This window comes from Pseudomonas sp. CFBP 5748, from assembly GCF_053850495.1.
Genome location: NZ_JBSPTN010000005.1, coordinates 287390 through 402732, shown reverse-complemented (window position 1 = coordinate 402732; position 115343 = coordinate 287390). Strand labels below are relative to the sequence as shown.

At 60.5% G+C, this 115343-nt stretch carries 92 protein-coding genes (2 of these 92 running past the window's edge); 57 read left to right on the top strand and 35 right to left on the bottom strand.

The window, feature by feature from the left end; all coding sequences use genetic code 11:
• Window positions 1-76: the 3' end of a nucleoside permease gene (locus tag ACWNZ1_RS14390; RefSeq protein WP_280944125.1), read on the top strand. It extends 1157 nt beyond the left edge of the window; 76 of the gene's 1233 nt are visible here — the last part of the coding sequence; the start codon falls outside the window, past its left edge; the stop codon is at window positions 74-76.
• A 24-nt stretch (window positions 77-100) separates the two neighbouring features.
• On the opposite strand, the gene ACWNZ1_RS14385 is transcribed toward ACWNZ1_RS14390, so the two are convergent.
• Window positions 101-757 (bottom strand): polysaccharide lyase family 7 protein, encoded by a 657-nt coding sequence (locus ACWNZ1_RS14385; RefSeq protein WP_280944124.1) that lies wholly within the window; start codon window positions 755-757, stop codon window positions 101-103.
• Between the two features lie 248 nt (window positions 758-1005).
• Here ACWNZ1_RS14385 and ACWNZ1_RS14380 point away from each other — a divergent pair, with 248 nt between their 5' ends.
• On the top strand, window positions 1006-1341 hold the full coding sequence (locus ACWNZ1_RS14380) for a hypothetical protein (protein ID WP_135846048.1): 336 nt from the start codon (window positions 1006-1008) through the stop codon (window positions 1339-1341).
• A gap of 147 nt (window positions 1342-1488) precedes the next feature.
• Here ACWNZ1_RS14380 and ACWNZ1_RS14375 read toward each other — a convergent pair whose 3' ends face one another.
• The 7 genes from ACWNZ1_RS14375 to ACWNZ1_RS14345 all read right to left on the bottom strand — a co-directional run bounded on the left by ACWNZ1_RS14375 (window position 1489) and on the right by ACWNZ1_RS14345 (window position 9335).
• The gene (locus ACWNZ1_RS14375) at window positions 1489-3252 is read right to left on the bottom strand and encodes an L-lactate permease (protein ID WP_456027718.1); all 1764 of its coding nucleotides are present in this window, start codon (window positions 3250-3252) and stop codon (window positions 1489-1491) included.
• A 235-nt stretch (window positions 3253-3487) separates the two neighbouring features.
• On the bottom strand, window positions 3488-3868 hold the full coding sequence (locus ACWNZ1_RS14370; protein ID WP_135846046.1) for a RidA family protein: 381 nt from the start codon (window positions 3866-3868) through the stop codon (window positions 3488-3490).
• 119 nt (window positions 3869-3987) lie between these two features.
• Window positions 3988-4656 (bottom strand): SOS response-associated peptidase family protein, encoded by a 669-nt coding sequence (locus ACWNZ1_RS14365; RefSeq protein WP_456027717.1) that lies wholly within the window; start codon window positions 4654-4656, stop codon window positions 3988-3990.
• 172 nt (window positions 4657-4828) lie between these two features.
• Window positions 4829-6655, bottom strand: a complete 1827-nt coding sequence (gene kefC / locus ACWNZ1_RS14360; protein ID WP_256453385.1) for a glutathione-regulated potassium-efflux system protein KefC — start codon at window positions 6653-6655, stop codon at window positions 4829-4831.
• A 1-nt stretch (window position 6656) separates the two neighbouring features.
• Window positions 6657-7178: a glutathione-regulated potassium-efflux system oxidoreductase KefF gene (gene kefF / locus ACWNZ1_RS14355; RefSeq protein ID WP_456027716.1), complete on the bottom strand. Its 522-nt coding sequence runs from the start codon at window positions 7176-7178 to the stop codon at window positions 6657-6659.
• A 97-nt stretch (window positions 7179-7275) separates the two neighbouring features.
• Window positions 7276-8628: a sensor histidine kinase gene (locus ACWNZ1_RS14350; protein WP_280944122.1), complete on the bottom strand. Its 1353-nt coding sequence runs from the start codon at window positions 8626-8628 to the stop codon at window positions 7276-7278.
• Entirely contained in the window at window positions 8625-9335 is a 711-nt protein-coding gene (locus ACWNZ1_RS14345) for a response regulator (protein WP_135846041.1), read from the bottom strand. Before ACWNZ1_RS14345 ends, ACWNZ1_RS14350 begins: the two co-directional genes overlap by 4 nt.
• Before the next feature lie 270 nt (window positions 9336-9605).
• Between ACWNZ1_RS14345 and ACWNZ1_RS14340 the strand changes: the two genes are divergently transcribed.
• The 3 genes from ACWNZ1_RS14340 (at window position 9606) to ACWNZ1_RS14330 (ending at window position 11169) form a co-directional block, all read left to right on the top strand.
• Window positions 9606-10385 (top strand): MlaA family lipoprotein, encoded by a 780-nt coding sequence (locus ACWNZ1_RS14340; protein ID WP_456027715.1) that lies wholly within the window; start codon window positions 9606-9608, stop codon window positions 10383-10385.
• Window positions 10378-10614 (top strand): hypothetical protein, encoded by a 237-nt coding sequence (locus ACWNZ1_RS14335; RefSeq protein ID WP_135846039.1) that lies wholly within the window; start codon window positions 10378-10380, stop codon window positions 10612-10614. The genes ACWNZ1_RS14340 and ACWNZ1_RS14335 overlap by 8 nt, the downstream gene beginning before the upstream one ends.
• Window positions 10615-10689: 75 nt before the next feature.
• Complete coding sequence (locus tag ACWNZ1_RS14330; protein WP_265072178.1) at window positions 10690-11169, top strand: VOC family protein; 480 nt, start codon at window positions 10690-10692, stop codon at window positions 11167-11169.
• Between the two features lie 33 nt (window positions 11170-11202).
• On the opposite strand, the gene ACWNZ1_RS14325 is transcribed toward ACWNZ1_RS14330, so the two are convergent.
• Window positions 11203-11595, bottom strand: coding sequence for a RidA family protein (locus tag ACWNZ1_RS14325; RefSeq protein WP_135846037.1), 393 nt, complete (start codon window positions 11593-11595; stop codon window positions 11203-11205).
• Between the two features lie 129 nt (window positions 11596-11724).
• On the opposite strand from ACWNZ1_RS14325, the gene ACWNZ1_RS14320 reads away from it, so the two are divergent.
• From ACWNZ1_RS14320 to ACWNZ1_RS14300, 5 genes are all read left to right on the top strand, one after another.
• On the top strand, window positions 11725-12654 hold the full coding sequence (locus ACWNZ1_RS14320; protein ID WP_456027714.1) for a LysR substrate-binding domain-containing protein: 930 nt from the start codon (window positions 11725-11727) through the stop codon (window positions 12652-12654).
• Window positions 12651-13391: a CPBP family glutamic-type intramembrane protease gene (locus ACWNZ1_RS14315; protein WP_456027713.1), complete on the top strand. Its 741-nt coding sequence runs from the start codon at window positions 12651-12653 to the stop codon at window positions 13389-13391. The genes ACWNZ1_RS14320 and ACWNZ1_RS14315 overlap by 4 nt, the downstream gene beginning before the upstream one ends.
• 249 nt (window positions 13392-13640) lie before the next feature.
• Window positions 13641-14045, top strand: a complete 405-nt coding sequence (locus ACWNZ1_RS14310; RefSeq protein WP_265072177.1) for a hypothetical protein — start codon at window positions 13641-13643, stop codon at window positions 14043-14045.
• A 102-nt stretch (window positions 14046-14147) separates the two neighbouring features.
• Window positions 14148-14828 (top strand): hypothetical protein, encoded by a 681-nt coding sequence (locus ACWNZ1_RS14305; RefSeq protein ID WP_456027712.1) that lies wholly within the window; start codon window positions 14148-14150, stop codon window positions 14826-14828.
• A 122-nt stretch (window positions 14829-14950) separates the two neighbouring features.
• Window positions 14951-15343: a GFA family protein gene (locus tag ACWNZ1_RS14300; protein ID WP_256453375.1), complete on the top strand. Its 393-nt coding sequence runs from the start codon at window positions 14951-14953 to the stop codon at window positions 15341-15343.
• Between the two features lie 5 nt (window positions 15344-15348).
• Here the strand turns inward: ACWNZ1_RS14300 and ACWNZ1_RS14295 are convergent, their stop codons facing one another.
• From ACWNZ1_RS14295 to ACWNZ1_RS14280, 4 genes are all read right to left on the bottom strand, one after another.
• A complete protein-coding gene (locus ACWNZ1_RS14295; protein WP_135846031.1) occupies window positions 15349-16797 on the bottom strand; it encodes an aldehyde dehydrogenase family protein in 1449 nt (482 codons plus the stop codon).
• Between the two features lie 214 nt (window positions 16798-17011).
• Window positions 17012-18193, bottom strand: coding sequence for an NAD(P)/FAD-dependent oxidoreductase (locus ACWNZ1_RS14290; RefSeq protein WP_256453374.1), 1182 nt, complete (start codon window positions 18191-18193; stop codon window positions 17012-17014).
• Window positions 18190-18588, bottom strand: coding sequence for a RidA family protein (locus tag ACWNZ1_RS14285; protein WP_256453373.1), 399 nt, complete (start codon window positions 18586-18588; stop codon window positions 18190-18192). Before ACWNZ1_RS14285 ends, ACWNZ1_RS14290 begins: the two co-directional genes overlap by 4 nt.
• Window positions 18578-19714: a DSD1 family PLP-dependent enzyme gene (locus tag ACWNZ1_RS14280; protein ID WP_135846028.1), complete on the bottom strand. Its 1137-nt coding sequence runs from the start codon at window positions 19712-19714 to the stop codon at window positions 18578-18580. Before ACWNZ1_RS14280 ends, ACWNZ1_RS14285 begins: the two co-directional genes overlap by 11 nt.
• A 95-nt stretch (window positions 19715-19809) precedes the next feature.
• Here ACWNZ1_RS14280 and ACWNZ1_RS14275 point away from each other — a divergent pair, with 95 nt between their 5' ends.
• The 13 genes from ACWNZ1_RS14275 (at window position 19810) to ACWNZ1_RS14215 (ending at window position 35311) form a co-directional block, all read left to right on the top strand.
• Window positions 19810-20694 (top strand): LysR family transcriptional regulator, encoded by an 885-nt coding sequence (locus ACWNZ1_RS14275; RefSeq protein ID WP_256453371.1) that lies wholly within the window; start codon window positions 19810-19812, stop codon window positions 20692-20694.
• Between the two features lie 461 nt (window positions 20695-21155).
• Window positions 21156-21824, top strand: coding sequence for a haloacid dehalogenase type II (locus tag ACWNZ1_RS14270; RefSeq protein ID WP_456027711.1), 669 nt, complete (start codon window positions 21156-21158; stop codon window positions 21822-21824).
• Window positions 21825-21859: 35 nt separating this feature from the next.
• On the top strand, window positions 21860-23134 hold the full coding sequence (locus ACWNZ1_RS14265) for an NAD(P)/FAD-dependent oxidoreductase (RefSeq protein WP_456027710.1): 1275 nt from the start codon (window positions 21860-21862) through the stop codon (window positions 23132-23134).
• Between the two features lie 85 nt (window positions 23135-23219).
• Window positions 23220-24863 carry an ABC transporter substrate-binding protein gene (locus ACWNZ1_RS14260; RefSeq protein ID WP_456027709.1) on the top strand — a complete coding sequence of 548 codons (1644 nt, stop codon included), beginning with the start codon at window positions 23220-23222 and terminating at the stop codon, window positions 24861-24863.
• A 45-nt stretch (window positions 24864-24908) separates the two neighbouring features.
• Window positions 24909-25865, top strand: coding sequence for an ABC transporter permease (locus ACWNZ1_RS14255; RefSeq protein ID WP_135846023.1), 957 nt, complete (start codon window positions 24909-24911; stop codon window positions 25863-25865).
• The gene (locus ACWNZ1_RS14250) at window positions 25862-26737 is read left to right on the top strand and encodes an ABC transporter permease (protein ID WP_135846022.1); all 876 of its coding nucleotides are present in this window, start codon (window positions 25862-25864) and stop codon (window positions 26735-26737) included. Before ACWNZ1_RS14255 ends, ACWNZ1_RS14250 begins: the two co-directional genes overlap by 4 nt.
• A 1-nt stretch (window position 26738) precedes the next feature.
• Window positions 26739-28583 (top strand): ABC transporter ATP-binding protein, encoded by a 1845-nt coding sequence (locus ACWNZ1_RS14245; protein ID WP_256453369.1) that lies wholly within the window; start codon window positions 26739-26741, stop codon window positions 28581-28583.
• Complete coding sequence (locus ACWNZ1_RS14240; protein ID WP_135846020.1) at window positions 28580-28888, top strand: (2Fe-2S)-binding protein; 309 nt, start codon at window positions 28580-28582, stop codon at window positions 28886-28888. Before ACWNZ1_RS14245 ends, ACWNZ1_RS14240 begins: the two co-directional genes overlap by 4 nt.
• Window positions 28870-30261 (top strand): FAD/NAD(P)-dependent oxidoreductase, encoded by a 1392-nt coding sequence (locus tag ACWNZ1_RS14235; RefSeq protein ID WP_265072175.1) that lies wholly within the window; start codon window positions 28870-28872, stop codon window positions 30259-30261. Before ACWNZ1_RS14240 ends, ACWNZ1_RS14235 begins: the two co-directional genes overlap by 19 nt.
• Window positions 30258-31412, top strand: coding sequence for an NAD(P)/FAD-dependent oxidoreductase (locus ACWNZ1_RS14230; RefSeq protein ID WP_135846018.1), 1155 nt, complete (start codon window positions 30258-30260; stop codon window positions 31410-31412). The genes ACWNZ1_RS14235 and ACWNZ1_RS14230 overlap by 4 nt, the downstream gene beginning before the upstream one ends.
• Window positions 31409-32566: an acetylornithine deacetylase gene (gene argE, locus ACWNZ1_RS14225; RefSeq protein ID WP_456027708.1), complete on the top strand. Its 1158-nt coding sequence runs from the start codon at window positions 31409-31411 to the stop codon at window positions 32564-32566. The genes ACWNZ1_RS14230 and argE overlap by 4 nt, the downstream gene beginning before the upstream one ends.
• A 167-nt stretch (window positions 32567-32733) precedes the next feature.
• Window positions 32734-34191, top strand: coding sequence for an NAD-dependent succinate-semialdehyde dehydrogenase (locus ACWNZ1_RS14220; protein ID WP_256453366.1), 1458 nt, complete (start codon window positions 32734-32736; stop codon window positions 34189-34191).
• A 40-nt stretch (window positions 34192-34231) separates the two neighbouring features.
• Entirely contained in the window at window positions 34232-35311 is a 1080-nt protein-coding gene (locus ACWNZ1_RS14215; RefSeq protein ID WP_256453365.1) for a tartrate dehydrogenase, read from the top strand.
• 269 nt (window positions 35312-35580) lie between these two features.
• On the opposite strand, the gene ACWNZ1_RS14210 is transcribed toward ACWNZ1_RS14215, so the two are convergent.
• The 3 genes from ACWNZ1_RS14210 to ACWNZ1_RS14200 form a co-directional block, all read right to left on the bottom strand.
• Window positions 35581-36288, bottom strand: coding sequence for a cupin domain-containing protein (locus ACWNZ1_RS14210; RefSeq protein WP_456027707.1), 708 nt, complete (start codon window positions 36286-36288; stop codon window positions 35581-35583).
• 42 nt (window positions 36289-36330) lie between these two features.
• Window positions 36331-37188 (bottom strand): GNAT family N-acetyltransferase, encoded by an 858-nt coding sequence (locus ACWNZ1_RS14205; protein WP_456027706.1) that lies wholly within the window; start codon window positions 37186-37188, stop codon window positions 36331-36333.
• A 224-nt stretch (window positions 37189-37412) separates the two neighbouring features.
• Window positions 37413-38339, bottom strand: coding sequence for a 2-hydroxyacid dehydrogenase (locus tag ACWNZ1_RS14200; protein WP_280944113.1), 927 nt, complete (start codon window positions 38337-38339; stop codon window positions 37413-37415).
• Between the two features lie 287 nt (window positions 38340-38626).
• Between ACWNZ1_RS14200 and gabT the strand changes: the two genes are divergently transcribed.
• The 3 genes from gabT to ACWNZ1_RS14185 all read left to right on the top strand — a co-directional run bounded on the left by gabT (window position 38627) and on the right by ACWNZ1_RS14185 (window position 41197).
• Window positions 38627-39919 carry a 4-aminobutyrate--2-oxoglutarate transaminase gene (gene gabT, locus ACWNZ1_RS14195; protein WP_256453361.1) on the top strand — a complete coding sequence of 431 codons (1293 nt, stop codon included), beginning with the start codon at window positions 38627-38629 and terminating at the stop codon, window positions 39917-39919.
• Window positions 39920-40006: 87 nt separating this feature from the next.
• On the top strand, window positions 40007-40663 hold the full coding sequence (locus ACWNZ1_RS14190; RefSeq protein WP_256453360.1) for an HAD family hydrolase: 657 nt from the start codon (window positions 40007-40009) through the stop codon (window positions 40661-40663).
• 45 nt (window positions 40664-40708) lie between these two features.
• Window positions 40709-41197 (top strand): Lrp/AsnC family transcriptional regulator, encoded by a 489-nt coding sequence (locus ACWNZ1_RS14185; RefSeq protein WP_135846009.1) that lies wholly within the window; start codon window positions 40709-40711, stop codon window positions 41195-41197.
• Window positions 41198-41210: 13 nt separating this feature from the next.
• On the opposite strand, the gene ACWNZ1_RS14180 is transcribed toward ACWNZ1_RS14185, so the two are convergent.
• The gene (locus ACWNZ1_RS14180; protein ID WP_456027705.1) at window positions 41211-43598 is read right to left on the bottom strand and encodes a response regulator; all 2388 of its coding nucleotides are present in this window, start codon (window positions 43596-43598) and stop codon (window positions 41211-41213) included.
• A gap of 75 nt (window positions 43599-43673) precedes the next feature.
• On the bottom strand, window positions 43674-44627 hold the full coding sequence (locus ACWNZ1_RS14175; protein ID WP_265072172.1) for an alpha/beta fold hydrolase: 954 nt from the start codon (window positions 44625-44627) through the stop codon (window positions 43674-43676).
• Between the two features lie 236 nt (window positions 44628-44863).
• Between ACWNZ1_RS14175 and ACWNZ1_RS14170 the strand changes: the two genes are divergently transcribed.
• On the top strand, window positions 44864-45523 hold the full coding sequence (locus ACWNZ1_RS14170) for an MFS transporter (protein ID WP_265072171.1): 660 nt from the start codon (window positions 44864-44866) through the stop codon (window positions 45521-45523).
• A gap of 309 nt (window positions 45524-45832) precedes the next feature.
• Here ACWNZ1_RS14170 and ACWNZ1_RS14165 read toward each other — a convergent pair whose 3' ends face one another.
• Entirely contained in the window at window positions 45833-46480 is a 648-nt protein-coding gene (locus tag ACWNZ1_RS14165) for a VOC family protein (RefSeq protein ID WP_265072170.1), read from the bottom strand.
• 75 nt (window positions 46481-46555) lie between these two features.
• A complete protein-coding gene (locus tag ACWNZ1_RS14160; RefSeq protein WP_280944109.1) occupies window positions 46556-47356 on the bottom strand; it encodes a hypothetical protein in 801 nt (266 codons plus the stop codon).
• 208 nt (window positions 47357-47564) lie between these two features.
• Between ACWNZ1_RS14160 and ACWNZ1_RS14155 the strand changes: the two genes are divergently transcribed.
• Window positions 47565-48311, top strand: coding sequence for a substrate-binding periplasmic protein (locus ACWNZ1_RS14155; protein WP_256453354.1), 747 nt, complete (start codon window positions 47565-47567; stop codon window positions 48309-48311).
• 85 nt (window positions 48312-48396) lie between these two features.
• Here the strand turns inward: ACWNZ1_RS14155 and ACWNZ1_RS14150 are convergent, their stop codons facing one another.
• Window positions 48397-48777: a winged helix-turn-helix transcriptional regulator gene (locus ACWNZ1_RS14150; protein WP_135846003.1), complete on the bottom strand. Its 381-nt coding sequence runs from the start codon at window positions 48775-48777 to the stop codon at window positions 48397-48399.
• A gap of 92 nt (window positions 48778-48869) precedes the next feature.
• Here ACWNZ1_RS14150 and ACWNZ1_RS14145 point away from each other — a divergent pair, with 92 nt between their 5' ends.
• From ACWNZ1_RS14145 to ACWNZ1_RS14135, 3 genes are all read left to right on the top strand, one after another.
• Window positions 48870-49280: a DoxX family protein gene (locus tag ACWNZ1_RS14145; protein WP_256453353.1), complete on the top strand. Its 411-nt coding sequence runs from the start codon at window positions 48870-48872 to the stop codon at window positions 49278-49280.
• A 500-nt stretch (window positions 49281-49780) separates the two neighbouring features.
• A complete protein-coding gene (locus tag ACWNZ1_RS14140; protein ID WP_238346763.1) occupies window positions 49781-50800 on the top strand; it encodes a substrate-binding domain-containing protein in 1020 nt (339 codons plus the stop codon).
• Complete coding sequence (locus ACWNZ1_RS14135) at window positions 50788-53805, top strand: EAL domain-containing protein (protein WP_135846000.1); 3018 nt, start codon at window positions 50788-50790, stop codon at window positions 53803-53805. The genes ACWNZ1_RS14140 and ACWNZ1_RS14135 overlap by 13 nt, the downstream gene beginning before the upstream one ends.
• A gap of 91 nt (window positions 53806-53896) precedes the next feature.
• Here the strand turns inward: ACWNZ1_RS14135 and ACWNZ1_RS14130 are convergent, their stop codons facing one another.
• Complete coding sequence (locus ACWNZ1_RS14130; RefSeq protein ID WP_135845999.1) at window positions 53897-56113, bottom strand: TonB-dependent siderophore receptor; 2217 nt, start codon at window positions 56111-56113, stop codon at window positions 53897-53899.
• A gap of 292 nt (window positions 56114-56405) precedes the next feature.
• Here ACWNZ1_RS14130 and ACWNZ1_RS14125 point away from each other — a divergent pair, with 292 nt between their 5' ends.
• The 10 genes from ACWNZ1_RS14125 (at window position 56406) to ACWNZ1_RS14080 (ending at window position 90192) form a co-directional block, all read left to right on the top strand.
• Complete coding sequence (locus tag ACWNZ1_RS14125) at window positions 56406-57209, top strand: ABC transporter ATP-binding protein (RefSeq protein WP_135845998.1); 804 nt, start codon at window positions 56406-56408, stop codon at window positions 57207-57209.
• Window positions 57206-58189 carry a FecCD family ABC transporter permease gene (locus ACWNZ1_RS14120; protein ID WP_135845997.1) on the top strand — a complete coding sequence of 328 codons (984 nt, stop codon included), beginning with the start codon at window positions 57206-57208 and terminating at the stop codon, window positions 58187-58189. Before ACWNZ1_RS14125 ends, ACWNZ1_RS14120 begins: the two co-directional genes overlap by 4 nt.
• On the top strand, window positions 58186-59235 hold the full coding sequence (locus ACWNZ1_RS14115; protein WP_256453350.1) for a FecCD family ABC transporter permease: 1050 nt from the start codon (window positions 58186-58188) through the stop codon (window positions 59233-59235). Before ACWNZ1_RS14120 ends, ACWNZ1_RS14115 begins: the two co-directional genes overlap by 4 nt.
• A 40-nt stretch (window positions 59236-59275) precedes the next feature.
• On the top strand, window positions 59276-60226 hold the full coding sequence (locus ACWNZ1_RS14110; protein ID WP_265072167.1) for an ABC transporter substrate-binding protein: 951 nt from the start codon (window positions 59276-59278) through the stop codon (window positions 60224-60226).
• Between the two features lie 155 nt (window positions 60227-60381).
• On the top strand, window positions 60382-61335 hold the full coding sequence (locus tag ACWNZ1_RS14105; protein WP_202879078.1) for a TauD/TfdA family dioxygenase: 954 nt from the start codon (window positions 60382-60384) through the stop codon (window positions 61333-61335).
• Between the two features lie 70 nt (window positions 61336-61405).
• On the top strand, window positions 61406-66223 hold the full coding sequence (locus tag ACWNZ1_RS14100) for a condensation domain-containing protein (protein WP_456027704.1): 4818 nt from the start codon (window positions 61406-61408) through the stop codon (window positions 66221-66223).
• Between the two features lie 44 nt (window positions 66224-66267).
• Entirely contained in the window at window positions 66268-75732 is a 9465-nt protein-coding gene (locus tag ACWNZ1_RS14095; RefSeq protein WP_456027703.1) for an amino acid adenylation domain-containing protein, read from the top strand.
• Between the two features lie 11 nt (window positions 75733-75743).
• Complete coding sequence (locus ACWNZ1_RS14090; protein ID WP_456027702.1) at window positions 75744-84767, top strand: amino acid adenylation domain-containing protein; 9024 nt, start codon at window positions 75744-75746, stop codon at window positions 84765-84767.
• A complete protein-coding gene (locus ACWNZ1_RS14085) occupies window positions 84767-88552 on the top strand; it encodes a non-ribosomal peptide synthetase (RefSeq protein ID WP_456027701.1) in 3786 nt (1261 codons plus the stop codon). Before ACWNZ1_RS14090 ends, ACWNZ1_RS14085 begins: the two co-directional genes overlap by 1 nt.
• Window positions 88549-90192: a cyclic peptide export ABC transporter gene (locus tag ACWNZ1_RS14080; protein WP_135845990.1), complete on the top strand. Its 1644-nt coding sequence runs from the start codon at window positions 88549-88551 to the stop codon at window positions 90190-90192. Before ACWNZ1_RS14085 ends, ACWNZ1_RS14080 begins: the two co-directional genes overlap by 4 nt.
• A gap of 8 nt (window positions 90193-90200) precedes the next feature.
• On the opposite strand, the gene fhuF is transcribed toward ACWNZ1_RS14080, so the two are convergent.
• Window positions 90201-90938 carry a siderophore-iron reductase FhuF gene (gene fhuF / locus ACWNZ1_RS14075; RefSeq protein ID WP_256453344.1) on the bottom strand — a complete coding sequence of 246 codons (738 nt, stop codon included), beginning with the start codon at window positions 90936-90938 and terminating at the stop codon, window positions 90201-90203.
• A gap of 202 nt (window positions 90939-91140) precedes the next feature.
• On the opposite strand from fhuF, the gene ACWNZ1_RS14070 reads away from it, so the two are divergent.
• Window positions 91141-91356, top strand: coding sequence for an MbtH family protein (locus ACWNZ1_RS14070; RefSeq protein ID WP_256453343.1), 216 nt, complete (start codon window positions 91141-91143; stop codon window positions 91354-91356).
• Between the two features lie 36 nt (window positions 91357-91392).
• Window positions 91393-92823, top strand: coding sequence for a diaminobutyrate--2-oxoglutarate transaminase (locus tag ACWNZ1_RS14065; RefSeq protein WP_256453342.1), 1431 nt, complete (start codon window positions 91393-91395; stop codon window positions 92821-92823).
• Window positions 92824-92958: 135 nt separating this feature from the next.
• On the opposite strand, the gene ACWNZ1_RS14060 is transcribed toward ACWNZ1_RS14065, so the two are convergent.
• A complete protein-coding gene (locus ACWNZ1_RS14060) occupies window positions 92959-93252 on the bottom strand; it encodes a hypothetical protein (protein ID WP_256453341.1) in 294 nt (97 codons plus the stop codon).
• 290 nt (window positions 93253-93542) lie between these two features.
• Between ACWNZ1_RS14060 and ACWNZ1_RS14055 the strand changes: the two genes are divergently transcribed.
• Complete coding sequence (locus ACWNZ1_RS14055; RefSeq protein ID WP_256453340.1) at window positions 93543-94238, top strand: tRNA (adenine(22)-N(1))-methyltransferase; 696 nt, start codon at window positions 93543-93545, stop codon at window positions 94236-94238.
• A 34-nt stretch (window positions 94239-94272) separates the two neighbouring features.
• Here the strand turns inward: ACWNZ1_RS14055 and ACWNZ1_RS14050 are convergent, their stop codons facing one another.
• Both ACWNZ1_RS14050 and ACWNZ1_RS14045 read right to left on the bottom strand, forming a co-directional pair.
• Entirely contained in the window at window positions 94273-94518 is a 246-nt protein-coding gene (locus ACWNZ1_RS14050) for a hypothetical protein (RefSeq protein ID WP_135845984.1), read from the bottom strand.
• A gap of 170 nt (window positions 94519-94688) precedes the next feature.
• Entirely contained in the window at window positions 94689-95792 is a 1104-nt protein-coding gene (locus ACWNZ1_RS14045) for a polyamine ABC transporter substrate-binding protein (protein WP_135845983.1), read from the bottom strand.
• Window positions 95793-95930: 138 nt separating this feature from the next.
• Here ACWNZ1_RS14045 and ACWNZ1_RS14040 point away from each other — a divergent pair, with 138 nt between their 5' ends.
• Window positions 95931-96722: a helix-turn-helix domain-containing protein gene (locus ACWNZ1_RS14040; RefSeq protein WP_256453339.1), complete on the top strand. Its 792-nt coding sequence runs from the start codon at window positions 95931-95933 to the stop codon at window positions 96720-96722.
• A 70-nt stretch (window positions 96723-96792) separates the two neighbouring features.
• On the opposite strand, the gene ACWNZ1_RS14035 is transcribed toward ACWNZ1_RS14040, so the two are convergent.
• Window positions 96793-97134, bottom strand: a complete 342-nt coding sequence (locus ACWNZ1_RS14035; RefSeq protein WP_280944102.1) for a cyclophilin-like fold protein — start codon at window positions 97132-97134, stop codon at window positions 96793-96795.
• A gap of 181 nt (window positions 97135-97315) precedes the next feature.
• Complete coding sequence (locus tag ACWNZ1_RS14030; protein ID WP_135845981.1) at window positions 97316-98218, bottom strand: LysR family transcriptional regulator; 903 nt, start codon at window positions 98216-98218, stop codon at window positions 97316-97318.
• Between the two features lie 158 nt (window positions 98219-98376).
• On the opposite strand from ACWNZ1_RS14030, the gene ACWNZ1_RS14025 reads away from it, so the two are divergent.
• The 5 genes from ACWNZ1_RS14025 (at window position 98377) to ACWNZ1_RS14005 (ending at window position 102212) form a co-directional block, all read left to right on the top strand.
• Window positions 98377-99405, top strand: coding sequence for an alpha/beta hydrolase (locus ACWNZ1_RS14025; RefSeq protein WP_135845980.1), 1029 nt, complete (start codon window positions 98377-98379; stop codon window positions 99403-99405).
• A 158-nt stretch (window positions 99406-99563) separates the two neighbouring features.
• The gene (locus ACWNZ1_RS14020; RefSeq protein ID WP_135845979.1) at window positions 99564-100103 is read left to right on the top strand and encodes a kinase inhibitor; all 540 of its coding nucleotides are present in this window, start codon (window positions 99564-99566) and stop codon (window positions 100101-100103) included.
• A 5-nt stretch (window positions 100104-100108) separates the two neighbouring features.
• Window positions 100109-100927 carry a helix-turn-helix transcriptional regulator gene (locus ACWNZ1_RS14015; protein ID WP_135845978.1) on the top strand — a complete coding sequence of 273 codons (819 nt, stop codon included), beginning with the start codon at window positions 100109-100111 and terminating at the stop codon, window positions 100925-100927.
• Between the two features lie 166 nt (window positions 100928-101093).
• On the top strand, window positions 101094-101942 hold the full coding sequence (locus ACWNZ1_RS14010; protein WP_256453337.1) for an AraC family transcriptional regulator: 849 nt from the start codon (window positions 101094-101096) through the stop codon (window positions 101940-101942).
• A 54-nt stretch (window positions 101943-101996) separates the two neighbouring features.
• A complete protein-coding gene (locus ACWNZ1_RS14005) occupies window positions 101997-102212 on the top strand; it encodes a DUF6434 domain-containing protein (RefSeq protein ID WP_135845976.1) in 216 nt (71 codons plus the stop codon).
• A gap of 30 nt (window positions 102213-102242) precedes the next feature.
• Here ACWNZ1_RS14005 and ACWNZ1_RS14000 read toward each other — a convergent pair whose 3' ends face one another.
• Both ACWNZ1_RS14000 and ACWNZ1_RS13995 read right to left on the bottom strand, forming a co-directional pair.
• The gene (locus tag ACWNZ1_RS14000; RefSeq protein WP_135845975.1) at window positions 102243-102731 is read right to left on the bottom strand and encodes a DoxX family protein; all 489 of its coding nucleotides are present in this window, start codon (window positions 102729-102731) and stop codon (window positions 102243-102245) included.
• 74 nt (window positions 102732-102805) lie between these two features.
• Complete coding sequence (locus tag ACWNZ1_RS13995) at window positions 102806-103024, bottom strand: tautomerase family protein (protein ID WP_135845974.1); 219 nt, start codon at window positions 103022-103024, stop codon at window positions 102806-102808.
• Between the two features lie 260 nt (window positions 103025-103284).
• Between ACWNZ1_RS13995 and ACWNZ1_RS13990 the strand changes: the two genes are divergently transcribed.
• Window positions 103285-103752, top strand: coding sequence for a DUF1203 domain-containing protein (locus ACWNZ1_RS13990; RefSeq protein WP_135845973.1), 468 nt, complete (start codon window positions 103285-103287; stop codon window positions 103750-103752).
• 357 nt (window positions 103753-104109) lie between these two features.
• Here ACWNZ1_RS13990 and ACWNZ1_RS13985 read toward each other — a convergent pair whose 3' ends face one another.
• The 4 genes from ACWNZ1_RS13985 to ACWNZ1_RS13970 all read right to left on the bottom strand — a co-directional run bounded on the left by ACWNZ1_RS13985 (window position 104110) and on the right by ACWNZ1_RS13970 (window position 108283).
• A complete protein-coding gene (locus tag ACWNZ1_RS13985) occupies window positions 104110-104565 on the bottom strand; it encodes a type VI secretion system amidase immunity protein Tai4 (protein ID WP_135845972.1) in 456 nt (151 codons plus the stop codon).
• On the bottom strand, window positions 104565-105065 hold the full coding sequence (locus ACWNZ1_RS13980; protein ID WP_135845971.1) for a type VI secretion system amidase effector protein Tae4: 501 nt from the start codon (window positions 105063-105065) through the stop codon (window positions 104565-104567). The genes ACWNZ1_RS13985 and ACWNZ1_RS13980 overlap by 1 nt, the downstream gene beginning before the upstream one ends.
• Window positions 105066-105275: 210 nt before the next feature.
• Window positions 105276-107060: an IlvD/Edd family dehydratase gene (locus ACWNZ1_RS13975; protein ID WP_135845970.1), complete on the bottom strand. Its 1785-nt coding sequence runs from the start codon at window positions 107058-107060 to the stop codon at window positions 105276-105278.
• A 41-nt stretch (window positions 107061-107101) separates the two neighbouring features.
• A complete protein-coding gene (locus tag ACWNZ1_RS13970) occupies window positions 107102-108283 on the bottom strand; it encodes a fumarylacetoacetate hydrolase family protein (protein ID WP_265072162.1) in 1182 nt (393 codons plus the stop codon).
• Between the two features lie 113 nt (window positions 108284-108396).
• Between ACWNZ1_RS13970 and ACWNZ1_RS13965 the strand changes: the two genes are divergently transcribed.
• The 4 genes from ACWNZ1_RS13965 to ACWNZ1_RS13950 all read left to right on the top strand — a co-directional run bounded on the left by ACWNZ1_RS13965 (window position 108397) and on the right by ACWNZ1_RS13950 (window position 112618).
• Window positions 108397-109359, top strand: a complete 963-nt coding sequence (locus ACWNZ1_RS13965; protein ID WP_265072161.1) for a LysR family transcriptional regulator — start codon at window positions 108397-108399, stop codon at window positions 109357-109359.
• Between the two features lie 253 nt (window positions 109360-109612).
• Window positions 109613-110995, top strand: coding sequence for an MFS transporter (locus ACWNZ1_RS13960; RefSeq protein ID WP_135845967.1), 1383 nt, complete (start codon window positions 109613-109615; stop codon window positions 110993-110995).
• Window positions 110992-111732: an SDR family oxidoreductase gene (locus ACWNZ1_RS13955; RefSeq protein ID WP_256453334.1), complete on the top strand. Its 741-nt coding sequence runs from the start codon at window positions 110992-110994 to the stop codon at window positions 111730-111732. The genes ACWNZ1_RS13960 and ACWNZ1_RS13955 overlap by 4 nt, the downstream gene beginning before the upstream one ends.
• 37 nt (window positions 111733-111769) lie before the next feature.
• Window positions 111770-112618 (top strand): ureidoglycolate lyase, encoded by an 849-nt coding sequence (locus ACWNZ1_RS13950; RefSeq protein WP_135845965.1) that lies wholly within the window; start codon window positions 111770-111772, stop codon window positions 112616-112618.
• A gap of 41 nt (window positions 112619-112659) precedes the next feature.
• Here ACWNZ1_RS13950 and ACWNZ1_RS13945 read toward each other — a convergent pair whose 3' ends face one another.
• Window positions 112660-113553 carry a LysR family transcriptional regulator gene (locus tag ACWNZ1_RS13945; RefSeq protein ID WP_135845964.1) on the bottom strand — a complete coding sequence of 298 codons (894 nt, stop codon included), beginning with the start codon at window positions 113551-113553 and terminating at the stop codon, window positions 112660-112662.
• 147 nt (window positions 113554-113700) lie between these two features.
• Here ACWNZ1_RS13945 and ACWNZ1_RS13940 point away from each other — a divergent pair, with 147 nt between their 5' ends.
• Complete coding sequence (locus tag ACWNZ1_RS13940) at window positions 113701-114780, top strand: 4-oxalomesaconate tautomerase (RefSeq protein ID WP_135845963.1); 1080 nt, start codon at window positions 113701-113703, stop codon at window positions 114778-114780.
• Between the two features lie 136 nt (window positions 114781-114916).
• Window positions 114917-115343, top strand: partial view of a CitMHS family transporter gene (locus tag ACWNZ1_RS13935; protein ID WP_135845962.1) — the 5' end (the start) only. It continues 878 nt past the right edge of the window; the window shows 427 of its 1305 coding nt (coding positions 1-427); it begins with the start codon at window positions 114917-114919; the stop codon falls past the right edge of the window.

The window sequence follows — 115343 nt, the reverse complement described above, 5'->3', positions numbered from 1 at the left end:
CGCACTGGTGGTGTTCGTCTGCTTCCTGTTGACCTTCAGCGGCCGACAGGTGGTTGCCGCGTCGTCCAAGGCCTGAGGCAAAGGCAGGGCTGGGCGCCAGTCATTTGTGGCTGACGTCCAGTTTGGTGTAGGTCACTTTCCCGCCTTCGGAGGCATACCCAACGTTGTCCAGGGTGTAGACGCCGGCCTTGAAATAGAAGTTGTAGGTGTACCAGGACGGGTCGAGCTTCACCTGTTTGCCCACATTGTTGATCAACACCGAGAGCTTGCCTTGCTTGTCCATTTGCAGCGAGTAGGAGAAGGTTTTGTTCAACGGCACGTTTGGCACGGTGTAGATCACCGGGCTTTTCTTGTCCTTGGGTTTGACCCGATACTCCACGTCGATATTGCCGGTGCCCTTGGCGTAGCGGTACACCAGCTTCAACAACGGCGTGGGGGCGTCCTTGGCGTGGATCTGCGCCACGACTACGCGGCCTTCGGAAGGCACCTGGTTTACGGCCAGGGTGCCCTTGAGGGTATTGATGCCGCTGTTGTAGCGCCAATTGCGCAGTTTTCCGTCCTTGCTGGTTTCCCGCAGTTCGGAGCGCGGGTATTCGCTTTTGCCGGTATGGGAGCCAGTGACCGGCGCCCAGAAGACGATCCGCTGGCCGTTACTGTCGAAATACTTGTTTTTCAGGGTCGGCATGGCTTTGGTCGCCACGACTTGCGCTGGCGTTTGCACGGGCAGGGTAATGTTCCAGACAGTCAGGTCAATCATGATCAAATGCTCCAACAGAACCGGCCATTACTCATCAGCCGGAATGGGCAGGATTACCTTCTGTGGCACAGTGTTCATGTTATCGACGAGGGTCCGTTTGGCTACAGCGGCAACTGACGAGTGGCTCTGTGTTGAGCCTCTCAGACGGTTTTTCTGATGGCGCGAGGATAATGTCAATTTGACGTTGATCGGTTAGAGTACGCGCCGCCCGAGAGATGGATCCCGGGCGTTTTCTCATGGAGTATTCAATGAACCACATCAGCAAAGTTGTTGCCTGCGCACTGTTCGGCCTGGCCCTGGCGGGTTGCACCGGCACCCCGATGAAAACCCAGCAGTACGACGCCAGCCAATACACCGTTGTCGGCCACAGTGAAGCCAAGGCCACCGGCCTGCTGCTGTTCGGCGTGATCCCGATCCGGCAGAACAACCGTTTCGTGCGCGCCCAGACCGCGGCGATCAAGGCCAAGGGCGGCGACGCCATGATCAACACCCAAGTGCAGGAAAACTGGTTCTGGGCCTGGGTCCTGACCGGTTACACCACCTCGGTGTCTGGTGATGTGGTCAAGCTGAAAAGCGTTCAGTAAAAACCCAGCTGTCCCTGCTTGAGCCGTGCCTCGTAGGAGCTGTCGAGCGAAGCGAGGCTGCGATCTTTCCGAGTTCACTTGAGTTTCAAGTGAACGATCAAGATCAAAAGATCGCAGCCTTCGGCAGTTCCTACAGGACGCACTCGATCAACGTCCTCCCACCACCATATGACTGAACGGCGCCACATACGCCTGCAACGTCACCAGCCCGCCCACCAGAATCGCCAGCACCACTGAGTGGAAAAACACATAGCGCAGGATTTCCCCTTCATGGCCGTACCAGCGAGTCGCGGTGGAGGCGACCACAATCGACTGGGCGTCGACCATCTTGCCCATGACCCCGCCGGAACTGTTCGCCGCCGCCATCAACACCGGACTGATCCCCAACTGCTCCGCCGTCACCCGTTGCAAGCCTCCGAACAACACGTTGGACGCAGTGTCCGAGCCGGTCAGCGCCACGCCGAGCCAGCCCAATAGGGTGCCGAACATCGGGTAGAAAATGCCTGTCGCGGCGAAGGCCAGGCCCATGGTCGCGTCCAGCCCGGAGTAGCGCGTGAGAAACCCCAGGGCCAGCATCGCCACAATAGTGATCAGCGAATAACGCACCACCCATAGCGTTCGCAGGTAGTGGTGCGCCAGTTGCGGGATGGAGTAGCCCATCAGCAAACCACCGAGAATGGCGGCCAGGAAGATCCCGCTGCCGGTGGCGGTGAACCAGTTGAACTTGTAGACCGCTTCCTCGGTTTTAGGCTGGGGCACCACGGGCGGGACTTTTTCGATCTGCTGGTGGATGGTGCCGAAGGTCAGCAGGGGCGAGAAGATCGGGTTCGCCTCGCGCATCGGCTTGCCTTGTGGGTCAAGCTTGGCCGATTGCGTCTGTGGGTCCAGCGCCGGGCGAGTATCGAACAGATTCTTGAAGCCCTGGGTGCCCCAGGCGAACACGAACACCGTAAGGATGATCCACGGCATCCAGGCCCGCAGCACGGCCGGTCGCGCGTCGCTGGCAAATGTGCTGCTGGCTATCGGTGTGTCATCTTCGCTGACGTCGATTTTCGAATCATCGACCCTTCCTGATAGCGCCGCAGACGTGTGGATTGTGGCCGGTTTCCAGAGCTTGAGAAAACCGGTGAGGCAGGCCATGGAAATCAGCGCCGCTATCACATCCACCAGCATCGGCCCGTGGTAGTTGGAGACCAGGAACTGGGGGATGGCGAAGCTCACGCCGGCCACCAGGATCGCCGGCCAGATCTCCAGCATTTTGCGCCACCCGGCAAATGCCCAGATCAACCAGAACGGTACGATCACCGAGAAAAACGGCAGCTGCCGACCGACCATCATCGACAGCTCCATTTCATCCAGCCCGGTGACTTTGGCCAGGGTGATGATCGGTGTGCCCAGGGCGCCGAAAGCCACCGGTGCGGTGTTGGCGATCAGTGCCAGGCCCGACGCGGCCAAAGGTGAGAAGCCCAGGCCGATCAGGATTGCGCCGGTCACCGCTACTGGCGTACCGAAGCCGGCTGCGCCCTCGAAGAACGCGCCAAAGCAGAAAGCGATCAACAGCAATTGCAGGCGCCGGTCGTCGGTAATGCGCGCGAGGGAGTCCTGCAGCACCTTGAACGAACCGTTCTCGGTGGTCAGTCGGTGCAGGAAAATGATGTTGAGCACGATCCAGCCGATGGGCAGCAAGCCGTTGGCCGCCCCATACAACGCCGCCGAACCGGCCATGCCGGCGGGCATGCCGAAGGCGAAGATGGCGATCAGCAAGGCCGAGGCCAGGGCCAGCAGCGCCGCCAGGTGCGCCTTGATACGAAAGAACGCCAGGGACGCCAGCATCACCACCACCGGGACCGCCGCCAGAAGCGTCGAAAGCACCGTATTACCGAAGGGATCGTAGACTTGTTGCCAGACCATGTTCCACCTCTGCTTTTTATTGTTGGAAGTGCAGGCCCCGTAGGGATTGGCAGAGGAGTATAGGCGCGGATCGGGGAGGGAATTGGGACGGTGGTGCTAAGACAGAGTTGCCAGGCCTTCGACGTCTCTGTCTTGCGCGGTTGCTGGCTGGCGCTTGATCAGGGTGAGGTGCGTCTGACTACCCTCGCCACAGGGGTAACCATGTCCCCGGTCCAAACAGGGAACCTCGCCGACTTCAGCCCTTGGCCGCCATCGCAGTCACTTCCACCCGCATCCCCTCAACGGCCAGCGTCGCCACGCCGACTGCGGCGCGAACCGGCCACGGCTTGGCGAAGAAACGCTTGTAAACCTCGTTGAAGGCAGCGCGATCAGCCATGTCGGTGAGGTAAATGGTCAAGTGCAACACACGGTCCATGGAGCTGCCGGCGCCTTCCAGCGCGGTCTTGAGCGCCTGCAACGTGCACTCGCTTTGCAGGGTGATGTCGCCCAGTTCCAGGCTGCCGTCGGCGTGGGTTGGAATCTGAGTGGAAACCAGCAGGCCGCCGAAGCCGGCGACGTCGGAAGAGATGGAATCCGCGTCCGGGTCAGGAATGAACGTGATGTCTTGGTTTGCCATGGAAGTCTCTTGCTCGAAAAAGATAAGGGGGGCGGTCGTGCCACCGCGACCGGTTCGCCAGTTTACCGCCCATCAACGAGCCTTTCGTGATTTCCTTGAATTCTCGGCAATACCCAACCTCAGTGTCCGCCCTGGACCCTGCGTTGGGTTGCCAGTACGCGTTCGAGTTGCGGTTCAGCCACCGCCGCGCTGGCTGCGATCTGTTGCGCCTGCTCCCAATCCAGGTCGGGCCTCAACCACTGCAGTGCCTCCTCACCAGTGAAGGCCAGGAGACGTTGCTGCTTGTTGGCAATGTCGCCATAGGTCACCAGGGTCAGTCCATCGCAACCGTTGGGTGTCTCGCTGGCTTGGGCCAGGGCGGCGAGGAAGATCGGCGACCGCTGCCTGGAGGTCGTATAGCTCAGGCGCTGGGCCGTTTCCGCGGACTCGTACCAACCGTCCACCGCGACCAGGGCCCGTCCCTCGCGCTTGATTCGATCAAAAAGCTTGGAGCGCATCACCAGGTGCAGGGGCAGATGAGTCATCGGTGGCATGGTCCCCACCGACCAGATCGGCGACCAGCCCCAGCGCACCTTGATACATTCCAGATGCCCGCCGCGACGACGGATGGCGCTGACCTGCATGTTTGGCTTGATCAAGCTTTGCTGAGCGTGGGGTTTCGGGCTCGCCGTTACACACAAACCTGCGCTTGCCGCGTTGGTATTGAAGCCTGCGCCATGGCTGCCTCGCTGGGCGAAAAACGCCAGGGAGTCCTTTGAAGAAACCTGCTGAACAAGGCATTCATACATGGCGAAACTCCCGGCAGTGAACTGCAAGCAACCTCAATGCACCCGCCGTTCAAGCTGTGACTGTCGGAGCGCTTTCAGCGGTGTCATGTAGCTCCGAGCCGTAGCGAGACGCTTGGTTCGAAAATCCTGACGGCGAGGAGACGAGCGGGTGGCAGGCTGAAGGGCGCGCCGCTTAGCTGTGGTTTTCATCCACCTCGGTCCGATGATGCTCAGGCCAACTGTTGATCGGACGCGCCCGATCTTCGTTGAACATGTCCGTCAACAAGGCGTTGGCGCGCCGATAAGCGTCGTGTCTGAATTTGAGGTCAGCGTCCGGCTGGGCCACGATTTCCTCCAGCATATTGAGGTTCAGGCGGCGGAACTGATCAGCTCGTTCACGCGCCTCGTACTGCCCGACACCCATGTGCACCAGCGCACTGCGACCCAATGACAATGCGCTTTCAAAGGTTTCCCGCTCGGCCGCATCCACGCCCATCTGTCGAAGGGTGATGAGGTGGCCCATGTCCCGCGCCCGCACGATCAGCTTCAACGTGGGGAAGTGCTCTTGAGCCAGCCGGGTCAGCAGCAGATTGTCTTCCTGGTCGTCTATCGCATTGATCAGCACAACGGCCTGGGCTGCGCCGGCGGCATGCAGCAAATCGAGGCGCGTGGCATCGCCATAAAAGACCTTCACGCCGAATTTGCGCAGGGTCTCGATGTTGTCGGGGTCGTGATCCAGTACCACCACTTCGACACCGCAGGACATCAGGAGACGCCCGGCGATCTGCCCGAAACGACCGAACCCGGCGATGATCACCCGTGGATTCTGCTGGTCGATGAGGTCCGATTCCCGCTGGTCTTTTTTGGTCGCGGACTCCACGCGATCCAGCAGCAGAATGAGCAGGGGCGTCAGGCACATGGACAGGGCCACCGCCAGCGTCAGGCTTTTGCCCCATTGATCGCTCAAGATCCCCGCGACCGTCGCCGCGCCGAACACCACAAAGGCAAACTCGCTACCCTGGCCCAGCAATATCGCCTGCCAGGAGCGCTGGCCGGCTGGGACGTTCAGGAACCGGCCCACGGCCTTGATCACCAGCAGCTTGATCAGGATGAAACCCAAGGTCAGGGTCATGACTTTCAGCGGTGCATTGATCAGGGTGCCGAAATCGATCGACATACCCACGCCGATGAAAAACAGGCCCAGCAGCAGGCCTTTGAACGGTTCGATGTCGCTTTCCAGGGCATGGCGGTATTCGGAACTGGCCAGCAACACCCCGGCGAGGAACGCGCCCATGGCCATCGACAGGCCGGCTTCTTCCAGGAGAAAACCGAAACCGAACACCAGAAACAGCGCTACGGCGCTGAAAATCTCGCGCAAGCCTGAGCGTGCGGCGAAGCGCAGTAGTGGCCGGGTCACGTAGCGGCCCAACAAAACGACGACCGTGATGGCGGCAACGATTTTGCCGATCGACAGCAGCAAGGCTGTGCCTGAAGGTGTATCACCGTGCGCCGACAACAGGGGAATCATGGCGACCAGGGGAATGGCCGCGATGTCCTGAAACAGCAGCACGGCAAAGCTGCTGCGCCCTACGGCGGTGGCGGTCAGGTTGCGTTCGTTCATCGCCTGCATGGCAATCGCCGTGGAGGAGAGGCTCAGTGTCAGGCCTACCAGCAGCGCGGCTGTCCAGTTCAGGCCAAGGGCCGTGCAGAACAACGCAATGGCCGCGCCACAAGCCAGCATCTGCAGAGCGCCGCCACCAAACACCATCCTGCGCAGGGCCCAGAGCCGTTTGGGATCGAGCTCAAGCCCGATGATGAACAGCATCAGGACGACGCCAATTTCGGCGAATTCCAGAATGGCTTTTACATCGGTGATGAGCTTCAACCCCCATGGGCCGATGACACACCCGGCCAGCAAATAGCCGAGCACCGGGCCCAGCCCCAACCGGACGGCAATCGGTACGATCAACGCCGCCGAGCCCAGGTAAATGAGCATTTCAATCAGGCTGTGGGTTTCCATATCAATCTTCCTTCCAGGCAGCCAGGCGGGCGCCATAGTGTTCGATTTGTGCTTGCTGGCCTTCGCAGGCACCGGTATACGCGCCGTGCACCACGACGGGGTCCAGCCAGCGCATGCCGCAATAGATGGCCGTGGCATGGAGGGGTTGGGCCAACACCGAAAAACCTGGGTAGTCGCCGATCTGGAAATGATTCTGCTGGCCACCGGTGGTGACGGCCCACAGCAGGTGCTTGCCTTTAAGGGCAGTGGAGCCTTTTCCGTAGGCCCAACCGTGGGTGAACACTTTATCGATCCACAATTTCAAAAGCGGCGGCATGCTGTACCAATACATCGGGTGTTGGAGGACGACCAGTTGTGCCTGTTCGATGGCCCGCTGTTCGGCCTCGACGTCGATGTCGAAGTTCGGATAAAGATCGTAGAGGGACCGTATTACCACGTCCGGATGGCTGGATGCCCGCTTGAGCATTTGCTGATTGACCCGCGATTGGTCGGGGTAGGGATGGGCGTAAACGATCAGAATCATCAGGGCAATTCCAGCAGGCTGGGTCCAGGGCAAAAGGTCGGACATCCTACCGAGGAAGGCATGGGTTGTTTAGGACATTGTTTGCCGGCGTGTCGTGTCAGGGGCAATCCAGCGGCAGCGAGACCCTGACCTCCAGGCCGCCTCCCTGGCGATTCCTGAGGGCCAGCGTCCCTCCATGCTCCAGCACCGTCGCCCGTGCCGCCGACAGACCGAGGCCGACACCGCCGGTGTTCTTGTTACGTGAGCCTTCGATGCGAAAGAAGGGCGCGAACACCTGCTCATGGAGTTGGGGCGCGATGCCGGGCCCGCGGTCGAGGACTCGAATCTCGACGCGGTCTATCCGCGCCCTGAGCTCAACGCCTGGCTCGTTGCCGTATTTGATCGCGTTGTCGATCAGGTTGACCAGCGCACGCTTGATCCCGATGGGCCGGCCTACGAAGACCAACCGCTGGACGCACTTGAAGGACACCTCGATACCCGCATCCCTGAAGTCGTCGACGACAGTGTGCAGCAGTTCGGTCAGGTCGAACGCCGTGGCGTGCTCGAGCCGTGCTTCGTCGCGGAAGAATTCCAGGGCCGAATTGACCATCGCCTGCATTTCATCCACGTCCCTGAACAGCTTCGATTGTTGCTCGGCATCCTCGATGAATTCCCCGCGCAGGCGCATGCGGGTCAACGGCGCGCGCAGGTCATGGGAGATGGCGGCGAGCATTTGCGTGCGGTCCTGCAGGAAGTGTTTGAGCTGGGCCTGCATGGCATTGAAGGCGAGGATTGCCTGGCGGATCTCGTAGGGGCCGATGACCGGAATGGGCGGGGCCCTGTGATCCACGCCAAAGCGCCTGGCGCCTTCGGCAAAGCGCTCCAGGGGGGCGGCCAAGTGCCGTGTGGCGATCAGGGCGACGATGCACGTCGAGAGAAGAATCAGGGCGATGATAATCAGGTTGCGCGCCCATTCCTCCAAGCCCCAGCTACGCGAGGGCACGGAAAAAACCACCCAGGAATGGTCGCTCAATTCGATCACCACGGCGTAGCGTGGGTTGGGCTGATCGGCTGGCCAATCGTTGGGCTCGTAGGCTTCAATCCTGGCGTCGGGCCTGCCCAGTTGCTGGCGCAGGAACCCTGATCCCTCACTGAACGCCGGGTCGTCAATCACTGGCAACCGCGCCTCTTCATGGCGCTGTAGCCATTGCGCGTTGAACGCCTGATCACTGGCGGCCCTGGCCATGTCGGGCCGTTGCGCGGGCGTGACGGACTCGATGATGCGGGTGATGGCGGCGGCCTTATCCATCAGGCCGGTTTCCATCAGCGGTGGGCGGGCCCAGGCTCCAGCCAGCAGGCTGAACAGTTCATTCAAGGCCAGCAACGTCAGCATCGCAACCATGGTGGTCAGGGCGATCCAGCGCGCCACCGTGTCCCGTGGTCGATGAGTGTTCGAGCGTTGCTGTTTCATCGCTTCACCACGTGAGGGCTGAACAGGTAGCCGCTGTTGCGCACGGTGCGGATCATCGAGGCGCCGGTGATATCGGTCTCCAGCTTGCGCCGCAGTCGGCTGACCTGGACGTCGATGCTTCGGTCAAACGCCTCGAACGTTTCCCCTCGCGCCAAATCCAGCAATTGCTGGCGGGTCAGCACCCGGCGTGGGTGTTCGGCGAATACCAGCAACAGTTCGAACTCCCCGGTGGACAGCGGGATCATGACCTTTTCCGGTGAGCGCAATTCGCGGCGGGTGACGTCCAACTGCCAGTTTTCGAACTCCAGGATCGGCCGCGATGAATCCTTCAACGTGCCCTTGGCTTCACCGGTGCGCCTGAGCACGGCACGCACCCGGGCCAACAGCTCGCGTGCGTCGAAGGGCTTGGTCAGGTAATCGTCCGCCCCCAGCTCCAGGCCGACCACGCGATCACTCAACTCGCCCATGGCGGTGAGCATGATGATGCCGACCGTGTGCTCGGCCCGCAGGCGCTGGCAGAGCACCAGCCCGCTGTCGCCCGGCAGCATGACGTCGAGGATGATCAGGTCCGGCACCCGCCGTTCCACCGCTTGCCACAGGGCGGCGCCGTCGGCGGCCACTTCCACGCTGTAGCCATGTTTTTCGAGGAATTTGCGCAAGAGGGCGAGGACTTCGAGGTCGTCGTCCACCAGTAATAAATGGCTCACGGTGGGCACGCAGGGCAAGGAATACAGGAGCGGATACTAGGGGCAATCCATGGCCTGCGTCATATATTTCAATCCGGAAATAAAGTTGCCGGCGGGCAATGTTCTGGAAATCTTCAGGCAAAAAAGCAAGGGCAGGATGGCCCAATGTCAGTCAGTCAAATAGCCAGCCAACACCGACCTCTGTGGCGAGGGAGCAAGCTCCCTCGCCACGGGTTCGGCTTTTGACTGGCGTTGGTAGCACCACTTTTTTCCTTGCCGAGATCACCTTGTATGCCGACGTTCAAACCCGCGCCGTTATGCGCTCGTACCTCTCTAGTCATTGCACTGGCGGCTCTCGCCAGCGGTTGCACCACCACGCCTGCTGCCACTTCGGGCAGTTGTGACAGTGCGACCTACACCGTTCATGATCCTGTTGAGCCCATCAACCGCGGCATTTTCGCGTTCAACCGAACCGTGGATGACTACGCGCTGGCCCCCGTTGCCCGTGGTTATCTCAAGCTGCCGGAGGTGTTCCAGACCGGCGTTCACAACTTCGTGGCGAACTTCGGTGAGCCCAAGGTGTTCATCAACGATCTGCTGCAAGGCAATGCACAACGCTCGGTCACTACCCTGGGCCGTTTCGTCATCAACAGCACCGCCGGTATCGTCGGGTTGATCGATGTGTCGGGCAAGCTGGGCATCGAGCGGCATGAGGCCGATTTCGGCCAGACGTTCGGCGTCTGGAACATCGCCCCGGGGCCGATTGTGGAATTGCCGCTGCTGGGCACCGCGAACCTGAGGGACGCCACGGGCAAAGTGGTGAGCTTTGCCGTCGATCCGTTTGGCGACAACAGCAGCACCGTTGAGACCCTGGGCACGATCAATACTGCCGGCGGCATCGTCGATGGCCGTGCGCAAGCCTTGCCGCTGACGGACGAGCTGAAGACCCAAGCGGACTACTACTCGGCGCTTCGAGATGCGACGGCACAGCGGCGCGCCGATTTTGTCGCACAGGGGAAGTTGGGCGCCGTCGTCTCGGATTGCCAGAATGGAGAAATGGCCGATGAGTAACCAGACGCTGGTCTTGCATCGACGGATGAGGGCGCTTGACCCAACGACGTTGCATTGCCGCGAAGTTGAACTGCGGCTGGCCGAGGAGGGCGGTCATGTGCTGCTCAGTCGCTATGTCGAACTGTACCGCCATGAGCACGTCAGCTGGTGCGCGATCCATCAACATCGGGTGCCGCTGGCGAGAATGATTCGCTGGATGGTCGAACACGGGGAGCGGGTGAGCGCCTAAGCCCGATTCGTTCCCTGTCACCTGTCCGGAGCGCTGCTAGACTTCACCGTCCAGTCCTTCTCTCGGAGAATCCGGATGAACAACAAGAACAGGATATGTCTGTGGTATGACGGCACTGCACTGGAAGCGGCGCAGTTCTACGCGGCGACCTTCCCGGACAGTGCGGTGCACGCCGTTCATCACGCCCCTGGCGACTATCCCGCAGGCAAGCAGGGTGATGAGTTGACGGTGGAATTCACGGTGATGGGCATTCCTTGTCTCGGGCTGAACGGCGGCCCGATGTTCAAGCACAACGAAGCCTTTTCATTCCAAGTGGCGACCGATGACCAGGCCGAAACGGACCGCTTGTGGGACGCGATTATCGGCAACGGCGGCGAGGCGAGCGCCTGTGGCTGGTGTAAGGACAAGTGGGGCCTGTCGTGGCAGATCACTCCGCGCATTCTGACCACTGCGATAGCCAGCCCCGACCGAGCAGCCGCCAAGCGCGTGTTCGAAGCCATGATGCAAATGACCAAGATCGATATTGCAGCGATTGAAGCGGCGTTGAAGGGTTAACCAACGATCACCGCAGATCCCGTGTGGGGCCCATCACTCAGGCAATTTGGCAATCACCTTGATTTCAAACTGAAAACCATACAACCACGTCACCCCCACCCCAGTCAGCGTCGGATGCGGTGCGTCACCCCAGAATTCAGGCACGACTTTCCAGATCCGCTCGAATATCGACTCGGGATCGACAATAAAGACCGTGACATCGATCACATCGTCAAAGCTGCAGCCGGCAGCGGCGAGAATCGCCTTCAGGTTGTTGAATGCCAGCCGGACCTGGTCTTCCAGATCGGGTTCCGGCGAGCCGTCTTCGGTACTGCCGACTTGCCCCGAGACGAACAGAAAGCCATTGGAGCGAATAGCCGGCGAATAACGATTACGCTCATAAAGCGCCTGGCGTCCGGCTGGGAAAACTACATCACGCTGCGTCATAGGTACCTCCATCAAGGGTCAAATCCAACGATGAAAACACTCTAGGGGCTTGTGCCCAGGCGATAAACGAGCAACCTTGGCGATCACTGTTTGTTAAATCCAAACAATCGATGGATACCCGGGGCAGAAATGGATCGTTTTGATGCGATGCAAGCGTTCGCACGAGTCGTGGAGGCGGGCAGTTTCACCAAGGCGGCTGAAACCCTGCACATGAGCAAGACCACCGTGACCCAACTGGTGCAGCAGCTTGAAGCACGGCTGCGGGTCAAGCTGCTCAACCGCACCACACGCAAGGTCAACGTCACCGTCGACGGCGCCGTCTATTACGAGCGGGTGATCCGGCTGCTGGCCGACATGGACGATGCCGAGACCAGCCTGTCCAGCGCGCAAGCGTCGCCCAGGGGCCGCTTGCGGGTGGACGTACCGAGCCCGCTGGCCGCCCTGATCCTGGTGCCGGCGTTACCGGCATTCTACGCCCGCTACCCAGACATCCAGATCGACCTGGGCGTGAGCGATCGCATCGTCGACATGATCGATGAAAACGTCGATTGCGTGGTACGCGGCGGCGAGCTGACGGATCAATCATTGATCGCCCGACGCGTCGGCGACCTGGCCCTGGGCGTGTTTGCCGCACCGAGCTACCTGGCGCGCGTGGGCACGCCAGCGCATCCGCTGGAACTGGAAGATTCCCCGCATCGCGTCGTCGGTTTCCTCTGGGCGCGCACCGGCAAAGCCGTGCCTTACGCCATGCACAACCACGCCGAGCATCTGCACATCAAAGGCCGCTATGCACTGGCCGTCGACGATGGCAACGCCTACCTCGCGGCTGGCTTGGCCGGGTTGGGTGTGCTCTGGCTGCCTAAGTACATGTCCAAGGCTCATGAAGCGCAAGGTGAGTTGGTGCCGCTGTTCGAAGACTGGCGCCTCGAGCCGATGCCGCTTTATTTAGCCTATCCCCCGAACCGGCATATCAGTGCCAAGTTGCGGGTGTTTATCGAGTGGGTTGTGGAACTGATGGCGCAACATGCGCCGGTTGAGGCCAAGGGAAGAGCCGAATGATCGCCGAAGGATTCACCGTACTGCTGGACTACGCAATGTATCTGATGCCGGGCCTCGCGCTCTTCGGCCTCTGGTTCGCTTTGACGCCCAGGACCCAGACAGGATTGCGCATCCTGATCTTAGTGTTGGCGTTCGTGTTGATGCGCGACGTGATGACGCCGTTGCGCATGTGGTCGCTCAATGGCGAGCTGCAGATCGGCTTTCTGGCCAACCCGTTCGCGCTGGCCCTGTTGGGCGGTTTGTCGCTGCTGCTGGTCGCGCTGATCGCCCGCCTGTTGCCGGATTTGTGGCGACTGGTGGTTTTATTCAAGGGTAATCGACTGATCGGCCCGCTCGTGGGCATCGTCGCAGGGTGTTTGATCGGTGTGCCACTGCGGCTTTATCAAGGCGCCGAAGTCGCGGCGATTCCAGGCTACTGGAGCTGGTTGCTTGGTATGGCGGTGCTCGCGTACGGCGCCAATGCGTTGGAAGAAGTGCTGTTTCGGGGGTTCCTGCAAGGTTTCCTTGAGCAGCACGTCAGCGCCCTACGAGCCGCACTGCTCAGCGCCCTGACATTCTCCGCGCTACATGCCTTTCTGGCCTTGAGCGTCACCCAGCTCGGTTGGCCCATCCTGCTCTTCACCTTGATTGAAGGCCTGGCGTGCGGGCTGGTTCGTATGCGCTACGGGGTGGTGGCGTCGACGGCGACTCATGGGACCGCGATATTGCTGATTGCGGTGCCGATGGTGGGGCTTTAGCGTTTGTGCTTGAGCGCTTGACCTCTTTCAGCAACTCACTTAGTTTGCCGCCGTCATCGAGAGACAGCGGATTTTTTTGTGCGGTTTTCGCGCCATCAAAAGAAATCTGTTCATGAATAAAATTCACCATGTTTTGTTTGTCACGAAACGGCCTCTCATCACGCTGGATGGCGGCTATCCGAGCTGATTTTTTGCTGTGATGGAAATTTCCGTTTTTTTGATTTTTGTTGGGCGGCGAAAGGAAGACGCATGGAGGCGCTGATGATGGAACTCAAGAAGGTTTTTGTGAGCTTGCTTGGTGAAATTTACCTTGGCTTGCTGTTGGCGATCCCGTTGCTCAGCGTAATGGCGCTGAAGATAAAACCCTCTAAAGTCGCTTCGTTATTTATAGGGGGCTTTAGTCTCCCTCTCAGCCTTTTTTGTTATGTCGTGTGGGTTTATGCAAGTGGGCCTGAAGACTGGAGTTGGGTGAATTTTCTTTTTGATTTGTTGGCGTTTGCGCAAATTGGCTGGTTGGGCGGGGCGTTGGCACTTGTCGGCGTTTTGATCAAGGTAAATGTTCTGAAGAAGGCAGGGCTGTGGGTATCCATTGGCTCGGTTGTTTTTCATGGTCTTTTTCTATCGCTTATGTGTATTTCTGGGGCTGGCTCTTAAAAGGTCTCATAAGTCATTTGGCTTGATGGTCTGGGTCTGGAGTGATTGAGTAACGGTGGGAACGCAGGATCCGAGTGGGGCCGTGTCGAGGGAAGTGGTGAGATGACAAGAGCTAGAATAGTCGGCGTCATGGTGTTTTTGGGAGTCGCGGCAGTATTGGTTTATGTGTTTTTTTTCTGGCTTTCGGTCCAGGCTGAAAAAGTACGCTGGGCTATCGATCTGGTCGGAGGAGAGCAGGTTTTAAGACGTGAAGATATCGCTCCAGAGGGTGACGATAAACTGTATATGGAGTCTCTGTTTCTGTCTGCTGACGCTCAAATGTACGAAACAATCAGAGGTGTGCAACTCTGTATCGAAATGAATGATGGTTGTGTAACCCGAAGCTTGGCTGTTGCCAATTTTTTGTTGATCCATACGGTCGATATTCAGGCAGCAGTTAATGCTGTTGAGGTCTACCGGTATCAAGGTGTATTGCAGGCAGGAGCCTGTCCAGCCAAATACGAACTGTCTAGTGTCGTCAAAGAAGTAAACCTTGCTCTAGCGCTGCCCGCGTCTCAAGCGACGCAGGTCGCTCTAGAAAGAATCGAGCAGATTAAACGTACTGGAGGGCTGGTTTTTTCATTACGGTCGGAAGCCTGCAACGCGTATTTTTCAGCTCATCCATACATCGCTCGAGGCTATTTGGCGCATTTGGCATTGCTAATGAGTGTGGCGCAAGGCAAGTTTTCGCCGCAGTGGACTTATTTGTTATCCAGGCCGGGGGTTTATTCGGTTATTAAATAAGAGGGGGCTTGAACAGGGCGAAGCGACCTCATGGCGGTCGTTTGCTGCTATGTTCATAACCACTGATATGGCCGTCTGCGCGGGCACGGGGGCGGTTTATTACGTGTGTGGAGGAGACTCACATGGACCGATTCACCGGCGGTTGCCTGTGCGGCAACGTTCGCCTCCAGGCCTCGGGCCGCCCGTACCGGGTCGGCCTCTGCCATTGCCTCGACTGCCGCAAGCATCACGGGGCGCTCTTCTACGCTTCTGCCGTGTTCCCCCAGGATGCGGTGACGATCGAAGGTGAAACACGGGACTACGCCGGGCGCTTTTTCTGTCCACGTTGTGGCTCATCGGTGTTCGCCCGCACCGGCGATGAAATCGAAGTGAACCTCGGGACGCTGGACGCGCCTGACCAACTGGTGCCCACCTACGAAAGCTGGACCGTGCGCCGTGAGTCCTGGCTGCCGGCGTTTCCGTTCACCCGACACTACGAGCAAGATCGCGAGGGTAGCGGGCGCTCCGAAGGCTAGGGTAATCACTCAAACCCGACAATCGCCTTGATCTCCAGATATTCCTCAAACCCATGGACACCGTACTCACGCCCATTGCCTGAGCGCTTGTAGCCGCCGAACGGCGCCATCGGATTCCACGCCGGGTAGTTCAACAGCACTTGCCCGGAGCGAATACGCGAGGCAACGCTGCGCGCCTGTTCAAGGTCCTGGCCCTGAACATGAGCACCCAGACCGTAGACGGTGTCGTTGGCGATGGCGACCGCTTCATCCACCGAGTCATAGGGGATGATGCACAGCACCGGGCCGAAGATTTCTTCCTGGGCGATGCGCATGGCGCTGTCCACCTGGGAGAACACAGTCGGTCGGGCGTAGAAGCCTTTTGCAAAGCCTGGCACGCGTCCTGGCCCGCCGCACAGCAGTTTCGCACCTTCCCCCAGGCCGACTTCGATCATGGCTTGGACCCGATTGAACTGGGCCTCGTTGGCGATGGGGCCGAGGACGGTTGCTTGCGACTGTGGGTCGCCGACGATGATTGCGTTGGCGGTAGCGGCAGCCAAGGCTTCGACTTCCGCCAGGCGATTCCTGGGTACGATCATTCGGGTCGGTGCGCTGCATGACTGGCCGACGTTGCGGAACGCCGACATCACCCCCGGCGGCACGGCTTTGGCAAAGTCGGCGTCGGGCAGGAGCACGTTCGGCGATTTGCCGCCCAATTCCTGGGTGACACGCTTCACTGTAGGCGCGGCGGCCTGGGCCACCAGCGCGCCCGCGCGGTTCGAGCCGGTGATGGAGATCATGTCGATGTCGGGATGCGCCGCCATGGCCGCGCCGACCTCGGCACCGCTGCCATTCACCAGGTTGAAGACCCCCGCTGGAAGGCCCGCGTCGTGCACCAGTTGAGCAAAGAGCAGGGCGCTCAGCGGGGACAGTTCGCTCGGTTTCAAAACCACCGTGCAGCCGGCGGCAATCGCCGGGGCGACTTTGGCGGTGATTTGATACAACGGCCAGTTCCATGGCGTGATGAGACCGCAGACGCCGATGGGTTCGCGGGTAATTGCTGTGCCGCCTTCGACTTTCTGGAAACAATAGCTGGACAGCACATCGCGGGCCACGCGGACGTGTTCGGCTGCCAGCGGTACTTGCATGGCTCGGGCGAAACCGATGGCGGCGCCCATTTCCAGCGAGAGCGCCTGGGCCAATGCCTCTTTGCGCTCAAGGATCAATTCATGGATCTTTCCAAGGATCGATACCCGTGAATCCACCGGGGTCGCCGACCAGCCAGGAAACGCTGCGCGCGCCGCCGCTACCGCCCGATCAACGTCTTCGCTTGACCCTCGGGCGACCTCGGCAATGACTTCCTCGCTGGCCGGATTGACCACGGGCAGCGTTGCCGGATACACCGGAGGCTGCCAGTCACCATTGATATAAAACTGCCGGGACGTCGGCGGATTATTTGAAGATTGGGTTGTCATCCAACGGGCTCCCATAGAGCGTTGATAGCGCTGCCGGCAGCAGATCGTGATGCCGTTTTTCCTCTCGATAAACTAACAAAGCGGCCCTGATGGGATATGCCGTTCTCGAGCCTGGCAAAGAAGAATCTGCTGTATCTGCCTGGCTAACTTCGCAAAAAAAGTAGCGGCATCGGTTCAGGGCGAAAAAACGCGTCCATGCGTTGATCGGATGGCTTCAAACAAGTCTGCCGGTGCAGGGAAAGCTCGCCTGAGGCATTGCCAGGGCAGTCGGGTCGGTGAACCTTCGAATATCGAAAGGGCTGATCAAGGTGCGGGTGCTACCGGTGCTGATCAGCTCGGCCATGACGTCGCCGACGCCCGGGCCGAGCTGGAAGCCATGCCCACAGAATCCAAAGGCATAGAACAAGCCCTTGACCTTGCCGCTGGGGCCCATGATCGGCAGCGAGTCCGGCGTATAGCTCTCGATACCGCTCCAGACCCGGATGATGTTGAGGTTCGCGGCTCCAGGTAACAAGCGGCTCATCTGCTGCATCTGGTTGAGCAGGCTTTCCGGCTTGAAGTAGGCGCGCCGGTTGAGCATGTCCGGTTTGCAGCGGTTGCCGCCGCCGATGATGATGTTGCCCCGGGGTATCTGCCGGAAATAAATCACCTCTTCCTTTATTTTGGTGAACACGCCGATCACCGTCGGTAAGGCATAGGGCACCGGTTCGGTGACCGACATTTGTGGGCCATTGGCTTCCAACGGCACGGCTTCGTCGAATTGTTCGGACAGCTTCGCGCCCCAGGCGCCCGCCGTGATCAGCAGTTGCTCGGCGACGAACAGCTGGCCGTCGGTGGTGGTCACGTGGAATTCGCCATTCACCTTTTGTACGTCGGCGACTTCCGTTCGCTCGCGGACGCTGGCCCCGGCCCGTGTCGCCGCGCGGGCAAACGCCGGTGCCGCCAGGCGCGGGTTGGCGTGGCCGTCGTGAGGTGCGTAGGAGCCACCCTTGACCTCCGGGCCGAGGAACGGGAAGCGCTCGTGCAAGGCTTTGCCGGTGATGATCTGCAAGTCCAGTTCACGGGCCTCGGGGGCGGCGGCGTAGGCTTGCAGTTCGGCGATTTCATCTTCGCGATAGCAGACGCGCATATGGCCGCTGGGGATGAACTCCAAGTCGTCGCCGATCAACTCGGGCAGCCGTTTCCACAAGCCGTACGAGCGATTGGACAGTTCCAGCTGGCCGAGGAAGCGCCCTTGGCGTCGCACGTTGCCAAAATTCACCCCGCTGGCGTATTGGCCGATCAGGTCGCGCTCCAGCAACGTCACCGAATGTCCGCGCTGGCGCAGGAAAAACGCCGACGCCGACCCCATGATCCCGCCACCGATAATCAGTACGTCGCTTTTGTGTGGCTTCATGATGTTCTCTCACTCCCCGCCAGCGCTTCGATTTCAATCAAGTACCCATGGTGCAACGCCGGGACGGGCACCACCGCGCGTGCAGGCCGGTGTTCGCCCAGATAGCGGGCGTAGATCCGGTCGAAAGCAGGCCAGTGTTCGATACCGGCGACATAGACTGTCACCTTCAGCAGGTCACTCGGACGACGGCCAGCCGCGCTGAGAATCGCCATCAGGTTGTCCAGAGCGATGCAGGCTTGGACCTCGAACGGTTGGTCAACACTGTGGCTGCCATCGGCGCGCACCGGCAGTTGTCCGGACACGTACAAGACGCCCTGGTGCGCCACGGCCTGGGTGTAATGCCCGCCAGGCGCGGCGGCATGGGTTGTATGAATCGACTCGATCTCACCAGCCATGCAGACGACTCCAGGTTTGCACCTCGCCAGAGGCATCGCAGGCGCGGTAATCAGGGAATTGCGCACCGGTGGCGCAGGCGTGGTTGGGCAGGATGCGCAGGCGGCTGCCAATGGGAAAACGCGCGGTGATATCGATGTCCCCGATACTTGAAAGGGTGATGATGCCGTGTTCCTGGTTGGCGCTGGAGAGCAGGGCGCCGTCGATCCAGTCGCCGGTTTCGGTACACACCTGTCCATAGCCGAAGTCCCGTTGCTGGCGCTGCGTACCCCGGTCACGACTCATGGCCATCCAGCCGGCATCGGTGATGACCCAGCCCTTGTCTTTCTGGTGACCGATCACGGTGGTCAATACACTGAGGGCCAACTCGTCTGCCACGCAGACGCCGACGTTGTGCATCACCAGATCGAAGAACACATAGACACCTGCGCGAACTTCGGTGACGCCTTCCAGGCTCAGTGCCGACAATGCCGTGGGCGTCGAGCCGATGCTGACCTGCGGGCAGGCCAGCCCGGCTTCACGGATGCGCTGGGCGGCGCGGACGCAGACGTGCCGTTCCTGTTCGGCCAAGGCCTGCAGCGCTTGGGGCGTGTCGAGTTCGTAGCTGGACCCGGCGTGGGTCATCACGCCGCACAGTTGCATGCCTCCTTCACTGAGTATCCGCGCGATGTCGACGAGCGACTCGTCCTCGACCCGCAGGCCGGAACGATGGCCGTCGCAATCGATCTCGATCCACACGTCGAAACGCTCGTCGTGTTGCTGGCCAAAGTCGACGATGGTTTGGGCTGCGATCAGGCTGTCGGTCAAGATGCTCAGTTGGCATCCCTTGCGCTTGAGCGTCAGGGCCTGGGCCAGTTTGCCGGGGGCCATGGCGACGGCGTAGAAGATGTCCTGGATGCCTTCAGCGAAACAATGCTCGGCTTCCTTCAACGTGGAAACCGTGACGCCGCTGGCGCCTGCCTTGATCTGCGCCTGGACCACGGGCAGGCATTTACTGGTTTTGATGTGGGGCCGCAGGCGCACACCCAAGTTGTCCATGCGTTGCTGCATGCGTTGGATATTGCGCTGCATTTGCGGCACATCAATGAGCGCGACCGGGGTGTCGAGGGAGGCAATTGAAGCTGGCATGAACAGGGCTCGGTGGTTGGAGACAGGCTCGACTCTACTCAGCCATCGTGAAGTCGTGGTTCAATGCTTTGTCATCAATCATTAAGTTGAACTGAATGATTACCATCGAAGACCTGCGCATGGCTGTGACGCTGGCGCGCTCCGAGTCGTTGAGCGCCGCCGCCAGGGCACTTAATGTCTCGCCGCCGGCGCTGTCCATGCGCCTGCGCAAACTGGAGACGCTGCTGGGCCTGACCTTGGCCAACCGCGACGCCCGGCGCCTGAGCCTCACCGCCGACGGCGAGCGTTTTTCCCGGCAGAGTGCGCTGTTGCTGGAACAGCTGGAGGCGCTTCCCGAGTCGTTCAAGCAGCAGGACGATCAGTTGGCCGGAACCCTCAGGTTGGCGGCGCCGTTTGGCTATGGGCGACAACACATCGCGCCGCTGCTGGCCCGTTTTGCCAGGTTGCATCCGCAGTTGTGCCTGCATCTGGATCTGCGGGAAACGCCCTGGCCCGATCGCCATGACAGCGATGCGGTGATTCACATCGGCACCCTCAGCGACAGCCTGTGGGTCGCCCGGCCCCTGACGCAGAACCACCGATGGCTCTGCGCGAGCCCTGCCTACCTGGAGCAGTACGGTACGCCGTCATCGCCTGAGCAACTCGCCGAGCACCGCTGCATTTGTATTCGCGAAAACGATGAAGATGTCACGCTGTGGCATCTGCGTAATGAGCAAGGGCGCAAAACCCTGCGGATCAAACCGGCTTTATTGAGCAACGACGGCAGCGTGGCCCGCCGCTGGGCAGAACAGGGCCTGGGGCTGGTGCTGCGTTCGCAATGGGACGTCAGCAAAGCCATCGCCGCTGGCCGCTTGGTGCGGGTGCTCGCCGATTGGCAATTCGATAGCGCCCCGATCAACCTGCTGGTGCCCTCGCGCAAACTGCGCAGTGCGCGGGTACAGGCGTTGGTGAGCTTTCTTGAGGCTGAACTGAAAGCCTGAGCACAGGGCCTACTGTTCTTGCCGACACCCACCGCCATCGCGAGCAAGCTCGCTCCCACAGTGGGTCTGTGGCGAACACCAATCATGCGACCGCCCAAGATCCCTGTGGGAGCGAGCTTGCTCGCGATGACGGCAGCCCATTCAACAAAGCTGCTGAAGCGGTCCACGCCAAGGCGTAGATTCTGCCGCAAACAGCCCTTTGCGGTGCCGGTTTGCGCACCATAACTGCCCGCAAACCCACAGAAACACGGGTGCAGCGCCCACGCCTGGAGCATCCCGCAAAGTCTGCTGAGCGAACCCTGCAAAACGGTGGTTTGTACCAAGCGGCCGGCATTTTTAACGATTTATCCACGGTCTCATGGTGTTGTAATGAAAACGTGATGCAGCGTTGCAGCGATGCTTCACGAACGGCATCAATGTTTGCCTCGTCATGTCTTCAACAACAATCCAGGACCGCACTCATGAGCTTTCTTCGACCCAAGTACATCACCTTCGACTGCTACGGCACGTTGACCAATTTCCAGATGGGCAACATGACGCGCGAGCTGTTCGCCGACCGTGTCGATGCCGGGCAGATGGACCAGTTCGTCAAGGATTTCTCCGCTTATCGCCTGGATCAGGTGATGGGTGACTGGCGGCCCTATGATGAAATCATCAAGACCTCCCTGATGCGGGTCTGCAAGCGTTGGGGTGTCGAATACCGGGGCGAAGGCCAGCTCTATTACGACGCCGTTCCAAGCTGGGGCCCCCACGCCGATGTGCCGGCGGGTCTGTCGAAAATTGCCGACAAGATTCCCCTGGTGATTTTTTCCAACGCGATGGACGAGCAGATCATGTCCAACGTCGACAAGCTCGGCGCGCCTTTCCATAAGGTCTTCACGGCCCAGCAGGCCCAGGCCTACAAGCCGCGCCTGGCGGCCTTCGAATTCATGCTCGATAACCTCGGCTGCGGGCCGGAGGATGTGCTGCATGTATCGTCGAGCTTCCGCTACGACCTCATGCCGGCCCACGACATGAAAATCAAGAACAAAGCCTTCGTGGCCCGTGGTCACGAACAACCAGCCAATGCCGTGTACGGCTACCACCAGATCTCGGATATCGGCGGTTTGGCCGGTTTGGTCGGGCTCTGAGTTGAGCGCACTCTTCAAGGTGAAAGGGGTTAGACATGGGCAGTGAGTCCTATTGGCTCGATACCGCACCGGCCTTCACCGGTGCCCAGCTCGGCGGGTTGCCCGGGCAGGTCGATGTCGCCATCGTCGGTGGCGGCTTCACCGGCCTGGCGGCGGCCCGGGCCCTGGCCTTGAAGGGGGCGAGTGTGGCGGTGCTGGAAGCCGGTCGGGTGATTGGCGAGGCGTCGGGGCGCAACGGTGGGCATTGCAGTACCGGCGTGGCCCAGGATTACGTGGCGCTCACCGCCAGTCTTGGCGCAGACAAGGCGCGTGCGTATTACCAGGCCTATGAAAGTGCCGTGCAGAGCGTGGTCTCGCTGGTGGAGCAGGAGGGGATTGCCTGCGATCTCAAGCGTAACGGCAAACTCAAACTCGCCGCCAAACCCATGCATTACGAGGGACTGGCGCGCACCTGTGAATTGATTCGCAAGGAGGTCGATGCCGAGGTCGAGCTGCTCTCTGCCCAAGAGACGCGTGCGGAAGTCAACTCGGCCCAGTTCCACGGCGGCCTGCTGCAGCGCAATGGCGTGCAGATGCATGTCGGGCGCTTCGGTGTCGGCCTGGCCGAGGCGGCGGCCCGTCACGGTGCGTTGATCTTTCAAGGCGTCGAGGTGAGGGACTGGAAGGCCAGCGCCGGCGGCTATCAAGTCAACACCAGCAAAGGCGCGTTGCACGCCAAGCAGATCCTGCTGGCGACTGGCGCGTCTCAGCAAGGTGGCCTGGGCTGGTATCGGCGGCGGATCGTGCCGGTGGGCAGTTTTGTAGTCGCCACCGAAGTGCTGCCCCAGGCGCTGATCGACAGCTTGCTGCCGGCACGCCGCTCTTATGTCACCAGCCGCATGATCGGTAACTATTTTCGCCTGACGCCGGACAACCGTCTGCTGTTTGGCGGTCGGGCGCGGTTTGCCATGTCCGACAGCGTTTCCGACGCCAAGAGCGGCAAGGTGCTGCAAGCGGCGATGGTGCAGATGTTCCCGCAGTTGGCGAACACCCGGATCGACTATTGCTGGGGCGGTTTGGTGGACATGACATCCGACCGTTTACCCCGGGCCGGCCAGCATGGAGGGGTTTATCACTCCATGGGCTACAGCGGCCACGGAGTGCAGATGTCGGTGCACATGGGGCAGGTCATGGCTGAGGTCATGAACGGCAAGGTCGAGGCCAACCCTTGGCGCGAGCTCGATTGGCCGGCCATCCCCGGACATTTCGGCAAACCCTGGTTCCTGCCGCTGGTAGGCGCGTATTACCGCCTGCAGGACTACCTACACTGATTTATATGGTGTTGTTTGGCGTTTCAACACGTTGCGTTAATCGTGCGCAATCGGGCCCTATCATTTTCCGAAAGGTAGAACTGACATGAGTGACAATAAAAACGGCATCAAAGACCAGTTGATCACCGGTACAGAAAGTCTGCGTGTTTTCGAAGGGCTCAACCGCGGCATGTCTCGCCGCCATGCATTGCAAATGCTCGGGTTGGCAGGCGTGGCCGCCGCCGGTGCCGGCAGCCTGTTCGGCACCGCCGGCAAACTGCTGGCCGATGACACCGCGAGCCCTGGCAAAGGCAAGCCCGGCGGGCGTATTCGGGTGGCGGGCATCTCCAGTTCCACCGCCGATACCCTGGACCCGGCCAAAGGCTCGTCGTCCACGGACTATGTGCGCCACTACATGTTCTACAACGGCTTGACCCGCTTCGACAATCACATGGTGCCGCAACTGGAGCTGGCTGAACGCATCGACACCACCGATGCCACGCTTTGGGTGATTACCCTGCGCAAAGAAGTGACCTTCCACAACGGCAAGGGACTGACCGCCGCTGACGTGGTGTTTTCCCTGCTGCGGCACAAGGACCCGATTACCGGCTCCAAAGTCCTGCCGCTGGCGTCGCAGTTTGCCGAGGTCAAGGCCAACGGCACCCATGAAGTGCAGATAACGTTGAGCGGCCCGAACGCCGAGCTGCCATCGATTCTGGCGGTTTCCCACCTGTTGATCGTGCCCGAAGGCACCAGCGATTTCAGCCAGGGCATCGGTACCGGTCCGTTCAAGGTCAAGGAATTCAAACCAGGGGTGCGTTCCATCGGCGCGCGCAACACCAACTACTGGAAACCGGGCTTGCCTTACCTGGACGAGATCGAGTTCATCGGCATCGCCGACGAACCGTCACGGGTCAATGCGCTGCTCTCCGGCGATGTGCAGATCATCAACGAGGTCAACCCGCGTTCGACCACGCGCATCAAGGACAGCAGCACCCACCGTGTCGTGGATTCACCGTCGGGTAACTACACCGACCTGATCATTCGCCAGGACCAGATGCCCGGCAAAAGCCCGGAATTCACCGAGGCCATGAAGCTGCTGCTGGACCGGGAGCAAGTCAAGTCGGCGATTTTCCGTGGCTTCGCCAGGGTCGGCAACGACCATCCGATCGCACCCGGCGCACGTTTCTACAATGCCGATCTGCCGCAACGGACCTACGATCCGGAAAAGGCGCGCTTCCTGCTGAAGAAGGCCGGTATGGAAAACATCACCATGCCGGTGATGTGCTCGCCGGCCGCCACCGGTTCGGTGGACGTCGCCGTATTGCTGCAGCAATCGGCCAAGGAGGCCGGGCTCAAGCTCAACGTCAACCGTTTGCCGAGCGATGGCTACTGGTCCAATCACTGGGCCAAGCATCCAGTGAGCTTTGGCAACATCAACCCACGGCCCAACGCCGACATGCTGTTTTCGCAGTTCTTCCAGTCCACGGCGCCATGGAACGAGTCCGGCTGGAAAAATGAACAGTTCGACCAGCTGTTGATCCAGGCCCGAGGTGAAACCGACGAGGTCAAGCGCGGCAAGATGTACGCCGACATGCAAACCCTGGTGCATGACCACAGCGGTATCGGCATTCCGGTGTTCATCAGCAACATCGACGGCGTCGACCAGCGCGTCAAAGGCTATGGCACCAATCCGCTGGGCGGTTTCATGGGCTACATGTTCTCCGAGCAAGTCTGGCTGGACGCCTGATGAACGTCGGGTATTCGCTGGGTGGCAGGGCAGGAGGGCAGATTGATGAATAGCAGCACACTCTGGTTGATCGGCCGGCGCGTAGGCGCCGCGATCGTGACGCTGTTGATCGTCTCGATGGTGGTGTTCGCCATCACGGCGGTGTTGCCGGGAGACGCGGCGCAACAGTCCCTTGGACAGTTCGCCACGCCGGAACAGGTGGCGGCCCTGCGGGCGAAAATGGGCCTCGATCAGCCTGGTGTGCTGCGTTACCTGCACTGGTTGACGAGTCTGCTCAGCGGCGACATGGGCGTGTCGGTATCCAATGCCGTGCCAGTCACCGAGCTGATGGCGGGCAGGGTGCCCAACACGCTGATGCTGGCGGCCGCCACGGCGCTGGTATCGGTGCCAGTGGCATTGATTCTGGGCATTGGTTCGGCGATGGGGCGTGGTGGTCGCATCGACGGCTTCATGAGTTTTTTTACCCTGATGATGGTGGCAGTGCCGGAATTTCTGGTCGCCACCCTGGCGGTGCTGATCTTCGCAGTGAACCTGGGCTGGCTTTCCGCGTTGTCCTATTCCAGTGAGATCACTTCACCGCTGCAATTCATGCGCACCTATGCCTTGCCGGTCATGACGCTGTGCTGCGTGATCGTCGCGCAAATGGCGCGCATGACCCGGGCGGCGGTGATCGATCAGTTGGACAGCCCTTACGTGGAAATGGCTCGTCTCAAAGGCGTGAGTCCGGTGCGAGTGGTCCTGCGCCATGCCTTGCCCAACGCCATCGGACCGATCGCCAACGCCATCGCCTTGAGCCTTTCCTACCTGCTGGGTGGGGTGGTGATTGTCGAGACGATTTTCAACTATCCCGGCATCGCCAGTCTGATGGTCGATGCGGTGACGAACCGCGACATGGCACTGGTCCAGGCCTGCACCATGCTGTTTTGCACGGCGTACCTGACGTTGGTGCTGATTGCCGATCTGTGCGCGATCCTTTCCAACCCGAGGCTGAGAAATCAATGAACAAACTCATTGTGAAACCCCCGACCGCGGCGGTCGCTCTGGCGTTGGGCAAAGACGCTCACGGCTCGTCCTGGCTTGGACTGGTCGGCGCGGTGATGTGTGCACTCTGGTTGCTGGTGGCGATCTTCGGCCCATGGCTGGCGCCGCACCCGGTGGGGGAAGTGGTCTCCGACAATGTTTTCGGCAGCTTCAGCGCCGCTCACCCGCTGGGTACCGATTACCTGGGCCGTGACATGCTGAGCCGCATTCTGGTCGGCGCACAGTTCACCGTGGGCCTGGCGCTGGTGGCCGCGGTCCTGTCCAGTGGGCTTGGGACCGGTTGCGCACTGCTGTCGGTGGTTTCACCGAAGTGGCTGGATGAATTGATCAGTCGCTTGATGGACGCTTTCATTTCGATCCCGAGCAAGATGCTGGCGCTGATCATGGTCTCGGCGTTTGGTTCGTCGGTGACTTTATTGGTGTGTACGGCGGTGTTGAGCTACACACCGGGTGCGTTCCGTATCGCTCGCAGCATGGCGGTGAACATCGAGGCCCTGGAATACGTGCAAGTGGCCCGCACCCGTGGCGAACGTCGGCTGTACATCGCTTGCGTGGAAATTCTGCCGAACATGCTCAACCCGGTACTGGCTGACTTGGGCTTGCGCTTCGGTTTCATCGTACTGCTGCTCAGTGGCATGAGTTTCCTCGGCCTGGGTGTGCAACCGCCGGACGCCGACCTGGGTTCCCTGGTGCGCGAAAACATCGGCGGCCTCAACCAGGGCGCGCCGGCCATCGTGATTCCAGCCCTGGCCATTGGCACCCTGACCATCGGCGTCAATCTGTTTATCGACCGCCTGTCGTCGCGGCGCAATCGACGTACGGGAGGCCATTGATATGAGCGAATTGATCCGAGTCGAGAACCTGCGCGTAGTCGCCGGTGGCGAGCGCGGCGAAGTGGAGATCGTCAAGGGCGTGAGCTTCTCCCTGGAAAAAGGTGAGGTGCTGGCGCTGATTGGCGAGTCCGGCTCCGGCAAGACCACCATCGCCCTGGCACTGCTCGGCTATGCCCGCCGTGGTTGTCGCCTGGCCGGCGGCGTGGTGCAGATCGGCGAGCACGACATGCTGGCGTTGAGCGAGGGCGAGTTGCAAGGCCTGCGCGGCAACCGTGTGTCCTACATCGCTCAAAGCGCGGCCGCAGCGTTCAACCCGGCAAAACGACTGATTGACCAGGTGGTGGAGGGCGCATTGATCCATGGCCTGGGTAGCCGGGCCACGCTTGAAGCCAAGGCCATCGAGTTGTTTCGCGACCTGGCACTGCCAAACCCCGAGCGCATCGGCCGGCGCTATCCCCATCAAGTGTCCGGCGGACAATTGCAGCGGGTGATGGCGGCCATGGCGCTGATCAGCGATCCGCTGCTGGTGGTGCTCGATGAGCCGACCACCGCCCTCGATGTAACCACTCAGATCGACGTGTTGCGCGCCTTCAAACGCGTGGTCCGTGAACGAGGCGCGACGGCGGTCTACGTCTCCCACGACCTGGCCGTGGTTGCGCAGATGGCCGACCAGATCGTGGTGCTCAATGGCGGGCAGATATTCGAACACAGCGCCACCGCGCCGCTGCTCAAAGGTCCGGCTCACGCCTACACCCGCAGCCTGTTGGCGGCGGCGCGACCGGACACGACGATTCGCCCGCCCTGTGGTGTGGCCGAAGACACGCCGCTGCTGACCATCCAGGGTTTGACTGCCGGCTACGGCAACAAGAACCAGCACGGCATGCCGCAGATCCGGGTGCTGGAAGACATCGACCTGACCGTGCGTCGGGGCCAGGCCATCGGTGTGATCGGCGAGTCGGGTTCGGGTAAATCGACCCTGGCGCGGGTGGTGGCGGGGTTGCTGACCCCGGCAGTCGGCGGGCTGACCTTCGATGGCCAGCCGCTGGGCGGCAGCCTTTCCGAGCGCACCGATGAACAGTTCCGGCGTATTCAAATGGTGTTCCAGAACGCCGACACCGCGCTTAACCCGATGCACAGCATCAGCACCATTCTGAGCCGGCCGCTGAAGATGTACTTCGGCCTCAAGGGCGCGGCGCTGCGTGAGCGTATTGGCGAGTTGCTGGACCTGGTACGTCTGCCACGGGACATGGCCGAGCGCCGCCCGAGCGAACTCTCCGGCGGGCAGAAGCAGCGGGTCAACCTGGCCCGGGCGCTGGCGGCCAAGCCGGATTTGATTTTGTGCGATGAAGTGACCTCGGCCCTCGATACCGTGGTCGGCGCGGCGATTCTCGAACTGCTGCGCGACCTGCGCCAGCAACTGGGGGTGTCCTACCTGTTCATCAGCCACGACATCTCCACGGTGCGGGCGCTGTGCGACGACATCGTGGTGATGTACAGCGGCCACAAGGTCCAGGCGGGGACGCGGCAGTCGTTCGCCCAGGCGCCGTTCCATCCCTACACCGACCTGTTGATCCATTCGGTGCCGGAGTTGCGCCAGGGCTGGCTGGAAACATGCGGCGCCACCACTTGCGGCTCACTGCCGGCGTTGGGCGAGAAAGCCGATGTGCCGCAACTGTGCACCTTTCTCAACCGCTGCCCGGTGCGGGTCGATGGGCTGTGCAACCACAGCGCGCCGCCTCGGCGAATCATCGACGGCGGCAGTGAAGTGCTCTGTCATCACGACAGCGCTGAGCTGCTCAAAAGCCAACAGGATTCAAACAGCATGATCGTGGGAGCCTACGCATGAACGCTCGTTTCGTGAGGCTGGCCGAACAGGGCCGGCCCATCGTCAAATTGAAAGTGGATGGCGTACCGGTCGAGGCGTTGCAGGGCGACACGTTGATGGTAGCGCTGCTGACCCAGGGCCCGGCGTTGCGCCAGTCGGAATTCGATCCGGGCAGCCGTGCCGGCTTCTGCCTGATGGGTGCCTGCCAGGACTGCTGGGTCTGGACCCGCAGCGGCGAGCGCTTGCGTGCCTGCTCCAATGAAGTGCGCGAAGGGCTGGACATCATCACCAGGCAACCGGAGGCGATATGGCCACTGCGCGGTTGAACACACATCGAGTCGTCATCGTAGGCGCCGGGCCGGCGGGCATCCGGTGTGCCCAGACCTTGGTGGCGGCCGGCTTCAAACCGATCCTGATCGACGAAAATCGACGCGATGGCGGGCAGATCTACCGGCGTCAACCTGAAGGGTTCACCCGCACCTACACGACGCTGTACGGCACCGAGGCGGACAAGGCCCGGGACCTGCACGAAAGCTTCGATCGCCTGCGCCCACAGATCGACTACCGCCCGGACACCCTGGTGTGGAACCTGACGCCGGGGCAGTTGTGCTGCGTCAGCCAGGGCCAACATTCGACGGTGGATTACGACGCGCTGATTCTTTGCACCGGTGCCACCGACCGCCTGATGCCGATCGAAGGCTGGCAACTGGGCGGCACCTACAGCCTCGGCGGGGCGCAGATTGCGCTCAAGGCCCAGGCGGTCTCCATCGGCCACCGCGTGGTGTTCATGGGCAGCGGGCCGTTGTTGTACCTCGTCGCCAGTCAATACGTAAAAGCCGGGGCCAGTGTGGCCGCGGTGTTGGATACTTCGCCGCTGAGCCAGCGCATCAAAGCCTTGCCCAAACTCATGGCGCGGCCGGGATTGCTGTTCACCGGCATGAAACTGTTGGCCCAGTTGTATCGGGCGAAGATCCCGGTGCACTTGGGTATTTCGCCCCTGCAAGTGCTCGGTGAGGCGATCACCGGCGTCAGTGGCGTACGGGTACGCACCGCGAGCGGGGAGACGTTGACAGTGGATTGTGATGCGGTGGCGCTGGGTTATCACTTGCGTCCGGAAACCCAACTGGCCGACCTGGCGGGCTGTCGCATGCGCTTCGACGAGGCGTCCAGCCAATGGTGGCTGGACACCGATGAAGAAGGTCGGACCTCCGTCAGCGGCGTGTATGCCGCGGGGGATGGATCGAAAATTCGTGGCGCCGATGCGGCCGAGCACGCCGGGCGCCTGGTCGCCCTGGCGCTGTTGGGCGATCTGCAACAGCCAGTGAACGCCGCACAGGTCGCCGAGCAGCGCCAGGCACTCAAGGTCATGGATGATTTTCGTCTTGGTTTGGCCCAGGCATTTCCCTGGCCCGCTGCGCAAGCCAAGGCCTTGCCGGACGAGGCCATTGTTTGCCGCTGCGAGATGATCAGCGCTGGCGAACTGCGCCGCACGGTCAGCGAAAAGGGCGCCTGTGAAGTCAACCGGGCCAAGGCTTTCAGTCGGGTCGGCATGGGTCGCTGCCAGGGGCGTTACTGCTCCCAGGCCGGGGCCGAAGTGATTGCCGCAGCGGCCGGTGTCCAGGTGCAGGAGGTGGGGCGCCAGCGCGGTCAGGCGCCAGTGAAACCTCTTTCGATGCTCACCCGGGAGGTAGCGCCATGACGCTGGAAAAAGCCGATGTGGTGATTGTTGGCGGTGGCCTGATGGGCTCGGCGGCGGCGTTTTTCCTGCGTCAACGGGGGCAGTCGGTGATCCTGCTCGAGCGTGACCAGATCGGTCAGTATGCCAGCGGTGTGAACTTCGGCAACGTGCGGCGCCAGGGGCGTTTCCTCGGGCAACTGGAACTGGCGAACCGCTCCTGGGCGTTGTGGAAACGCCTGCCGGAGCTGATCGATGACGACCTGGAGTTCATTGCCAGCGGGCACATGCGCGTGTGTTATCGCGAAGACGAAATCCCCGAGCTCGAGGCCTACGCGGCGGCCCCGGAAGCGGCGCAACTGGATTTGCAGATCTATCGCGGCAGCGAACTGCACGCGCGTTTTCCGTTCCTCGGCAAGGACGTCAAGGGCGGCTCTTATGCTCCGCACGACGGTCACGCCAACCCGCGCCTGGCGGCCCCGGCGTTTGCCCGGGCGGCCCGGCGCCTCGGCGCACGCATCGAGGAACGCACCGAAGTGGCCGAAGTGCAGAAAATGGGTGACGGCTTCAGCATCAGCACCACCGACGGGCGCCAGTTCAGTGCCGCTCAGTTGCTGATTACCGCGGGTGCCTGGGGCCAGAAGCTCTCGGCACAGTTCGGCGAGCCGGTGCCACTGGAGACCAACGGACCGCAAATGGCCGTCACCGAGCCGGTGCCCTATGCCTTGCCGACGGTGATCGGGGTGTACACCAAGATCCCCGAAGAGGTGATCTATTTCCGCCAGATCCCCCGGGGCAACATCGTCATCGGTGGCGGCTATCGCAGCAAACCGGACATGCTCAACCGCCGGGCCTATGTCGAGCCGCGCAGCATCCTCAACCAGCTCGACCAGATGCGTCGCCTGCTGCCGGGTGTCGGTAACCTGAACATCATCCGCGTGTGGAGCGGCATCGAAGGCTACCTGCCCGATTCCCTGCCGGTGATGGGCCCCAGTGGCAACGTCGATGGGCTGTACTATGCGTTCGGTTTCTGCGGGCATGGCTTCCAGCTCGGCCCGGGCGTCGGCGACGTCATGGCTGAGCTGATCAGCACCGGCAGCACCAGCACATCGATCGAGCCGTTTTCCATCCGCCGGTTCGCCCTTTCAGTCGAGCAACGGAGCAAGGCCTCATGAAACCCCGCGTGTTAGCCATTTTCGAACGCCTGCTGGCGTTTGAAACGGTCTCATCAGAATCGAACCTGGCCCTGATCGACTACGTGCGCGAATTGCTGCTGAGCAAGGGCATCGAGTCGCTGATCGTCAAGGATGAAAGCGGCAAGAAGGCCAACCTGTTCGCCAGCACCGGGCCCCGGGAGCTGCCGGGGATTCTGCTGTCCGGCCACACCGACGTGGTGCCGGCGGCGGGGCAGGCCTGGACCGTCCCGGCATTCCAGGCGACCGTGCGAGACGGGCGGGTCTATGGGCGTGGCAGCTGTGACATGAAAGGGTTCATTGCGTTGGCCATCGACGCCATGCTCGATGCCGCCGACCATGCCTTGAGCCGGCCACTGCAACTGGCGCTCTCCCATGATGAAGAGATCGGTTGCGTGGGGGTGCGGCGTTTGCTCGATGTGCTGCACCTGGCGCCGGTGCGGCCGTTTCTGTGCGTGATTGGCGAGCCGACCAACATGCAGTTCGTGCTTGGCCACAAGGGCAAGGGTTCTTATCGCACTTACTGTCGCGGCCTGGAGGCGCACTCGTCGTTGGCGCCGCGCTCGGTCAATGCGATTCACGTCGCCTGCGACTTCATCGCGGCGTTGCGCCAGAGCCAGCAGCAATTGCAGGCGCAGGGCGCCCAGGATGCGGATTACGACGTGCCCTACAGCACCGTGCACGTCGGGCAGATTGTCGGCGGCAAGGCGCTGAACATCGTACCGAACCTGTGCACCCTGGATTTCGAAGTGCGCAACTTGCCGGCCGATAACCTGGACTTGTTTCTGGAACAGTTGCGCGAGCATGCCGAAGTGATCGTGCGCGAGGCGAAAAAGCTCTCTAGCGTGGCGGACATCGAAATCGAAACCTTGAACGTCTACCCGGGCCTCGATACCCACCCGAGTATCGAAGCCGTGCGCTTCCTGAAAAACTTCGCCGACCCGGACACCGGCACCGCGAAAGTCTCCTTTGGCACCGAAGGTGGTTTGTTCAAACAGCGCCTGGACGTGCCGGTCGTGGTCTGCGGCCCGGGCTCCATCGAACAGGCGCACAAGCCGGATGAGTTCATCGAAATCAGCCAGATGGACGCGGGGGAGCGGTTTCTGGAAGGGTTGCTGGGCTCTTTGAAAATCTGACCGGCCCCAAGCCATACACAGCCCCCTGTGGGAGCGAGCTGAGCCACTCAGTAGAGCCTGCTGCTTCCCCGCAAATTTCAGCATCCAACACTGCCCAAACCCCGCTTTCAGCATCCTGCCCCGTGGCATCTCCTTAGACTGGAATCACCTCGGAACAGGACGCGACCATGCTCAAGAATCAATTGAAAGACCCCAGCCTGTTGGCAGAACTCGCTTACATCGATGGTCAGTGGACCGGCGCCGATAGCGCGGCCACCCTGGATGTCATCGACCCGGCGACCGGTGAAGTATTGGCCCGGGTGCCGGCCATGCAAGGCGTGGAAACCCGCCGCGCCATTGAGGCGGCCGAGCGTGCCTGGCCGGCCTGGCGAGCGCGGCCGGCGGCTGAGCGTGCGGCGCTGCTGGAGCGTTGGTATCAGGCCATGATCGACAACCTCGACGACCTGGCGCTGATCATGACCCGGGAGCAAGGCAAACCGCTGAACGAAGCCAAAGGCGAAATCCGCTATGGAGCCGGCTTCGCCAAATGGTTTGCCGAAGAAGCCCGGCGGGTTTATGGCGAAACCATACCGGCGCCCAGCGGCGACCGTCGCCTGCTCACGCTCAAGCAACCGGTGGGTGTTTGCGCGGCGATCACCCCGTGGAATTTCCCCAATGCGATGATCACCCGCAAATGCGCCCCGGCCTTGGCGGCGGGCTGCCCGGTCATCGTCAAACCCTCGGACCTGACGCCGTTGTCGGCCCTGGCGCTGGCGGTGCTGGCCGAGCGGGTGGGGATTCCGGCCGGGGTATTCAACGTTGTCACTGGCCTACCGGCCGGCATCGGCGAAGAACTGACTGGCAACCCGACGGTGCGCAAGATTTCCTTTACTGGCTCCACTGCAGTCGGGCGGCTGCTGATGCGTCAGAGCGCCGAACACATCAAGCGCTTGAGCCTGGAGCTGGGCGGCAATGCGCCGTTCATTGTGTTCGACGACGCTGACCTGGAGCAGGCGGTGGCCGGGATCATGCTCAGCAAGTTTCGCAACGCCGGCCAGACCTGCGTCTGCGCCAACCGCATCCTGGTGCAGGACGGCATCTACCAACGCTTTGCCGAGCGCCTGGTGGAGGAGGTGGGCAAGCTCAAGGTTGGCAATGGCCTGGAGGCAGGGGTGACGATCGGTCCGCTGATCAACCTGGCTGCTGTGAACAAAGTCGCCCGGCATATCGACGATGCGTTGAGTCAGGGCGCGCGTCTGCTCTGTGGTGGTGTTCCCGAGGGCGACAGTCAATTTGTCGAGCCAACGGTGCTGGGCGAGGCCCACGCCGGAATGCTCCTGGCCAACGAAGAAACCTTCGGCCCGGTTGCGCCGCTGATGCGCTTTACTACCGAGGAGCAGGCACTGGCCCTGGCCAATGCCACGCCGTATGGCCTGGGCGCTTATTACTTCACCCAGGACCTGCGCCGTTCATGGCGCTTCGGCGAGGCGCTGGAGTTCGGCATGGTCGGTCTCAACACTGGGCTGATCTCCATGGAAGTCGCCCCGTTCGGCGGCATCAAACAGTCGGGCCTTGGACGCGAGGGCAGCAAATACGGCCTGGACGAATACCTTGAAGTCAAAGCCTTCCACATCGGTGGGCTGTGATGCGGCCAGCGTTTGAACAGACATTAGGGAGGTACGCTTGATGAGCAAACCATTTCGAATCGCCGCCATTGCCGGCGATGGTATCGGCAAGGAAGTCCTGCCGGAAGGGCTGCGAGTGCTGGAGCAGGCCGCGAAAAAGTGGCAGCTGTCGCTGAGTATCGAAGTGCTTGATTGGGCCCACTGCGATTACTACCTGGAGCACGGGCAGATGATGCCCGCTGACTGGTTCGAGCAACTCAAGGGCTTCGATGCGATCTACTTCGGTGCCGTGGGCTGGCCGGACAAGGTCCCGGATCACATCTCCCTGTGGGGCTCGCTGCTCAAGTTCCGCCGCGACTTCGACCAGTACGTGAACATCCGTCCGGTGCGCCTGTTTCCGGGCGTGCCGTGCCCCTTGGCTGGACGCGAAGCGGGGGACATCGATTTTGTGGTGATCCGCGAGAATACCGAGGGCGAATATTCCTCGGTCGGCGGCAAGATGTTCGAAGGCACCGAGCATGAGTTCGTGCTCCAGGAGTCGGTGTTCACCCGCCGAGGGGTCGACCGGATCCTCAAGTTCGCCTTCGACCTGGCCCAGACCCGGCCGCGCAAACGCCTGACGGCGGCGACCAAATCCAATGGCATCTCCATCAGCATGCCGTACTGGGACGAGCGCACGGCGTTGATGGCCGAGCAGTACCCGGAGGTGAAGTGGGACAAGCAACACATCGACATCCTCTGCGCGCGTTTCGTGTTGCAGCCGGATCGCTTCGATGTGGTGGTGGCGTCGAACCTGTTCGGCGACATCCTCTCTGACCTGGGCCCGGCCTGCGCCGGCACTATCGGCATCGCCCCGTCGGCCAACCTCGATCCGCTGCGGCGCTTCCCGTCGTTGTTCGAGCCGGTGCACGGCTCAGCGCCGGATATCTACGGGCAGAACATCGCCAACCCGATTGCGATGATCTGGTCCGGTGCATTGATGCTGGACTTTCTGGGTAACGGCGATGAGCGTTATCGCGCGGCGCATGATGGGATTCTCAAGGCCATCGAGCGGGTCATCGCTGAAGGGCCTATTACCCCCGACCTGGGTGGGAAAGGCTCGACCCAGGATGTGGGCAAAGCAATCGCTGCAGCGCTTTGAGGCCTGACACTAACCTGCGACACTTCTTGCCCGCGCACACTGCGGGCTTTTTTTTGCCGCAAGACTGATATCCACCACAAGCCCCAGTGGCAGCAAGCTTGCTCGCGAAAGCGGTGGGTCAGTTGCTGTGATGTTGGGTGTGCCGCCGTCTTCGCGAGCAAGCTCGCTCCCACATTGGGTCCTGGGTGGCCGCGAGATTTGTGTCCACCACGAATCCCCTGTGGGAGCGAGCTTGCTCGCGATAGCGTCGGCGCTATCGCCACGCAGGATTACTTGACGACGTACACCTTGCGCACATAAACGCTGCTCTTCCAGGCACACGGTGCATTCAGCGGGACGAATACGGTATCGCCAGTATTGACCGTCAAGTCGCTGCCATCGGCCACCTGCAAGGTGACACTGCCTTCGAGCAGGTGCATCAGCTCATGCAGTTTGTGCGGCCGTGACTTGCGGGCATAGGGCGTCGAGTCCCAGATGCCGATGCGCAAGTTGGTTGCTTCTTCGACAAACAGATTCTGTGAGCGACATTGTGGCGGCGGGCTCAGCAGGATCTCGTCGTCCGGTGGCGCAGAGGGCGAGAGCAGGGTGTGGGCGGGGAGTGCCGTGAGCCCGGGATGACGTTCTTCGACAAGTTGGGTGTCGGCGTAGAAAGCCCAGAGAGACTCCGCCTGCGCCTCGACCTCAAGCGCCGTCCCCCGGCCGATCACCGCGCTCTCACCCGGCTTGAGCTGCAGCGTTTGCGCCTGGCTGCGCAACGTCACCGCGCCGGCATGCACCACGATCGTTTCGCTGAACGGGTATTCATCGACGCTGAACTGCCCGTTCCCCCGGACCACGCCGGCGGCGATGCCATCCGACCCGGTGTAGGCGATGAGCCTGTCGAACGGATCGTTGGCCGCCAGCGAGCCGGGGGTGAATGAGGTCGAGGCGAGACGGCCATCGGCGTGTGCCAGCAACACTGCTGTGGGTTCGAGCATGAAGGTGATTCTCCAGGGACGCGTTGAGAGGACGTAGGATTTTCAGCCAATGGCCTGGGTCACCAGCGCGAACTGTTGCACGTCGCCGCGAGCCTCTGGGGGCGTGCCCCGGGCCATCTGCGCGACGGTGTCGACCTGTTTGAGTCCAGCGGCTTCCAGCCAGGGGGCCAGGCCGCTGTTGGAAGGAATGTCGATGCGTACGAAGGCGTCTGGCACCTGGGCCAGCAGCACGGCGATCAAGTGCCGGGCCTGCTCAGGGTTTTGCGCGATGACCGGGCCGATACAGCGACCTCGGCCGAAGGGGCGCAGCAAAGCGAAGGCGCACAAATGACCGTCGTGCTCTATGCCCACGGCGTGTTCAACGACATCGAACAGGTCATTGAGCACGGCCTCGCGGTCCAGCCCGCTACCGGCGTTGGCCAGCTTGATCAGCTCGGCCTGATCGGCTGCGGTCAGCACACGGCACTGCTCGCCAACAGTCAGTTCCGGCAGGGCAGGCACCAGCGCCTGCCCCTGATGCTGCTGGATATGCCCAAAGTCAACGAACCCCTGGCTGGCATACAGCGGGGCACCGGCCAGTGTCGCATTGAGAATCGCGGTGCGCGATCCGCAAGCTTCGATTGCCAGTTCCATCAGTTTGCGGCCGATGCCCTGGCCCTGGTACTCATCATCGACGATCACCAGGCCAATGGTGGCGTAGCTGCCCTGGGCGCAGGTGAACGCAGTACCGATCAAGCGGCCCTGGTCTTCCACGACAAAACCCTCGGCGATGCGCTGCAACATCGCCCAGTCTTCCAGGCGATGGGGCCATTTCAGCTGCACGGACAAGGTGTGCGCCGAAGGTACATCGGCTGTGGTCATGGAGCGATAAAAGTAGGTGGGGCGTTGCGACATGGACATGGCAGATCACCACTGAAAAGGCCTGTAATCGGACGGTTTTTGTCCGCTGAAAGTGTGTGTATCTCACCTGCAACGAGGCCTGACAAGGGCCGCTAATTGATTCGGCAGGTTCCGTAAGCAACGGTGCGGCCGGCCACATTTCTTGCTCAAATCCGACGCCGGGCCAGCAGGAAATACTGGAGCGTTTTTCCGCCTTCGAGACTGCACAAAAGGCGGAGGAAGGGTCAGTAGTTACGCTCACGATCAACCAGGCCCAGCATCGATTCACCCCGTTGATGCCGGCGGATATTCTCCAGCAACACGCCAAAGGCACTCTCGGGCTGAGTCATCGCGGCGATGTGTGGCGTCAGCAGTATCTGTGGATGGTCCCAGAACGGATGGTCCGCGGCAGCCGGTTCCTGTTCCAGGACATCGAGCACCGCCGCGCTGAGTTGGCCGCTGGCAAGCGCTTCAAGCAGGTCCGTCTCGACCAGATGCCCACCCCGGCCCATGTTGATCAAGGCGGCACCCTCGGGCAGATGCTGGAACAGCTGACGGTCGAGAATTCCTCGGGTCTGCTCGGTCAACGGCAGGACACACACGACGATGTCGCACTGGCTGAGAAAGGCCGGCAGTTGCTCGGTGCCGGCAAAACACTCCACCCCTTCAATACGATGTTCGCTGCGGGCCCAGCCCGACAAGGCAAAGCCAAAGGTCTTCAAGGTGGTGAGTATCTGCTGCGCCTGCAAACCCAGGCCCATGACCCCGATCCGGCGTTGCCGGGCGGGCACCAGCCGGTGCGCCTGCCAGCACCGTTCGGCCTGTTGCTGGCGGTAGCGCAACATGTCCCGATGCAGACTGAGCACCGCGAAACTGGCGTACTCGCACATGCCCTGACTGATCCCCGGGTCGAGCAAGCGCACCACCGGCAGCGTCGTCGGCAAGCGACCAAGGTCAAGCTGATCGACCCCGGCTGACAAGGCGAACAGAACCTTGAGGTTCGGCAACACGGTTTCGATGTCATCCGGTGCCTGCCAGGCCGCGAGGTACTGAATATCCCGCGCGTCGCCGATGTCCGGCCAGGCACGCCACTCGATATCCGGAGCGTGTTCGGCGAACAGGCGCCGCCAGTGTTCGCCGCGTACCGGGTCAGCTTTATAAAGCAGGGCCATGGATCACTTCTCGCCTGAAATTAAGGAGTATCCAGCATGCCTCAATGCCAGAGCAGGATCTGTCGAAAGGACCCGCGTAGCCGCATTACGCTGCGTTGTAAGACGCTCTTGCCGGCAGATTCCATGGGGTGGGAGGTCTCTGGAGTTTTCTGCTGTTTGCCGGGGTGTAAACAGTCGATCCGGATTTCTCAGCGGCCAAGTTCGGCTTAGACAATCGCGTCGAACCCTTAACCTGTGAACACAGCGCAACCGCTTCCTGGGTGCGAGGCTCACGATGGGAAATGCCAATGAACAGTAAAGTCGAAGAAACCCCAAGTCTGCTCCGTCAACGTGATCAATTCGTGCCACGTGGCCTGGTCACCGCGCACCCACTGGTGATCGACAGGGCCCAAGGCTCGCAATTGTGGGACGTGGACGGCAAGCGCTACCTGGACTTCGTCGGCGGTATCGGTGTGTTGAACATCGGCCACAATCACCCCAAGGTGGTCGCGGCGGTGCAGGCCCAGTTGCAGAAAGTCACCCATGCCTGCTTCCAGGTCGTGGCCTACAAGCCTTACCTGGACCTGGCCCAACGCCTGTGCGAAATGATCGGTGGCCACGAGGCCTACAAAGCGGCGTTCTTCACTTCCGGCGCCGAAGCAGTGGAGAACGCGGTGAAGATTGCCCGTGCCCACACCAACCGCTCGGCGGTGATCGCTTTTCGCGGCGGGTTCCATGGCCGGACTTTGCTCGGCACCACGCTGACCGGGATGAGCCAGCCGTATAAGCAGAACTTCGGTCCGTTCGCGCCGGAGGTGTTCCACACCCCGTATCCGAACGCTTATCGCGGCGTCACCAGTGAGATGGCGCTGCAGGCGCTGGACGAGCTGTTGGCCACGCAAGTAGCCCCTGAGCGGGTCGCGGCGATCATCATCGAGCCGGTGCAGGGCGATGGCGGTTTCCTTTCGGCACCCGCCGAGTTTCTGCAGGGTTTGCGCGCGCTGACGCAAAAGCACGGCATTGTGTTGATTCTCGATGAAATCCAGACCGGTTTCGGGCGCACCGGCAAATGGTTCGGTTTCCAGCATGCTGGCATCCAGCCGGACCTGGTCACCGTCGCCAAAAGCCTCGCCGGCGGCTTGCCGTTGTCCGGCGTCGTTGGCAAGGCTGAGATCATGGACGCGCCGCTCCCTGGTGGCCTGGGCGGCACATACGGCGGTAACGCGCTGTCCTGCGCAGCGGCGCTGGCGGTGATCGACGCCTATGAGCAGGAACAACTGCTGGCCCGTGGCGAAGCCCTGGGCGAGCGTCTGCGCCAAGGCTTGTTGCAGTTGCAAGCGCGTTACCGGCAAATTGGCGACGTGCGCGGCAGCGGCTTTATGCTGGCCATCGAGCTGATCAAGAATGACGACGCCCGCACCCCGGATGCCGAGCTGAATCAACGCCTGATTGACGAAGCGCGAGCGGGCGGCTTGCTGGTGATCAAATGCGGGGTCTACCGCAACGTGTTGCGTTTCCTTGCGCCGCTGGTGACGACTGAAACGCAGATTGATGAAGCGTTGCAGATTCTCGACGCCGCCCTGGCGCGCGTCCTGGGTTGAATGCCAGCGCGCATGACGTTTGCCAAGGCAAGCGTCAGTGCTGGTTAATGGAGCGTGATCGATGGGACATCATCGGAGACTTTAAAGATGAGGCTGACTGAATATCGGGCGTTGTTGATCGACTGCGATGAGGTTCTGGTGGATCGCGACTCCGGCGTCTGGAGTGCGTTGCGGCCGCTGTTGGAGCAGCACGGCGACGCACCGGACAAGGCCCGCGTGCTGGCCGAGTTCGATGAGGTGCTGCAAGCGCTGTATCCACGCTTTGGCGAACTGGGTTTCAGCGGCTTGCTGTGCTTCGCCCACCGGCAATTGGCCGAGCGCTGGAAGCTCAAGATCAGTTGGGAGGAGGGTATGAGCTTCGCCCGGTCGGCTGCCGTCTGGACGCTGTTCGAGGACGCGCCGGGTGCGATGCTCTATTTGCGCAAGTTCTATCGCCTGCTGGTGCACGGCGATCGCGATGCAGAGGACCGGGGCGCCCTGTGCGAGCGCCTGGGCATCGAGCCGGAGGATTTTATTTCCCTGGCGAGCGACCCGTTGCAGGATCACGAGTGGTTGTTGGCCAACGATCTGGATGCTGAAGCTATCCTACAGATAACCCGTCCTGGTGCCCGTCCACACAAGGTCGGGGCGGTTTGCCTGATCTGTCGCAGCAGCGAAAACCCGTCCACGCCATGCGCGGCGGACTATTGCATCAACAGCATGGCTGATCTGGTGGCTCAGCATCAGCTGTCTTTACGACGCTGATTTTGTTAGAAGATTGTCTTACAAACGGTAGGCAAGAGGTATGCGATGGAAGGTTTAGCGAAACTGGACCGGATCGACATCAGCATTTTGGTAGAGCTTCAAAAAGACGGTCGCATGACCAACGTCAGCCTGGCCGATGCCGTGGGCTTGTCCGCCAGCCCCTGTTTGCAGCGGGTCAAGCGGTTGGAATCGCTGGGGTATATCTCCAGCTACAAGGCCCATCTGAACCTGGCCAAGATTACCGATTCGGTGACGGTTTTCACCGAGATTACCCTGAGCGACCACAAACGCGAGGATTTCGCCAAGTTCGAATCCAACATCCGCCTGGTGGATGAAGTGCTCGAATGCCACCTGATCAGCGGCGGCTACGATTACCTGGTGCGCTTCATGACCCGCAGCATCCAGGACTACCAGGACGTGATGGAAAGCCTGCTGGACAAGAACATCGGCATCTCCAAGTACTTCAGCTACATCGTCATCAAGTCACCCGTGCGCAAGGACGAGATCCCGTTGCGCAAGCTACTGCGGCATTGATAAGGCGTCATGTTCAGTGTGACCCAGCACTGCCATCAGCCGAATGAATCAGCGCACCGACTCGCAGACCCAGATCGGTCAAGTTGAACGGCTTGGTCATCACCCGGGTCGTTGCGTCGACCGAAACCAGGCTTTCGCCCTCGGCAAACCCGGTGATGAACAACACTTTCAGCGTTGGGTGCCGGGCCCTCAGTTCGTCCGCCAGGTTGATGCCGTTCATGGCGCCGGGCAGGCCGATGTCTGTCAGCAATACATCGATGTGCTCGGCGTTATCGGCTTGCTTCAAGGCCGAGTCGCTGTCCAGCGCCTGGAGGACGCGGTAACCGTTTTCGCTCAGGAACTCCGCGACCATTTGGCGAATGGCCGCTTCGTCGTCAACCAGCAGAATCGTTTCGTTGCTCCCAGGTGGCAGCGGTTCAATTCCGGTCGGCTTGGCGCTTTTCAGCGGGGAGGGGAACCGGCGCACAACAGGAAAGTACATCGTCACCGTCGTGCCCACTCCGACGGTGCTGTGGATCTTCACCTGACCTCCGGATTGCTGGGCGAATCCGTAGATCATCGAAAGACCCAAACCGGAACCTTCACCAATGCGCTTCGTGGTGAAGAACGGATCGAACACGCGAGACATGATCTCGGCACTGATCCCCATGCCTGAGTCCGTGACCGATATCCCCACGTACGGGCCCGCAGGCATTATCTTTTCGCTGGAAGACTTTTCGTCGATCACGCAGCGGTACACATCAAGCTTCAAGGCTCCACCCCCGGGCATCGCGTCCCGAGCGTTGATCGCAAGATTGAGCAGGGCGTTCTCCAGTTCATTGGGGTTGCACTTGATCGGGTCGTTGCTTCTGAAAGAACACTCGACATTGATGCTGGGGCCCACGGAGCGCCGGATCATCTCCTCAAGGCCCGCCACCACCCGGCGCGGTTCGAGCACTTCCGGCTGGAGTGATTGCTGCCGAGAAAACGCCAGCAAACGCTGGGTGAGGGCGGCTGCACGTGCCGCCGAGGTCAGGGCGACGCTGTTGTAGCGCGACAGTTGGTCATAGTGGTGGCTGTCGATGCGGCGTTGCATCAGTTCCAAACTACTGGTGATGCCTGCCAGCAGGTTGTTGAAGTCATGGGCGATACCCCCGGTCAGTTGGCCGACGGCTTCCATTTTCTGACTTTGCCGCAACTTGGACTCGGCCAAGGCGCGCTCGTGTTGTTCGGCCTCAAGCTGCTCGGTACGCTGGGTGATACGTTCTTCGAGCCGATCGTTCCAATCCCTCAGCGCGGCCTCCAGCTGTACCCGTTCATTGATATCTTCGACGGTGCCGTACCACTGTTCGCATTGCCCACCAGGGCTCAGGCTGCAAAACGCCCGGATCCTGAACCATCGGTATTCCCCGGTGAGTTTTCGCAGGCGGATTTGCGAGTCGAAGGGTTGCAGGTTTGACAGCGACAAATTCCATAACCGGGCGATGGCGATTTTGTCGTCGGGGTGCGTTGCATTGAGCCACTGGCGCCCCAGCGTCTGTGCCGGTGACCTTCCGGTGTAGTCATACCAACGCTGATCCAGGGACATCACTGCGCCATGGCTGTCGGCCGTCCACGGCCAGTGAGGGTTGAGCTCGGCCGCGATCCGGTAGTGTCTTTCGCTTTCACGCAGTTTTTCTTCGGTCAGGCGCATGGCCTGCAGCGCTTTGGAGCGCTTTAATGCCGCACCGAGCAGGTTGCCGTAACCGCGCAGAAAATCGATATCGCTCTCGGCAAACTGTCGCGGATGACGACTGTCGACCTCGAAAATTCCGAAAGGGCGTGTTTCGGTGGCGCCAAAAACCAATACGTTGACGAACGCCTGGACCCCGTTTTGCCGTTGAAAATCGTGGTAGCGAAAGCGTGTTTCAGCCGAGATATCCGTTGAGATGACGGCGCTACCGGTATCGAGGGAAAAGTGTTCCGGGGTTCCTTCCAATGCCTGCACCCGGACGTTGCCCACGACCCCCGGCGTCCAGCCCACGCCGTTTCGCACGAGAAAGGTGAGGCCGTCGTCCTCCAGCAGCATGAACTTCGCCAGCTGGGTTTGCAGTGCATCTCCCACCAGGCGACAGGCCTCGTCGAGGATGTGTTCCAGATCGTCTGAAACCAGGGCCAACTCACCGAATTCGGCGAGCACCTTGCGTTGACGTAATAAAGTGTCTTCGATTGCCATGTGGGTCACCCTTGGTACGTCCTCAGTATCGGAGGGCAGGGTGGCGGCTAGGTTCACACGGATCGATGACCGTGCTTGCCAGGGGGCGGGCGAGGGATGAGCGACAACGCAAAAGCCCTTCGTGGGAAGGGCTTTGCTAGGTGGATGCTGAATCTGTGACCACCCGAGATCAGGTGGGAGCGGGCTTGCTCGCGAAGACGGCGGCACTCCAGGATTGATGCAAGCTGATCCACCGCTTTCGCGAGCAAGCCCGCTCCCACAGTAGATCACTCTGTACCGCTTTTATTCCTGAAGAAACTTCAACAGATCCTGATTCAGACGATCCTTGTGAGTCTCGGTCAAGCCATGGGGCGCACCGGCGTAGACGATGAGTTTTGCGCCCTTGATCAGTGCCGCCGAGGCCCGACCCGATGCGTCGATAGGTACGATCTGATCGTCGTCCCCATGGATGACCAAGGTTGGCACATCGAACTTCTTCAGGTCACCGCGAAAATCGCTGGCCGAGAACGCCGCGATCGAGTCATAGGTATTCTTGCTGCCGCCCTGCATGCCCTGCGCCCAGAAGGTCTGGATCAGACCTTGGGACGGCTTGGCACCCTTGCGGTTGTAGCCGAAGAAAGGGCCCGAGGCGATGTCCAGGTAAAGCTGCGAACGGTTCTCCAGGGACGCCTTGCGCAGGCCATCGAACACTTCGATGGGCAGGCCGCCAGGGTTGGTTTCGGTCTTGAGCATCAGCGGCGGTACGGAGGAAACCAGGACCGCTTTCTTCACCCGACCGGTACCGTGGCGACCGATGTAGCGAGCCACTTCACCGCCCCCGGTGGAGAAACCGACCAAGGTCACGTCCTTCAGGTCCAGCGCTTCAATGACCGCCGCCAAGTCGTCGGCGTAGTGATCCATGTCGTTGCCTTCCCAAGGCTGGCTGGAGCGTCCGTGGCCGCGGCGATCGTGGGCGACCACGCGATAACCCTTCGAGGCGAGGAACATCATCTGCGCTTCCCAGCTATCGGAGTCCAGTGGCCAGCCGTGGCTGAAGGTCACGACCTGGCCATTCCTCGGACCCCAGTCCTTGTAGTAAAGCTGCACGCCATCCTGGGTGGTGATGTAACTGGCGGACTGGACAACACTGCCGACAGCGGACGCGCTCGCACCGGCCTGAACAGGTGACGCGGCCTCGGCGCTGAGGGTTGCGAGGGCCAGGGTCGCGACGGCCATGGTGCGGTTGAAAGTGTTCATCGTTGCTCTCTCCATAAGGGTCGGTTTGATCTGCTGCGATCGTCATCGATCGCTTGGTGGGCAGATTAAAGCGAGAGGCCGATGACCAGAACTGCAGGGTGTCGATAGCAACTATGGGAATAACGGATACCTGCGTTATCCCGATAATCAAGCCGAATAAAATTGCGTGACGAGGGTTTGCCGGTGCCTCACCGTTTCGCGCTCTGCGTTACGCTTTTGGAGCGCGAAGCGCATTTGTGGGCATCTTGTTGCTCATGCCCTCGATACCCACCCAGAAGAAAATGTCGATCAAGAGTCAACTCAAGATTTTGAAGCAAGGGTCTGTCTGGCTCAGCCTTTCGACCGTCGTATTTGTATTTGCGACGATGTTCTCCGGCTATAGCTTTATTGCCGAGTATCTGGAAGGCGTCACTCACATGAATGGAACATGGGTGAGTGCAATGTTGATGGCGTTTGGTATTTTCGGGTTCTTCGGGAATTTTTTGTTCAGCGCCTGGCTGCAAAAAAATGCAATCCGTACCAGGATCATCTACCCGCTGCTCTATATCGGTATCTACGTACTGGTTTATCTTCTCGGCGGATCATTCTCGGCCATGGTGCTGTTGACCCTTTTGTGGGGGCTGCTGCACTCCGCAGGCCTGGTCATCAGTCAGAGTTGGTTGATGCGTGACGCCAGTGAAGCGCCAGAATTCGCCAATAGTCTCTATATCTCATTCTCGAACTTGGGTATTACCCTAGGTGCGTCGTTGGCTGGTTGGGTCATCGCGAGTCTGGGTACGCACAACCTGGTATGGAGCAGCGTCATTTTTGCCGCGCTGGCGCTTCTGAGCATCGTTGCGAAATTGAGCCTCTATGGAAAAGGCCAGGCCTCTTCGGCGCCTGTATTGGCCCATTGAGAGCGTTTCAACTTTTCGTCACAGACTTGCTGCTCTTAAACCACTGTAGCCCTCAACCAAAAGAAGGCATCGGCCCCAACGAGTGCAAGATCCACGTGACCGCCGCTACGGCGGCCAGCACCGCGACGACAAGGCCGATCAGCACCCACTTCAGGATTTTCCACCCTTTCGACGGCTGAGACCTTGGCGCGAGCGTCTCTACCGTGAGCGTCATCCCCCCGTCACATCGCTGGCAAACAGCAGTGTCGTGAAGGAGGAGGGACCCGCATTGATCACAGTTTGTCATGTCGTCACTTCTAGGTTCAGGCTTCACTCTCGTGAAAGCGGCAGTGTTTTCGAACCACTTGGCGTTTGAATATGCGCAAGCAGATAAGGGGTTGAAGCCAGGGCGAGTGCATGCAGCTGAACCGGTCCAGAAAAGTTCATGGCCGTCAGAATCTCTTTGATTTTTTCCGGATCGGTGTGGAAAACCTCCAATGCCAGCAGCGAGCAGCCTTGGTCCTGGAGTGTGCTCGCCGGGTGCGGTCCGTCGGCCCATTGGATGAGGGTGGGGGCTGCTCCGGCCAAGGGAAGGTTACCGTCGGCCGGTACGGTTATGTGCCAGTTCAATGATCCTCTCGTCATTGGTTCAATGGCCCCGACAATGTCGTGGCAAGCGTCATGGGCAGCCTGGATATCATCGGTTCGGGCAACCCAGGTCGCCAGCCGTGCCGGGGAATGGGGAGCCAACTGATCAAGGCCAAACCAGCGGGCCCGGTCCGGACGTTCAGCGCTGGGGTCCACGGCGATCACTTCCAGGTAGAGACCGGGGCCAAGGTGAAGCAGCCGGTTATGGGTACCCATGCGGGAATGGGCGCCGCCTGGTTGAAGTTCGACGCCCAGCGCGCTTGTCACGAATCTGCAGCCGGTGTCGAGGTCCGGTGCCACGATGACAAGGTGATCGACAGTGGTGTGCATGTGTTCAGCTCCTGCTTAGTGCTGCCTCAAGTGAGCAGCATTGTGGTCCGTCGTGGGCTTGTTGAAGCGGGAGGCTTAATACTTATAGACGATGCCCAGCTTACCCATGATCTCCAATGCATTGACCAGGCCCAAGCCGTTCATGGGCAGGCACGCAAAGCTCTGGCATTCATCGAAATGAGTGCCGATGGCCAGCAACTTCAAATCATGAGCGTCCAACTGCGCGTTGAAGTACTGGAGCAGTGCCCGTTCCCAATCGTTGGCGCCGTTAACAGCATCGATGGTTTTACGCTCAGGCTTGGAAACTTCAATGTCCAACTGCCGTAACGGTGCCAGGGCATTTACCGCATCGACCCCATAGGACGACCAATCCTTCCACTCGAACCGGGCCAACTGATCAGCCCCGGTGAGTGCTGACTCGACTTGCGTCCAGGCCCAATCCCACTGCGCTGTCGGGGCCGGAATGTTCCGAGTGAGTGCTTGCGCTTGTTCCTCATCAAACAGGCAGTAAAACAGGTCGGCCAGCGTATCGGTCAAATCGAGCGGCGGCGCTTGTACCTGGGTATCCAGATCCCGACTCAAGCGCTGCCACAGACCGTCCAACTCCTCCCAGTCCTCTTCATCCATGCCATCCTCGATCACCTGAGCCTTGTGGCCGCGCTGGTAATTATCCAGCCGCGTCTTGCGCACACGAATCCCATCCTCGGCGAGGCCGACTTCATAGCTGGTGTAATCCAGATAGTTGGTCTGGAAAACGATGCGGTCAGTAAACACATCATGAACAATGCTTTCTTGCGCATCGAAATACGCCGCGCCCTCAAGCTTGCCATGGGTGGTGGTGACACGTTGAAACGACAGCAGGTCGATTGGCTTCATGTAGGTGGGATCGTATGAAGAGGGGGAGATGGACGCCCAGGATAAGTTGAGCGCCGCCCGGTTGGCGCTGATCGTACATCAAGGTGTAAAAATTGCTAAGGGAAGGCGGGTGGACTGCATCAGCCGTCAGGCGCGTGTTTGGGTCTATGCTTATCTTGTCCTTTCAAGAAGGCCCCTATGAACACCGAACGGTCCACCAGGAGAGCACGTGAAACATACGACACCTGCCGCAGTGCTGCTCTGTCTGTTGCTCGGCACGGTTGCCAGGGCCGAGGAGTATCAGGTCGTCACTGAGGAGTGGGCACCGTATAACTACCAGGAAAACAATCAGCTCACTGGCATGACCACGGAAGTCGTCCGGGCCATCATGGCGCTGACCGGAGATGACTTTGAAGTGCTGCTCAAGCCGAGTATGCGCGCCAGCCAGATACTGAAGACCCGGCGCAAGACCATCATGTACTCCATGTTCCGCACGGCGGAGCGCGAGTCGTTGTACAAGTGGGTCGGCCCGATCGTGGAAGAGTCCATTCACCCCTATCAGTTGGCCAGTGCGCCGCCGCTGAGCTCCCTGGAACAACTGCTGCGCGCCCCGCAGATCACCACGCGCCATGCCGGCCTGGTGCCGCAGATGCTGCAGTCGCTGGGCTTCAACAACCTGGACAAAAGTGCAACCGAGAGCAAGCAGCTCTACCGCATGCTGCTCGCCGGGCGCACCAGCATCATCGTTGGCGACACCGATGCGGGGGTGGCTTACTACAGCCGCCAGTTGGACATCGCCCCCGGCACGCTGCGCAAAATCCCCATCGAACTCTATCACTCATCGTTGTACATCGCCTTTAGCCTCGACTCTGAAGACAAAGTGGTCACCGCGTGGGCCCGTGCCCTGGAGCAGTTGCGCCGCTCTGGCGAGTTGCGGCGCATCCAGTCTCGGTATGAGCAACCCGTCGGGCAATGAAAGCGCGTAACCGTCAAAGACTCGTCTCGGACTGCGATCCCCTAAGATTGAGGCCTTGCCCCAGTCAACCTGGTATGACCATCGCCTACTTCGTACTGGCTTTGCGCCCACGAGCGCCAGGCTTAACCGGCACGCTTGTGCCGTACTCGCTCCACCAAGCAGTGAGCGCTTCCATCGTCGGGCCAAGGCCACGAGCCTTGTGTGTAATTTCATACTCGACGCGCGGGGGGACCTCCGCAAATACGGTTCGTGTTACCAAACCGTCAGTCTCCAGTTCGCGTAGCTGCGCCGTAAGCATGTGCTGAGTAATGCCTGGAATGGCTTTGCGCAGCTCGCCAAAGCGATAGACCCGCTGGTTGAGCAACCACATGATTTCTAACTTCCATTTTCCTGAAAGCAGGGCAAATGCGCGACGCATTTCCTCATGCATGTTCACTTCCACTTCTTCATTAGTCTGGTTTTCCATACTAAGCACCATGTATTCATCCTACTTGTCGCTAGTTATATTAGGCGACATCCTCTCGGCATATTGAACTTAATACCGAGAGATCAAAACATATGACCACTGCATATATTTACTGGATCAGTACCGCGCTGCTGTCGCTGCTCTATTTCGCCTCCGCAGGCTTGTATATCGCCAAAGGCGATTTCGTGCGAAAGGCGCAAGCAGACTTGGGGTATTCGGCTCCATTTCTGGTGCCGCTCATGATCGTCGTCAAGGTACTCGGCCCGCTCGCCATTCTTGGGCACTTCAACGTGGCGCTGAGCGATCTCGCCTATGCCGGTATGCTCTATCACTTGATTTTGTCTGGCATGGCTCACTTGGGCGCTCGCAAGCCTAAAGACGCACTTCCTGCCGCCCTGGGCCTGATTTTTTTGGTCGTCTCCTTCGCAACGCAAAACGCTGCTCGTGAAGTGCAGTCGCCTTACGCACCTGCAACTACCGTGTTTTCAGCATCTCTTAACTGATGGATATTCATTACGGGCTATAGCCTCACACCTGACGGCGGAATGGTCATTGACGCCGCGCGCTGAACCGCGCACGTAAGCCTTGTCGCTAAATTGACAGGGAATGCACATGACGTCTTGCGGCCGCAGGGCAAAAGCATCGGTATTTCCTTGCTACGGCGCCAACTGCAACCATTGCTGCGCATTGCCCTGGGTGACCTTGATCACCGGCCAGGCACCACGCCTCTTTGAAATGGCTTCATTCAAAAAAGACCTGAGGACAGCAGAACCGACTATTCTTTCGGGCAGTGAACACACTCTTATAAAAAAGGGACGTCATGTCAGATTATGATCGCGCCATCGGTTCCAGACCCGGCATTACATGCGGTGATCGAAATTGTCTGAGCAGGCCCAGGCTACTCTGGATGGCTTCAGTTACGGTTTTCTGTTTTTTCACGGCGGCTCCCGGCCACGGGCAGAACCTGCCAACCGCAGCGGCTGACGAAAACGCCGCCGTGACGGTGACTCAAGCGCAGGAAATCGTTGCCGGGGCCTCCCTCCAAGCCGTTCGCTGGAGCGGCCCTGAATCCGGCCCGAAGGCCCTGCGGGGCAAGAGCATCGCCATTGTCGCTGAAGATTTGCGTAATGGAGGCATTGTCGGTGTCGCCCAGGGCGCTCGCGAGGCAGTCAAGGCGATGGGGTGGACGCTGAGGGTCTTCGATGGCGCTGGAACACAGGCCGGGCGCGCAAAGGCCTTTGCCGATGCCCTGGCGGCGAACCCCGACGGCCTCATTCTGTGTGGCGCCGACGCCCTGGAGAACAAGGCAGAGTTGGCTCTCTTCGCCGACAAGGGGATACCGGTGGTGGGTTGGCACGCCGGGGCACGCCCCGGGCCGATTGACGGCACGCCGGTGGCCATGAACGTCTCGACCGACCCACTCGAAGTGGCTCGCCTCACGGCCATGGCGGCAGTGGCACAGTCAAACGGACACGCCGGCGTTGTCATCCTGACCGACTCCAAGTACGCCATCGCCATGGCGAAAGCCAAAGCCATGGAAAGCGTCATTCGCGCCTGTCGGGAGTGTACGGTGCTGGAAGTGCGCGATGTCGCGATTTCCGAAAGTGCCCAGAAGATGCCGGCGATCACCACGGAGCTGCTTCAGCGCTATGGCAAGCGCTGGACCCACACGCTGGCGATCAACGATATCTATTTTGACCACGCGATTGCCTCCTTGACCAAGGCCGCAATACCCAGCGACGGCATCAGTCTGTTGTCTGCCGGTGATGGCAGCTCTTCGGCTTTCTTGCGCATACAGGCCAAAACCTACCAGACGGTCACTGTGGCCGAGCCGCTCAACCTGCATGGCTGGCAGGTGATTGATGAATTGAACCGGCTGTTGGCGGGTCAGCCAGTGAGCGGTTTCGTAGCACCGATTCACCTGGTCAATGTCGACAATATTGCCTTCGACGGCGGGAAAAAACTCCTGTACGACCCTGACAATGGTTATCGAGAAATCTATCGTTACCAATGGAATCCCTGATATTGGACTTTACTTCCCGGCTCGGACGCCGGCTATTGCCGCAATCGCTACGCGCACAGTTCACACTGGCGTTTCTGACGCTCGCGCTGCTAATCCTGGCGGGAGGGGCAACTGCAGTCTATGCGTTGCGCACCTCAAACAGCGCCACCCGCCAATTGACGGATGAGCGACTGGTCCGCATGCAAGATGGGCAAGACATGCTGCAGCGTACGTTGCTGATCGAACGCCAGACCGATCAACTGCTCACAACCCGCTCTCCCGACACGCTGCGTTCAAGCTATGCGGCGACCGTCAAACAGCTTGCGGCCCTTGATCAGCTGGTGCAGCAGCTGACCGCCGCGAACAGTGGCGTCGCAATACTCGACATGCATCAGTCGAGTCAGATGTTCCGCAATACCGCTAACATCGTTGCGCAACTGCGCGACAGTCTGCTGCAAACCGAGGTGACCTTCGAGCAAACCCTGAAGGATTACACCGCTCGCCTGACCGCGACCCAGACCCGGGCCAGCCTGGAACTGGCGGTGTTGCTTTTCGATCTGCCGCAGGCTGTTGACAGTGATGCGGTGCAACGGCTTCGGATCCGATATGAGCGTCTGTCACGCACCGCAGGCACGTTACCCGACGCCGATAGGGAAATGCCCGATCTCTTCTCTCTGCGCCTGACGCTCATCGAACAATACAACGTCATACGGCGCTTCAATGAGAAACTGCAGAATGAGGCCGGGGTTCTGGTCGCGGTGGCCCGTGCGCAATCCAATGCTTACACCAAAGACTATCGCGAAGCCGTGCAACGCCTGGTCGAGGCCTCAAATCGTAGCCAGCAATGGGTGCTGATCATGTTGGGCGCCAGCCTGGTGTTCGCCTGGTTCGTGACCCGGGTCTTCATGGGCCATCATGTGCTCGTGCGCCTGAATGAGATAAGCCGGCAATTGCGTCAGGAACACACTGACAAAAAGCATGTGATGATGGCCGAACATGGGAAGGACGAGATCGGCAACATGGCTCGTGCGGTGAATCAATTCCTCAAAGACCGCGTTCAGCTGGAAAAAAGAACCGTCCAACTGAGTATCGCCACAGAGCGGCTCGCCCTGCAAAACAGCCGATTGGAGCAAGAGGCAATCATCCGGGCCGGACAAGGCCATGTCCTGGAGTTGATCGCCAGGAGCACCGAGCTTGCAGAAGTCCTCGACAGCCTGGCTCACTTGGTCGAGTCCCAACTGGAAGGAATGATGGTGTCCATCCTGGTGCTGGATGAGGAGGGCACGCATCTGCTGCACGGGGCTGCCCCCAGTTTGCCGAAAGCCTATAACCAGGTCATTGACGGGGTTGCGATTGGTCCGAACGTCGGCTCATGCGGCACCGCGGTGTATCGACGAGAAGCGGTCATCGTCACCGATATCGAACTGGATCCGCTGTGGGAGGACTACCGTTCGCTCGCTGCGCTCTATGGGTTTCGTTCCTGCTGGTCGACGCCGATTCTGTCCCATGAGCGAAAGGTATTGGGCACGTTTGCCTTGTATTCCAGCACCGTACGCAGCCCGAGCTCGATCGAGAAGCGACTGATCGACATGGCGACACCGCTTGCCGGCATCGCGATAGAACGCCAACTGACTGAAAAACGCATTCGCTATATGGGCGACCACGATGCACTGACCGGTCTGCCCAATCGCACCCTGCTCGAAGACCGTCTCAAGCAGGCAATACTCTATGCCCAGCGCTACAACCGCCTGGTGACGGTGGTGTTTCTTGACCTGGACAAATTCAAACTGGTGAATGACAGCCTTGGACACAGTGCTGGAGATGAACTGCTGAAAACCGTCGCCCAGCGCATGCAGGAGTGTGTACGCCGCACCGACACCGTCGTGCGATTGGGTGGCGACGAGTTTGTGATCGTCCTGTTCGACCAGCCCTCGGACCTCGACGGTGTGACGCCAGCCTTGCGCAAAATCCAGGAAGCCATCCTGCGACCGATTCAGCTCAGCGGACATACACTCCACGTCACCTGCAGCATGGGGGTGGCTGCCTATCCTGCCGATGGCAGCGATCCCGACACGTTACTCAGCAACGCGGACGCCGCCATGTACCGGGCCAAGGAGTTGGGGCGCAACAGTTACCAGTTCTACACGAGCGAGATGAATAACAAGGTCCAGGGCAAGCTCGCCCTGCAAGACGGGCTTCGAAACGCACTCAACCATGACGAGTTCCTGCTGTTGTACCAACCACAGGTGGATTTGCAGTCAGGTCAGATTGTTGGCGTAGAGGCACTGATCCGCTGGCAGCACCCGGAGCTTGGCATGGTGTCTCCCATCAAATTCATTCCGCAGGCCGAAGAGACCGGGTTGATCGTGCCCATCGGCGACTGGGTGATCCATACCGCGTGCAGACAGAACAAGGACTGGCAGGACGCAGGCTGGCCGCCGATTACCATGTCGGTGAATATTTCAGCCCGCCAGTTCATTGAAAGGGACCTGGTCGACCGAGTGATGCATGCCTTGCAAGAAACCGGACTGGACCCGATGTACCTTGAGCTGGAGCTGACCGAAAGCCTGATCATGCAAGACCTTCAGCAAGCCGTCAGCAAAATGAAGGAGCTGCAATCGATGGGGATCCGTCTCTCGATCGACGACTTCGGCACCGGCTACTCGAGCCTTGCGGCATTGAAAAGTTTCCCGATCGCCAGGCTCAAGATCGACCAGTCTTTCGTGCGCGATCTGCCCGACAACGAGAACGACAAAGCCATCGCCACCGCGGTGATTTCGTTGGGGCATAAACTGAACCTCAAGGTCATTGCCGAAGGTGTTGAAACCGAAGAACAACTGAGCTTCCTGCGTGAAAACGGCTGCGATGAAATACAGGGTTACTTCTTCAGCAAAGCGGTCAGTGCGCAGGAGATCAGTCTGTTGTTGTGTACGCCTCGGTTGCTTCAACCGAGCCGCATTGTGAGCCCTGAATCGGTCAGGCAACGTGATGTAGAGCGCCCGAATAATCCAATGCCCAGGCATTGAGGGCTCGCCATATTCAGTTCGGCGTAGGGTTTCGATGTTCAGCACAGTTGCAAGGCTCGGTCGGCACCTGGAGTGCCGACCGAGCCCATGCTTACCACCTGAAGTTAACGGACGTCACCAACTCGCGCTCGTCGCCGTAGCGGCAGATGGCAAACTCACAGTAGGTGTACTTTTTGTTCGTCACATTGTTCGCGTTGAGGGCGATGTCCCAGTTCTTGTCGATCTGGTAGCTGGCCATGGCATCGAACAGGGTATAGGCCGGCATCTGCGAGTCGATACCCGAGGCCTGGGTCGTTCCCTTATAGCGAGCACCGCCACCGATCTTCAACTGCGGCAAGCCGAGCAGGGCGAAGTTGTAGTCAGCCCATACGGCGGCCTGGTGGTAGGGGGTATCTTCGCTGCGCTGGCCTACTTCGCTCTGGATCACGCTTTTGGTAATGCGGGCATCGGTGTAGGCGTAGGTCGCAATGACACTCAGTTGAGGCGTCACCTCTGTCTTGGCTTCCAGTTCCAGTCCGCGGGAGCGCTGTTCGCCAATCTGCTGGGGATTTAGGCCCGCCAGGTCGCGCTTCACTACGTTTTCTTGCGTCAGTTCATAAACCGCTGCGCTCAACAGCGTGTTGCTGCCAGGGGGTTGGTAGCGGATGCCGATTTCGTACTGCTTGCCTTCGGTGGGATCGAATTTCTGGCCAGGTGCCTCGGCCACCGCAACCGGGAAGAACGATTCGCTGTAGCTGATGTACGGGGCCAGGCCGTTATCTGCCTGATAAACAAGGCCGGCACGCCAGGTGGTGGCTTCGTTGCTCTGGTCGAGCTTCTGGCCAGTGGCGAAAGCTCTTTGATCCTGGTCGGCCCAGTCGTGTCGACCGCCGAGCAACAGCAACCAATGGTCGTCGAACTTGATCTGGTCTTGCAGGTAGATGCCTGTCTGCAGGGTATCAATCTCTGAGCCACGATCACGACTTTGTCTCTTATCCACCACTACCGGTTGCCCGTAGTTGTAGTCACCGATATTGATAGAAGGCGCATTGGCCCGGAAGTTATGCGAGTCGTACGAGGCATCGTAGGTGTCGGCGCCCACCAAGAAGGTATTTTCAATGCCGCCGATGTTCCAGCGTGTCTCGATATTGGTGTCGCTGGCCAGGGCCCTGGAACGCTCATGGCGATCGCTGTACTGACGACGCAGGATGCCCGTAGTGGCCGCGCTGTTGATGGCCGCCGCACTCGTCTGGGCCTGCAGGTATTTCCATTTCACATCCGCTTCGTAGTAACGCAGTTTGTTGCTGATACGGGTGTGCTCGTCGAAACGGTGTTCGAACTCGTAGCCAATGGCGGACATTTCGCCATTCATATCGTCGTAGTCAGGCTCACCGATGAAATCGTGGCGGCCGATGGTGAACGGTCCGTTGCCGACACCCTTGACGAGTTGGTAGGGCAGGGGGGCGGAGAAGCGTGTGTCACTTTTTTGATAGAAAGACAACAGTGTCAGCGAGGTGTCATCGTTCGGGCGCCAGGTCAGGGCCGGGGCGATGTAGGTCTTGTCGTCGTTGACGTAGTCCTGCTGGGTATCACTGTCGCGCTGAAGCATGGTCAGGCGATAGCTGAGGGTCTCGCTGTCGCCGAGGGGGCCGCTGAAGTCGGCTGTCAGTTGCTTGCGATCATGATTGCCGTATTGCAGGCCCAATTCATGCAGCGGTGTTTCGGTGGGGCGCTTGCTGACGCCGTTGACGAATCCACCTGGGGACAGTTGCCCGTACAGTACCGACGCCGCGCCGCGGATCACTTCCACGCGTTCCAGGCCGAAGGGTTCCTGGACGCCATCGTAGGAGTTGTTTTGCAGGCGCATGCCATCGCGTAGCGAGCCGCCGGTGGCGGACTCTACGTCGAAGCCACGAATGCGGAACCGATCGGAAGTCCGGTTGAAGCTGCTTGGCTGGCTGGTGAAACCCGGGGTGTAGCTCAGGGTGTCGGCCAGGGTGTCGGACTTGCGATCGCGCATTTCATCGGCGGTCACCACGGACAACGACTGCGGCGTTTCGGTAATGGCCGCGTTGGTTTTGGTGGCGCTGGTGTTGCGCAAGGCGACTTTGCCGTTGACCGGGCCAGTCGGGTTCTCCAGGGGGGCGGCGTTGATGTTGATTTCGCCGAGTTGAACGGCGGCGCCCTTGTCGGGGGTGTCATCCTGCGCGGCGATCGCCTGGGCTGAAAAGATGCTCCCCAAAGCCAGTGCAAGGGTGCTCAGGTGAAACGCTGGGTGACGCGCGACGTAACGTTTTCCGGTGCCAACTGTTGTTTTTGTTCCGAGCATCGAGGGAATCCTTGAGTTTACATTTTGGCTTTGGGGGGCCTTATGCCCTGATTCAGTTCGATCAATAGACCATCAGGGTTGGTGTCTACTGGCCACATGTTAGCTGTAAATGATAAGGGTTTGCATTAGTGTTGTCAGTCTTGTAGGCAATTATTTTATTTTCGACATATCCTGTCGGCCACTTAATGCCCCCCTCGGCCGACTCCCTACGGTGTTACCGGACGAAAAAATATCGCGGGGGCGTTGCTCGACGAATCATTCGATCAGGCCTTTTGGGCGTGGAGGGACGGTCATGCTGAAAGCCACCGATGTGCGGCTGAGCTATGGCGAACAGCAGATTCTCAACGGTGTCAGCCTGGATATTCCTGAAGGGTGTTTCACGGCGTTGATAGGGGCCAATGGTTGCGGCAAGACCACTTTGCTGAATGTGCTTGCGCATATGTTGCGGCCGAGCGCTGGCAGCGTGCAGTTGGCGGGAAAGCCGTTGGGGCAGCATTCGCGGCGGGCGCTGGCGCAACAGATGGCGCTACTGCCTCAGCGCACCACATCGCCCGCCGGGATGAGCGTGCGTGAGCTCGTGATGCAGGGGCGTTTTCCCTGGCAGAGCTGGTGGCGCCAATGGTCCGAACAGGATCAACAGGCCATTGACCGCGCCATTGACCTGGCCGGCATCAGTTCCCTGCTTGATCGTTCATTGGCAACCCTGTCGGGTGGACAGTTGCAACGCTGTTGGATTGCCATGACCCTGGCCCAGGATACGCCAGTGATTCTGCTGGATGAGCCAACGACCTTTCTCGATATTGCGCATCAGATCACGCTGCTTGAGTTGCTGGTTGATCTGCGTGAGCAAGGCAAAACCATCGTGGCGGTACTGCACGACTTGAACCAGGCCGCGCGTTATGCCGACCATCTGGTGATGATGCGCGAAGGGCGCTTGCTCGCCCAGGGTGCGCCCGCCAAGGTATTCACTCGGGAAAATCTCAAGGCGGTGTTTGATCTGGATGCGCACATTATCACCGACCCTTATTCCGGTGATCCGTTATGCGTACCGCAGACGAGCCGAAGCCAGCCGTTGGCTGTGCGGGAGGCGATGTGAACCACGGTTTACGGTTGCCGGTCTGGCTGGGTTTATTGGTGGCGATTGCCCTGACGGCGCTGGTTCATCTGGCCGTCGGCGCAAAGGACATACCCTGGCATGAGGCTTGGCAGGCTTTGGTCGCCTATGCGCCAGGCAACCCCGACCAGAGTGTCATCCGTGGCAGCCGCTTGCCGCGTCTGCTGGTCGCGATGTTGGTGGGGGCCAGCCTGGGGCTCGCGGGTGCAATCATGCAAGCGGTCGGTGATAACCCGTTGGCCGACCCGGGCATTCTCGGCATCAACAGCGGCGCTGCGTTATTCGTCGTGTTCGGTTTGCTGGTGCTGCCGGGCAACGATATGTCGATGATTCCCTTATTTGCATTTGCGGGCGCACTGGTGGCCTCCATTGGTGTCCTGATGTTGGCGGGGCGGGGGCACAACCCGATTCGACTGACATTGTCCGGGGCGATGATCGCGGCGTTGTTCAGCGCGATTACCTCGATCCTGTTGCTGCTCGATCAGCAGGGGCTCGACAGTCTGCGTCGCTGGCTGACCGGCTCCATCGGCGTGACCGGGGGCTCGATGCAGGCTTGGGTCTGGCCCTATGTCTTGCTGGGCATGTGCCTGTGCCTGGTAAACGTCCGCGCATTGAATGCCCATCGTCTTGGTCCGCAGGCGGCGGCCGGCATGGGCGTCAATCTGTTGAAAATGCGTGTGCTCGGCCTGGCGTCGGTGGTGCTGTTGTCCGGGGGGGCAGTGGCCTTGGCGGGGCCCATTGGTTTTGTCGGCCTGGTGGTGCCCCATGCGGCGCGGTTGCTGTTTGGCGATGACTATCGCCGACTGTTGCTGGCTGCCCCGCTGCTGGGGGCATTGCTGCTGATCCTGGCGGATATCGCGGCAAGAACCGTGGTGCGTCCGTTCGAACTCAACACAGGTATCGTGACAGCCCTTATCGGCGGCCCCATTTTTGTCGTGCTGGTATTGAGGAAGGTCCGATGATGCGAGCGGGATTGACCTTGCCCCGAGCCTATCGGTTGCTGCCCTGGGTAGCCCGACCGATCGACTTGATTTCGGTGCTGTTATTGATGGTTGCCGTTGTGGCGTTGGCGCTCTATGCATTGACCGTCGGCAGCTACTCGCTGAATGTTGCCCAGGTATGGCAAGCCTTGCTGGCGCCTGAGCAAGTCAATTCGACCATGCGCAACCTGCTCTGGGAGCTGCGATTGCCGCGTGTCTTGCTGGCGGTCCTGGCCGGCGCGGCCATGTCCCTTGCCGGGCTGTTGATGCAGTCGTTGACGCGTAACCCTCTGGCGGCGCCGGGCCTGGTGGGCGTGGAGTCAGGCGCCAGTGTCACCATGTTGTTGATCATCGTGCTTTGGCCGGCGCTTTTGCCCCTGGAGTTTTATCCATTGGCGGCACTGGCCGGAGGGTTGGCGGTGGCGTTCTTCGTCGCGCTGCTGTCCTGGCGCCAGGGTATCTCGCCGTTACGCTTGATCCTGGTCGGCGTGGGGCTTACCGCCATGCTCAGCGCGGTGGCCGACCTGCTCATCACTTACGGCAATATCGACCAAGTGGAGTCGGCCCTGATGTGGCTGGGCGGCAGTCTGCACCGGGCCGGCTGGGCGCAGGTCCATAGCCTGGGCATTTGGCTGATGCTGGCCGGGGTGCCGTTGCTGTTCTGTCATCGTCAGCTGAATCTGTTGCAACTGGGTGAAAAAGTCGCGCTCAGTCGAGGCCTGAATGTCACGTGGGTCATGATTTCCTTGTTACTGTGCAGCGTCATGTTGACGGCGGCGGCAGTGGCAAACGTGGGCACCATGACGTTTGTCGGGCTGGTGGCGCCGCACCTGGCGCGGCAAATGGCGGGTGACCGTCATGGCGCGTTGATCCCCTTGTCGGCATTGGTGGGCGCGTTGTTGGTGTTGGCCGGTGACACACTGGGTCGGGGGCTTTTCCCGCCTTTGCAGTTGCCTGCGGGGCTGGTGGTCGCAATCATCGGCGCGCCTTATCTGATTGTCTTGCTGGCGCGTCAGCGCAGTCGCTGAAAACACAGTGGTGCTTATTGAATTGTCTGGAGGTAAATGCGTGCGGGAATGGGTGAAAGGTTATTTTCGAGGCGTGGTCGGCATGCTGTGTGTGCCGTTGGCATTGGTGGCTGCACAGGCTGGCGCCGCTGAAACCAAAGTGTTCGAAAACAGTTTTGGCCGAGTCGAGGTGCCTGTAGCGCCGCATTGCATTGTGTCTTTGCATGACTTCAGCCTGACGGCCCAGTTGCTGGAGCTGGGGGTCAAGCCCTGTGGTTCGACGGGGCGCAAGAAACTGTTCTCGGACGTGTTGTTTCGCGGGACGCAGCAGCGGTTCAATGTGACGGGCATCCAGTATATCGGCTCGCACCAGTCGCCCGATCTGGAGGCCATCGCAGCCTTGAAGCCGGATTTGATTGTTGGCTTGTCGTATCACGCCGACATCAAGGAAAAACTCAGCAAGATCGCGCCGGTCGTGCTGCTGCCCGCTCGGGAAAGCGACATCAAGACCTACGCCAAGGAACTCGCCGAGCTGGTCGGCAAGCAGCAGCGCTATGAAGAAATGCTCAACGAATATCAATGGGTCGTCAGCGAGTTCAAGAAGCGCGTGAAAGATCCTTCACGCATCACCGTCACGACGCTGGAAGTCTACAGCGATGGTTTCCAGTTGATCGGCCGCGGTGGCATGGACGATGTCATCACCGATTTTGGCCTGGGACGTGTCGCCGCGTACCGCGAGGCGCGGCAAAACGTGCCGTACAGCCTGGAGCGCATCGGCGACTTCGACAGTGATTTCATTATCGACACGTATGAGGAGCTTCTGGACTCAGAAGCCAGCACGGCGGCGTTTCGTCAGTCCCCCCAGTGGCAGAATCTGTTTGCGGTGAAAAATCGCCAGTTTTTGTACCTCAATCGCAGCCGCTATGCCGATACGATGCAGGGCTTGCTGGGTTCTGCCTATCTGCTGATGTCGCATATCGCTGAGCGGGAGAGCGTGCTGCAGGCCAAGTAAAACGTATCATCTGCGATACAATCGTCATTAATGACAATGATTCTCTATTGCAGGTGTTACTCGTTTGTATTAGTTTATGCTCTCGAAAAATACGCTGATTGCAATGGCGGGGGGCTTAAATGGAAAGCGGTTTGGTGCGTGCACAGGTTCAATTCATGGATGTTGTACCGGGTAGCGAGCAGACCCTGCCGTTCATAGTCCAGGCCCCGCTTGCCGGGGATGCCTGGCAAGCCAGTCGAGCGCAGATCTTGCAGGTCGTAGAAACTGAGTTGCCGCGTGCAGGTGGCATTCTGTTTCGCGGTTTTGCGTTCAAGGGAGAGGCGGACTTCGAGGAGTTTGCTCGTAGCTTCGGTCATGAACTGCTGACCTACGACTACGCGTCCACCCCGCGCACCAAGCTCAACAACCGGGTATACACCTCCACCGAGTACCCGGCCCATCAGGTTATCCCGCTGCACAATGAACAGTCCTATTCGCTGAATTGGCCGATGAAGATCTGGTTCCATTGTGTGCAGCCCTCGCAGGTCGGCGGTGAAACACCCATTGCCGACAGCCGCCTTGTTTACCAGCAACTCGACCCCGCTATCCGTCAGCGTTTTGCCGAGAAGCGCCTGATGTACGTGCGCAATTACGGCAACGGCCTGGACTTGCCCTGGCAACAGGCTTTCAGTACCGAGGACCGCTCGCAGGTCGAGCGTTTCTGTCGCGCCAGCAACATCGAATTCCAGTGGAAGGACGACGGTGAGCTTTCCACTCGCCAGGTCTGCCAGGCCGTTGCCCAGCACCCGGTTACCGGTGATTGGGTGTGGTTCAATCAGGCGCATCTGTTCCATATCTCCAACCTTGCAGCGCCGGTGCGTGAGACATTGATCTCCATCGTCGGGGAGCAGGGCGTGCCGCGTAACGTGTTTTATGGTGACGGCTCGCCGATTGAGCTGGAGGCGCTGGAGCATATCCGCGAGGTCCTGCAACGCTGTCAGGTGAGCTTCCCCTGGCAGGCGGGTGATGTGTTGATGCTCGACAACATGCTGGTGGCTCACGGTCGCTCGACCTTCCAGGGATCGCGCAAGGTCGTGGTCGCCATGGCCGAGCCTGCCTCGGCGAGCTGATCGCCTCCCACTTTCAGAAAGCCGTCGCAATGGGCGGCCTATTTCGAACAAGCACAATCAAGGACATCAAATGCTCGATCGTCTGATGCATCGCTGCTGGCTGCGTGGAATTCGCCTATCGATAGCCGAAGGTCAATTGATCGTTACGCACGGGTCGCCAGGCGCGCTGGATGATGAGCTCAATGCCGAGCTCCACGCACGCGACGCCGAAGTGCGGCAATGGCTGCAGCAGCACCCTGATTATTTCGCTGCCCGGCCCCTGACGGATAACGAGCAGGCGTTGTGGTTTCTTCAACGTCTGGAGCCTGACAGCTGCGCCTATAACATTGCCTACGCCGGACGGATCAAGCCGCAGTTCGTTACCCAGGACTTGCCCCAACGTCTGCAGGACGCCTGGGCCACGGTCCAGCAGCGCTATCCGATGCTGTGCACGCCCTATGCCGAGCGCAACGGTGATTTGTTGCAGTGGAGCCACCGCGAGCGGGTCCAGCCGTTGCAGTGTGTGGCCATGCAGGACGCGGACGCAGCGACGTTGCAGCAACGCATCACCGAGATGGCCGATCTTCCCTTCAGACTGGAAGAGGGGGACGTCAGTCGGGTAGTCCTGTTGAGCAACGCGCGCGACGGCCAGGCCGAGCACACCGTGTTGCTGGTGATTCATCACATCGCGGCGGATCTCGCCACGTTCTACATTGTGCTCAATGAGCTGTTCGCATTGATCAACGATCAGTCGCTGCCCGCCGTGAATCCCGACGCCTATCGCGACTATTGCAGTGATCTGCATATCCGCAGCGAAGCGGCCGAGCCCGTAGAGCTGGCATGGTGGCAGGCACAGCTGGCCGAAGCCCCGACGCTGGAGTTGCCGACAGACTTTCCCCACGGCAGCAATCAGGCATTCAAGGGCGGGGAGTTGTCGGTCCGCTTCGATCCGGCCACCACGGCACGGTTTCGCGCCGTCGCCCGAGAGTTGGGGGTGACGCCGTATGTACTGTGGTTCTCACTGTTCCAGCAGTTTCTCGGCGTACTGTCAGGCCAGGACGATTTCGTCCTCGGAACGCCCAGCGGTTGGCGCTTGCGCCGCGAGCACGTCAATCTGCCGGGTTATCTGGTCAATCCGCTGCCGATCCGCTGCCGTCTGCGTCGGGATCTGTCCAGTGGCGACTGGGCAAGGCAGGTAGACGCTACCGTCAAACAGGCCTTGCAGCACCGCCACTATCCATTCTCGCGCCTGGTCAAACAGTTGGATTTACCGCGCCAGGTGGGCAGGGCGCCGCTGTTCCAGCATATGTTCACGCTGAACAAGGAACGCATCGCGCCTTTCGAGCAGTACGTTGACCGCTTGCTGTCGGAGCAGCGCGGCGCGGCCCACGAGCTGAACATGGTGATCATCGACGAAGAAGAGGGGTTCCTCTGCCGTTGGCGTTACAGCAAGGCGTTGTACCGCCATGAAACGATCGAGCGCTATCGGGATCAGTTCGTCGCCCTGGCTCTGGCGGTGCTCGAACAACCCCAAGTGCCGTTTGCCGAACTCGATTGGTTGGTGCCCGAGCAGCAGTCATTCTTGAAAGGGGAGGATGCGCCGGTCGCCGTCAGCAACGCCTGGCAGTCGTTCACTGAGCAGTGTGAACTCAAGCCTCGCTCGATTGCTCTTGAGGATGAGCAGGGTACGCTCAGCTATGCCGAACTGGGGCGTGCTGTGGTCGCCCGTGGCGAACGCTTGCAGGAGGGTTCGAGCCTGGCCGGTGAACGCATCGCCTTGTGCCTGCCGCGCAGTCGTGAGCTGGTGATGCATATGCTTGCAACGTGGCAGTGCGGCGCGACCTACCTGGCCCTCGATCCGCAGTGGCCGTCGTCGCGTTTGCAGGATATCTGCCGGGATGCGATGCCCAAGGTGTGGGTCAGCGAGGGCGGGCGCCCCGAGTGGTTGCCTGAGCAGGTTCGGTGGTTGGCGTTGCCGCCTGCGCCCTTGTCCAGTGAGTCACCCTTGCGAGCGGCCCTGGCGGCTGATCTTGCGGCTTACGTGGTGTACACCTCAGGCTCCAGTGGTCGGCCAAAGGGCGTGAAGGTCAGCCAGGGCAATCTGATTCATTACGTGAGTGGATGCCTTGAGCGCCTGAATCTGCCGGCCGATGCGAGCCTGGCGAGTCTGGCCAGTTGTGCGACCGACCTGGGTCATACCGCCTTGTTCGGCGCACTGTTGAGCGGCCGCTGTCTGCGCCTGCTGGCCGAGGAGTTGGCCTTCGACGCCGAGGAACTGGCGGCCGTGCTTGAGCGCCAGCCCGTCGACCTGTTGAAAATCGTGCCGTCGCACCTCAACGCCTTGTTGATCGCCAAAGACCCGCAGCGGTTGTTGCCGCGTCAATGCCTGGTCACCGGTGGCGAAGCCTTGGGCCACGATCTGGTGACGCGCTTGCGCGCATTGAAAGCCGATCTGCGCATCGTCAACCACTATGGCCCCAGCGAAACCACCGTCGGGGTGTTGACCCACGAGGTCGATGCCAGCGGCGCGGCGCCGTTGGGCCGGCCACTGGCCAATGTCCAGGTCAGCGTGCGCTCACCTGACGGCGCTCTGTTGCCGATCGGTGTCAGCGGCGAACTGTACGTTCAAGGGGCAACCGCCGCGCAGGGTTATCTCAGTGCCTCGGATGCCGATCACGCACGCTTTGGTGAGCACGGTTATCGCACCGGCGACCGCGTGCGGCTCAATCACCAGGGGCAGGTGGAGTTTCTCGGCCGCCTCGATGAGCAGGTCAAGATCAGGGGCTACCGGGTTGAGCCGGCGGAAGTCGCGGCGCAGTTGCGCGCCATGCCGCAGGTCAGCGACGTCAGGGTGCTGAACAGTCCGACGCCGCTGTCGGGCAATCGACTGGTCGCCTTCCTGGTCGCGCCGTCGGCCGCACTGGCCGACATCCAGGCGGCTCTGCAGCTGCAATTGCCGGACTACATGCAGCCGGCCCAGTGGCATTGTCTCGACGGTTTCGCCTTGCTGCCCAACGGTAAGGTCGATCGCCAGGCGTTGTTGCGCCTGGCCGAGCAAACGCCGGCTCCCGCCCAGGGGGCGGAGCTGTCGAGCGATCAGCCGTTGAGCGTCGTGGAAGCCGCGTTGCTGGACATCTGGCGGGCGATGCTCGGCAACCCCGAGGTGGGGCCTGATGACAACTTCTTCGCCCTGGGTGGCGATTCCATTCTCGGCCTGCAAATCATCGCCCTGGCGCGCCAGCAACAGATTCTGATGACGCCCAAGCAATTGTTTGCCGAGCAAACCGTGCGTGCCTTGGCCCGAGTGGTGCAGACACCACAGCGCACCCTGGAGCAGCGCCTGCTCGAAATCGCCCGGGAGATTCTCAACAACCCGGATCTGCGGGCCGATGACAATTTCTTCGCGGTCGGCGGCGACTCGATTCTGAGTTTGCAGATCATCGCCCGGGCCAAGCAGCAGGGCCTGCAGCTCAAGCCCAAGCAGATTTTCGAATACCCCACCGTGCGTGGCTGGGCCGAGCAGGTGGTGGACCTTGGCGCGATGAATGCGCAGCCTGCCAGCGACGGGCCTGAGCCCACCACGGCGTTCGCCTTGACGCCGATCCAGGATTGGTTTTTTGCCCAGCAGCAGAACCTGGCCGAACACTGGAACCAGTCGCTGTTGCTGGCCCTGGACGAACCACTGGATCAGGGCCGGTTTACCCGGGCTCTAGGCTCTTTGCTTGAACGTCATGCCAGCTTGCGCCTGACCTTTGAAGCCTCTGCGAACGGCTGGCAACAACGTTATCAAGCCTTTTCCCAAGGCCAGGTCGAAGCGCTGTTCCAGGTGGTGGAAGAACCCTTGACCGAAGCCTTGCTGCAACGCTCGCAGCAGGGCTGGAACCTGGCCCAGGCTCCGCTGATCCGCTGGGTGTACTTCGCCCAAACCCGGGAGCTGCTCTGCACGGCCCATCACCTATTGGTCGATGCGGTGTCGTGGCAGGTGCTGTTGCACGAACTGGAAAGCCTGTACCTGCAACCTGGCGTGGTTCTGCCCGCCGTCACAGCAGGTTTCCATGTGTGGAGCGAAGCGTTGCAGCGCCACCGCGGTGAGCCTGATGTGTTGGCTCAGGTGGATTTCTGGCATGAGCAACTGGCCGCTGAGGGCGTGGTGCCTGAACAGGTCAGTTTGTACGGTGAGAGCCGGACGCTGGACGCGCAACTGTCGGTTGAGCAGACGCAGTTGCTGTTGGGCGATTGTCATGGCGCTTACGGCACCCAGGTCCAGGATCTGTTGGTGGCCGCGCTGGCGGGAGCCGTGGGGCAGTGGCAGGGACGGGAGCGAGTCACCCTGGAGCTGGAAAGCCACGGTCGCAGCGGTTGGGAGCAGGGCCCTGATTTGTCCCGTTCGATCGGTTGGCACACCAGCCGTTATCCGCTGGCCGTCGATACCTCATGGGATCTCGAACATTCGATCATCGCGGCCAAGGAAGCCCTGCGTCGCGTACCTGAACAAGGCATGGGTTACGGTCTGCTGCGCCTCGATCCTGCCCACGGCCTGGGGGCGGCCTCGCTGTTGACGTTCAACTACCTGGGGCGGGTCGACCAATGGCTCGAGGCGTCCAGCCTTTGGCGATTGGCCCGGCCGATCTGTCCTGGCATGCGCGCCGACAGCACCCGCCGCACGCATTTGCTGGATGTCACCGCGCTGGTGAACGAAGGTCGGCTGCATATCGAATGGCGCTATGACCCGCAGGTCCACGAGCCAGCGTTGGTCCGCGAGTTGGCGCAGCAGTTCCAGCAGCGCATTGCGGCCTTGCTGGAGCACTGCCTGGCGCCCACGGTGGGTCGCGCCACGGCTTCGGACTTCGCTGACTCCGGCTTGTCCGACGATGAATTCCTGGGGCTGCTCGAACAACTCGAGCAGTGATTACCCCTGCGTCCCCATACATTACAGGTTCGGATACCGTCAGCATGAACGACAAGGTCAAAGCACTTTCGCGCAACATCGAAGCGATTTATCCGCTGGCTCCCATGCAGCAAGGACTGTTGTTCCACAGTCTGCTGCACCCGGGCAAGGGTATGTATCTGCTGCAATACCGTCATGTCATGGTCATGCCGAATCTCGATCTGGCGGCGTTCCGTCAGGCCTGGGCGCAGGTGGTGGAGCGCCACGAGTTGCTGCGCACCTCCTTTGTCTGGAAACAGCAAAAGCGTCCGATGCAGGTGGTGCACAAGCAGGTCGAATTACCGATCACCTACGAGGACTGGTCGCATCTGAGCGAAGGCGAGCAGCAGGATCGCCTGGAGCAATTGCTCAGCGACGAACGCACCCAGGGGCTGGACTTTACCAAGGCGCCCCTGATGCGCGTCAGGCTCTACAAGTTGGCGCCCGACACCTACCAGTTCGTGCGCAGCTATCACCACATCCTGATGGACGCCTGGTGCTTCTCGATCATCATGATGGACTTCCTCAACGGCTACCGCGCCGCCCAGGAAGGTCGCCGGCTGAATTTGCCGGCACCGCGTCCGTACCGTGATTTCATTCGTTGGCTGGAAACCCAGAAGCCGGAAGATCATCAGGCGTTCTGGCAACAGCGCCTGGCGGGTTTCGACACGCCCAATGAATTTGGCTTTGGCCATGTCGGGCGCATCCAGGGCGCCGCCGAGCCCGTTGAGGACTGTGTCGAACATCTGGAGCTTGAGCAGACCCAGGCGCTGCAAAGCGCGGCGGCCCAACACGGCATTACCCTGAACACCCTGGTGCAGGGGGCCTGGGCTTTGCTGTTGGCGCGTTACAGCGGTGATCGCGATCTGGTGTTCGGTATCACGGTCGCCGGTCGCCCGGTCCACCTGCAAGGCATGGAAAGCATCGTCGGGCTGTTCATCAACAGTTTGCCGCTGCGCTGGGGTTGGCGCCCGGATGACGCGCTGGGCCCGTGGTTGAAGGCCTTGCAGACCGAGAACTTGAGCCTGCGCGAACACGAGAGTGTGTCCCTGGCCGAGATCCAGCGCTGGAGCGAAGTACAGCGTCAGGATTTGTTCCAGAGCCTGTTCGTGTTCGAGAACGCGCCCATTGCCGCCGACTTGCGTCAGGGGCAACTGGACTACCTGATCAGCGACATGGCCAACCGCACCCATACGAACTACCCCATCACGGTGGTGATCGTTCCGGGAGAGCGCCTGCATTTGCAACTGACCTATCAGACCGACTGGTTCCTGCGCGAAGAAGTCGAGCAGATGCTGCGCCACTTCCGCACGTTGCTGCTGAACATCGGTGATGCCCTGCGCACGAACGCCGAGACCCCCTTGCATCACTTGGCGATGCTCGATGAACGTGAAGTTGCCCTCCAGCAGCAGGTTTGGGCCGGAGGTGGTCTGGCGGCCGACGAACAGCTGCTGAATCCGCTGTACATCGAGCGCTTTCAGCAACAGGTTCGCCAGACGCCCGAACGCATTGCCATGGTTCACGGCGAGCAAAGCCTGACGTTCGACCAGTTGAACCGCGCCGCCAACCGTCTGGCCCGGCACTTGCGCGCACAGGGTGTCAAAGCCGACGATTTGATCGCGGTGTTCGATGAGCGAGGCCTGGACCTGGTGGTGATGATTGTCGCCACGCTCAAGGCCGGTGCCGGTTGGTTGCCGCTCGATCCACGCAACCCGCCTCAACGGTTGGCCCAGGTCCTGCGCCAGAGCCGCACGCCGTTGCTGGTTCACAGCGTCGGGCAGGGCGAACTGGCGATGGAGGCTTTAGGGTTTCTCGAACAGCGCCCCAAGTCCGTGCTCTACGAGCCCTCGGCACTGGGCAGCTACGGCGATGACGACCTGAACATCCCGGTTCACGACCGTTCGCTGGCCTATTGCATCTTCACTTCCGGCTCCACCGGCACGCCCAAAGGGGCCATGGTGGCGCACGCCGGCATGCTCAATAACATTCTCGGCAAACTGCCGGGGCTGGGGCTCGATGCGACCGATGTGATTGCCCAGACCGCGCCGCAGTGCTTCGACATTTCCGTCTGGCAAACCCTCGCCGGCCTGGTGCTCGGCGCGCGCACGGTGATCCTCGGCGATTGCGTCGTGCAGGATCCTGACGCGCTGGCTTCGGCCATTGAACGGCATGGCATCAGCATCCTCGAAGCCGTGCCTTCGTTGATGCAGAGCCTGCTCGACGCAGGGCTCGAACGTTCGCCCCTGCGCTGGGTGTTGGCCACTGGCGAGGCGCTGCCGCCGGCATTGGCGCGGCGCTGGTTCGAACGCTATCCCGCTATTCCGTTGATGAACGCCTATGGGCCGGCCGAATGCTCCGATGACGTGGCTTTTCATCCGTTGCTCGAACGTTTGCCGGAGCAACGTATCAATGTGCCGATCGGTCGCGCCACGCTGAATAACCGCTTGTACCTGCTCAATGCTGATCTGCAGCCCGTACCGGCGGGTGCTGTCGGGGAAATCTTCGTCGCCGGGGTTGGCGTCGGGCGCGGTTACATGGCCGACCCGGCGCGCACGGCGGCGGTGTTCCTGCCGGACCCGATCGCCAACGATGGTTCCCGTCTTTATCGCACTGGCGACTTGGCGCGCTTCCTGCCCAATGGGGATCTTGAATACGTCGGCCGTACCGACCATCAAGTCAAGATCCGCGGACACCGTATTGAACTGGACGAGATCGAAGCCTGCCTGACTCGTTACCCAGGAGTCCGGGAAGCGGTGGTTGTTGCCCGTGATGACCAGCAACGCGCCAAGGTCCTGGTGGCTTATGTAGTGGCCGATGCCCAGGCCAGCATCGAGGCCTTGCGCGAGCATGTCCTGGGTAACCTGCCGCCGTACATGACGCCGGGCGCCTTTGTGTTTCTGGAGCGCTTTCCACTCAATGGCAATGGCAAGATCGACCGTAAATCCTTGCCCGCGCCGGATTTCGCCGCGCAAAGCCAGGCCCGCTATGTCGCGCCTAGCAGCGAGCTGCAAGGGCAGTTGGTCGAGGCCTGGCAAAGTGTGCTGGGACTGGGTCAGGTGGGTGTCGAAGACAACTTCTTCGAGCTAGGCGGTCACTCGCTGTTGGCCACACAACTGATTGGTCTGATCGGCAAACTCAGTGGCAAGGACTTGCCCCTGCGCGTGGTGTTCGAGCGCCCGACCATCGCCGCCATGGCCGATTGGCTGGAAAGCCAGGCCAGCACGGTGAAGTCATCGCCAACGCTGTTGCCGCGCCCTGAGAAACTGCCACTGTCGTTTGCCCAGCAGCGCCTGTGGTTCCTGCAACAACTGGATCCGCAAAGTCCCGCCTACAACCTGGCCGGTGCCGTGCGCTTGACCGGCGAGCTGCATATCGCCGACCTGCAGGCTGCCCTGCAGGCCGTGGTCGATCAGCACGAAGTGCTGCGCACCGGGTTTATCGGCGAAGCTCAAGGGCCGAGCCAGGTGATCCTGGCTCGTACCGAGCTTGAGATGCCATTGATCGAGGTGCGGAGCGAACAGGCGCTGCACGAGCTGCTGCGTCAGGATGCAATGACCCCGTTCGCCCTGGAAGCCGCGCCGTTGCTGCGGGCCAGACTCTATCGCCTGGCGCCGGATGTCTGTGTCCTGTCGTTGAACTGCCATCACATCGTTGCCGATGGCTGGTCCCTGCAATTGATCATCGACGGTGTATGCAAGCAGTACCGCAACCGGCGAGAGGGTCTGACCACAGAGCAGCCGGCGCCGTCGATGCAGTACGCCGACTACGCACTCTGGCAACGCCAATGGATGAACAGCAAGGCGTGCGAGCAGGAACTGGCCTACTGGCGCGAGCAATTGGCCGGCGAGCTGCCGGTGCTGGAGCTGGCGGCCGATTTTCCCCGTCCGGCCCAGGCCAGCCAGGCGGGTGGGCGTGTTGAACGGCGTTTGTCCGAGGCCCTGACGGCCCGCTTGCGCGCGTTCAGTGCCCGTCACGGCTGGAGCAATTTCATCCCGATGCTGACCGCGTTTCAGCTGCTGTTGCGCAGCCGCAGCGGCGTGGACGACATTCTGGTCGGGATTCCCGTCGCCAACCGGCACCATGGGGTCCTGCAGCCCCTGGTCGGTTGCTTCGTCAACACGCTGGTGTATCGCAAAAAACTCTCGGGCGAACGCAGCCTGCTGCAACTGATGAACGAGCTGCAAGCGTTGTCCATGTCGGTTCAGTCCCATCAGGATTTACCGTTCGATTACTTGATCGAGCAGCTCGGCGTGGCTCGGCAGGTGAGTTACAACCCCTTGTTCCAGGCGATGTTCAACTACTTTCCGGGTAACGCCCTGGAGCGTTTCGAACTGACCGATGTGATCGCCGAGCCGTTGGATAACCGTCCGGACAGCGCCCTGTGTGACCTGCACCTGGATGTGCGTGACAGCGAACATGGCATCAGCCTGAGCCTTCAATACAGCAGCGACCTGTTCCGCGAACAGACGGTGCAGGCGATGGCCGAGCAGTATCTGGCGTTGCTCGACGCGCTGCTCGAGCAGCCAGGGCAAGCCTTGGGTGAGCTGGCCTGGCAACCTGCCGAACGCGGCCTTGCCCGGATCGAAGGGCACGGCGTGGCCGGTCAGCAGGACATCCTCCAGGCCTTTGCGCTTCAGGTGGCCCGCCAACCCGACGCAATCGCCGTACTGGCCGGCAATGAGCGCCTGAGCTATGCCGAACTGGATCAGGCCGCCGAGCGACTGGCGGCGGCCTTGCAGGCCCATGGCGCTGGCATCGAAGATCGAGTGGCCCTGAGCCTGCCCCGTGATGCCCGTCTGCCCATGGCCATGCTGGCGATCCTCAAGGCCGGCGCCGCCTATGTGCCGCTGGCCGAGGACACGCCACCGGAGCGCGGTCGTTACATTCTTGAGGCGGCGCAACCCAAACTGTGTCTTGGCACTGCCGCGAGCCTGGCGGTGTTGGCGCAGTGGAACAGCGGCGTGCCGTTGCTTGACATCGATGCCATGAGCGCAGTCGACAGCTACAAGGCGCCGGCATCGACTGCGGAGCAGCTCGCTTACGTGTTGTACACCTCCGGCTCCACCGGCCAGCCCAAAGGCGTGGCCATCAGCCGTGGCAACCTGATGAACCTGATGCTGGCCGTGGAGCAGGTCTTGCCGATGACGGCCCGGGATCGGGTGCTGGCATTGACCACCGCGACCTTTGATATCGCCATTGTCGAGTTGCTGCTGCCTTTGGCGCATGGCGCCAGCATCCTGTTGGCCGATCGCGAACAGGCGCGCGATCCCCAAGCGATCGATCAGCTGTTGATGACAGGGCAACCGACGGTCATGCAAGCCACTCCGGCGACCTGGCGGATGCTGGTGGCGCATACCTCGCGCAGTTGGCAAGGCGTGCGTGCCGTTTCCGGTGGGGAGGCCTTGCCGTGTGCATTGGCCGAAGCCATCGAGGGCAGGGGCGCCAGGGTCATCAACGGTTACGGGCCGACAGAAGCGACGGTCTACAGCACTTTTGAAGTACGCAGCGGTGGTGAGGCGGGTGTGGAAGTGCCGATCGGGCAACCGGTGGCCAATACCGCGGCGTATGTCCTCGATGCTGATCTGCAGCCAGTGGCCGCAGGTGTACCGGGTGAACTGTATCTGGCCGGGGCCAACCTCGGTCGTGGTTACTTCGCGGCGGCGCGACTGACCGCGGCGGCTTTCCTGCCCGATCCTTTCGTGTCTGGCGCCCGCATGTACCGCACCGGTGACCGGGTTCGTCGCAACAGCCAGGGCGGCCTGGATTACCTGGGGCGTCTGGATTTCCAGGTCAAACTGCGCGGCTTCCGAATCGAACTGGGTGAAATCGAAGCGCTGCTGGCGCGTATTCCCGGGGTGCGCGAAGCGGCTGTCGTGCTGTTGGGCAGCGGTGAAACAGCGAGTCTGGTGGGTTACTACGCCGGCGACGCGCTGGATGAAGCGATGCTGCGTGAGACGCTCGGCGCGCAATTGCCGGACTACATGTTGCCGAGCCAGTTCGTGCGCCTGGACACCCTGCCTTTGAGCCCAAGCGGCAAGGTCGACCGCAAGGCGTTGCCGGCACCGGTACCGCGCGATGGCCAGAGCGGCGTGCTTTCGGGCGAATGGGAGCAGGCGCTGGCCAAGCTCTGGGAGGAACTGTTGGGATGCACCGATATCGGTGTCGACGATAATTTCTTCGCTTTGGGCGGCCATTCTCTGCTGGCGGCGCGTCTGGTGGCGCGAATGGCCGAGCAGCATGGCCGGCGCCTGCCTTTGCGCACGGTGTTCGAGCAGCCGGTCCTGCGGGATCTGGCGGCGCAGCTGGCGGCGGCGAGCGTTGAGGCCGAGGGCGTCCTGCGTCATTTTGCAGAACCCATGGCACCGCTGCATTTCACCCAGCAACGGCTGTGGTTCCTCGATCGTTTGCAGGGCGATACCCAGGCCTACCATTTGTCCCTCGCCTTGCGTCTGGAGGGGGCGCTGCAACCGTCGTTGCTGGAGCAGGCACTGACGCAACTGATCAGCCGCCAGCACAGTCTGCGCACGGTGTTCAGCGAAACGTCCGAGGGCGCACGTCAGCAGGTCGAGGCGCTCACGGCGCTACCGCTGAGCTTCGAGCCGCTGGAGATAGACGCGCATTCGCCAGTTTTTGCGCAGAAACTGAGTCAAGAGGCGCAGCGTCCCTTCGATCTTTCGGCGCCCCCGCTGTGGCGGGTACGTGTGTACCAGGGCCAAAGCCTGAGTGTGCTGCAGGTCACCTTGCACCACATCATCGCCGATGCCCGTTCGCTGGAAATTTTCTTCAATGAACTGCAACTGATCTACCAGGCGTTGCTGGAAGGGCACAGCGCTTGCCTGGCGCCACTACCGCTGCAGTTTTCTGACATCGCCGCCAGTTGGCAGAGTCCCGCAGGGCAAGCGTGTATCGAATCGCAGTTGGAGTACTGGCGTCGAACCCTGGCAGGGGAGCCGCCGGTGCTGAACCTGCCGACCGACCTGCCACGCCCTGCGCAGCAGGGTTACAACGGCCAGCGCTTGCGCTTCAGCCTGCCGGCAACCCTGGTCAAGGAGTTGCGTGAGACCGCGCAACGCCATGGGCTGACGGCGTTCGCGCCGTTGCTGGCAGCCTGGAAAGTTCTCCTGGCCAGACACTCGGGCCAGCGTGAAATCTGGATTGGCCTGCCGGTCGCCCATCGCCACCAGGCCCACACCGACAACCTGATTGGCTACTTCGCGACGACCCAGGTGATGCGCAGTCACATTGATGCCCAGCAACCGGTCGAACAGTTCTGGCAGCAACTGCAAGCCACTCACCTGGCTGCTCAGCAGCATGGGGATGTCCCTTTCGAGCGACTGGTGGAAGCGTTGCAAGTGCGCCGCGACCTTAGCCACACACCGCTGTTCCAGGCGTTGTTCAACCTGATCCAGCGCGATGTCGCCGCAAAGGGTGAGCACAGCTTCGCCGGTTTGCCGGCACAGCGGTTGGATGTGGAAAGTGACAGCGCCCTGGTGGATATCGGCTTGCACATCGAGCAGCACGGTGAAGATTGGCAATGTGTGCTGGAGTACAACACCGACCTGTTCCTGGCCCGGACGGCGCAACGTTATGCCGACGAATATCTGCATCTGCTCGACGGCATGCTGAAAAACTCACAGGCGCGCCTATGGGACATCGACCTGGCCAATGCCGATCACGCCCTGGCCCAGCGGCCATGGCACCAGCCCGCCGAGGCATTGCACGGCGAAGTGGATCTGATTGCCCGCTTCGAGCGTCAAGTGGCGTTGACACCCCAGGCGTTGGCGGTCGATTGCCAGGATCGGCAATTGAGTTATGCCCAGCTCAATGCCCTCAGCAATCGCCTGGCCCATTGGCTGCGGGCGCAGGGTGTCGGCACCGATGACCTGATTGCCGTCTGCCTGAGTCGAGGCCCGTGGTTGCTGCCAACCCTGCTGGCCATTCACAAAGCCGGCGCGGCGTACCTGCCCCTGGATCCGCAACACCCGGCAGATCGCCTGCGCTTTATCATCGAGCACGCGCGTCCGGCCCTGGTGCTCAGCGAAAGTCAGTGTGGCGATGCCTTGAGCGGTGTCGACAATGTCTGGCTCGATCAGTTGTCGCTGGAGGCATGCAGCGCCGACAACCTGGCGCTGGCGGTCAACCCTCAGCAACGTGCTTATGTGATCTACACCTCGGGCTCGACCGGTACACCAAAAGGCGTGCAGGTCACCCGCGAGAACCTGAGCAACCTGCTGGCCGGGCTCGATCGGCAGTTGCCACTCAGCGCCACGGATGTCTGGTTGGCCAGTACCACTTACGCGTTCGATATGTGCAAGCCGGAACTGTTTTTGCCGCTGGTCAATGGCGCGGCCCTATTGCTGGCCCGTCGCGAGCAGGTCGTCGATGGCCATCAACTGTTTGCCTTGCTGCGCCGCGCCACGGTGTTCCAGGCGACTCCCGCTGGCTGGCAGATCCTGCTGGAAACCGGGCAGGCCGACTGGCCGCCCGTGCGCGGGCTGATTGGTGGTGAAGCGGTTCCGGGCGAACTGGTGACCGAGCTGCGTAGCCGCGGCGTGGTACTGATCAACGCCTACGGTCCGACCGAAACCACCGTCTGGTCGACCACGCAGGCGTTGCAGGACGTGCCGTCCGGCGTGGCTGATATTGGCGCGCCGTTGCTCAATACCCGCTGCTATGTGCTCGATGAGATGCTGCGTCCGGTGCCGCTGGGCACGACCGGGGAGCTGTATATCGCGGGCGCCGGGGTTACCCGTGGCTATCAGCATGCCGCCGCCGCAACGGCTGCGGTCTATCTGCCTGACCCCTATGCCGGCGAACCTGGCAGCCGCATGTATCGCACCGGCGACCTGGTACGCCGGCGCGCTGACGGTCGGCTGGCTTATGTCGGTCGCAGCGACTTCCAGGTCAAGGTGCGTGGGTTCCGCATCGAGCCCGGTGAGATCGAATCGCTGATACGTCGTTACCCAGGCGTGGAGGAGGCCGTGGTGATGATTGATCCGCGCAGTCAAAGCCTGTTCGCTTGGCTGCAGGCGCCGAGCCCCATTGATCAAGTGGCCCTGCGACGGCATCTCGAAGGCGTGTTGCCGGGCTACATGGTCCCGGCCGGTTTTATCGAGCAGCCGCGTTTTGCCCTCAATGCCAACGGCAAAATCGACCGCAAGGCCTTGCCGGCACCGCAGCCCATCGCTGTACAGGGCGTGGCGCCGCGCAACGAACTGGAGCGGCAACTGGCCGAAATCTGGCAGGGCCTGCTTGAGGTGCCGCAAGTCGGGGTGTTCAACAGTTTCTTCGAGCTGGGCGGGCATTCGTTGTTGGCGATGCGCCTGATGACCCAGGTCGAGAGCCGTTTCGGCATCAGGATCGAGCTGCGCAGCCTGTTCCATAACCCGACGATTGCCGGTCTTGCCGAGCAGATCGAGAAACCCCAAGGTCCTTCGACTGACGAAGCCCTGGACGAAATGCAGCGCCTGTTATCAGAGATGGAAGAGTAAGGATGAGTGCGATGACGCAACAAGCTTTCCTGGAGATTGCGCAGCGGCTGGCTTCCTTGCCCGCGGACAAGAAAAAAGTCTTTCGCCAGCGCCTGGCCGAGAAGGGCATCGATAGCTGGCGCCTGCCGATCGTTCCCGTCGTGCTCGGCGAAGGTGAGCACATGCCGTTGGCGCAGGCGCAGCGGCGATTTCTGTCGGCGGAAGCCCTGAGTGGTCGTGCCCTTTACAATCTGTGCTCGGTACTGCGTTTTGACGGCCGCCTCGATGGCGAACGTTTGCAACAGGCCATGCAGCAGTTGACTGATCGTCATCAGATCCTGCGCACCCGTTACACCACCGATTCCCAAGGCCAGATGCAGCCCCATTGTGAGTCGCAACAAGTGCCGCTGCCAACCGTCGAACCGTTGACCCTGGCTGCTTCTGAATACGAGCAGTGGTGCGCCGATGAATACGCCCGCCAGCTCGCCGAGCCCTTCGATCTCGCTCAATCGGCGCCTTGGCGCTGGCAAGCCTTCAGCGACGCGCAAGAGCAATCGACCTGGTTGTTTTTCACCATTCACCATGTGGCCTACGATGCCTGGTCGGCTCAGCAACTGACCCTTGAACTGGCCGAGGCTTACCGGGCGCTGGCATTGAATGAGCCGGCCCGCCAACCCGAATTGAGTATCCAGTACGCCGATTACGCCGCCTGGGAACGCGAGTGGCTGGACAGCGAAAGCTGCCGGCAGCACATCGACTTCTGGCGCAGCCAACTGGCGGATGCGCCGGCGCCATTGGCATTGCCCCTGGATCGACCACGCCCTGCGCCTGCTCAACGCCGCCATAGCGGCGCGGTGCTTGCCCGGGAGCTTTCACCGCAGCTGACAGCGGCGGTAGAGGCCGCCATTCGCGGTCATGGCGTGACGCTGTACATCTACGGCCTGACGGCCTTCAGTTGCCTGCTGTCGCGCTACAGTGGCGAGCATGACCTGTGCCTGGGCACCTCGGCGGCACAACGTGATCGTCCAGAACTGGTGCCCTTGATCGGCCCGTTGCTCAATACCCTGGTGATCCGTCAACGCCTGCACGATAACCCGGACTTCGCCAGCGCACTGCTGCGCACCCGTGACACCGTGGCGGCAGCCTTCGATCATCAGTTGCTGCCTTTCGAAAATGTCCTCGAAAGCCTTGACCGTTTGCGTTCGAGCCCGCTGTTCCAAGTGATGTTCGTCCAGGTCGATTTACCCGAAAGCCGCACCCTGACATTGCCCGGTGTCGCGGTTGAAGTGCTCGACCCGCCGCAGCGCCATGCACGCTTCGACCTTACGCTGCGCCTGGTACGTACCGCTGACGCGCGCCTGCGCTGCGAGTTGGAATACAGCGACGAATTGTTCGACGCGGCGACGGTTGAGCAGATGCTGGATGACTTGCTGGCGATTTTAAAAGAGGCATCAAGCAATCCCCAGCGACGGCTGGCCGAACTGCAACTGGTTTCGCCGCCGAGTGAGGTGCGCGGCCCAGCATTGGGCGCGCTCCCCATGCCGCTGGATCAGCAGGTGCTTCATTGGGCAACGTACACGCCGAACGCGGCAGCCTTATGCAGCGCTGGGCAAATCGTCGACTATGCCGCGCTCGGTGCCGCGACCCGTGCACTGGCCACGCGACTGGCCGGGCAGGGCATCGGCCCGGGCCAGGTGGTTGCGCTGTGCATGCCGCGTTGCGCGGAACAACTGCTGGCGATGCTGGCCTGTTGGCAACGCGGTGCGGTGTGTCTGTTTCTTGACCCGGTGCAGCCGCCACAGCGACTTGCGCAGTTGCTGCAAGACAGTGGCGCGACCCTGTGGGTGACACTGGCCGAGGCCCCTGAAATGGACGCCGACCTGGCGCGCCTGGTACTCAGTACTGCCGACTTGTCCGCGCTGGCCTCAGAAGATGGTCTGGGCGAGAGCCTCAGCCAGCCGCACCTGCCTGCATACCTCATTTATACCTCGGGCTCGACCGGTCAGCCCAAAGGTGTCCCGGTCACTCATGGCAACCTGGCGCATTACGCGAGCGCGATCGGTCAACGCTTGCAAGCGAAGCCGGGCAGCCGCTGGGCGACGTTGGCGACCGTGGCTGCGGATCTGGGGCTGACATGCGTGTTCGCCGCGCTGAATGCCGGCGACCCGCTGATTTTGCCGCCCGCATCGTTGACCTTCGATCCGCCCGGCTGGGCTGACTTTCTCGACGAGCAGCCCGTGGATTGCCTGAAGATTGCGCCGTCGCACTTGCGCGGGCTGTTGGCGCTGGACGATGCCCGACGCGTCTTGCCCAGGGACGTATTGATCCTGGGCGGTGAGGGTTTCGATCACACCTTGTTCGCACGGGTGCGTGAACTGGCACCGCAACTGCGCATCTTCAACCATTACGGGCCTTCGGAAACCACGGTCGGCGTGATCTGCGGGGAAATCCAGGGCCTCGACTCGCTTGACTCGGGTCTGTATCTGCCCTTGGGCCAGCCGTTAGCGGACTGCCATTTGCGCATCGTGGACAGCAATGACGTGGCGGTGCCGCTGGGTGTCGCCGGCGAGCTGCTGATCGCAGGCCCTCAGGTTGCCCAGGGCTACCTCGGTCAACCTGAGTTGACCGACCAGGTATTTGGCTCCACTGCCCAGGGGCAACGCTTTTATCGCAGCGGCGACCGGGTTCGCCTGGATCGCAGTGGGCAACTGGTGTTCCTGGGGCGTCAGGATGATCAGGTCAAGATCCGCGGTTTTCGCGTTGAACCGGGCGAGGTCAGTGCCTGGCTCACTGCTCAGCCCCAGGTTCGCGAAGGGGCGGTGCTGGCCTGCGAGGTGAAAGGGCGCACGCAACTGGTGGCGTATCTCAGTCCCGCCTTGGCAACCGAAGCATTGGCGGCCCTGCAAGCCGAGGCCAAGCGTCAATTGCCGGAACACATGGTGCCCAGTCATTGGTGGGTACTGGATACGCTGCCGCTTACGGCCAATGGCAAGCTGGATCGGCGGGCATTGCCTGAGCCGACCGAGACCGAGTCGGCCGCTGCATCCACCCGGCCACCGATCGGCGCCACGGAACAGCGCCTGGCGCAGCTGTGGTGTCAGATTCTCGATTGCGCGCACGTCGGACGCGAGGATGATTTTTTCGCCCTCGGCGGTGATTCGATTCTCAGCTTGCAATTGATCGGCCTGGCTTCGCGCGAAGGACTCAAGTTGCAACCCCGCGATGTCCTGCAACATCCCACCCTGGCGGCCATGGCCCTGTGCATCGATGGCCGGTTGAACCCGGTGTTGCTCAGCGTCCTCGCGGCTTTTCGCGAGTTGCTTGAACAGCCTGGCCTGGGGCCGGACGCCGACTTCTTTGCCGAGGGCGGGGATTCGATCCTCAGCCTGCAATTGATCGCGCGTCTGCGCCAGGCCGAACTGCGCCTGATGCCCCGGCAATTGCTGGAGAACCCCAGTGCCCGGCAACTGGCCGAGGTTCTGACGGCCTCAGCGTCGCAGGCTGTTGCACCGACGCTTGCCAGCGAAACCTTGGCGCCGCCACGTGCACTGTCCCACGCCCAGCAACGGGTGTGGTTCATGCAACAGCTCGATCCGGCTGCAACGGCTTACAACGTTACGCAGTTGCTGGCCTTGCGTGGTGACCTGGATGTGCCTCGACTGCAACGCGCTTGCCAGACCCTCGTCTCGCGCCATGACGCGTTGCGCTGCAGGTTTTTCGAAGAGCAAGGGCAAGTCTGGCAGCGCCTGGATGAGACGGCCGCTGCAATCTTCAATGTGCATGACCTCCAGGACCCGGATGAATCACAACAGGCCGCAGCCATTGCCGGGGCCGCCCAGCGGGTTTTTGATCTTGTGCAGGGGCCGTTGCTGGCCATCGATGTATTTTGTGTGGCACCGGGTGATTATCGCTTGCTGTTCAATGTCCACCACATTGCCGTGGACGGCTGGTCCATGGGCTTGTTGGTCGAGGACTTTGCGCTGATCTACCAGGACCGGGCCACGCCTGCGACTACCGGATTGTTGCCATTGATCGAAGCGCAGCGGCGAGATCTGGAAGGGGAGCAGGGCAGCCAGTTGCTGGCCTACTGGCAACAACGCTTGCAAGGTCTGAGCAACGAACCGCTGGAACTGCCCGACCATTGCACGCGCCCGGCGCTGCAGGCATACGCTGGCGCCCGCAGCGAGCTGGCCTTGCCCGTTTCGTTGAGCGCGGCGGTCGAGACCCGGGCCCGGGCACTGGGTGTCACGCCCTTCGTGCTGTATTTCGCCGCCTACCAACTCCTGCTCTGGCGTCATGGCGGGCGCAAGGATTTCGCCATTGGCTTGCCAGTGGCAGGGCGCGAATCGGCCGAGAGCCAGGCATTGGTCGGTTTGTTCGTCAACACACTGGCGCATCGGGTGCAGATTGATCCCCGGCAAAGCCTGCAATCCTTTATCCAGACCCTGAACGGGCAGTTGGCCGATGATTTGTCCCATCAGGCGCTGCCGTTCGAGCAACTGTTGGACATGCTGGATGTCGAGCGCAGCCTGGATCGCACGCCGGTGTTCCAGGCCATGTTCAACTATCAGGCCGACCACCGCGATTCGCGCAGCCTCAGCCTGCCGGGCGTCAGCGTGCAAGCACTGGCGTTGCCGGACGGCGTGGTGAGTGCCAAGTTCGACCTGACGTTCAATCTGTTCACCCAAGGCCGCGGGCCCGATGCGCGTACCGGCTTGATTGTCGAATACGCGACGGCGCTGCTGCGCCCCGACACCACCCAACGACTTGTCGAGGATTACCAGGGATTGCTCGCCAGCCTGGTCAGCCTCGATCTTCAGCAGCGCTTGCTGGAAGTCCCCCTCGGCTCAGTCACTACCTTGGCCACGGCGGGCACGTCCATGCACTTGCACGGCGAGGCCGATTTTGTCACGCGCTTTGAAGTGCAGGCCGCCGTTCATCCCGAGCGTATCGCGGTGTGCTGCGCTGATCGCCGCTTGAGCTACGCAGAGCTGGATGCTCAAGCAAACCGTCTGGCCCAATGGCTGCTGGCGCAGGGCGTGGGGCAAGAGTCGACGATTGCCTTCTGCCTGCCTCGGGACGAAAGATTGCTGGTGTGCCTGTTGGGGATCCAGAAGGCCGGCGCTGGCTACCTGCCGCTCGACCCGGCTCATCCACCGGCACGTCAGGCGCAGATTCTCACCCGGGCGCGGCCGCAATTGCTGCTCTGCGATACGCTGTCCGCGGACATTCCTGGGCACCTGCGCTGCTGCCTATGGGCGGACCTGCCATTGGCGCAGTTCCCTGCACAAGCCCCGGCCTTGGCGACGACGCTTGAGCAGTTGGCTTACACGCTCTACACCTCCGGATCGACCGGGCAACCCAAGGGCGTGCAGATCAGTCGAGGGAATTTCGCCAACTTCCTGCTGGCCATGGAAGAGGCGCTGCCACTGGAAAACGTGCAGCGTTATCTGGCCCTGACCACCGTGACCTTCGACATTTGCGGCCTGGAGCTGTGTCTGCCGCTGGTACGCGGCGGCACCGTGGTGTTGGCCGATGATGACGAACGACAGGATCCCCTGTTGCTTGGGCGATTGATTCAGGACCAGGCCGTGGACCTCATCCAGGCCACCCCGGCGACCTGGGCGATGCTGCTGCAAGGCGATCGCAAGGTGCTGGCCGGGCGTGTGGCCCTGGCCGGTGGTGAGGCGCTGGCGGCGGAAATGGCGACCGAGCTCAGGCAATGCGTGGCTCACCTCGTCAACGTCTACGGCCCGACAGAAACCACGGTGTGGTCCACCCAGACGCCGATCGATGCCCTGCAATTACCCGTCGCGCCCATTGGCCGGCCATTGCTCAACACCCGTTGCCACGTCCTCGATGAGCACTTGTGCGAAGTGCCTCCCGGCTGCGTGGGCGAGCTTTATATTGCCGGTGACGGCCTGGCCCGCGGTTATGCCGGGCAGCCGGGGTTGACCGCCGAGCGTTTCATTGCCGATCCGTTCAGCCGCGACGGCGGGCGTTTGTACCGCACCGGCGATCTGGCGCGTTGGCAGCCCGATGGGCAGTTGTATTACCTCGGCCGCACCGATGACCAGATCAAATTGCGCGGTTATCGCATCGAACTGGGGGAGATCGAGGCCGTGCTGCTCAGCCACCCCGAACTGCTGCAGGCGGTCGTGGCCGTGCAAGGCGAGCATCTGGCCGCCTTCTGGGTCGCCAATCCTGACAATCCACCTGACGCAGCCTCTATCCGCACCTACTTACAGGGACGTTTGCCGGCCTACATGTTGCCGACGCATTTGCAGGCGCTGGAACAACTGCCCCTCAATACCAATGGCAAGGTGGATCGTAAACAGCTGCCGCGCTTGCAGTTGGAAATCTCCAGCGCGGGTGTTGCTCAGCGCGCCCTGACGACCAGCGAGGCGACGCTGGCCGAGGTCTGGGCGGCGGTGCTGAACCTGCAACAGATCCCTGCCGATGGGCACTTCTTCCAATTGGGCGGGCATTCGCTGATGGCGGCCCAGGTGCGTGCGCGCTTGCGTGAACAGGGCTTTGAAGTGCCGTTGCGCTGGCTGTTCGAAACGCCGGTGCTGGCGGACCTTGCACAGCGCATCGAGGGCCTTGCGCATCATCTGGATCTGGCTTCGTTGCAGATCCCTCAGGTCGACCGGCAGTTGGACCAACCCTTGTCCTCGGCGCAGCAACGCGTCTGGTTGATGCAGCAGCTGGATCTGGCCGACAGCAGCTTCAACATGAGTAGCAATGTACGTTTGCGCGGACCACTGGACCGCCATGCCCTGGAGCGTTCATTGCTCCGGCTGGTAGACCGCCATGCCATCTTGCGTACCACCTATCACCAGCGTAACGGCGAGTTGTACCAGCGGATTCACGGGCAAATGTCGGTGGCGTTGCAAGTGGTCGTGTCGAGCGACGCGCAGTGGCCGGACGATGCCCGCGATATTGCGCTGCGACCGTTCGACCTCGCCAGCGAGGCACCGCTGCGGGCGGTTCTGTACCGCCTCGGCGAACAGGAACATGTGCTGCAACTGGTCATGCACCACATCGCCTCCGATGGCTGGTCCGGCGCCGTGCTGGTGGATGAACTGATCCAGGGCTACGAAGCCTACAGCGCGGGTGTGCTGCCGCCACAGAGTGAACTGGCGATTCAGTACATCGACTATGCCGTATGGCAAGGTTCGGCGCCGGTACAGCTGCGTCAGCGTGAAGGCCTGGACTTCTGGCGGCAGACCCTGGCCGGCATTCCGGCGCAGGTGCCACTGCCGTTCGACTTCCCCCGTCCGGAGCGCGACAGCGGCACCGGGGCGGCCCTGGACTTCCAGTTGTCAGCGGCCACGGTTGGCCGGCTGAAGGCTTTCGCGCAGGACAGCGCAACGTCGCCGTTCATGGTGCTACTGACGTGCTATGCCGCCGTGCTGCAACGCGAAACGCAAGGCCGTGATCTGGTCATCGGCACGGACGTGGCCAACCGCGACCATCCGGCCACTGAATCGCTGATCGGCTTTTTCGTCAATCTGCTGGCCTTGCGTATCCGTCTGCAACCGGAACTGAGTTTCCGTGAGCAAGCGCAGCAGGTCCGGGAGACCTGCCTGCAAGCGTTTGCCTGGCAGGACACGCCGTTCGAACGTGTCGTCGAATGCCTGGAGCTGCCACGGGTGGCGAATGTCCACCCGCTGTTGCAGACGTTGTTTGTCCTCGACAACACGCCGCGCCAGCAACGCCAACTCGGCAGTTTGCAGGTCGAGCCACTGACGGGCGAGCAGCACCATTCCAAGTTCGACATGGCCCTGTTCGCCAGCGAAGACGACGATGTGTTCAACCTGCGCTGGGTGTACCGCACCAGCCTGTTCCGCCCGGCTACGGTCGAACGCTTGCGTGATGCCTTCGAGTCGCTGCTGGACATGGCCCTCGGCGCACCGGACAACCCAATCGATACCCTGATTCCGACTCCAAAAGGAGCTGCTGCAATGTCCACGGACAATCCGCTGCAACGCAAAATGAGCAAATTGGGCAAGATGCGCCAGAGCGGATCGCCCGTCACCCGCGAGCCCTTTGAAGCCCGACCGTTGCGCGAAGGTTCGAAGTTCCCCCTGCTGATTCAACTGCGTGATCGCGAGCTGGCGCCGGCCATTTGGGCTGAGGCCAACCGTGAGAAGGTCGAAAGCTGGTTGCGCGAGCACGGTGGCATTCTCTTGCGTGGTTTTGATTTGCCGACACCGGCGGATTTCGAAGCCTTTTGCCAGGCGCTGTGTCCGCAGTTGTATGGTCAGTACGGTGACCTGCCGAAGGAAGAGGGCGGCAAGAACATCTACAAGTCCACGCCCTATCCCAAGGATCGGATGATCCTGTTCCACAACGAGAGTGCTCATCAGCATCGCTGGCCGCGGCGCCAATGGTTCTATTGCCAGACACCCGCCACTTCCGGTGGCGCGACCCCGATCGTCGACAGCCGTCAGGTTTACCGTGAACTGCCGGCCTGGCTGCAAGCGAATCTGCGTCGCAAGCAACTGATGTATGTGCGCAATTTCAGCACCAGCCTGGACGTCAGTTGGCAGCACTTCTTCCAGACCCAGGAGCGCGAGCAAGTCGAGCGGATCTGCCGTGAGAGCAACATCGATTTTGAGTGGCGCGGCGCCAACGATCTGCACACCCGTCAGGTTTGCCCGGCGGTGATCCTGCACCCGCTGACGGGAGAGGAGAGTTTCTTCAACCAGATCCAGCTTTATCACCCGGCCTTCCTCGATGCCGATGTGCGCGAGCAGTTTTTACGCGATGGTGAAACGGCGATGCCGAGGCAAGTGTTCTACGGTGACGGTTCCGAGCTCGAGCCGAGTGCCATCGAGGCCATCAACGCCGCCTACGACCGTTGTGCCGTGCGCTTCGACTGGCAGCAGGGCGATGTGGTCATGCTCGATAACATGCTGGCGGCGCACGCCCGGGATCCGTTCGAAGGCGAGCGCAAAATAGTGGTGGCCATGGGCGAAATCTATGGTCGTGATCAGGTCATGGCTGCGCCGGCGCAGACCGAAGAGACACCCGCAGAGTTGAAACCATGATGGACCTTGGACTAACGCTTTCACCTCAACAAAAACAACTGGCCCAGGCCAGTCCGCAAGCCTGGCGCTGGGTTCGAATGCAACTGTCGGGCGTGCCCGAAGGCATTCTCGAACAGCGACTGCGTGACTGCTTGCGGCAGCATCAGGCACTGCGCCTGCGTTACCAGCGCCCGGTCGGCGCCACGGGATTGCGCCAGCGTGTGGTCGAGCCCCTTGAGTTGCGCCTGAACTGGCGCCAGGGCCGCTCAGGTGACGGGCATGATGAGCAACAGTGGCTGCGTGAGGCCCAGGCGCATTGCCTTGCCGAACAACCCGATGTGTTGGCCTGGTTACTCGACGATTGTCTGCTGTTGGCGGTCCCGGTGTATTCGCTGGATCAGCGCAGCCTGATCCAGTTGCAGGAGCAATTGCTGGGGCGCGCCGCGTCGTTTGAAAGCGAACCCATGCAGTACGGCGAATACGTCGAATGGATCAATGGCCTGCAACTGGACGAGGATGCCGAGCAGGGTGCGCAGTTCTGGCGCAACCTGGCCTTGCAGGACATTCCGGGCATGCGCCTGATCGAGCGCTATGGCATCGCCAGTGGCAACCATGCCGTTGTTCGGCTAAAGCTTGCGCAGACAATGCCAGCGGCGTTGACGGCGCTGGCCGAGCGCGAAGGCGTGGCGGTCGAAGCACTGGCCCTGGCCGCCTGGGGCTCATTGCTGGGCAGGCTCAATGGCCAGCAGCACGGCCAGTTGGGTTTGCAGCACGATCCTCGCGATGACTATGAAGAGCTCTCGGGGGCCTATGGGCTGTTCGAGCAGACTCTGCCGATGGTGGTGCGGGTGTCCGAACACAGCACCTGGATCAACCTGGCCCGGCCAGTGGCCCGGCAACTGGAAAACGCGGTGGCTTGGCAGGAATATGTCGGTCAGGCGCAGCTATTGCCCGAGTGGCGTGCCAGTTTTCAGGCTGGGCTGCGCGTCGTGCATGCACCGCTGCTGGGGGGGCTGCAAGTCCTGTCCTTCGACACCCCGGTCGAACTGCAATTGCAACTGACGCTCGATGCCCAGGACAGTGGGGAACTGACACTGGCCTATGACCGTGGTCTGTACCGTGAAGAGCAGATGCAGGTCTTGCTCAAGCGCTTCGCCCATTGGCTCGAGCAATTGCTGCAGTCGCCCAACGGCCTCATCGCTGGCGTTGATCCGCACTTGCCCGAGGAGCTGCTGGCGTCGCCGACGCGTCCCGCCCTGGCGCCGGATCTCGATATCGTCGCCACCGTGCGCGAGCACGCCCGGACACAACCGGATCGGCCGGCGTTGCGCTATGCAGAGCAACTGTTCTCTTACGCCGAACTCGATGCCTTGAGCGATCGTGTGGCCGGCAGCCTGCGTCAGGCCGGTGTCGGCCAGGAACACGTGGTCGGCCTGTATTTGCCCCGTGGCGCGCAGATGCTGATCGCGATGCTGGCCTGCTTCAAGGCCGGTGCTGCCTATCTGCCTCTTGATCCTCAACAACCACCGCTGCGGCTGGCCGACATTATCGAGGATGCCCGGCCGGCCCTGTTGCTGCACGTAGAGGGGCTGCTGCCTGACACTTCGGTCGACACCCTGTGCTGGTCGCAGGCCTGCATCGGGCCGGTGTTCGATTCGCCGGTGCAGGGCTCGGCGCAAGACCTGGCCTACGTGCTCTATACCTCGGGCACCAGCGGCAAGCCCAAAGGTGTGCAAATCGAGCAAGGTCAATTGCGCCATTACGTCACGCAAGTGACCCGCGCGCTCCAGTTGCCCGAGGCGGGGCATTATGGCCTGGTGTCCTCATTGCTCGCGGATCTGGGGAACACTGTGCTGTTTCCGGCCTGGTTGCAGGGCGGTTGCGTGCATGTGCTGGAGCAGTCCACCGTGACCGATGCCCGGGCGTTCGCCGAAGAACTTCAGCGCTACCCATTGGACGTGCTCAAAATCGTTCCTTCGCACCTTGAAGCGCTGATGGGCGAGCACGCTCCCAACGGCATTCTTCCACGCCAGGTCCTGGTACTGGGCGGAGAGCCGCTCAGTGAGCATTTGCTGAGCCGTCTGGCCCAAGCGAAACCGGCCTGTCGCCTCTACAACCATTACGGTCCGACAGAGACCACGGTTGGCGTGCTATGGCGGGCGATCGATGTCAGCCAGGGCGTGAGTGACAGCGCCTTGAATCAAGTATTGGGTGATAACCGTATCCACTTGCTCGACGACCAGCAACGAGCGGTGCCGTCAGGTCAGGCCGGGGAGTTGTGCATCAGTGGCGCCAGTGTCGGGCGCGGTTACGTGGGCGGTGTCGGTGGCAGTGCCTTTGGTGTCGATCCGCTCAGCGGCCGCCGCCTGTATCGCACTGGTGATCTCGCTTTGCGCCAGGCCGATGGTGCCGTTCGCATTCTGGGGCGTAATGATCAGCAGGTGAAAATCCGCGGGTTTCGCCTCGAGTTGGCGGAAGTCGAACAGGCATTGTTGGCCCAGCCGGGGGTATTGCAGGCCGCTGTCTTGCTCGACGGCGAAGGCGACCATGGGCGCTTGCTGGCTTTCGTGGTCAAGGACGACGCTCGGTTGCAGACGACTGAGCACCTGTACGCCGCCCTGGCTCGCCAGCTACCGGACTACATGCTGCCCAGCGGTATCCTTGCGCTCAAGACACTGCCACTGAACAGCAATGGCAAGCTTGATCGCAAAAACCTGCTCGAGCGTGCCAGGCAGCGCTTGCAGAACACCCGCGTGGCGCCTGTCGGCGAGCTGGAAAGCGCCATTCTGGGCATCTGGTGCGAGGTGCTGGGTGTCGACGACCTGGGGGTGACCGACAACTTCTTCAATGTCGGCGGGCACTCGCTGGCGGCGATCAAAGTGGTGTCGCTGATTCGCGAACGGCTGTCTCTGGAGTTGCCGACCAATCTGCTGTTCGAGCGGCATACCGTGCGTGATCTGGTTCATGGCCTGGGCAACGGCGACAGCGGCGGCCCATGGAAAGTCTTGAATGACGCGGATGAGCATTCGCCGGCCCTGCTGCTGGTGCACGGGGCGCAAGGGCACCTGCAGGCGTATCAGCCGCTGGTAGACAATCTAAGTGGTAAAGTCGCGGTCTTTGGTCTGGCCGCCCTGGAAAAGGGCTGGGATGAGGGCACCATGGACGGGCTATTGCAGCAATACGTGGCGAGCATTCCCGTCCATTTGAAACAGCGTCCACTTGTGCTGCTGGGCTGGAGCCTGGCGTCGCGGCTGGCATTGATGCTGGTGCCCCATCTGCAAGCCCACGGCTTTAACGTCGAAGGGCTTGTGGTACTCGACCACGATGCGCAGCGCAGCCTGGCCGGCGAGGGCGATGAAGCAGGCCAGTTGATTGCAGATTTTGCTTTCTACTGCCGCACTCACGCCCAGCCAATCGGTGAGTCACTGCGCGAGCGTTTGACGGGCCTGTTGGCGGGTCTGGACTATGCCGAGGGGGTTGCCCGGTTGCTCAACGATGACCAGGTGCGTGCGCATCTGCAATGGCGAGCCGCCGATGCTGATTTGCTCACGCTATTGGCTCAATATCGCTCGATCAAGATGCGCTTGTATGAGCAACCCTTGCCCATCGTCGATGTGCCGCTGTGGCTCTGGCGCGGTAATGCCCATGCCGACTTGCGTGCTCAGTGGCAAGGGCATACCCGGCAAGCTGTTCGCCAGTGGACACTGGACGTAGGGCATCACGAGATGCTCGCAGAGCCGCGATTGGTCGAAAGCCTGTTGCCTTTACTGTTGCAAACCTCTGCCAAGGTGGTGTCTGCCTCATGATCCTATTGAAAGAACTGTTGCACGACGCTCGATGGCGCATTCTGCTGGCGATTCTGAGCAGCGCCTTGAGTGCGGCAACCAGTATCGGCCTGATCGGGTATATCAATCGCAGCCTGGAGCACGGACTCGATGATATCGGCCGGGGCTTGTTGCTGTTCGGTGGCCTGCTGATCCTATTGTTCATCAGTGGTGTCACGTCGCAATGGCTGCTGGTGCAGATCGGGCATCGCCTGGTTTACCAGTTGCGCCTGCGGCTGGTGGGCAAGGTGTTGGGCACCGCACTGGAGCGCATCGAGCGGCTGGGCAGCCCGCGTATCTACAACGCCCTGACCAAGGATGTGACCACCGTCGCCACGGCGTTCAAGCAGTTGCCGATCTCCTTGTACAACGGTTTGCTGTTGCTGGCGGGGCTTGCTTACATGGCCTGGCTGAGCATGCCGTTTTTTTTCCTGACCCTTGGGGTGATCGCCCTTGGGGTGGGGCTTGATGTGTTGCTTGGGCGCAAGGTCAAGACCTTGATGCAGGCCGTACGGCAACAGGACGACCAGTTGACCGAGCAGTTCGAGGCTGCCATCCAGGGGCGTTGCGAGTTGGGCCTGAGCCGGGAACGCCGGCACCTGCTCTATGAACACAAGCTCGAACCCATCGCGCGGGCCTCGCTGGATGCGTCGGTACGTGCCGACACCTTGTGGGCGGTGAACCTGAACTGGACGACACTGCTGGTGTTCGTACTGATCGGTACGCTGTTCTTTCTTGGCCAGGGGCTGGGGTTGCTCAGTCAGCAGGTCGTAGTGGGTTACGTGCTGGCAATCATGTTTCTGCGCACGCCGATCTCGATGATTCTGGATGCCATTCCTGCGGTCATTCGCGGCCATGTCGCCTTGCAGGCCATCGATGCCCTGGCGCTGGGTGAGACGGTGCAGTTCAAGACACCTGCGCAAGCGGCGCAACCCTTCGGCGAGTTGCGCCTGTCAAACGTGCATTATCGCTATCCCGGGCAGAGCGATGAGTTCGCGTTCGAGCTGGGGCCGATCGACCTGACGATTCGTCGCGGTGAGCTGATTTTCATTGTCGGCGGTAATGGCAGCGGCAAATCGACCCTGGCCAAGCTGCTGACCGGGCTCTACGTGCCGACTTCGGGGCAGGTTTCGCTGAATGGTGCGGTACTCGATGCCAGCACCAGTGAGTGGCATCGAGAGCATTTCGCCGCCATTTTTGCCGACTTCTATCTGTTCGCCGATGTGCTGGGCGAGGCTGGCAATCATGAAGGGCTCGAGGCTCGAGTGGATCACTATCTTGCCCGCCTGGGGCTGGCCCATAAAGTCGAATTCGCGGCCGGGCGGTTGTCGACCACCGCGTTGTCCCAGGGCCAGCGCAAGCGTCTGGCACTGTTGCTGCTGATGATGGAAGGTCGGGAGGTGTTCCTGCTGGACGAATGGGCGGCCGATCAGGATCCGGTGTTCCGCCATGTGTTCTACAACGAACTGCTACCCGAGTTGAAGGCGGCCGGCAAGACGGTGATTGCAATCACCCATGACGACCGCTATTTCGATGTTGCCGACCGAGTCTATCGTCTCGACTACGGCCATCTCGTGGACTACGACCGAACGACAGAGAACCCTTTTCAACTGGCGAAATAGGGTTGCCGTCAAACGGCCTGCTCCTGCTGTTTGCACTCATCGAGTGGGCAACTGCTGCAATAGCCGACGCCGGGAAGGCGGTAGCGAATGCAGCAGATGCGCCTCAGGCGCTGTGGCTCCTCTTCGCCGACATCGTGGTAATGCACGGGGGCGAATAAAGGATTGCGCCGACCGTTGGGCCGCAGGCGGGTGGTCAGGATTTCTCTGGCCGGCGCGGTGCTGTGCGCGTTGGCCAACGGGTGCAGCTCGATACGGCTGGTGACGAACTCGAACGTATTGCCGGCATTGCTCCAGAACAATCGGGGCGACGCCCGGGAAACCTTGACCAGGGTTTCGATGACGGGCTCCAGATGACCTTCGATCAGGGTATGAAATCGCTCGAAGGCCGTGCAGGGGCCCAAGGGGTGGCCGGCATGGGACAAGTGCAACGCCTGCGGCCTGGCGTCATTGCCCAGTTGTATCCCGGTGTCGGCAAGGGCCAGTGGCAGATCGCACTGCTGGAGCAGATTGGCGGCCATCACCGGTGCCAGGAACGTGCTGAAGTACCATTTGGACCACAGCGATACCAGGGCCAGGCGCTCATCGGTTTTGTACCGGGCCTGCAGGTCGTCGACGAATGCACCGAAATACTCGTGCTGGAAGAACCTGTCACCCGGCACGTCTGTACGGGGATGGCTGCGCAGTTGCAGCTTTTCACCATGGTCGGCAAGGGGACCTGTGAACAGCGGGGCAAGGCTGGGAATCATCGACTCATCCGTGGACCGCAGTTGAGAGAGGTTATCGTTCAGAGGGGGTCAAAGTATAAACAGGGCGTTGCCGTCTTGCGACTGTTCATCGTCGACAGGGAAATTTGAGAACCCTGCATAAATTTTAAAAGATTAATGAGAATCGCTACCATTAGTATTGTATCCTGAGATCCTTTCCACCATGCCAGTCAAGGAGCAAGCAATGAGTTTGGACAGCCCGGATACGCGCTTTCTGGTTGTAGTCAATGATCAAGAGCAGTACTCAATCTGGCCGGATTATCGAAGCGTGCCCAACGGCTGGCGCACGCTCGAGGTGAAAGGCAGCAAGCAAGAGTGTCTGGACTATATCGAAAAGGTCTGGACCGATATGCGCCCGCTGAGCCTGCGCCAGGCCATGCAGGCACAAGGACAGGGCTGATCGCCCGCGACAGAGTTTTTACCTCAGGGATTCAATATGGAAAGCGTCCAGCCCCGTCTATCATCCAGCGCAACCTTCACGCTGGAACAGTTTCGCCAGCAAGCTCCGCGTGAACTGAATACCAACCCGTATCTTCAGCGCCAGGCTGCCCGGGAATCGAATGCCCGGTCTTATCCGCGGCGTATTCCGTTGGCGCTGCAAGAGGCCCATGGCCTCTATGTTCGCGATACCCAAGGTCAACTGTTCATGGATTGTCTGGCTGGGGCGGGGACTCTGGCGCTGGGGCATAACCATCCGGTAGCCATCGCGGCCATGCGCCAGACGCTCGATTCCGGCTTGCCTTTGCACACCCTGGATCTTACGACTCCGGTCAAGGATCGCTTCGTCGAAGACCTGTTCAATGCGCTGCCGGAAAACTTTGCCCGTCACGCGCGCATCCAGTTTTGCGGTCCGACCGGTGCCGATGGCATTGAGGCGGCATTGAAGCTGGCCAGGACGGCTACCGGGCGCAAGCCGATTCTGTCGTTCTCTGGTGGCTACCACGGCATGACGCTGGGAACATTGAGCCTGATGGGCAACCTCGGGCCGAAGCAGGCACTGGGTTCGCTGATGGCTGATGTGCAGTTCCTGCCGTACCCCTATGACTACCGTTGTCCGTTCGGCATCGGCGGCGAAGCCGGTATCGATGCCGGCTTGCATTTTATCGAGCAATTACTCAGCGACCCGGAGTCGGGAGTGTTGCCACCCGCAGCTGTAGTGGTTGAAGTCGTGCAAGGCGAGGGTGGGGTGATTCCGGCACCGATCCGGTGGCTCCAGGGCCTGCGTCAATTGACCCGCAAGTTTGGCGTGGCACTGATTATTGATGAAGTACAGACCGGCCTGGGTCGTACGGGCAAATTGTTTGCTTTCGAGCACGCGGATATCGAGCCTGACATCCTCGTACTCTCCAAGGCAATCGGTGGTGGCCTGCCGTTGGCCGTGATGGTGTATCGCGAAGAGTTGGATACCTGGAAACCAGGCGCCCACGCCGGCACATTCCGCGGCAATCAAATGGCGATGGCGGCGGGGGCCGCAACGCTGCGCCATATCATCAGTGAAGACTTGCCGGGGCATGCCGATGTCATGGGGCAACGACTGATGGGGCATCTGCGTGGGTTGCAAAGCGATTACACCTGCCTGGGTCAGGTACGCGGCCGAGGATTGATGGTGGGGGTGGAAATCGTCAGCGATACGCCGAGCGACAAGCGTGTTCCTGCGGCAGATACGGCCTTGGCCCAGGCCATTCAGCGGCAATGCCTGCGCCTGGGTGTCATTCTGGAGCTTGGTGGACGTCATGGCGCCGTTGTGCGATTCCTGCCGCCATTGATCATCCAGCCTGAAGAGGTCGATTTGTTGGTCGAACTCTTCCAGGTTGCCTTGGCGAATGCTCTGGCAGAGGTCAAGGGAAGAACGCTGCACATCGCGTGATGCCGTGGGAGTGGTGCCGTGTGCGCAACGAGCCGAGCCTTTTGTTGCTCGGTTCGTTGCGGGGGTTGATCCGTCGCAGCTTAACGTTCAACTGTCCGGCGCCACCCTCTGAGCCACTGACGAAATTTCATATCACTAAGGCTGCGTCTTGGCACCCGTCGAGACAAAGCTTTCATAGCCTTTCGCACGCGGCGCTTCATCGCGCACCCATAAACGCTCGCTGCGACATTTGAACTTCACACCTTTGCGTGGTGGCATGACCCTGGCCGTCTCCATGCACATTGCTCTGGAAGCAAAGGTTGGCCCCGGCTTCCGTTCTTCCACGCAGCCTTCGACGCCACTGCAGATGGCCATCACCACAAAATAAACCGTCATCATCCTGGGTTGCTCCAATCGAGTGAAGCGATCAATACATCCGTTGTCAGTCATGGCTGGCGGGCCTAAGCGCGTAGCCGTGACTAGGCGAATGATCTGCCTTCATTCAAATCTTCAGCAATGGCAAATTGATGCCGATCGTCGGAAAAATGGCACTTTTACGTTTGTTTTTTACTCTCTCAATGCCGGCGCCATTATGTTGTCGTTTTGGGGCGAAAATGTACGTGATCGGGGTAGAAACCAGGGCACTGATCGCGGGAATTTGAAACCCACGGCGTTGCTCGATAGAGTCGCGCCCCGATCCGGCCAAAGGTGCGGACGTTCGTGGTGAAAAGGAACCGCAGTTGAACGAACAGACATTGTCCATGCGCCTGGAGCGCGTGGCAGCGCATGTGCCAGCAGGCGCACGCCTGGCCGATATCGGCTCGGATCATGGCTACCTGCCGGTGGCGTTGATGCGCCGGGGGGCCATTGCGGCGGCGGTGGCGGGTGAGGTGGCGTTGACGCCGTTTCGCGCGGCCGAACGCACCGTGGGCGAGAATGGCCTCGACCAGCGGATCACCGTGCGCCTGGCCAATGGCCTGGCGGCGATCCAGCCAGCGGATGGGATTACGGCGATCAGCATCTGCGGCATGGGCGGCGAGACGATCCGTGACATCCTCGATAGCGGCAAGGCGCGCCTGAGCGGCCATGAGCGCCTGATTCTGCAGCCCAACGGCGGCGAGCAGCCACTGCGCCAATGGTTGATGGAAAATGGCTACCGCATCCTCTGCGAAGAAGTGCTGCGGGAAAATCGTTTCTACTACGAGATCATCGTCGCTGAGCGCGCCGCGCAGGTGGGGTATACCGCCGAGCAACTGTACTTCGGCCCATTGCAGATGCAGGCGCGTAGCCCGGTGTTCCTGGCCAAATGGCAGCGTATTCTGCGCGAGAAGCAGCGGACCCTGAGCCACTTCACCCGAGCGCGGCAGGCCGTGCCCGAGGAGAAGGTGCAAGAGATTGCCCGGCAGGCACGGTGGATCACCGAGCTGCTGGCTTGAGGCCAGACTACGAGAGCGTGACAACACGCATGTGTCAGCTCGATTTGTGATTTCCCTTTTCAGCTGGTGCGAGTTCGGGGAATTCAACCAGCAGGGCCTCGTTACCGCTGGCAATGAGTTTCATCACTGCCCGGGTGATGTGTGCACGCACCGCCCCGCCTGAAATGGAATACATGGCCCAGGCTTGGTCGGGTGTGCAATGGCCGATTTGTTCCTCAATCTCCATGTAGGCTTTGTAGTCGTCCGACTCCAAGTGCCACTGGTAATCACCTTGGCTCATGATTCTATCCTTCCCTGGAACCGCTATGACCGCCCCTCAGTCAGTCGGCTGATCGGGGCTGTCCCTGCTCCCTATGTGATGTTCATTGCCCCAAAGCAGTTATCGCAGAAATGCCTCCCTCAGATAAAACAGAGGTGGTAGAGGGAAACAAAGGCGATAACCCAGTCAGATCATGTACCACTCTTAACTTTGGTCCAGACCCGGGTGCGGATTCGCTCCAGTTTCAATGGCAGTGGCTCCAGCGGAACAAGTGTGGCGATGGTCTTTTTGTCTGGATAAATCCAAGGATTGTCGCGCAGTTTTTGCTCGACAAATTCAGTGGCGTCTTTATTGGCGTTAGGGTAGAGGGTGTGGTTTGAAGTCTTGGCAATAACGTCGGGTCGCAACATGTAATTAATGAACGCCATGCCTTCTTTCGGGTGAGGAGCATTCTTTAGCAAAACCAGATTTTCCGACCAGACCAGTGCGCCCTCGCGAGGAAGGCTGTAGGCAATTTTGCGTCCAGTGTTGGCCTTCTCGTTCATGGCCTGCGCAGCAAGCGCACCATTCGCCCATCCGACTACCGCACAAATATTGCCATCGGCCAGGTCGGAGTCGATTCTGGATGAGTCGAAATAGACGACATAGGGGCGGATTTTTAACAGCAGCGCTTGCGCCTTCTGGTAATCATCCGGGTTCTTGCTATTGCTAGGGAGCCCAAGGTAATGCAAGGCAATTGAAATGATCTCGCTGGGAGAATCAAGCATCGCCACGCCACACGACTTGAGTTTGCTGATGTTCTCTTCTTTGAAGATTAAATCCCAGCTATCGACCGGCGCATTATCGCCTAATGCCGCTTTGACTTTATCCACGTCATAGCCAATGCCGGTGGTACCCCATAGATAGGGGACGGCGTAGCGATTACCTGGGTCATTGACCGCAAGCTGGGACAAAATAGCGGGATCGATGTGTGACAAGTTGCTCAGTTGATTGCGATCCAATGGCTGAAGCACTCCGGCCTGGATCAGGCTTGGCAACACATTGGAGGTGGCCACAACCACGTCATAGCCCGTGCGCCCGGCCATTACTTTACTTTGCATGATTTCGGCACTGTCGAATGCATCCATATGGAAGCGGGTGCCGGTTTCCTGCTCAAACTCCTTTGGCGTCTGCGGTGCGATAAAGCCAAACCAGTTGTACAGATACACCCCAGGTTCTACAGCCCCCGCCGATGTGCTTATCCCGGCACAAAGAAGCGACGCTGAAAAAATGGTTCGCAGACGTGATTTGCTCATACAACTATCCTTGTCAAGACGATCGCCCTCATGGCCATCGTAACCCCGGGCAGTGAATATACCGGGCATTGACGAATAGTAAATACCTACGAATACTTATCCCCGCCCGACGAATCCCTAACCCTAAAGGGGTAGAAAATGCCACTCGACCTTCACAGCCTGGCTTGGCATCGATCGATTGGAAAGCTGATCATGCAGTTGAATCGGCCAGAATTCTGGAGCTCACTTGTTCGTACGTTAAATGAATATGTGCAGATCGATAACTGGGTTGTATTGATTTTTAGCAATCAGCAAGTGCAAGTCGTGAGCCTTCCTGAAATGATAGATACGGAAGAGGTCGATGCATTCATTCATCGTTATGTGAAGGGGCTGTATATGCTGGATCCGTTTTATATTGCGGATCGGGAGAATCCACAAAGCGGCTTCTTTCATATGCTGGATATCGCGCCGGAGCACTTTCTTGAGACTGAATATTATCATCAGTATTTCGAGCAATATATTTCGGTGGATGAGGCTCAGTACAATGTCCGGCTTGATGCTGAAAGAACGTTATGCATTTCCTTTGGCAGCAATGTCCATTTTAATCAGGAGCAGATAACAACGCTTGATATGATCAAGCCATGGGTGACTGCATTAATGCAGCAGCGCATGTATTTTGAAGTGGATGTGGAAAAGGATTTTGCCGAGCCAACGCCATGGCCAGAATCGATTGTCTCGCTCGGTGCACAAATAACAGCGCGTGAAAAGGATGTGCTCAAGTTGTTGTTGAGTGGCTTCTCCAATAAAGAAATCGCCGGCAAGCTTTCCCTGTCGGCAGAAACGATAAAAGTTCATCGGCGCAATATCTACACCAAATTGAATATCAAGTCACAATCCGAACTGTTTACTCGTTTTTTTATGCCCCGGCAGGATGTTTTCCCTATAAATTGAAGTTGGCGTATCTGCGATACACAGGGTGGAGAGCAGATCGAATCGATGCTTTTACTCGTGACCCGGCTGCTCAATCCCTTGAAAAAATAGCCTGGACATCCCCAGGGCCGAGGGTCTTGGGCAGATCGTCAGGAGTATTCACCCGCCCAAGGCGTGTATAGGCATACGACGACTTGAGCGTTGAGTAGAAGACCACCAATGTGTCGTCGCCATACAGCATCAAGTCGCCATTGCGCAGCGTACCGGGCCTGGTTGCATTGGTCACCAGTGGGGCAGGCAGGCTGGCGTACTTCTCATTGCCGTTGAGCTCTCTCATGTCCAATCGCAGCGGCAGTTGCCGCACCAGTGCCCGGGCGCTGGGATTATCGTCAAGGGTGATGGAAAAACGCTGATTGCCAACCGTCATCCACATTGCAGGCGCCTCCATTTTTTCATCCGTCGACTGAGAGTGTCCTGTTGCGCAGGTCAGATACGCCAGCAGTCCGAATACCGCCAAATTTGATCGTCGAATGGTCATTCGCAAATGCTCGCCGATGAAGCGCCCACTGACTAGCTGATCAATTCTGAATAGGGTTAGTAGCTTCTCTTATCAATCAAGCGGCAGGGCGCTTAGCCCGTAGCGCATCGACCACCAGAGAAAAGGCCGGCGACGGCTGTCGGCGGCTCGGGTAGTAGAGGTGGTAGCCCGAAAACGCCGGACACCAGTCTTCCAGTACTCGCATCAGCCGCCCCTCGTTCAGGTACGGGGCGAACTCCTCTTCCGGCAGGTAGGCAATACCCACGCCATCGAGGACGGCCTCAGGCACGTGTGTCGAGGTGTTGAACACTAACTGACCGTCAACGCGCACTTTGAGTTTTTTGCCCTTTTGCTCGAACTCCCAGGCATCCACGCCGCCGTAGGTGGGAAAACGAGTATTGATACAACGATGCGCCACCAGATCACGCGGGGTTTTCGGAAGGCCGTGCTCGGTGAAGTATTCGGGCGTGGCCACGACCGCCATGCGCACGTCCGGCCCGATAGGCACGGCGATCATGTCCAGGTCCACGGTTTCTCCAAAGCGCACACCTGCATCGAAGCGATCGGCAACGATGTCGCGAAAACCGTAGTTGATGTCCAGCTCCAGGCGAATGTCCGGGTATTCGCGCAGCAGCGGCAGTAGTCGGGGGAGGAGTGTGGTCTTGACCACGTGATCGCCACAGGTGATGCGCACGGTGCCGGCCGGTTTGTCGCGCAGTTCGGTGAGGGCGTCCAGCTCACATTCGATCTCGTCGAAGCGATGGCCGATCGACTGGAGCAGGCGTTCGCCCGCCGCGGTCAGCGAAACGCTGCGAGTGGTTCGTGTAAGCAGACGGATTTTCAGCCGTGTCTCGAGCCCGGAGACCACTTGGCTGACGGCGGATTGGGTGATCCCCAGGTGCGCTGCTGCACGGGTGAAGCTGCTTTCGCGGGCGACCACGACGAACGCCATGAGGTCGTTGAAGTTGTGCTTGGGCATGCTGCGGTCTCGGTTGACTGATTAGCAGGGGTTATAACCTCTTTAAGTATTCATTAGCTAATCAAAGTCTGCGCAGTGCGCGAAGATGCTCACGGCCCCGAGCCTCGGGGCTTCATGTCAACGGGCGCTGCCCGTCCGCCAACCCCAGGGGAGATCCAGTGAAAAGATTATTCGTGTTGCTTGGACTTCTGATGAGCTCGCTTGCCGCGACAGGAGCCGATATGTCCAACGGTGCTGACAATTTCTACCAGAGCGACAAGCTGACCGTGCAGAAGGTCACGTTTCGCAACCAGTACCAGATGATCGTGGCGGGTAACCTCTACCTGCCCAAGGGCCTCGATAAGCAGCGCAAGCACCCGGCAATTGTCGTCGGCCATCCCATGGGGGCGGTGAAGGAACAGAGCGCTAACCTGTACGCACAGAAACTGGCCGAACAGGGCTTCGTCACGTTGTCCCTGGACCTGTCTTTTTGGGGGGAAAGCGAGGGGGCGATACGCAACGCCGTACTGCCGGACCTGTACGCAGAGGACTTCAGCGCGGCGGTGGACTTTCTTGGCTCCCGGCCTTTCATTGACCAGGAGCGCATCGGTGCCTTGGGTATTTGCGGCAGCGGCAGTTTCGTGATCAGCGCAGCGAAGATCGACCCTCGCATGAAAGCCATCGCCACCGTGAGCATGTACGACATGGGCGCGGTCAATCGTAACGGTCTCAAGCATTCACAGACCCTGGAGCAACGCAAGGCAGCCATCGCTGCCGCCGCGCAGCAGCGCTACGTTGAATTCACCGGCGGCCAGACCGAGTACACCAGCGGCACGGTGCATGAACTCAACGCCGATACCCACCCGATCCAGCGTGAATTCTACGACTTCTACCGTACTCCTCGTGGGGAGTTCACCCCGCAAGGCTATTCGGCGCAGTTGACCACCCACCCGACGTTGACCAGCAATATCAAGTTCATGAACTTCTACCCGTTCAACGACATCGAGACCATCTCGCCGCGCCCGATGCTCTTCATCGCCGGAGAAAACGCCCATTCGCGGGAGTTCAGCGAAGACGCCTACCGCCTGGCCGGGCAGCCCAAGGAGTTGTACATCGTCCCCGGCGCCGGACATGTCGACCTGTATGATCGGGTCAACCTGATTCCCTTTGCCAAGCTGACCCGCTTCTTCCAGGACGGCCTCAAGTAAGCGTGTCAATCAGGCGCCGGCGTTCAGCCGGCGCCTGACCCTTGGTCAACTCAGGTGCAATCGAGCGTTTCGGCACAGTTGTCGAGCATTTCGGCACAGTAGCCACTCTTTGTTCAACCTAGACTCGTGCTTCATTTTTAGCCCCAGATGGAGTCGCGATGAACATCAGATTAATTTTGCCTGCACTCTCAATGCTCGTTTCATTGAGTGGCTACGCTGCTGACTTTTCACTGACCAGCCAGGATATTGCGGACAATCGTCCGCTGACCCGTCGCGAAGTGTTCCAGGGCTTCGGTTGCGAAGGTGGCAACACCTCCCCCGAACTTTCATGGGCGAACGCCCCCGCAGGTACCCGAAGTTACGCGATCACGGTCTACGATCCCGATGCACCGACCGGTAGCGGCTGGTGGCATTGGACGGTCTTTAACCTGCCAGCTTCTCTCCATAGCCTGCCAAGCGGAGCCGGGTCGAGTTTGCCTGCCGGTGCAGTACAAGGGCGGACAGATTATGGTCAGTCAGCGTTTGGCGGTGCTTGTCCTCCAGTAGGGGATAAACCCCATCGCTATCAATTCACCGTATGGGCATTGAAAGTCGATAAGCTACCGCTCGACAGCCAGGCCAGCGGAGCCTTGGTGGGGTATATGCTCAATGCCAACGCCTTGGCCAAAGCGACCATTACTTCAACTTACGGGCGTTAAGAACGATGCACCCTTGTGACGGCATACAGCACCGGCAAAATATTATCGATGCGAGTGTCATACGGTCGCGCCTGCCCGTTACGTTGACAAGGGTGCCGGTGTTCGTGAGCACCTTATGTCGGGTGCGGCAGGGGGAAAAGCTGCTGCAATGGGATGACCGGCAAATGCGTGCAGGGCCGCAACATCTGATTCTGATGCCGGCCGGGCGCGAACTGGGTATCTCCAATATCCCTGGCCCTCACGGACACTACATCGCCGATGCGGTGTCCTTCCCCGTCTCGATATTGCGCAACTTCAGCGCTCGATATAGCCAGCAGATCATGAGCCACAGCGGCGTGTTGAAGACCGAGCTGTGCGTGCGGTTGGACAGACACACAACACAGGCATGGGATCAGTTGTTGGCCGCCATCAACGGGAATGCCCCGGATGCATTACGCACCCTCTACGGGGAAGCGGTCCTTCTGAGCCTGTGCCTTGGCGGCCAGCTCGGGCCGCTGCTGATGGGGCGCGACGATCCGATTTCCGAGCGCGTGCAGCAGTTGGTGATGGGCAGCCCACAGAGTGATTGGACGGTTGCGAGCGTTGCCCAACATCTGAACCTGGGTGAGTCGACCTTGCGTCGTCAACTGGCGAATGAGGGGGACAGTTTCCGCGATATTCTGGAGGGCGTTCGACTGGCGGCAGCGTTGCAATGGCTGCAGACAACTTCTCGTCCCATTGGTGAAATTGCCGGCGCCTGCGGTTACGCCTCGGCCTCACGTTTTGCGGTGCGCTTTCGCTCACACTACGGTCTATCGCCACGTGAGTTGCGGGCAGCGATTTAAGCACTCCCGTGAGTCTTCCCCTTATTGCGGGTGAGTGTCGGCAATCACGTTAGTGTGACACTGAAGTTTTTTACACGCTTCGAGTCGAAAGCAAAAATCACAAGAACGATCAAATACCCAACCTATTCATTTGCTAACGTTGCCCCAGTTTTCAAGGAGCATCGTCATGCGCAACATTGAAAGAGCGCTGTGGTACATCGAACTGGAGCTGGGGTCGAACCTCGATCTGGGGCGTGTTGCGCAGCATTGCAAGCTGTCTTCTTTTGCACTGGCTCGTTTGTTTGCGCTGTCGACGGGTTGGTCGGTGATGCGTTACATCCGCGCGCGGCGTTTGAGCCAGGCAGCTCTCACATTGCGCCGGGGGGCGCCGGATATCCTGCAGGTAGCACTGGATGCCGGCTACGGCTCCCATGAGGCTTTTACGCGTGCTTTCTGCGATCTGTTTGGGCGCACTCCGAAGCAGGTTCGTGAGCACAAGGATGAGAATCTTCCATTGGTGGAGCCTTTACGCATGAAAGAACGCAAACTCATAACACTCTCCGAGCCTCGCTTTGAAACCCGATCCGAGTTTTTCATTGCGGGTCTGGGCGAGCGTTTTACCTTCGACAAGAACGAAGGCATCGTGGGTTTGTGGCAAGCCTTCGCTCCTTACATTGAGCGGATGCCCGATCAGATAAGCACTTGGACCTACGGCCTGTGCTGCAATCCCGCAGAGGATGGCAGTTTCGAGTACATTGCCGGCACTGAGGTGTCCCGCGTCGACGATCTTCCCGCCGTTTTTCGACACTTCAGAGTGCCGCGGCAAAACTATGCCGTGTTTCGACACCTGGGCCATATCTCGACGATCCATCAGACGTTCTTCAGCATTTTCAACCACTGGTTGCCTGAGTCTGAATACGAGCTTGCAGACGCTCCTGAGTTCGAGCAATACAGTGCTGATTTTGAGCCGTCCCAAGGGAAGGGCTACGTAGAGGTGTGGATACCGATTGCAAGAAATCAGGCAGCCGATTCGTAGGATGGGTGTCTGCCATGAATGTATGAGTCACAGCGCTGCGTAAGGAATTTGCCCATGAGTTTCAATTGGCACAGTGACCCGCTCACAAGAGATACGCTGGTTTGTAAAGGCTACAGGAATACACAGAACGTTCGCAGGTTCATGGTGGAACACTGCGGCGTGGACTTTAAATTCGACAGGGATTTCATGGCTTGGGTGCGCAATGACGTTACCAAGACGTTGGGAGATGTTGTCGATGAGTGGTTGCGGCGACATCGTGATATCCACTAACCGCTGGACCAGGAGGGCCATATCCCAGGTTCAGATGTTGAGGCCGCGCGGCCGCAAGCGTGAGTCCAACGAATAGGCTCCGCCTCCGCGAGCGACGATGTACAGGGCAAGAACTCCCATCAGCACAGGAAACTCGATGCCTCGATCTATCCAGGGCCAGGTCGGCCCGAGCGCATAGCTGATTGCAACCATTTCAAGTGTGACGAGCAGCGCTATCAACCTCGTGCCGAGCCCGGTTGCCAGCATGAGCGCACCTGCCGTCTCCAGCAGCATGACCAGGAAGGCGAGTTGCGCAGCGAAAGGTAAGCCCATCACGTTCTGGATGAGGTTGATCGACCCGGCCATTGGGTCGGCCATCGATCCGTGGGAGGTGCGCAGAACCTTCGGCAATCCGTGGGTAAAAAGGATCACGGCGAAGGTGATTCGCAGCAGGGCGTACAGATAAGGTTCGAAGCTGGCGGCCCGTGCGTTCACAGCGGCTAAAGCGGGGCGCAACGATGATGCGTTTTCCGTGGTCATGGAAAGTCCCTGGTAGTCAACGAGCGGTCGTGATCGATGACCGCCAGGATGGGCGTCTCGGGCTTGCGAAGGCGTTATTGTCCCTTGGCTGGCAACCCCATCTTCTCAAGCGTCAGCGTCTCGTCGGCGCGGCCCCAGCCGCCATCTGCCACTTCTTCGACCAGGACCATGGTGAATGGACGAACCTGCTCGCCGAAATACTCGACGAACATCTGCGTGGTGCGATGGATGATCTCTTCTTTGCGGGCGTGGTCCAGGATTCCTTCCGGGAATTTGTAGTTGGCGAATGGCATCGGTTTGCTCCGTGGGTGTGAAACAGATCTGGGAGGGAAGGGCGCAAGCCCATGGAGCGCATTCTTCTTGTTTGGGTTTGTGAGATAAACCCTGCTGGATTGCCATCTGAATTCAATAACAGAGAACAATCAGTGCCGTGGATGGCGGCTCCTTCGAAAAGCCTTGTCCGGGGGGCATTGATTTTTTGGCCGCAAGAATCGGATCGCGAATACAGATCTGGTTATCGCCTTATGGACGCCCACATCAAGAGGCGCCCATCATGGACTTTCGCATCACAGGCCTGGCCCCTGAGTCATTTCGCACACTGTTTGGATTGTCTGCTGAAGAACTCGCGTCAAGAGGGGTAGAGCGTCATCTCGTTGACAGCAAACCAGGCTTTCCTGATCGTATAGAAATGAAAGAAGCAGAGCTTGGGCAAAGCATGCTGCTACTGAACCATGTCAGCCAGCCGGCCAACACACCCTACCGCGCCTGCCATGCGATCTTCATTCGGGAAGGGGCTACTCAAGCTTATGATGCCGTCAACCAGGTGCCCGAGGTGATGCGAACGCGCCTACTGTCGCTTCGAGCTTTTTCCGAGGACGGGATACTGTTGGATGCCGATGTTGTAGATGGGCAAGCGATAGAGCCTGTGATCCACCAGATGCTTGCCAATCCAGAGGTCAGTTACATTCACGTTCACAACGCGAAGCAGGGTTGTTACTCGGGGCGGATAGATCGGGCATAAGCAAGCAGAGCACCGCTTGTAGATGCGGGGTATGCAGCCCCGCGCAAAACTTTGCGGTCGCGCGCCACGTTTGCCTCACCCATGGCTATGAGTCGATGGAACGGGCGCGTCTTATCTCGGTTTCTTGCGTAGGGAGCTTGCCGATCTATCCGTAGCCAAAGCCGTGGCAACGGATTTTTGTGCGCTCTACAACGTCAGTGATGAGCACCGGCAAGCACGGGTTTCAACCGTCACGAAGGCTGTGTACGGTCGGGCACACCTGTTGCTGCGTTATGTGGAATGGAGCGCTGCGAAAGGGCATTGCCGTTTACAGAGCTTATCCGTCCGGCCAGCACCACGGATGGCGGCGCGCAGGGCTCATTCCTTTTTGGGGCGTGGCGGGTTGTCCTGGCGATAGGTGTGCTGGGGGTTGATCACCACTTGCTTGACCTGATTGTCCAATTCCTTGCTGTGGTACAGGTCCAGGCATTTGAGCAACTCAAAGCGCACGCCTGGCCGCTCTGATTCGACCAGGGGGTTGTGATAATCACGGGCCAGAAACTGGTCAATCAGAGGCCTACCGGCTTGGGGGGCTTGCTCCAGATCGAAATAGGTCCAATCCATCAGCGCACTGGCACTGCTTCCGGCGTCCTGGGCCGTTTCAGGTTCGCGCTTGTAGGCGGTAGCGATGCAGTCCGCCAGCACCATATCCTTGTAGTTTTGCGCGTAGGTGCGCTCGCCTGCCTGTGGCGAGCGGATCGGATCATCCTTGGCCCAACTGTTGGAAGGTGCGGCTGCCCAGGCCAGTACCAGGATCGCAGTCAAATACTTCATCAAGGCAAACTCCAGAAGTTCGCCCGGTCGGTCTGATAGTTCACGCCCGGCTCATTGAAATAGCAATGGTCATAGCACATTCTGCCGTCAAACAACGTGGCATGCCCCTGGGCGTCCGACCAGCCAGAAACTTCAAACAAAATCAGCCCCTTCTTGCCTGCCAGGGGGCCGCCATCGGCGGCCGGGTACCTGATCGTCTCGGCTTTTCCCCATTGCTGTTCCAGATAGGCAATCAGGCTTTTGACGCGATAAAAGTACCAGCGCTTGTCAGCGCCGGACACGGTTTCGCCACGTATGTGCGGTATGAGTGAGCCGGAGTAGTTGAGGATATAACTCATGCGCACTGCGCAGGTGTTGACCCACCGTAGGGCCGGATCACGGCTGTTGATGTTCGTTGCAACATTGCCGCCGATGACGGTCGCCACTTTTTCAGACGGATTGACGGTGTCGTAGATCCGTTGAGAGGCGGCCCATGCGCTGGAAAACGAGGGTCGAATCATGTTTCATCCTTGATATCGGGCAGCAGGGAATCGCTGCGGTTAATCCTTCACGCGTGAGGTGACGATAGCCTTGAATGACGGATCAGCAAGGGTGTCGTGCCCAGAAGGTTACGTTTCTCGTATGCTGTAAGGCAAGCCTATTTGCCAGGTATCAGGACTGGTGTATCGCTTCACGCTCGGTGCGCGGAAGCGATACTGAGCTTGCCCTCGTCAATGCGAATGACGCGGCTCCCCACTACGAGCAATCACTCGCAGATGCAAAGTCGCAGGCTCCAGGCAGCCCCCCGTGGACAGCTGTCCCACCAATTGCCGATACAGTTCCTGCCAAGGCGTTTGCGACGGCGGAATGTTCGGCGTCCACTCAAGCCGGCGGCGGTTCATTTCGGCGTCGTCGATCAGCAAGTTCACGGTTCGGGTGTTCAGGTCCACTTTCAGCCGGTCGTTGGTTTTCAGCAACGCCAGGCCGCCGCCCACGGCTGCCTCCGGGGACATGTTGAGGATCGACGGGCTTGCCGATGTGCCGCTCTGGCGCCCGTCGCCGAGGCAGGGCAGGGAGTCGATGCCTTGCTTGATCAGCGCCGCCGGAGGGGCCATGTTCACCACTTCGGCGCTGCCAGGGTAGCCCACGGTGCCAACGCCGCGGATCACCAGGATGCAGCGCTCGTCGATGTCCAGTGCCGGGTCGTCGATCCGGGCGTGGTAGTCCTCCGGTCCTTCGAACACGATGGCGCGGGCTTCGAAGCTATTCTCGGCACCGGGTTCGGACAGGTAGGTCTTGCGGAACGCTTCGCCCACCACCGACATCTTCATGATCGCGCTGTCGAAGAAATTGCCGCTGAGCACGATGAACCCGGCTCGGTGTTTGAGCGGGGTGTCGAAGGGGTGTATCACATCGGCGTTGCTGGTCAGGCTGCTGCGCACGATTTCGCCGATGGTCTTGCCGCTGACCGTGGCGCAGTCTTCATGCAGGCGTCCGGCTTTTTGCAGTTCATGCATGACCGCGGGCACGCCACCGGCCCGATGGAAACCTTCACCCAGGTACTTGCCCGCCGGCATGCAATTGACCAGTAACGGCACGTCCTCGCCAATTCGTTGCCAGTCATCCAGGCTCAGTTCGACACCCATGTGCCGGGCAATGGCGATCAGGTGCGGTGGGCAGTTGCTCGAAGCACCCAATGCCGAGGCCACGGCGATGGCGTTCTCGAAGGCTTCGCGGGTCATGATCTGTGATGGGCGGACGTCTTGCAGCACCAGTTCGCAGATGCGCTTGCCGGTGGCATAGGCCATTTGTCCGCGTTCGCGGTAGGGCGCTGGAATGCTCGCGCAACCGGGCAGCGACATGCCCAGGGCTTCGGCCAGGGCGTTCATCGACAGGGCGGTGCCCATGGTGTTGCAGTGACCCACCGACGGCGATGCGGCGGTGGTCATTTCCATGAAGCCTTCGTAATCGATCTCCCCGGCGGCCATCAGGTTGCGCGCATGCCAGAGCACGGTACCGGAGCCGATCAACTCGCCCTTGTGGTGACCGTCGAGCATCGGCCCGCCGGACAGGACAATCGCCGGCAGATCGGTGGTGGCCGCCGCCATCAGGCAGGCCGGGGTGGTCTTGTCGCAACCGGTGGTGAGCACCACGCCGTCCAATGGATAACCATGAAGGATCTCCACCAATCCCAGGTAGGCCAGGTTACGGTCCAGTGCCGCGGTGGGCCGGCGCGACTGCTCGGCGATCGGGTGCACCGGGAATTCCATGGGAATGCCGCCGGCGTCACGGATACCGGCCTTGACCCGTTGTGCCAGCTCCAGGTGATGCCGGTTGCAGGGTGTCAGGTCGCTGCCGGTCTGGGCGATGCCGATGATCGGGCGTCCCGATTGCAGCTCTTCGCGGGTCATCCCGTAGTTCATGTAGCGTTCGACATACAGGGCAGTCATGTCCGCGTGGGCAGGGTCGTTGAACCATTGCTCGCTGCGCAGGCGGCGTTTTGGCGTGTCAGTCATGATTCATTTCTCTCTTGTAATTAGGCGAATCGGCAAACGGTTCAGCGGGCGAGCAGTCCTCGGGCGGCCAGGTTGCGCAGCAAGGCGCCGACGCCGAAGGTCCAGGGTGTGGCGTCGCAGCTGTGGGTCACTTGATTATGCAGGCTGCCGAGCAACGGGCTGCTGATACTGACCCGATCACCCAGTTTGTGGGTGAAACCGCTGCCGGCATGATCACGGTCTGCGGTGGGGGCAAACAAAGTACCCAGAAACAACAGGAAGCCGTCCGGATATTGGTGATTGCCATTGAGTGTCTGGCCTGCCAGGTCCTGCGGGTCACGGCTGATCTGGCTCATCGAACTCGAGCCGTGCAGGCGGTAACCGTCCTCGCCTCGAACCTCCAGATCGACCACGCAGGTCCGCACATCATCGAGGCTGAAGCCTTCGTCAAACAGACGAATGAACGGCCCGATGGCGCAGGACGCATTGTTGTCCTTGGCCTTGCTCAACAGCAGCGCACTGCGGCCTTCGAAATCCCGCAGATTGACGTCGTTGCCCAAGCTGGCGCCGTGGATCTGGCCGCGGCTGTTCACCGCCAGCACCACTTCCGGTTCCGGGTTGTTCCATTGGGAGCCGGGATGAATGCCAATGTGGCTGCCGCTGCCGACGGCGGCCAGGACCGGTGCCTTGGTGAAGATTTCCGCATCCGGGCCGATGCCGACTTCCAGATACTGCGACCACATGCCCTGTTCGATGAGCCAGGCTTTCAGGCGCATGGCCTGCTCAGAGCCCGGCACGATCGAGCGCAAGTTGTCGCCGATCACATTGTGCACCGTGGCGCGCACAGCTTCGGCTTTTGCCGCGTCACCGCCGGCCTGTTCCTCGATCACCCGTTCGATCATGCTGGCGGCGAAGGTCACGCCGGCGGCCTTGATCACTTGCAAATCCAGGGGGGGCAACAGCGACGGTTTGGACGGATCGGCGTTGAGGCCGGTGTTGGCCAGCAGGGCTTCGACGCTGGCAATGAAGGTGCCCGGTGTCTGCCGCACGGCGGCCAGTGGCGAGTCGGTTTCCAGCAAGTCACTCAAGGTCGCGAAACGATCCGACAGATCGAACACCCCGTCGCTGCGCAGCACAATGGGTGAGGGGCCGGCGATCCGGCCAGGCACCCAGGCGCGGCCAATCAGGGTTCCAGCCACGCCATCGACCGGCAGGGTGTTCTCGGGAGTAAGCAGTAGCGACATGGCGTTTTTCCTGGTTCGTAAAGCCTTCACGCTAGGATGCAGGGTCGATAAACTCCAATGAGATATATTCAGTATTCGATAACGCCAGGTTATTGCCGGTCCGAGGAAAATCCATGTCAGATCTGTCCTTTTCCAGCTTCTGCGGCTGGCTCAAATTCCGTCATCTGTTGCTGATCGACACCTTGGGGCGCACGCGCAATATGCATTTGGCGGCGCAGCAGATGAACCTCAGCCAGCCGGCCATCAGCAAGATGCTCAAGGAAATCGAAAGCCTGCTCGGCTTTGCTTTGTTCGAGCGACTGTCACGGAGCATGCCGCCCACGGCTCTGGGTGAGCATGTGCTGCGTTATGCGCAGATCGCCTTGAATGACGCGCGTTCGTTCGTCGAGCAAATCAGCAGCCTGCGCGAGGGCGGTCACGGCTATCTCAAGGTCGGCGGGATCTTCGCCGCCACGGCGGTGGCCCTGCCCGAGGCGATCCTGCAGATCAAGCAGCGTTGGCCGTTGCTGTCGATTGAAGTGGTGGAACAGACCAGTAACCACCTGATGGAGATGCTCGAAGAGAAAAGGCTCGATCTGGCAGTAGCGCGTTTTACCGATCAAAGCCAGCAGCAGTATTATGACTTCCAGCCGTTGGCCCCGGAGCCGTTCTGCATCGTGGTCAACAGCCAGCATCCGCTGGCGAACGCCGGGCCGACGTCCTTGCAGCAACTGGTGGACTTGCCGTGGATTCTCTACCCGGTCGGCACGCCGATACGCGCACGCATGGAACTGGCCTTCGCCGAGGCCGGAGTAGGGATGCCGCGCAACACCATCGACACCATCTCCATGCAGACCTTTCTCCAGGTCCTGCAGCGCGGGCCAATGATCGGGATGCTGCCCAATGCCATGGTCAACCCGTTGCTTGAAAGCGGCCAATTGATCACCCTCGACACGCCACTGCACCTGGTGCCGCAGGATTACGGCATCCTCACGCGCAAGGGCGAGCAACTAGTGGGGGCGGCACTGGAGTTCGCGGACATTCTCAAGGAAAACGCTCGTCTGGCTGCAACATCGTCCACTCGAGAAAGTAGGTGAATCTGTGGGAGCAAGGCTTGCCCGCGATGCAGGCGCCTCGTATTCCCGCTGACCGCGTCGTCTTCATCGCGGGCAAGCCATGCTCCCACAGATAAATCCCCTCGCCACAAGTTAAGTGATTGCCGCTGGCACTTCGATAACGATCCGTTATCAGTTAATCCAAAAATGCCATTGGGAAAGAATCAATGCTCGACAGTAGAGTGACCCCCTCATAAAAACAATCAGGCATGCCCACATGCCCAGGGGTGACCTCATGCAAACCGTATCCGAGCATTTGCCAGCGCAAGCGCCTGCCTGCGAACTCGACTTTGAGGACCGGACCTACCGCAAGGTGATCTGGCGGATCCTTCCCGTCCTGCTCTTGTGTTACATGGCGGCGTACCTCGACCGGGTGAATATCGGCTTTGCCAAGCTCGACATGCTCAGCGAGCTGCAATTTAGCAACACGGTGTATGCCTTGGGCGCCAGTATGTTTTTCTGGGGCTATTTCCTTTTCGAAGTCCCCAGCAACCTGTTGCTGCATCGCTTTGGCGCGCGGTTCTGGATTGCCCGGATCATGCTGAGCTGGGCGGTCATTTCCATGGCCGTGGCCTACACCGTGCCGCTGGCGGGCTTCTTCCACATCGAATCGAGCAGCATGTTCTACGTGCTGCGCTTTCTGTTGGGCATCTGTGAAGCCGGGTTTTTCCCCGGCGTGATCCTGTACCTCAACTACTGGTTTCCCACCCATCGGCAAAGCCGGGTGATGTCCGGTTTCCTGCTGGCCCTACCAGTCAGCCTGACCCTGGGCGGGATACTCTCCGGTTGGCTGATGAACAGCATGCAAGGGGTGCATGGCCTGTCCGGCTGGCAATGGATGCTGCTCATCGAAGGCATTCCGTCAATCATCATGGCGTTTGTGGTGATCGTCTGCCTGGCCGACAACATCGACAAAGCCAAATGGCTGAGTGTCGCAGAAAAAGCCATGCTCAAGGCCAATCTGCACACCGACAACCAGGGCAAGGCCACACGCTTGAGCGAAGTGTTTTTCAACCCTCGGGTGTGGTTGCTGGTACTGATTCTGCTGACCTTCAATACCGGCTTCTACGGCCTGGCGTTCTGGATGCCCTCGATCATCAAGAGCACCGGCATCACCAACAGTTTGCACATTGGTCTGCTCACCGCCATCCCATACTCGGTGGCGATCGTGGCGATGCTGCTCAATGCACGGCACTCCAATCGCACCGGTGAGCGGCGCCTGCACGCGGCCATTCCTGCCTTCATCGGTGGCGTGGGCCTGATCCTCAGTGCCTTCTTCGCCGACAACCTGGTGTTGTCCGTGCTCTTTCTCAGTGTCTCCGCCTCGGGGATCCTCAGCCTGATGCCGATTTTCTGGACCCTGCCCGGGACGGTGCTCTCGGGCGTTGCCGCCGCGGCGGGCATCGGCATGATCAACGCCATCGGCAACTTGTCGGGTTTCACCGGCTCGATGATCACCGCCGTGGCGGAAAACCTCACCGGCAACATCAACAACGGCACCTATGTGCTGGCCCTGTGTCTGTTGGTCAGTGGCGGGCTGATCCTGGCCATTCCCGCATCGATGCTCGGCAGGACGCCAAAAACCGCGATCACCCCGGCAAACCTGGAGGCCGCATGAACCTGCAGAACAAACGGGTGCTGGTCACCGCCGCAGGGCAGGGCATCGGCCTGGCCAGCGCCATGGCCTTCGCCCGGGCCGGTGCCGAGGTGTTTGCCAGTGATATCGATATCCACGCCCTGGCGGGTATCGATGGGGTCACCGCCATCACCCTGGATGTCACATCGGCCACCGCCATCAGCGCCGCCTGCGAACGTATCGGTGGGTTGGACGTGCTGTTCAACTGCGCCGGTTACGTGCACAGCGGGAACATCCTCGAATGCGACGAAGCCGCCTGGGCGCGTTCGCTGGACCTCAATGTCACGGCCATGTACCGGACGATCCGCGCATTCTTGCCAGGCATGCTGGCGCGGGGTGGCGGTTCGATCATCAACATGTCGTCGGTGGCCTCCAGCCTCAAAGGCGTGCCGAACCGTTTTGCCTACGCGGCCAGCAAGGCGGCCGTGGTGGGCCTGACGAAGGCCGTTGCCATCGACTTCGTGACTCAGGGCATCCGTTGTAATGCGATATGCCCGGGTACCGTGGACTCTCCGTCGCTGCGTCAACGCATCGCCGCCCAAGCCGCGCAACAGGGCGTGGAGGAGGCACAGGTCTATCGGCAATTCCTCGAGCGCCAGCCCATGGGCCGTATCGGCAGTACCGAAGAAGTCGCCCAGTTGGCGGTGTATCTGGGCAGCGATGCGTCGAGCTACACCACTGGTGGCGTGCATGTCATCGATGGCGGCATGAGCATCTGAGCCCGGTTTTCACTTTGAATTTGAACAGGAGAAATCCATGAAACTGTTGCGTTATGGCGAAAAAGGTTCGGAGAAGCCCGGCCTGTTGGATGCCGATCATCAGATCCGCGACCTGTCGGGCCATGTCCCTGACATCGCCGGACAGGTCCTGGGCCCAGACAGCCTGGCAGCGCTTGCCGCCCTCGACCCGCGCAGCCTGCCGCTGGTTGCCGGCCAGCCTCGGATCGGCGCCTGTGTCGGGCAGGTCGGCAAGTTCATCTGCATCGGCCTGAACTACGCCGACCATGCGGCCGAGTCGAATATGGAGGTGCCGAAAGAGCCGATCATCTTCAACAAATGGACCAGCGCCATCTGCGGGCCGAACGACGACATCCAGATCCCGCGCGGCTCACTCAAGACCGACTGGGAAGTCGAGTTGGGCGTGGTCATCGGTAAAGGCGGGCGCTACATCGATGAAGTAAACGCCATGGAGCATGTCGCCGGCTATTGCGTCATTAACGACGTGTCCGAGCGCGAGTGGCAATTGGAACGCGGCGGCACTTGGGACAAGGGCAAAGGCTTCGACACCTTTGGTCCGCTTGGCCCGTGGTTGGTCACCCGGGACGAAATCGCTGATCCGCATACGCTGGATCTCTGGCTGGAGGTCGACGGACACCGCTATCAAAATGGCAATACCCGGACGCTGATCTTCAGTGTTCCGCAACTGATTGCCTACCTGAGCCGCTGCATGAGCCTGCAACCTGGCGACGTGATCTCGACCGGCACGCCACCCGGCGTAGGCTTGGGCATCAAGCCACAGCCGGTTTTCCTGCGTCCGGGCCAGACCCTGCGCCTGGGGATTGCGGGGTTGGGTGAGCAGCGTCAGGTCACAGTGCAGGCGGACTGAGCCAGCGGTCCTCGCCGCCGGCCCGGCTACCCACGCTGTATTCAGTCGATGCGCCACTGCCCGAGCAAAATCGCCACAAACTTCTCTGCGGCAGGCGAAAGGGAAGCGCCACGGCGATAAACCAGGCCCAAGGTACGCGTCACTTCCGGCTCGATCAGTGGCACGCTGACCAGGGTCGGATGATCGGCGGCGGGCATCGCCAGGCTCGGCATGGCCGACACGCCGAGGCCGGCTTCGACCATCCCCAGCGAGGTCGACAGGTGCTGCACCTCGTAGAACCACTTGGGCCGTAGGCCAAGCCCAGACAACGCATGGTCGAGCAGCATGCGGTTGCCGCTGAGGCGGCCCACGCCGATCAGGCGGTGCTCGACCAACTCGGTCCAGCTCACCGAAGCTCGGCTGGCGAGTTCATGATCACGGCGGCAGGCCAGCACGAAGTGCTCCTGGACCAGGGATACGAACTCGATGTCCGGGTGCTGCCCACTCATCATATTGATACCGAAATCGGCTTCGCCGCGCAGCACGGCCTCCAGGCCGTCGTTGGCGCTGAGGTCGAGCAAGCGAATGCGAATCTTCGGGTACTGCTCGTTGTATTGCCGGATGACCGAGGGCAGGAAGTAAAACGCTGCGGTCGGAATGCAGGCCAAGGTGACCTGGCCGGTCTGCCGTTCGGCCAATTCGCGGATGCTCAGTATCGAGTCCTCGAAGTCATCGAGCAGGCGGCGTGCCTTGGGCAGGAAATCGCGCCCCACGCTGGTCAGGCCGACGCGGCGGGTGGTGCGTTCGAGCAGAGGGGTACCCAGACCCTCTTCAAGCTTCTTGATTCGACGACTCAGGGCAGGCTGCGACAAGTGCAGGACTTCTGCCGCCTCATGAAAGCTGCCCAGTTCGGCGATTTTCACGAAAGATCGAATATCTTGCAGCTCATAATTCATAGGGAGACCGTTCCTTTGAGCAAGAATCTATTCATGTTTGTGAAGCAATAATAGCGACGATATTTGCATTGGATTGATTTATCCACCCCTGTCACTCTTGTTTTCAACACATCAATGTCCCCAATTGATCAACAAGAGTCAGTAGTTATGCAACGAATTCCTTGTGTGCTCATGCGCGGCGGTACCTCCAAAGGACCTTTCTTCCACGCCTGGGATCTGCCTACCAATATCGTCGAGCGCGACGAGATGTTGATCAACCTGATGGGCTCCGGTCACGAGCTGGAAATCGATGGCATCGGCGGTGGAAGTCCGCAGACCAGTAAAGTGGCAATCATCAGTCCGTCATTGCATGCCGATGCCGATGTCGACTACCTGTTCGTTCAGGTCATGGTCGCCGATCGCCGTGTCGACACTGCACCCAACTGCGGCAACATGCTCTGTGCGGTCGGCCCGTTCGCCATCGAACAGGGGTTGGTCAAGGCCACTGACGGCAAGACCCTGGTGCGCATCCGTAACCTGAACACCCAGACCTTCGTCAACGCTTTGGTAGAGACGCCCGGTGGCGTCGTGCGCTACGAGGGCCGCACGGCCATCGATGGCGTGCCGGGTACTGCGGCGCCGGTCCAGCTGACGTTCCTCGATGCCGTCGGCAGCAAGACCGGCAAGCTGTTTCCCACCGGCCAGGCAACCGATGTCATCGATGGCATCCCGCTGACCTGCATTGACATGGCTATGCCCATGATGATCGTCCATGCCAGCCACTTGGGCATGACCGGCAGTGAACGTCCGGCCGACCTCGACGCCGACACGCAACTGCGCAAGCGCCTGGAGGCGTTGCGCCTCAAGGCCGGCCGTGCAATGGGCCTGGGCGACGTGAGCAACATGGTGATTCCAAAACCGGTGCTTGTTTCCCACCCACGCGAAGGTGGCACGCTGCAGGTTCGCTACTTCATGCCCCACAGCTGCCACCGGGCACTGGCTATCACTGGCGCCATCGGCCTGGCGACGGCCTGTGTCAGCCCCGGCACCGTGGTAATGGATCTGCTCGGCGCGACCGCGCAGGAGCTGAGCCTGGTGCGTCTCGAACACCCCAGTGGCGGCATCGAGGTTGCGCTTTCACGCAGCGGTGCAGACGGCAAGACGATCCAGGCTTCGGTCGTGCGCACCGCCCGCCGGCTGTTCTCGGGTTTTGTCTACGCCCCGACGGTGCGTCGGCTCGCCGGCTGAGTTTGGTTCACCCGCGCATCCGTAAATCTTGATGTTGCAATACAATCGCTCCGAGTGCCGCCAGGTATCGGGTGCGATAGGCGGCCGCCTGCCTGTCGGGTGGTCACAAAGACAATAAAAACAAGAGAAACAACCCATGCTCGCACTCCTTGGCTTGGTCATGGTGGTGGCCTTTACCTACCTGATCATGAGTAAACGCCTGTCACCCATCGTCGCCCTGACGGTCGTGCCCATCGTCTTTGCCGTCATTGGCGGTTTCGCGCCGACCACCGGCAAGATGATGCTCGATGGCCTGAAGATGGTCGCGCCCTCAGCCGCACTCTTGCTGTTTGCCATTCTGTTCTTCGGGTTGATGATCGATGCCGGATTGTTCGATCCGCTGATCCGCAAGATCCTCAAGCGGGTCAATGGCGATCCGGTGAAAATTGCCATCGGGACCTCGCTGTTGTCCCTGCTGGTGGCACTCGATGGAGACGGCACCACCACTTACATGATCACCTGCGCCGCGATGCTGCCGCTGTACAAGCGCATCGGCATGAACCCGATGATCCTGGCGACCATCT

What these genes read in the sequence shown, in the direction of transcription:
- kefF (WP_456027716.1), bottom strand. Translation starts at nt 7,178, where the DNA reads ATGATTCTGATCGTTTACGCCCATCCCTACCCCGACCAATCGCGGGTC.
- ACWNZ1_RS14325 (WP_135846037.1), bottom strand. Translation starts at nt 11,595, where the DNA reads ATGACGCAGCGTGATGTAGTTTTCCCAGCCGGACGCCAGGCGCTTTAT.
- ACWNZ1_RS13970 (WP_265072162.1), bottom strand. Translation starts at nt 108,283, where the DNA reads ATGTCGCTACTGCTTACTCCCGAGAACACCCTGCCGGTCGATGGCGTG.
- ACWNZ1_RS14150 (WP_135846003.1), bottom strand. Translation starts at nt 48,777, where the DNA reads ATGGAAAACCAGACTAATGAAGAAGTGGAAGTGAACATGCATGAGGAA.
- ACWNZ1_RS14290 (WP_256453374.1), bottom strand. Translation starts at nt 18,193, where the DNA reads ATGAAGCCACACAAAAGCGACGTACTGATTATCGGTGGCGGGATCATG.
- ACWNZ1_RS14310 (WP_265072177.1), top strand. Translation starts at nt 13,641, where the DNA reads ATGGAGGCGCTGATGATGGAACTCAAGAAGGTTTTTGTGAGCTTGCTT.
- ACWNZ1_RS14035 (WP_280944102.1), bottom strand. Translation starts at nt 97,134, where the DNA reads ATGTGGATGACGGTTGGCAATCAGCGTTTTTCCATCACCCTTGACGAT.
- ACWNZ1_RS13955 (WP_256453334.1), top strand. Translation starts at nt 110,992, where the DNA reads ATGAACCTGCAGAACAAACGGGTGCTGGTCACCGCCGCAGGGCAGGGC.
- ACWNZ1_RS14190 (WP_256453360.1), top strand. Translation starts at nt 40,007, where the DNA reads ATGAGGCTGACTGAATATCGGGCGTTGTTGATCGACTGCGATGAGGTT.
- ACWNZ1_RS14375 (WP_456027718.1), bottom strand. Translation starts at nt 3,252, where the DNA reads ATGGTCTGGCAACAAGTCTACGATCCCTTCGGTAATACGGTGCTTTCG.
- ACWNZ1_RS14000 (WP_135845975.1), bottom strand. Translation starts at nt 102,731, where the DNA reads ATGACCACGGAAAACGCATCATCGTTGCGCCCCGCTTTAGCCGCTGTG.
- ACWNZ1_RS14315 (WP_456027713.1), top strand. Translation starts at nt 12,651, where the DNA reads ATGATCGCCGAAGGATTCACCGTACTGCTGGACTACGCAATGTATCTG.
- ACWNZ1_RS14090 (WP_456027702.1), top strand. Translation starts at nt 75,744, where the DNA reads ATGACGCAACAAGCTTTCCTGGAGATTGCGCAGCGGCTGGCTTCCTTG.
- ACWNZ1_RS14370 (WP_135846046.1), bottom strand. Translation starts at nt 3,868, where the DNA reads ATGGCAAACCAAGACATCACGTTCATTCCTGACCCGGACGCGGATTCC.
- ACWNZ1_RS14220 (WP_256453366.1), top strand. Translation starts at nt 32,734, where the DNA reads ATGCTCAAGAATCAATTGAAAGACCCCAGCCTGTTGGCAGAACTCGCT.
- kefC (WP_256453385.1), bottom strand. Translation starts at nt 6,655, where the DNA reads ATGGAAACCCACAGCCTGATTGAAATGCTCATTTACCTGGGCTCGGCG.
- ACWNZ1_RS14070 (WP_256453343.1), top strand. Translation starts at nt 91,141, where the DNA reads ATGAGTTTGGACAGCCCGGATACGCGCTTTCTGGTTGTAGTCAATGAT.
- ACWNZ1_RS14285 (WP_256453373.1), bottom strand. Translation starts at nt 18,588, where the DNA reads ATGGCTGGTGAGATCGAGTCGATTCATACAACCCATGCCGCCGCGCCT.
- ACWNZ1_RS14365 (WP_456027717.1), bottom strand. Translation starts at nt 4,656, where the DNA reads ATGTATGAATGCCTTGTTCAGCAGGTTTCTTCAAAGGACTCCCTGGCG.
- ACWNZ1_RS14275 (WP_256453371.1), top strand. Translation starts at nt 19,810, where the DNA reads ATGATTACCATCGAAGACCTGCGCATGGCTGTGACGCTGGCGCGCTCC.
- ACWNZ1_RS14260 (WP_456027709.1), top strand. Translation starts at nt 23,220, where the DNA reads ATGAGTGACAATAAAAACGGCATCAAAGACCAGTTGATCACCGGTACA.
- ACWNZ1_RS14100 (WP_456027704.1), top strand. Translation starts at nt 61,406, where the DNA reads ATGCTCGATCGTCTGATGCATCGCTGCTGGCTGCGTGGAATTCGCCTA.
- ACWNZ1_RS14080 (WP_135845990.1), top strand. Translation starts at nt 88,549, where the DNA reads ATGATCCTATTGAAAGAACTGTTGCACGACGCTCGATGGCGCATTCTG.
- ACWNZ1_RS14255 (WP_135846023.1), top strand. Translation starts at nt 24,909, where the DNA reads ATGAATAGCAGCACACTCTGGTTGATCGGCCGGCGCGTAGGCGCCGCG.
- ACWNZ1_RS14125 (WP_135845998.1), top strand. Translation starts at nt 56,406, where the DNA reads ATGCTGAAAGCCACCGATGTGCGGCTGAGCTATGGCGAACAGCAGATT.
- ACWNZ1_RS14305 (WP_456027712.1), top strand. Translation starts at nt 14,148, where the DNA reads ATGACAAGAGCTAGAATAGTCGGCGTCATGGTGTTTTTGGGAGTCGCG.
- ACWNZ1_RS14010 (WP_256453337.1), top strand. Translation starts at nt 101,094, where the DNA reads ATGCGCAACATTGAAAGAGCGCTGTGGTACATCGAACTGGAGCTGGGG.
- ACWNZ1_RS13940 (WP_135845963.1), top strand. Translation starts at nt 113,701, where the DNA reads ATGCAACGAATTCCTTGTGTGCTCATGCGCGGCGGTACCTCCAAAGGA.
- ACWNZ1_RS13960 (WP_135845967.1), top strand. Translation starts at nt 109,613, where the DNA reads ATGCAAACCGTATCCGAGCATTTGCCAGCGCAAGCGCCTGCCTGCGAA.
- ACWNZ1_RS14215 (WP_256453365.1), top strand. Translation starts at nt 34,232, where the DNA reads ATGAGCAAACCATTTCGAATCGCCGCCATTGCCGGCGATGGTATCGGC.
- ACWNZ1_RS14135 (WP_135846000.1), top strand. Translation starts at nt 50,788, where the DNA reads ATGGAATCCCTGATATTGGACTTTACTTCCCGGCTCGGACGCCGGCTA.
- ACWNZ1_RS14185 (WP_135846009.1), top strand. Translation starts at nt 40,709, where the DNA reads ATGGAAGGTTTAGCGAAACTGGACCGGATCGACATCAGCATTTTGGTA.
- ACWNZ1_RS14005 (WP_135845976.1), top strand. Translation starts at nt 101,997, where the DNA reads ATGAGTTTCAATTGGCACAGTGACCCGCTCACAAGAGATACGCTGGTT.
- ACWNZ1_RS14095 (WP_456027703.1), top strand. Translation starts at nt 66,268, where the DNA reads ATGAACGACAAGGTCAAAGCACTTTCGCGCAACATCGAAGCGATTTAT.
- ACWNZ1_RS14145 (WP_256453353.1), top strand. Translation starts at nt 48,870, where the DNA reads ATGACCACTGCATATATTTACTGGATCAGTACCGCGCTGCTGTCGCTG.
- ACWNZ1_RS14335 (WP_135846039.1), top strand. Translation starts at nt 10,378, where the DNA reads ATGAGTAACCAGACGCTGGTCTTGCATCGACGGATGAGGGCGCTTGAC.
- ACWNZ1_RS14250 (WP_135846022.1), top strand. Translation starts at nt 25,862, where the DNA reads ATGAACAAACTCATTGTGAAACCCCCGACCGCGGCGGTCGCTCTGGCG.
- ACWNZ1_RS14060 (WP_256453341.1), bottom strand. Translation starts at nt 93,252, where the DNA reads ATGACTGACAACGGATGTATTGATCGCTTCACTCGATTGGAGCAACCC.
- ACWNZ1_RS13980 (WP_135845971.1), bottom strand. Translation starts at nt 105,065, where the DNA reads ATGATTCGACCCTCGTTTTCCAGCGCATGGGCCGCCTCTCAACGGATC.
- ACWNZ1_RS14245 (WP_256453369.1), top strand. Translation starts at nt 26,739, where the DNA reads ATGAGCGAATTGATCCGAGTCGAGAACCTGCGCGTAGTCGCCGGTGGC.
- ACWNZ1_RS14200 (WP_280944113.1), bottom strand. Translation starts at nt 38,339, where the DNA reads ATGGCCCTGCTTTATAAAGCTGACCCGGTACGCGGCGAACACTGGCGG.
- ACWNZ1_RS14050 (WP_135845984.1), bottom strand. Translation starts at nt 94,518, where the DNA reads ATGAGCCAAGGTGATTACCAGTGGCACTTGGAGTCGGACGACTACAAA.
- ACWNZ1_RS14205 (WP_456027706.1), bottom strand. Translation starts at nt 37,188, where the DNA reads ATGTCCATGTCGCAACGCCCCACCTACTTTTATCGCTCCATGACCACA.
- ACWNZ1_RS14020 (WP_135845979.1), top strand. Translation starts at nt 99,564, where the DNA reads ATGAACATCAGATTAATTTTGCCTGCACTCTCAATGCTCGTTTCATTG.
- ACWNZ1_RS14160 (WP_280944109.1), bottom strand. Translation starts at nt 47,356, where the DNA reads ATGAAGCCAATCGACCTGCTGTCGTTTCAACGTGTCACCACCACCCAT.
- ACWNZ1_RS14340 (WP_456027715.1), top strand. Translation starts at nt 9,606, where the DNA reads ATGCCGACGTTCAAACCCGCGCCGTTATGCGCTCGTACCTCTCTAGTC.
- ACWNZ1_RS14270 (WP_456027711.1), top strand. Translation starts at nt 21,156, where the DNA reads ATGAGCTTTCTTCGACCCAAGTACATCACCTTCGACTGCTACGGCACG.
- ACWNZ1_RS14330 (WP_265072178.1), top strand. Translation starts at nt 10,690, where the DNA reads ATGAACAACAAGAACAGGATATGTCTGTGGTATGACGGCACTGCACTG.
- ACWNZ1_RS14130 (WP_135845999.1), bottom strand. Translation starts at nt 56,113, where the DNA reads ATGCTCGGAACAAAAACAACAGTTGGCACCGGAAAACGTTACGTCGCG.
- ACWNZ1_RS13965 (WP_265072161.1), top strand. Translation starts at nt 108,397, where the DNA reads ATGTCAGATCTGTCCTTTTCCAGCTTCTGCGGCTGGCTCAAATTCCGT.
- ACWNZ1_RS14175 (WP_265072172.1), bottom strand. Translation starts at nt 44,627, where the DNA reads ATGAACACTTTCAACCGCACCATGGCCGTCGCGACCCTGGCCCTCGCA.
- ACWNZ1_RS14280 (WP_135846028.1), bottom strand. Translation starts at nt 19,714, where the DNA reads ATGCCAGCTTCAATTGCCTCCCTCGACACCCCGGTCGCGCTCATTGAT.
- ACWNZ1_RS14240 (WP_135846020.1), top strand. Translation starts at nt 28,580, where the DNA reads ATGAACGCTCGTTTCGTGAGGCTGGCCGAACAGGGCCGGCCCATCGTC.
- ACWNZ1_RS14040 (WP_256453339.1), top strand. Translation starts at nt 95,931, where the DNA reads ATGCCACTCGACCTTCACAGCCTGGCTTGGCATCGATCGATTGGAAAG.
- ACWNZ1_RS14300 (WP_256453375.1), top strand. Translation starts at nt 14,951, where the DNA reads ATGGACCGATTCACCGGCGGTTGCCTGTGCGGCAACGTTCGCCTCCAG.
- ACWNZ1_RS14295 (WP_135846031.1), bottom strand. Translation starts at nt 16,797, where the DNA reads ATGACAACCCAATCTTCAAATAATCCGCCGACGTCCCGGCAGTTTTAT.
- ACWNZ1_RS14385 (WP_280944124.1), bottom strand. Translation starts at nt 757, where the DNA reads ATGATTGACCTGACTGTCTGGAACATTACCCTGCCCGTGCAAACGCCA.
- ACWNZ1_RS14105 (WP_202879078.1), top strand. Translation starts at nt 60,382, where the DNA reads ATGGATGTTGTACCGGGTAGCGAGCAGACCCTGCCGTTCATAGTCCAG.
- ACWNZ1_RS13975 (WP_135845970.1), bottom strand. Translation starts at nt 107,060, where the DNA reads ATGACTGACACGCCAAAACGCCGCCTGCGCAGCGAGCAATGGTTCAAC.
- ACWNZ1_RS14380 (WP_135846048.1), top strand. Translation starts at nt 1,006, where the DNA reads ATGAACCACATCAGCAAAGTTGTTGCCTGCGCACTGTTCGGCCTGGCC.
- ACWNZ1_RS14045 (WP_135845983.1), bottom strand. Translation starts at nt 95,792, where the DNA reads ATGAGCAAATCACGTCTGCGAACCATTTTTTCAGCGTCGCTTCTTTGT.
- ACWNZ1_RS13995 (WP_135845974.1), bottom strand. Translation starts at nt 103,024, where the DNA reads ATGCCATTCGCCAACTACAAATTCCCGGAAGGAATCCTGGACCACGCC.
- ACWNZ1_RS14065 (WP_256453342.1), top strand. Translation starts at nt 91,393, where the DNA reads ATGGAAAGCGTCCAGCCCCGTCTATCATCCAGCGCAACCTTCACGCTG.
- ACWNZ1_RS14115 (WP_256453350.1), top strand. Translation starts at nt 58,186, where the DNA reads ATGATGCGAGCGGGATTGACCTTGCCCCGAGCCTATCGGTTGCTGCCC.
- ACWNZ1_RS13990 (WP_135845973.1), top strand. Translation starts at nt 103,285, where the DNA reads ATGGACTTTCGCATCACAGGCCTGGCCCCTGAGTCATTTCGCACACTG.
- ACWNZ1_RS14165 (WP_265072170.1), bottom strand. Translation starts at nt 46,480, where the DNA reads ATGCACACCACTGTCGATCACCTTGTCATCGTGGCACCGGACCTCGAC.
- fhuF (WP_256453344.1), bottom strand. Translation starts at nt 90,938, where the DNA reads ATGATTCCCAGCCTTGCCCCGCTGTTCACAGGTCCCCTTGCCGACCAT.
- ACWNZ1_RS14015 (WP_135845978.1), top strand. Translation starts at nt 100,109, where the DNA reads ATGCACCCTTGTGACGGCATACAGCACCGGCAAAATATTATCGATGCG.
- ACWNZ1_RS14210 (WP_456027707.1), bottom strand. Translation starts at nt 36,288, where the DNA reads ATGCTCGAACCCACAGCAGTGTTGCTGGCACACGCCGATGGCCGTCTC.
- ACWNZ1_RS13945 (WP_135845964.1), bottom strand. Translation starts at nt 113,553, where the DNA reads ATGAATTATGAGCTGCAAGATATTCGATCTTTCGTGAAAATCGCCGAA.
- ACWNZ1_RS13950 (WP_135845965.1), top strand. Translation starts at nt 111,770, where the DNA reads ATGAAACTGTTGCGTTATGGCGAAAAAGGTTCGGAGAAGCCCGGCCTG.
- ACWNZ1_RS14085 (WP_456027701.1), top strand. Translation starts at nt 84,767, where the DNA reads ATGGACCTTGGACTAACGCTTTCACCTCAACAAAAACAACTGGCCCAG.
- ACWNZ1_RS14320 (WP_456027714.1), top strand. Translation starts at nt 11,725, where the DNA reads ATGGATCGTTTTGATGCGATGCAAGCGTTCGCACGAGTCGTGGAGGCG.
- ACWNZ1_RS14235 (WP_265072175.1), top strand. Translation starts at nt 28,870, where the DNA reads ATGGCCACTGCGCGGTTGAACACACATCGAGTCGTCATCGTAGGCGCC.
- ACWNZ1_RS14230 (WP_135846018.1), top strand. Translation starts at nt 30,258, where the DNA reads ATGACGCTGGAAAAAGCCGATGTGGTGATTGTTGGCGGTGGCCTGATG.
- ACWNZ1_RS13985 (WP_135845972.1), bottom strand. Translation starts at nt 104,565, where the DNA reads ATGAAGTATTTGACTGCGATCCTGGTACTGGCCTGGGCAGCCGCACCT.
- ACWNZ1_RS14265 (WP_456027710.1), top strand. Translation starts at nt 21,860, where the DNA reads ATGGGCAGTGAGTCCTATTGGCTCGATACCGCACCGGCCTTCACCGGT.
- ACWNZ1_RS14030 (WP_135845981.1), bottom strand. Translation starts at nt 98,218, where the DNA reads ATGCCCAAGCACAACTTCAACGACCTCATGGCGTTCGTCGTGGTCGCC.
- argE (WP_456027708.1), top strand. Translation starts at nt 31,409, where the DNA reads ATGAAACCCCGCGTGTTAGCCATTTTCGAACGCCTGCTGGCGTTTGAA.
- gabT (WP_256453361.1), top strand. Translation starts at nt 38,627, where the DNA reads ATGAACAGTAAAGTCGAAGAAACCCCAAGTCTGCTCCGTCAACGTGAT.
- ACWNZ1_RS14350 (WP_280944122.1), bottom strand. Translation starts at nt 8,628, where the DNA reads ATGAAACAGCAACGCTCGAACACTCATCGACCACGGGACACGGTGGCG.